This window comes from Bradyrhizobium sp. USDA 4516, assembly GCF_054055915.1.
This window is the reverse complement of the sequence record NZ_JBSRXT010000001.1, coordinates 3,415,028-3,528,915: the sequence shown is the minus strand read 5'-3', so window position 1 is coordinate 3,528,915 and position 113,888 is coordinate 3,415,028. Positions and strand designations below refer to the sequence as shown.

100 protein-coding genes, 1 tRNA gene and 4 pseudogenes (2 of these 105 running past the window's edge) are annotated in these 113,888 nt (G+C 65.1%); 47 read left to right on the top strand and 58 right to left on the bottom strand.

The window, feature by feature from the left end:
* Both ACVI1L_RS16215 and ACVI1L_RS16210 read left to right on the top strand, forming a co-directional pair.
* Positions 1-383, top strand: the final stretch of a protein-coding gene (locus tag ACVI1L_RS16215; protein WP_456783286.1) for a Gfo/Idh/MocA family protein. Its footprint begins 598 nt before the window's first position; the window shows 383 of its 981 coding nt (coding positions 599-981); its start codon lies beyond the left edge, outside the window; its stop codon occupies positions 381-383.
* Between the two features lie 6 nt (positions 384-389).
* The gene (locus ACVI1L_RS16210) at positions 390-1,145 is read left to right on the top strand and encodes a GntR family transcriptional regulator (RefSeq protein WP_028337580.1); all 756 of its coding nucleotides are present in this window, start codon (positions 390-392) and stop codon (positions 1,143-1,145) included.
* Here the strand turns inward: ACVI1L_RS16210 and ACVI1L_RS16205 are convergent.
* Positions 1,142-1,270: a hypothetical protein gene (locus ACVI1L_RS16205; protein ID WP_016847287.1), complete on the bottom strand. Its 129-nt coding sequence runs from the start codon at positions 1,268-1,270 to the stop codon at positions 1,142-1,144. The two genes, ACVI1L_RS16210 and ACVI1L_RS16205, sit on opposite strands and share 4 nt — an antisense overlap.
* 387 nt (positions 1,271-1,657) lie before the next feature.
* On the opposite strand from ACVI1L_RS16205, the gene ACVI1L_RS16200 reads away from it, so the two are divergent.
* A complete protein-coding gene (locus ACVI1L_RS16200; protein WP_162832420.1) occupies positions 1,658-1,834 on the top strand; it encodes a hypothetical protein in 177 nt (58 codons plus the stop codon).
* Positions 1,835-2,119: 285 nt separating this feature from the next.
* Here ACVI1L_RS16200 and ACVI1L_RS16195 read toward each other — a convergent pair whose 3' ends face one another.
* The 7 genes from ACVI1L_RS16195 to ACVI1L_RS16165 form a co-directional block, all read right to left on the bottom strand.
* Positions 2,120-3,706: a serine hydrolase domain-containing protein gene (locus ACVI1L_RS16195; RefSeq protein WP_456783285.1), complete on the bottom strand. Its 1,587-nt coding sequence runs from the start codon at positions 3,704-3,706 to the stop codon at positions 2,120-2,122.
* A gap of 103 nt (positions 3,707-3,809) precedes the next feature.
* Positions 3,810-4,727 carry a DMT family transporter gene (locus ACVI1L_RS16190; RefSeq protein WP_456783284.1) on the bottom strand — a complete coding sequence of 306 codons (918 nt, stop codon included), beginning with the start codon at positions 4,725-4,727 and terminating at the stop codon, positions 3,810-3,812.
* Positions 4,728-4,925: 198 nt separating this feature from the next.
* The gene (locus ACVI1L_RS16185; protein ID WP_141340539.1) at positions 4,926-5,192 is read right to left on the bottom strand and encodes a hypothetical protein; all 267 of its coding nucleotides are present in this window, start codon (positions 5,190-5,192) and stop codon (positions 4,926-4,928) included.
* Between the two features lie 432 nt (positions 5,193-5,624).
* On the bottom strand, positions 5,625-6,395 hold the full coding sequence (locus ACVI1L_RS16180) for an SDR family NAD(P)-dependent oxidoreductase (RefSeq protein WP_456783283.1): 771 nt from the start codon (positions 6,393-6,395) through the stop codon (positions 5,625-5,627).
* A gap of 113 nt (positions 6,396-6,508) precedes the next feature.
* Entirely contained in the window at positions 6,509-8,173 is a 1,665-nt protein-coding gene (locus ACVI1L_RS16175) for a thiamine pyrophosphate-binding protein (protein WP_229192573.1), read from the bottom strand.
* A gap of 212 nt (positions 8,174-8,385) precedes the next feature.
* Entirely contained in the window at positions 8,386-9,189 is an 804-nt protein-coding gene (locus ACVI1L_RS16170; RefSeq protein WP_456783282.1) for a dienelactone hydrolase family protein, read from the bottom strand.
* A 161-nt stretch (positions 9,190-9,350) separates the two neighbouring features.
* The gene (locus tag ACVI1L_RS16165; RefSeq protein ID WP_253625154.1) at positions 9,351-10,370 is read right to left on the bottom strand and encodes a L,D-transpeptidase family protein; all 1,020 of its coding nucleotides are present in this window, start codon (positions 10,368-10,370) and stop codon (positions 9,351-9,353) included.
* A gap of 187 nt (positions 10,371-10,557) precedes the next feature.
* Between ACVI1L_RS16165 and ACVI1L_RS16160 the strand changes: the two genes are divergently transcribed.
* The 3 genes from ACVI1L_RS16160 (at position 10,558) to ACVI1L_RS16150 (ending at position 12,928) form a co-directional block, all read left to right on the top strand.
* A complete protein-coding gene (locus tag ACVI1L_RS16160; protein ID WP_253625155.1) occupies positions 10,558-11,532 on the top strand; it encodes a lytic transglycosylase domain-containing protein in 975 nt (324 codons plus the stop codon).
* 138 nt (positions 11,533-11,670) lie between these two features.
* Positions 11,671-12,297 (top strand): Crp/Fnr family transcriptional regulator, encoded by a 627-nt coding sequence (locus tag ACVI1L_RS16155; protein WP_456783281.1) that lies wholly within the window; start codon positions 11,671-11,673, stop codon positions 12,295-12,297.
* Positions 12,298-12,655: 358 nt separating this feature from the next.
* Positions 12,656-12,928, top strand: a complete 273-nt coding sequence (locus tag ACVI1L_RS16150) for a hypothetical protein (RefSeq protein WP_076832671.1) — start codon at positions 12,656-12,658, stop codon at positions 12,926-12,928.
* Positions 12,929-13,039: 111 nt separating this feature from the next.
* On the opposite strand, the gene ACVI1L_RS16145 is transcribed toward ACVI1L_RS16150, so the two are convergent.
* From ACVI1L_RS16145 to ACVI1L_RS16100, 10 genes are all read right to left on the bottom strand, one after another.
* Positions 13,040-14,074, bottom strand: coding sequence for a D-alanine--D-alanine ligase family protein (locus tag ACVI1L_RS16145; protein ID WP_050382451.1), 1,035 nt, complete (start codon positions 14,072-14,074; stop codon positions 13,040-13,042).
* The gene (locus tag ACVI1L_RS16140; protein WP_057020110.1) at positions 14,071-15,099 is read right to left on the bottom strand and encodes a putative zinc-binding metallopeptidase; all 1,029 of its coding nucleotides are present in this window, start codon (positions 15,097-15,099) and stop codon (positions 14,071-14,073) included. The genes ACVI1L_RS16145 and ACVI1L_RS16140 overlap by 4 nt, the downstream gene beginning before the upstream one ends.
* A gap of 188 nt (positions 15,100-15,287) precedes the next feature.
* The gene (locus ACVI1L_RS16135; RefSeq protein WP_456783280.1) at positions 15,288-15,665 is read right to left on the bottom strand and encodes a hypothetical protein; all 378 of its coding nucleotides are present in this window, start codon (positions 15,663-15,665) and stop codon (positions 15,288-15,290) included.
* A 199-nt stretch (positions 15,666-15,864) separates the two neighbouring features.
* On the bottom strand, positions 15,865-17,148 hold the full coding sequence (locus tag ACVI1L_RS16130) for an RNA polymerase sigma factor (RefSeq protein WP_456783279.1): 1,284 nt from the start codon (positions 17,146-17,148) through the stop codon (positions 15,865-15,867).
* An 89-nt stretch (positions 17,149-17,237) separates the two neighbouring features.
* Positions 17,238-17,633, bottom strand: coding sequence for a YciI family protein (locus ACVI1L_RS16125; RefSeq protein ID WP_057020112.1), 396 nt, complete (start codon positions 17,631-17,633; stop codon positions 17,238-17,240).
* A gap of 382 nt (positions 17,634-18,015) precedes the next feature.
* Positions 18,016-18,711 carry an AprI/Inh family metalloprotease inhibitor gene (locus tag ACVI1L_RS16120; RefSeq protein WP_456783278.1) on the bottom strand — a complete coding sequence of 232 codons (696 nt, stop codon included), beginning with the start codon at positions 18,709-18,711 and terminating at the stop codon, positions 18,016-18,018.
* Positions 18,711-19,694, bottom strand: coding sequence for a 2-hydroxyacid dehydrogenase (locus tag ACVI1L_RS16115; RefSeq protein ID WP_229193051.1), 984 nt, complete (start codon positions 19,692-19,694; stop codon positions 18,711-18,713). Before ACVI1L_RS16115 ends, ACVI1L_RS16120 begins: the two co-directional genes overlap by 1 nt.
* Positions 19,694-20,482 (bottom strand): ABC transporter permease, encoded by a 789-nt coding sequence (locus tag ACVI1L_RS16110; protein ID WP_456783277.1) that lies wholly within the window; start codon positions 20,480-20,482, stop codon positions 19,694-19,696. The genes ACVI1L_RS16115 and ACVI1L_RS16110 overlap by 1 nt, the downstream gene beginning before the upstream one ends.
* Positions 20,479-21,282, bottom strand: a complete 804-nt coding sequence (locus ACVI1L_RS16105) for an ABC transporter ATP-binding protein (RefSeq protein ID WP_456783276.1) — start codon at positions 21,280-21,282, stop codon at positions 20,479-20,481. The genes ACVI1L_RS16110 and ACVI1L_RS16105 overlap by 4 nt, the downstream gene beginning before the upstream one ends.
* Positions 21,283-21,298: 16 nt before the next feature.
* Positions 21,299-22,342, bottom strand: coding sequence for an ABC transporter substrate-binding protein (locus tag ACVI1L_RS16100; protein ID WP_456783275.1), 1,044 nt, complete (start codon positions 22,340-22,342; stop codon positions 21,299-21,301).
* Positions 22,343-22,487: 145 nt separating this feature from the next.
* On the opposite strand from ACVI1L_RS16100, the gene ACVI1L_RS16095 reads away from it, so the two are divergent.
* Positions 22,488-23,294, top strand: coding sequence for a creatininase family protein (locus ACVI1L_RS16095; RefSeq protein WP_456783274.1), 807 nt, complete (start codon positions 22,488-22,490; stop codon positions 23,292-23,294).
* Positions 23,295-23,438: 144 nt separating this feature from the next.
* Positions 23,439-23,708 (top strand): hypothetical protein, encoded by a 270-nt coding sequence (locus ACVI1L_RS16090; RefSeq protein WP_057020179.1) that lies wholly within the window; start codon positions 23,439-23,441, stop codon positions 23,706-23,708.
* Between the two features lie 116 nt (positions 23,709-23,824).
* Here the strand turns inward: ACVI1L_RS16090 and ACVI1L_RS16085 are convergent, their stop codons facing one another.
* Entirely contained in the window at positions 23,825-24,094 is a 270-nt protein-coding gene (locus ACVI1L_RS16085) for a metal-sensing transcriptional repressor (protein ID WP_057020119.1), read from the bottom strand.
* A 340-nt stretch (positions 24,095-24,434) separates the two neighbouring features.
* Between ACVI1L_RS16085 and ACVI1L_RS16080 the strand changes: the two genes are divergently transcribed.
* The 5 genes and pseudogenes from ACVI1L_RS16080 (at position 24,435) to ACVI1L_RS16060 (ending at position 30,951) form a co-directional block, all read left to right on the top strand.
* The gene (locus ACVI1L_RS16080) at positions 24,435-24,698 is read left to right on the top strand and encodes a hypothetical protein (RefSeq protein ID WP_456783273.1); all 264 of its coding nucleotides are present in this window, start codon (positions 24,435-24,437) and stop codon (positions 24,696-24,698) included.
* A gap of 407 nt (positions 24,699-25,105) precedes the next feature.
* Positions 25,106-26,747 (top strand): annotated as a pseudogene (locus ACVI1L_RS16075) (NRAMP family divalent metal transporter).
* Positions 26,748-26,965: 218 nt separating this feature from the next.
* Complete coding sequence (locus ACVI1L_RS16070; protein WP_456783272.1) at positions 26,966-27,262, top strand: hypothetical protein; 297 nt, start codon at positions 26,966-26,968, stop codon at positions 27,260-27,262.
* Positions 27,263-27,292: 30 nt separating this feature from the next.
* Complete coding sequence (locus ACVI1L_RS16065; protein ID WP_456783271.1) at positions 27,293-29,281, top strand: carbohydrate porin; 1,989 nt, start codon at positions 27,293-27,295, stop codon at positions 29,279-29,281.
* 197 nt (positions 29,282-29,478) lie between these two features.
* A complete protein-coding gene (locus ACVI1L_RS16060) occupies positions 29,479-30,951 on the top strand; it encodes an FAD-dependent monooxygenase (RefSeq protein WP_456783270.1) in 1,473 nt (490 codons plus the stop codon).
* A gap of 106 nt (positions 30,952-31,057) precedes the next feature.
* On the opposite strand, the gene ACVI1L_RS16055 is transcribed toward ACVI1L_RS16060, so the two are convergent.
* The 4 genes and pseudogenes from ACVI1L_RS16055 to ACVI1L_RS16040 all read right to left on the bottom strand — a co-directional run bounded on the left by ACVI1L_RS16055 (position 31,058) and on the right by ACVI1L_RS16040 (position 35,177).
* The gene (locus ACVI1L_RS16055; protein ID WP_456783269.1) at positions 31,058-32,683 is read right to left on the bottom strand and encodes an FMN-binding glutamate synthase family protein; all 1,626 of its coding nucleotides are present in this window, start codon (positions 32,681-32,683) and stop codon (positions 31,058-31,060) included.
* A gap of 596 nt (positions 32,684-33,279) precedes the next feature.
* Complete coding sequence (locus ACVI1L_RS16050; RefSeq protein ID WP_456783268.1) at positions 33,280-33,906, bottom strand: patatin-like phospholipase family protein; 627 nt, start codon at positions 33,904-33,906, stop codon at positions 33,280-33,282.
* Positions 33,866-34,150: a patatin-like phospholipase family protein gene (locus ACVI1L_RS16045; protein WP_456783267.1), complete on the bottom strand. Its 285-nt coding sequence runs from the start codon at positions 34,148-34,150 to the stop codon at positions 33,866-33,868. Before ACVI1L_RS16045 ends, ACVI1L_RS16050 begins: the two co-directional genes overlap by 41 nt.
* A gap of 252 nt (positions 34,151-34,402) precedes the next feature.
* Positions 34,403-35,177: pseudogene (locus tag ACVI1L_RS16040) on the bottom strand (ferredoxin--NADP reductase).
* Between the two features lie 297 nt (positions 35,178-35,474).
* On the opposite strand from ACVI1L_RS16040, the gene ACVI1L_RS16035 reads away from it, so the two are divergent.
* Positions 35,475-36,410: an ATP-grasp domain-containing protein gene (locus ACVI1L_RS16035; RefSeq protein WP_229191279.1), complete on the top strand. Its 936-nt coding sequence runs from the start codon at positions 35,475-35,477 to the stop codon at positions 36,408-36,410.
* A gap of 280 nt (positions 36,411-36,690) precedes the next feature.
* Here ACVI1L_RS16035 and ACVI1L_RS16030 read toward each other — a convergent pair whose 3' ends face one another.
* Positions 36,691-37,047, bottom strand: a complete 357-nt coding sequence (locus ACVI1L_RS16030; RefSeq protein ID WP_076832727.1) for a response regulator — start codon at positions 37,045-37,047, stop codon at positions 36,691-36,693.
* 215 nt (positions 37,048-37,262) lie between these two features.
* On the opposite strand from ACVI1L_RS16030, the gene ACVI1L_RS16025 reads away from it, so the two are divergent.
* Both ACVI1L_RS16025 and ACVI1L_RS16020 read left to right on the top strand, forming a co-directional pair.
* Entirely contained in the window at positions 37,263-37,520 is a 258-nt protein-coding gene (locus ACVI1L_RS16025) for a hypothetical protein (protein ID WP_253588201.1), read from the top strand.
* Between the two features lie 336 nt (positions 37,521-37,856).
* Positions 37,857-38,084 carry a hypothetical protein gene (locus ACVI1L_RS16020; protein ID WP_028337614.1) on the top strand — a complete coding sequence of 76 codons (228 nt, stop codon included), beginning with the start codon at positions 37,857-37,859 and terminating at the stop codon, positions 38,082-38,084.
* Between the two features lie 57 nt (positions 38,085-38,141).
* On the opposite strand, the gene ACVI1L_RS16015 is transcribed toward ACVI1L_RS16020, so the two are convergent.
* The gene (locus tag ACVI1L_RS16015; protein ID WP_456783266.1) at positions 38,142-39,098 is read right to left on the bottom strand and encodes an amino acid ABC transporter substrate-binding protein; all 957 of its coding nucleotides are present in this window, start codon (positions 39,096-39,098) and stop codon (positions 38,142-38,144) included.
* Positions 39,099-39,110: 12 nt separating this feature from the next.
* The gene (locus ACVI1L_RS16010; RefSeq protein ID WP_253588202.1) at positions 39,111-40,400 is read right to left on the bottom strand and encodes a dicarboxylate/amino acid:cation symporter; all 1,290 of its coding nucleotides are present in this window, start codon (positions 40,398-40,400) and stop codon (positions 39,111-39,113) included.
* 241 nt (positions 40,401-40,641) lie between these two features.
* Here ACVI1L_RS16010 and ACVI1L_RS16005 point away from each other — a divergent pair, with 241 nt between their 5' ends.
* On the top strand, positions 40,642-41,643 hold the full coding sequence (locus ACVI1L_RS16005) for an NADP-dependent oxidoreductase (protein WP_057020132.1): 1,002 nt from the start codon (positions 40,642-40,644) through the stop codon (positions 41,641-41,643).
* 382 nt (positions 41,644-42,025) lie between these two features.
* Here ACVI1L_RS16005 and ACVI1L_RS16000 read toward each other — a convergent pair whose 3' ends face one another.
* Positions 42,026-45,193, bottom strand: a complete 3,168-nt coding sequence (locus ACVI1L_RS16000; RefSeq protein ID WP_456783265.1) for an efflux RND transporter permease subunit — start codon at positions 45,191-45,193, stop codon at positions 42,026-42,028.
* A gap of 12 nt (positions 45,194-45,205) precedes the next feature.
* Entirely contained in the window at positions 45,206-46,363 is a 1,158-nt protein-coding gene (locus ACVI1L_RS15995; RefSeq protein WP_456783264.1) for an efflux RND transporter periplasmic adaptor subunit, read from the bottom strand.
* A gap of 249 nt (positions 46,364-46,612) precedes the next feature.
* On the opposite strand from ACVI1L_RS15995, the gene ACVI1L_RS15990 reads away from it, so the two are divergent.
* The 5 genes and pseudogenes from ACVI1L_RS15990 (at position 46,613) to ACVI1L_RS15970 (ending at position 50,819) form a co-directional block, all read left to right on the top strand.
* Positions 46,613-47,398, top strand: coding sequence for a cysteine rich repeat-containing protein (locus ACVI1L_RS15990; protein ID WP_456783263.1), 786 nt, complete (start codon positions 46,613-46,615; stop codon positions 47,396-47,398).
* Between the two features lie 68 nt (positions 47,399-47,466).
* Positions 47,467-47,658 (top strand): annotated as a pseudogene (locus tag ACVI1L_RS15985) (cysteine rich repeat-containing protein); the annotation flags it as partial.
* Between the two features lie 95 nt (positions 47,659-47,753).
* Entirely contained in the window at positions 47,754-47,966 is a 213-nt protein-coding gene (locus ACVI1L_RS15980) for a hypothetical protein (RefSeq protein WP_456783262.1), read from the top strand.
* A 115-nt stretch (positions 47,967-48,081) separates the two neighbouring features.
* Complete coding sequence (locus ACVI1L_RS15975) at positions 48,082-49,212, top strand: FAD-dependent monooxygenase (protein WP_456783261.1); 1,131 nt, start codon at positions 48,082-48,084, stop codon at positions 49,210-49,212.
* Positions 49,209-50,819 (top strand): benzoate-CoA ligase family protein, encoded by a 1,611-nt coding sequence (locus ACVI1L_RS15970; protein WP_456783260.1) that lies wholly within the window; start codon positions 49,209-49,211, stop codon positions 50,817-50,819. Before ACVI1L_RS15975 ends, ACVI1L_RS15970 begins: the two co-directional genes overlap by 4 nt.
* Before the next feature lie 524 nt (positions 50,820-51,343).
* Here ACVI1L_RS15970 and ACVI1L_RS15965 read toward each other — a convergent pair.
* The 3 genes from ACVI1L_RS15965 to maiA are packed head-to-tail and all read right to left on the bottom strand — an operon-like array spanning position 51,344 to position 53,662.
* Complete coding sequence (locus ACVI1L_RS15965; protein WP_456783259.1) at positions 51,344-52,528, bottom strand: 3-hydroxybenzoate 6-monooxygenase; 1,185 nt, start codon at positions 52,526-52,528, stop codon at positions 51,344-51,346.
* Entirely contained in the window at positions 52,528-53,040 is a 513-nt protein-coding gene (locus tag ACVI1L_RS15960) for a MarR family winged helix-turn-helix transcriptional regulator (protein WP_092083193.1), read from the bottom strand. The genes ACVI1L_RS15965 and ACVI1L_RS15960 overlap by 1 nt, the downstream gene beginning before the upstream one ends.
* Positions 53,030-53,662 carry a maleylacetoacetate isomerase gene (maiA, locus tag ACVI1L_RS15955; RefSeq protein ID WP_076832895.1) on the bottom strand — a complete coding sequence of 211 codons (633 nt, stop codon included), beginning with the start codon at positions 53,660-53,662 and terminating at the stop codon, positions 53,030-53,032. Before maiA ends, ACVI1L_RS15960 begins: the two co-directional genes overlap by 11 nt.
* Positions 53,663-53,820: 158 nt before the next feature.
* Between maiA and gtdA the strand changes: the two genes are divergently transcribed.
* Positions 53,821-54,861 (top strand): gentisate 1,2-dioxygenase, encoded by a 1,041-nt coding sequence (gtdA, locus tag ACVI1L_RS15950; RefSeq protein WP_076832754.1) that lies wholly within the window; start codon positions 53,821-53,823, stop codon positions 54,859-54,861.
* Positions 54,862-55,046: 185 nt separating this feature from the next.
* On the opposite strand, the gene ACVI1L_RS15945 is transcribed toward gtdA, so the two are convergent.
* The 4 genes from ACVI1L_RS15945 to ACVI1L_RS15930 form a co-directional block, all read right to left on the bottom strand.
* Positions 55,047-55,874, bottom strand: coding sequence for an ABC transporter permease (locus ACVI1L_RS15945; RefSeq protein WP_076832755.1), 828 nt, complete (start codon positions 55,872-55,874; stop codon positions 55,047-55,049).
* On the bottom strand, positions 55,867-56,640 hold the full coding sequence (locus ACVI1L_RS15940; protein ID WP_076832758.1) for an ABC transporter ATP-binding protein: 774 nt from the start codon (positions 56,638-56,640) through the stop codon (positions 55,867-55,869). The genes ACVI1L_RS15945 and ACVI1L_RS15940 overlap by 8 nt, the downstream gene beginning before the upstream one ends.
* 158 nt (positions 56,641-56,798) lie before the next feature.
* Complete coding sequence (locus ACVI1L_RS15935) at positions 56,799-57,803, bottom strand: ABC transporter substrate-binding protein (protein ID WP_076832761.1); 1,005 nt, start codon at positions 57,801-57,803, stop codon at positions 56,799-56,801.
* A 114-nt stretch (positions 57,804-57,917) separates the two neighbouring features.
* Positions 57,918-59,279: an FAD-dependent oxidoreductase gene (locus ACVI1L_RS15930; protein WP_456783258.1), complete on the bottom strand. Its 1,362-nt coding sequence runs from the start codon at positions 59,277-59,279 to the stop codon at positions 57,918-57,920.
* Between the two features lie 114 nt (positions 59,280-59,393).
* Between ACVI1L_RS15930 and ACVI1L_RS15925 the strand changes: the two genes are divergently transcribed.
* Complete coding sequence (locus tag ACVI1L_RS15925; protein ID WP_456783257.1) at positions 59,394-60,278, top strand: LysR family transcriptional regulator; 885 nt, start codon at positions 59,394-59,396, stop codon at positions 60,276-60,278.
* Positions 60,279-60,340: 62 nt separating this feature from the next.
* Positions 60,341-60,604, top strand: a complete 264-nt coding sequence (locus tag ACVI1L_RS15920; protein WP_233475876.1) for a type VI secretion protein — start codon at positions 60,341-60,343, stop codon at positions 60,602-60,604.
* 2 nt (positions 60,605-60,606) lie between these two features.
* On the opposite strand, the gene ACVI1L_RS15915 is transcribed toward ACVI1L_RS15920, so the two are convergent.
* Positions 60,607-61,404 (bottom strand): enoyl-CoA hydratase-related protein, encoded by a 798-nt coding sequence (locus tag ACVI1L_RS15915; RefSeq protein ID WP_057020146.1) that lies wholly within the window; start codon positions 61,402-61,404, stop codon positions 60,607-60,609.
* A gap of 179 nt (positions 61,405-61,583) precedes the next feature.
* Between ACVI1L_RS15915 and ACVI1L_RS15910 the strand changes: the two genes are divergently transcribed.
* Together ACVI1L_RS15910 and ACVI1L_RS15905 are read left to right on the top strand one after the other, a co-directional pair.
* Complete coding sequence (locus tag ACVI1L_RS15910) at positions 61,584-62,558, top strand: ketopantoate reductase family protein (protein ID WP_253588214.1); 975 nt, start codon at positions 61,584-61,586, stop codon at positions 62,556-62,558.
* 40 nt (positions 62,559-62,598) lie between these two features.
* On the top strand, positions 62,599-63,378 hold the full coding sequence (locus tag ACVI1L_RS15905) for an SDR family oxidoreductase (RefSeq protein WP_168859383.1): 780 nt from the start codon (positions 62,599-62,601) through the stop codon (positions 63,376-63,378).
* Positions 63,379-63,474: 96 nt separating this feature from the next.
* On the opposite strand, the gene ACVI1L_RS15900 is transcribed toward ACVI1L_RS15905, so the two are convergent.
* Positions 63,475-64,209, bottom strand: a complete 735-nt coding sequence (locus tag ACVI1L_RS15900) for an aspartate/glutamate racemase family protein (RefSeq protein ID WP_253638032.1) — start codon at positions 64,207-64,209, stop codon at positions 63,475-63,477.
* Positions 64,210-64,367: 158 nt separating this feature from the next.
* The gene (locus ACVI1L_RS15895) at positions 64,368-65,048 is read right to left on the bottom strand and encodes an alpha/beta hydrolase family protein (RefSeq protein ID WP_456783256.1); all 681 of its coding nucleotides are present in this window, start codon (positions 65,046-65,048) and stop codon (positions 64,368-64,370) included.
* A 249-nt stretch (positions 65,049-65,297) separates the two neighbouring features.
* Here ACVI1L_RS15895 and ACVI1L_RS15890 point away from each other — a divergent pair, with 249 nt between their 5' ends.
* Positions 65,298-67,133 (top strand): di-heme-cytochrome C peroxidase, encoded by a 1,836-nt coding sequence (locus ACVI1L_RS15890; RefSeq protein WP_456783255.1) that lies wholly within the window; start codon positions 65,298-65,300, stop codon positions 67,131-67,133.
* 273 nt (positions 67,134-67,406) lie between these two features.
* On the opposite strand, the gene ACVI1L_RS15885 is transcribed toward ACVI1L_RS15890, so the two are convergent.
* Positions 67,407-68,945, bottom strand: a complete 1,539-nt coding sequence (locus ACVI1L_RS15885) for an aspartate ammonia-lyase (protein WP_082654006.1) — start codon at positions 68,943-68,945, stop codon at positions 67,407-67,409.
* A 317-nt stretch (positions 68,946-69,262) separates the two neighbouring features.
* On the opposite strand from ACVI1L_RS15885, the gene ACVI1L_RS15880 reads away from it, so the two are divergent.
* Complete coding sequence (locus ACVI1L_RS15880) at positions 69,263-69,976, top strand: hypothetical protein (protein ID WP_028336241.1); 714 nt, start codon at positions 69,263-69,265, stop codon at positions 69,974-69,976.
* Positions 69,977-70,356: 380 nt separating this feature from the next.
* Here ACVI1L_RS15880 and ACVI1L_RS15875 read toward each other — a convergent pair whose 3' ends face one another.
* Positions 70,357-71,193 (bottom strand): tetratricopeptide repeat protein, encoded by an 837-nt coding sequence (locus ACVI1L_RS15875; RefSeq protein ID WP_456783254.1) that lies wholly within the window; start codon positions 71,191-71,193, stop codon positions 70,357-70,359.
* A 226-nt stretch (positions 71,194-71,419) separates the two neighbouring features.
* Between ACVI1L_RS15875 and ACVI1L_RS15870 the strand changes: the two genes are divergently transcribed.
* A complete protein-coding gene (locus ACVI1L_RS15870) occupies positions 71,420-72,673 on the top strand; it encodes a glycosyltransferase family 87 protein (RefSeq protein ID WP_057020151.1) in 1,254 nt (417 codons plus the stop codon).
* A 36-nt stretch (positions 72,674-72,709) separates the two neighbouring features.
* Here ACVI1L_RS15870 and ACVI1L_RS15865 read toward each other — a convergent pair whose 3' ends face one another.
* The 6 genes from ACVI1L_RS15865 to ACVI1L_RS15840 form a co-directional block, all read right to left on the bottom strand.
* Positions 72,710-74,311 (bottom strand): hypothetical protein, encoded by a 1,602-nt coding sequence (locus ACVI1L_RS15865; RefSeq protein WP_456783253.1) that lies wholly within the window; start codon positions 74,309-74,311, stop codon positions 72,710-72,712.
* Positions 74,311-75,057: an SDR family oxidoreductase gene (locus tag ACVI1L_RS15860; protein WP_456783252.1), complete on the bottom strand. Its 747-nt coding sequence runs from the start codon at positions 75,055-75,057 to the stop codon at positions 74,311-74,313. The genes ACVI1L_RS15865 and ACVI1L_RS15860 overlap by 1 nt, the downstream gene beginning before the upstream one ends.
* The gene (locus ACVI1L_RS15855) at positions 75,057-76,412 is read right to left on the bottom strand and encodes an FAD-binding oxidoreductase (RefSeq protein WP_057020154.1); all 1,356 of its coding nucleotides are present in this window, start codon (positions 76,410-76,412) and stop codon (positions 75,057-75,059) included. The genes ACVI1L_RS15860 and ACVI1L_RS15855 overlap by 1 nt, the downstream gene beginning before the upstream one ends.
* 32 nt (positions 76,413-76,444) lie before the next feature.
* Positions 76,445-77,875: a UbiA family prenyltransferase gene (locus tag ACVI1L_RS15850; protein ID WP_456783251.1), complete on the bottom strand. Its 1,431-nt coding sequence runs from the start codon at positions 77,873-77,875 to the stop codon at positions 76,445-76,447.
* 157 nt (positions 77,876-78,032) lie between these two features.
* Positions 78,033-78,109 (bottom strand) — tRNA-Arg (locus tag ACVI1L_RS15845).
* Between the two features lie 119 nt (positions 78,110-78,228).
* Complete coding sequence (locus ACVI1L_RS15840) at positions 78,229-79,731, bottom strand: flavin-containing monooxygenase (protein ID WP_456783250.1); 1,503 nt, start codon at positions 79,729-79,731, stop codon at positions 78,229-78,231.
* Between the two features lie 84 nt (positions 79,732-79,815).
* On the opposite strand from ACVI1L_RS15840, the gene ACVI1L_RS15835 reads away from it, so the two are divergent.
* From ACVI1L_RS15835 to ACVI1L_RS15825, 3 genes are all read left to right on the top strand, one after another.
* On the top strand, positions 79,816-80,466 hold the full coding sequence (locus ACVI1L_RS15835; protein WP_092083175.1) for a TetR/AcrR family transcriptional regulator: 651 nt from the start codon (positions 79,816-79,818) through the stop codon (positions 80,464-80,466).
* 200 nt (positions 80,467-80,666) lie between these two features.
* Entirely contained in the window at positions 80,667-81,764 is a 1,098-nt protein-coding gene (locus ACVI1L_RS15830; RefSeq protein WP_456783249.1) for a helix-turn-helix transcriptional regulator, read from the top strand.
* A 186-nt stretch (positions 81,765-81,950) separates the two neighbouring features.
* Positions 81,951-82,616 carry a hypothetical protein gene (locus ACVI1L_RS15825; RefSeq protein ID WP_229192605.1) on the top strand — a complete coding sequence of 222 codons (666 nt, stop codon included), beginning with the start codon at positions 81,951-81,953 and terminating at the stop codon, positions 82,614-82,616.
* A gap of 114 nt (positions 82,617-82,730) precedes the next feature.
* Here the strand turns inward: ACVI1L_RS15825 and ACVI1L_RS15820 are convergent, their stop codons facing one another.
* Genes ACVI1L_RS15820 through ACVI1L_RS15810 form a run of 3 tightly spaced genes read right to left on the bottom strand, consistent with a single transcriptional unit; the run spans position 82,731 to position 84,445 of the window.
* Complete coding sequence (locus tag ACVI1L_RS15820) at positions 82,731-83,153, bottom strand: CAP domain-containing protein (protein WP_057020158.1); 423 nt, start codon at positions 83,151-83,153, stop codon at positions 82,731-82,733.
* A 22-nt stretch (positions 83,154-83,175) separates the two neighbouring features.
* Entirely contained in the window at positions 83,176-83,382 is a 207-nt protein-coding gene (locus tag ACVI1L_RS15815; RefSeq protein ID WP_456783248.1) for a hypothetical protein, read from the bottom strand.
* 40 nt (positions 83,383-83,422) lie between these two features.
* Positions 83,423-84,445 carry a 2-dehydropantoate 2-reductase gene (locus tag ACVI1L_RS15810; RefSeq protein WP_456783247.1) on the bottom strand — a complete coding sequence of 341 codons (1,023 nt, stop codon included), beginning with the start codon at positions 84,443-84,445 and terminating at the stop codon, positions 83,423-83,425.
* Between the two features lie 151 nt (positions 84,446-84,596).
* Here ACVI1L_RS15810 and ACVI1L_RS15805 point away from each other — a divergent pair, with 151 nt between their 5' ends.
* Together ACVI1L_RS15805 and ACVI1L_RS15800 are read left to right on the top strand one after the other, a co-directional pair.
* The gene (locus ACVI1L_RS15805; protein WP_076832806.1) at positions 84,597-85,202 is read left to right on the top strand and encodes a YidB family protein; all 606 of its coding nucleotides are present in this window, start codon (positions 84,597-84,599) and stop codon (positions 85,200-85,202) included.
* Between the two features lie 36 nt (positions 85,203-85,238).
* Positions 85,239-85,517, top strand: coding sequence for a GlsB/YeaQ/YmgE family stress response membrane protein (locus ACVI1L_RS15800; protein ID WP_024582682.1), 279 nt, complete (start codon positions 85,239-85,241; stop codon positions 85,515-85,517).
* A gap of 165 nt (positions 85,518-85,682) precedes the next feature.
* Here ACVI1L_RS15800 and ACVI1L_RS15795 read toward each other — a convergent pair whose 3' ends face one another.
* A complete protein-coding gene (locus ACVI1L_RS15795) occupies positions 85,683-86,465 on the bottom strand; it encodes an SDR family NAD(P)-dependent oxidoreductase (RefSeq protein ID WP_225164107.1) in 783 nt (260 codons plus the stop codon).
* A gap of 92 nt (positions 86,466-86,557) precedes the next feature.
* The gene (locus ACVI1L_RS15790) at positions 86,558-87,319 is read right to left on the bottom strand and encodes an N-acyl homoserine lactonase family protein (RefSeq protein ID WP_456783246.1); all 762 of its coding nucleotides are present in this window, start codon (positions 87,317-87,319) and stop codon (positions 86,558-86,560) included.
* Here ACVI1L_RS15790 and ACVI1L_RS15785 point away from each other — a divergent pair.
* The 8 genes and pseudogenes from ACVI1L_RS15785 to ACVI1L_RS15750 form a co-directional block, all read left to right on the top strand.
* A pseudogene (locus ACVI1L_RS15785) lies at positions 87,203-88,601 on the top strand (AMP-binding protein); the annotation flags it as partial. The gene ACVI1L_RS15790 and the pseudogene ACVI1L_RS15785 sit on opposite strands and share 117 nt — an antisense overlap.
* A 9-nt stretch (positions 88,602-88,610) precedes the next feature.
* On the top strand, positions 88,611-89,150 hold the full coding sequence (locus ACVI1L_RS15780) for an AMP-binding enzyme (RefSeq protein WP_456785559.1): 540 nt from the start codon (positions 88,611-88,613) through the stop codon (positions 89,148-89,150).
* A 15-nt stretch (positions 89,151-89,165) separates the two neighbouring features.
* On the top strand, positions 89,166-90,383 hold the full coding sequence (locus tag ACVI1L_RS15775) for an ABC transporter substrate-binding protein (RefSeq protein ID WP_456783245.1): 1,218 nt from the start codon (positions 89,166-89,168) through the stop codon (positions 90,381-90,383).
* Positions 90,384-90,441: 58 nt separating this feature from the next.
* A complete protein-coding gene (locus ACVI1L_RS15770) occupies positions 90,442-91,575 on the top strand; it encodes an NADH:flavin oxidoreductase/NADH oxidase (RefSeq protein WP_456783244.1) in 1,134 nt (377 codons plus the stop codon).
* Positions 91,576-91,577: 2 nt separating this feature from the next.
* Positions 91,578-92,429, top strand: a complete 852-nt coding sequence (locus ACVI1L_RS15765) for an IclR family transcriptional regulator (RefSeq protein WP_057020165.1) — start codon at positions 91,578-91,580, stop codon at positions 92,427-92,429.
* Positions 92,430-92,659: 230 nt separating this feature from the next.
* Positions 92,660-93,727 (top strand): acyl-CoA dehydrogenase family protein, encoded by a 1,068-nt coding sequence (locus ACVI1L_RS15760; protein ID WP_456783243.1) that lies wholly within the window; start codon positions 92,660-92,662, stop codon positions 93,725-93,727.
* Positions 93,728-93,757: 30 nt separating this feature from the next.
* Entirely contained in the window at positions 93,758-94,918 is a 1,161-nt protein-coding gene (locus ACVI1L_RS15755; protein WP_018269158.1) for an acyl-CoA dehydrogenase family protein, read from the top strand.
* A 40-nt stretch (positions 94,919-94,958) separates the two neighbouring features.
* Positions 94,959-95,759 (top strand): enoyl-CoA hydratase/isomerase family protein, encoded by an 801-nt coding sequence (locus tag ACVI1L_RS15750; RefSeq protein WP_028341859.1) that lies wholly within the window; start codon positions 94,959-94,961, stop codon positions 95,757-95,759.
* 189 nt (positions 95,760-95,948) lie between these two features.
* Here the strand turns inward: ACVI1L_RS15750 and ACVI1L_RS15745 are convergent, their stop codons facing one another.
* The 5 genes from ACVI1L_RS15745 to ACVI1L_RS15725 all read right to left on the bottom strand — a co-directional run bounded on the left by ACVI1L_RS15745 (position 95,949) and on the right by ACVI1L_RS15725 (position 108,423).
* On the bottom strand, positions 95,949-98,063 hold the full coding sequence (locus ACVI1L_RS15745) for an acetate--CoA ligase family protein (RefSeq protein WP_057020167.1): 2,115 nt from the start codon (positions 98,061-98,063) through the stop codon (positions 95,949-95,951).
* 303 nt (positions 98,064-98,366) lie between these two features.
* Positions 98,367-99,122, bottom strand: a complete 756-nt coding sequence (locus ACVI1L_RS15740; protein WP_456783242.1) for a hypothetical protein — start codon at positions 99,120-99,122, stop codon at positions 98,367-98,369.
* Positions 99,123-99,125: 3 nt separating this feature from the next.
* A complete protein-coding gene (locus ACVI1L_RS15735; protein ID WP_076832822.1) occupies positions 99,126-99,920 on the bottom strand; it encodes an enoyl-CoA hydratase in 795 nt (264 codons plus the stop codon).
* A gap of 131 nt (positions 99,921-100,051) precedes the next feature.
* Positions 100,052-101,257, bottom strand: a complete 1,206-nt coding sequence (locus ACVI1L_RS15730; protein WP_057020170.1) for an ABC transporter substrate-binding protein — start codon at positions 101,255-101,257, stop codon at positions 100,052-100,054.
* A gap of 158 nt (positions 101,258-101,415) precedes the next feature.
* Positions 101,416-108,423 carry an Ig-like domain-containing protein gene (locus tag ACVI1L_RS15725; RefSeq protein WP_456783241.1) on the bottom strand — a complete coding sequence of 2,336 codons (7,008 nt, stop codon included), beginning with the start codon at positions 108,421-108,423 and terminating at the stop codon, positions 101,416-101,418.
* A 322-nt stretch (positions 108,424-108,745) separates the two neighbouring features.
* Between ACVI1L_RS15725 and ACVI1L_RS15720 the strand changes: the two genes are divergently transcribed.
* The 3 genes from ACVI1L_RS15720 to ACVI1L_RS15710 all read left to right on the top strand — a co-directional run bounded on the left by ACVI1L_RS15720 (position 108,746) and on the right by ACVI1L_RS15710 (position 111,701).
* A complete protein-coding gene (locus tag ACVI1L_RS15720; protein ID WP_245311253.1) occupies positions 108,746-108,973 on the top strand; it encodes a hypothetical protein in 228 nt (75 codons plus the stop codon).
* A gap of 415 nt (positions 108,974-109,388) precedes the next feature.
* Positions 109,389-110,135: a thermonuclease family protein gene (locus tag ACVI1L_RS15715; RefSeq protein WP_253588230.1), complete on the top strand. Its 747-nt coding sequence runs from the start codon at positions 109,389-109,391 to the stop codon at positions 110,133-110,135.
* Positions 110,136-110,207: 72 nt separating this feature from the next.
* Positions 110,208-111,701, top strand: coding sequence for a M48 family metalloprotease (locus tag ACVI1L_RS15710; RefSeq protein WP_076824772.1), 1,494 nt, complete (start codon positions 110,208-110,210; stop codon positions 111,699-111,701).
* 72 nt (positions 111,702-111,773) lie between these two features.
* Here ACVI1L_RS15710 and ACVI1L_RS15705 read toward each other — a convergent pair whose 3' ends face one another.
* On the bottom strand, positions 111,774-112,175 hold the full coding sequence (locus tag ACVI1L_RS15705; protein ID WP_057015128.1) for a c-type cytochrome: 402 nt from the start codon (positions 112,173-112,175) through the stop codon (positions 111,774-111,776).
* Between the two features lie 192 nt (positions 112,176-112,367).
* Between ACVI1L_RS15705 and ACVI1L_RS15700 the strand changes: the two genes are divergently transcribed.
* Positions 112,368-113,177 carry a transporter gene (locus tag ACVI1L_RS15700; RefSeq protein WP_456783240.1) on the top strand — a complete coding sequence of 270 codons (810 nt, stop codon included), beginning with the start codon at positions 112,368-112,370 and terminating at the stop codon, positions 113,175-113,177.
* Between the two features lie 131 nt (positions 113,178-113,308).
* Here the strand turns inward: ACVI1L_RS15700 and ACVI1L_RS15695 are convergent, their stop codons facing one another.
* Positions 113,309-113,888, bottom strand: partial view of an MFS transporter gene (locus ACVI1L_RS15695; RefSeq protein WP_057015508.1) — the end only. It continues 710 nt past the right edge of the window; the window shows 580 of its 1,290 coding nt (coding positions 711-1,290); its start codon lies off the right edge, out of view; it ends in the stop codon at positions 113,309-113,311.

Genomic DNA, 113,888 nt, shown 5'->3' with positions numbered 1-113,888 from the left:
GTGCGCGCGAGGCGGGACCGCCGCCGCTCGATACTGCAACCTTGGCGATTGAATTTGTGAATGGCGTGAGCGCAACCCTTGCGACAATTCGCGCAACACCGTTCTATTGGCGCGTGCATGTGTTCGGAACGAAGGGATCCGCCGAGGTGCTCGACGAACAGACGATGGTACTGCGGAAATCCGGCGAGGCGCCTGCGACGACGCGCTATCCGGCAATCGACACCCTCACCGCGGAACTATCGGCCTTTGCCGACGCCGTCGAAGGCAAGCAGCCGTTCCCGGTGCTCGAGGCAGACGTGCTGGCGACGCTCGCCGCGTTCGAGGCCGCGCTGCAGTCGATGCAATCGGGACATCCGGTCGTCTGCCATACGGCATACCAGTGATCCGCCATGTCTGAACAACCGGACCGAGCGCGATCGTCCCGCTACCGCGACATCGCCACCGGACTGCAGAAGGACATCCGGCTCGGGACCTACGCGGTCGGCAATCTGCTGCCGACCGAGACCGAGCTGATGGCGAGCTATCAGGCCAGCCGGCAGACCGTGCGCGAGGCGCTGCGCATCCTGATCGACCAGGGCCTGATCGTGCGCCGCGCCGGCCTCGGCTCGGTGGTGATCGCATCCGAGCCGCCGGTGCTGTTCACCCACAGCGTCAAGTCGCTCGGCGAGTGGCTGCGTTATTCCAACGAAACCTACCGCGAGGTCGTTGCGAGCAGCGACATCGTCGCCGACCGCAAGCTGGCCGGGCTCTTGAAATGCGAGCCCGGCAAGAGCTGGTTCCTGATCGAGGCGGTGCGCCGCTCCGACCAGTTCGCAGCCCCGCTCGGCTGGGCCGAGATCTACGTGCTGCGCAGGTTCGCCGATGTCGTGACCCGGCCCGACCACGGCCGCACCCCGGTGCATGAGCAGATTGCCAGGATGTACGGCCAGGTCACCGAGCGCGCGCAGATGGAAATCTTCGTGCGGGGCATGCCGGCGCCGATCGCCAGGGCGCTCGGCGTCAAGACCGGCTCGCCGGCGCTCACCGTGGTACGCCGCTACTACGGCCAGCGCGAGGAACTGTTCGAGGTCACCATCACCACGCACCCCGAGGGGCGCTACACCTACACGATGGATATGCAGCGCTCGCTGCGGCCGAAGCTCTAGCGCACCCGGGCCAGATGGGTGCTGGCAGAGGTGTGTGCCGTCTGCGGGGTGCCGCTCACGCCCCAGATCGCGACCGCAATCAGCGCAGCCGCCCAGACATAAGGCACAGCATTCAACTTCTTCATTTCCGGGATCATCCCCAACGTCTCAGCAGGACCGACCGACCTTGCGACCCTGGTCGTGAATCTCACCACCGCGGTCCTCAGCGTCTCACCAGGCAGCCGTCCTTCACAACGCTACTAAGGTTAGACCTTGTCGGTTTCAGGACGCCTTCGTGCGAATCCGGAAATGATTTCGTCGGAACCGGGCTCTCTCATCCGAATTGATGAGACCGTAGGCCAATCGAGGTCGGCTTCATTCGAGGCAACACTTAAGAGAATTTTCTGCCCAAATTTGAATCAGACGCACAGCAAACCTTCCAAAGATGCACCCACTGAATTCTTTTTGATTGTCGCCCCGACTCCCGCCGTGCGATCAGGGCCTGTGACACTGTGATGACAAGGGCTTCTCCCGTGACTGCCGAACCGGCCAAACCGCAAGGCGACTCCCGTCGCCGCTCCAAGGAAACCCAGGACGAGGTGGCGCGGTCGCTGGAACGGGAATTGAAGCTGCTGACGGAAGAGCGCCAGGAGCGCGCGCTCCGGTTCGGCCTCGACATTGCGGGCAAGACGCCGAAGGTGGACCAATAAGGTCGCCGCCGCGCTGAGAGCCTCGGGCGCATAGTTTCCTTAGCATTGTCGATTCGCGCGGCCGTCTGCCATGGCGGTGTGCGTGTTGGCGTGCGCCGGTCGTGATTTCCTGCGATCATGCCGCCAAGGTCGCTGCGCGGGCACGACGCCTTCTGCACTATTGCAACGACCAGTCCCAGCTACAACGTCCGCCGCGGCGTATGGGTCCCGGCCTTCGCCGGGACGACGCGAAGGAAGCCGAGCTTCACGTGCCCGAAATGGACAGGGACGCGGCCCGCGCTCGAGCTATTGCGCGCCCGGCGCTTCAGCGTCGGCCTTAACGTCGCGGCCGAAGCGATCCTTGCCGCTGAGCCGGGCCTTGCCGCCATCGAATGACAGCAGCCATCGGCGGTCGGTATCGCCGCCGACCAGACGCAGGTCGATCGCGAATGTCTGGTTGTCCTGCCACGTCCCCTTCAGCGCCATCACGCCGAGCGCCGTTGGCTGACCGAGACGGTAGGCACCGTCGAGCCCGATCGGTCCTGCCAGGGTCGTCACCGGCCTCGCCGGATCCGGCGTCGACGTTTCGAGTTCGTAGTGCGCGGGCTGATCCGTCAGATGCAGCGTTAGTGCCCGCAAATTGAAGCCATTGGCCGGGAAGCGCCAGGTCTTGCCGGAGATGGCGGCGGCCGTCTCGGGCACGGCACCAACCGTCGACGGCTTTTCGGTTGCGATATCGCGCAACGCGCCCGCGAGCTGATTGCCGCCGACGGAGTTCACCGGCAGCGCCGTGTCGGATTTGACCGCGCCCGAAATCTCGTCGGCCATTCTGCCGAACGAGCAATAGTCGCGCGCGGTCACGACGGTGACGATGTCGAGCGCGGGAAACAGCATGACGAGCTGACAGCGGTCGCCGACCGCCATGACAACCTGCCGCTGCGGCATGACCAAGAAGAAATTGGCGTAGCGCAACGATGAGTCGAACGAGGCGTGCATCTCGGTCGCCGCGTGCCTGATGCGGTCGACCCAGCCGGTCGGCAGCAAGCGCTGCCCGTCCCAATCACCGTCATGCAGATAGAGCAAACCGATCCTGGCCGCGTCGCGCGGCGCGAGCTGAAGCCCGCCGCCGCCCTGCGTCAGTCCGGGACCGATGCTGTGCCAGTACGGCGCGGCTATCCCGAGCGGGCGAAACAGTTTGGTCACCGCGTAGTCCCGCGCGCTCATGCCGGTGAGCTTGTTGATGATCGCAGCCAACAGCTGCGCATTGCCGGTGTTGTAATCAAACGCCTCGCCCGGCGCCTTCGCCATCGGGCGGTCGAGGATGAACTGGATCGCATCAGGGCTGCGCCCCCACTCGATCAGCGAGTCCGGTCGGCCACCCTCAACGCCTTCGGTCCAGGCCATTCCCGAGGTCATGTCCAGCATGGTCTGGACCGTGATCGCCCGCTTGCGGTCGTCGAGATTGGCGATGCTGCGATCGCCGAAGAAATCCACCATGCGATGGTCGAGGCTGTCGAGCACGCCATCCCTGAGCAGCATCGCGACCAGCGTTCCGGTCACCGCCTTGGTGACGGAATTGAACAGATGCGGGATCTCCGGCGTGTAGGGCGCATAGTAGGCGTCGAGCACGATCCGGCCGTGCCGCGCGATCAGGAGGCTATCGAGACTGTGGTCCGCGCCAAAATTGACGAGCCGCGCCAGCGCGGCGGAATCCATCCCCTGCTCTTCCGGCGTCGAGGTCTGCCACTGCCAGGTCTGCCACTGCGAGGTCTGCCACTGCGAGGTCTGCGGTACCGGCTCGACGGCGCCTTGCGCCCGGGCTGCGCCCGACAAAGCCGAAGCTGCAAGCACGAGCCCTGCAAGCATCGGCAGCGCCAAACGTTGAACTTGCATCGGCGTCTCATTGCGACACGGCGGAGAGCCGCACCATCCGCGATCCCTCGCTTGCTTGTCAATCGCCGCCGCGACCGCGCGCCAATCAGGACGGGCAAGCCGTCTAGCGCTGCCGCTGCGCGAGATAGAATCCGGCCAACACGGCGGCCAATCCGGCCGCCTGCAGCGTGGTTGGTGGCTCGCCGATCAGGAGCCATCCCAACAGCAGGGTCAGCACCGGCACGGTCGCAGGAAATACGGCTGCGCGGGCAACGCCCAGGCGCTGGATCGACACCGCGAACAGATACATCGCCGCTGGCCCGGCCAGGATGCCCTGGGCGATGGCCTGTAGCGTGTTTTCATGCAGGCCGATGGCCGCATCGCGAGCGAGCCCACCCGAGGCGGCGTAGAGTGGAAACAACGAAAGCGACAGCACGCTGATGACGCTGGCCACGGAGAACGCCGAGACACGCCAGTAGCGCACCAGCGTGGCGAAGCCTGCGAACATCAATCCGGTCAGAACGAAGATCAAATCGCCGATCACGGCGCTCGGCCCCATATGGCCGATCGACTCGCTGCCGATCACGGCAAGACCGACGACAATGACGACAGCGCCGGCCGCGCGCGAGAGCGAGACCGTTTCCTTCAGCAAGACGACCGCGAGAAACAATCCACCCAGCGTCGCGCAGGACGGCTGGATCACGCTGCCGTGCCCCAGCGGCACGAACATGAAGCCGGCATAGCTGATCAGCGACATCACCGGCCCGCCGAGCAGCATCAGCGCCATGCCGCGCCCCCAGCCGATGCCGCAGAGATCGCGGAGGCCGGCGCGCACAACGAGCGGCAGGAAGACGATGCCCGACCACAGGAAGCGATGCATCAGCAGGTCGACGGGTGTAAAACCGACCTTCAGGCCGTGCCGGGTCGCCACGAAGCCGAGCGCCCAGCACAGCGCCGCACCGAGGCCGCATGCGACCCCGAGCAGAATGGCTTTCGTATCCGGAAGAGCTGCAGCCTTGGCGATGGCCGGACGTTCGTTCATCGCGAACGACTACGTTAGTGCCGGAAGCGGATCAACCCATCGATACGCACGGCTGGTTGGCGCAAGCCTGCCAGGGTCCGCTTGGATCAAGCTCTGACGTCATTCCGCGCTGCCGCGATGTCCGCTTGCTGCAAAGGGCGAGCTCGAGGGCCGGTTCACTCTAAGGGAAGCTGGCCTTTCACAGACAAGACGTGGGACTTACTTCCGCGGTTCAACCACGGTTTTTGTCGATCCGTCCGGCGCTCCCTGCATTCCCGGCGGGCTTTGACCTTGCGGGCTTTCCGGCGGCGCACCACCTGATTTTGTTTCAAGTGGCCCGGTCCAACCTTGTGGCTGCAATTGACCTTTTTCTTCCGGTGCCGAGCGCCCGGTTGCCGTGTTCACGTCCTTGTTGGGATCGGCCTGGGCTAGCGCGAATCCACACGACAACGCCCAGCCAATCGTCGTCATCAGAATGATCCTCATTCCGACCTCCCTTGGCTAATCGTACCAAACAGGCTGGACCGGCTTCGGTTCCGTTTGCCGAAGGAGGCGACCAAAACCGGCGTCAAACGATACCCGCTATGGGTCCAGCAGCGGACGTCCGGCTGTGGAGCATCAATCTTAAGCCGCGGGCGAGCCGCTGCGTTGAGGAAACAGCCGAGGTGCCCCCTCAGGAAGTAACCCGCAAGCCTGGAGCACGCCGTAGACGAGCGCTGCTAAAATGATGAAACCGACAATGCGATTGAGTTTGAACACCAAATCTCGAAGCTCTTCGTTGCCAAGCGCCATATTGCCCGAGATGCATCACTCGCAGCAAGAGCACCGAGGCCACGAAGATCAACGCCGCCATCATGCCGCGATGATCGAATGCTTGTACAACCGGGCCACCAACGTAAACAAAGGCCCTTCGGAAGATCAGGCGGCGCTGTAGCCGCCGTCGACCACGTGCGATGCGCCGGTCATGAACGACGCCTTGTCCGAGCACATCCAGACCACGGCTTCGGCGATTTCCTCGGGCACGCCGAGGCGACGGACCGGCACCTTGGCGATGATCTCGTCGTAACGCTCGTCCATCGTCTCCTTGGTCATCGGCGTCTTGATGTATCCGGGATTGACGCAATTCACCCGGATGCCGTCCTGGGCATATTCGATCGCGGCGGACTTGGTCAGCCCGACGACACCGTGCTTGGTCGCGACATAGTGGCCGGACGTGGCGAGACCGACCAGGCCTGCGATCGAGGCCGTGTTGACGATGGCGCCGCCACCGCCTTGCTTCAGCATTTGCGCGACCTCGTATTTCAGGCACAGGAACACGCCCATCAGATTCACCGAGAACATCTTGGCCACCGAGGCCTGGGTGAGTTCATGAATGCGCTGGCCGGGCGGGCCGACGGAGCGCCCGGCAACGCCGGCATTGTTGAACGCACAATCGATGCGCCCGAACGCCGAAACCGTGCGGGCCACCATGTTCGCGACCTCGGCCTCGTCGGTGACGTCGTCCTGGATCGCGATCGACTGGCCGCCGGCGGCATTGATCAGCGCGACCGTCTCCTCGATGCCGTCCTTCGAGAGGTCCGACACTGCCACGCGCGCGCCTTCACGCGCCATGGCAATTGCCGTCGCCCGGCCGATGCCGGAGCCGCCGCCCGTCACCAATGCGGCCTTGCCGTCCAGAATGCCTGCCATGAGAAACTCCTCTAAAGCGCGACGCGATCGAATCGAATCGTCATCGCGCTCTTTGCTCCCTGTTTGAGCATGATCTTGCCGGAAAACCGCTTCGCACTTTTCCGGATCATGCTCTAGCGCTTGCCTTCGATTGCGATCTCGACGAGGTACGGCCGCTGCGCCGCGACAGCCTTTGCGACTGCACCGGCAATGTCGTCGGCCTTCTCGACCCTGACCGCCTCGACGCCCATGCCGGCCGCGAGATGCACGAAGTCGAGCGCGGGGCCGGTGATATCCATGTTCTGATAGGGATGCTGGGTGCCGGCCTCGAAGTTCTGCCGCCAGACGTCCACATTGTGCTTGAGGATGCGGTACTCGCGGTTGGCCAGCACCACGAACACGATCGCAAGCCTGTGGTGCGCGGCGGTCCACAGCGCCTGGATCGCGTACATCGCCGAGCCGTCGCCGGAGATCGCGACCACCGGACGATCCGGCATCGCGACCTTGACGCCGATCGCGCCGGCGAGGCCCTGGCCGATGCCGCCGCCACGGCCGCCGAAATAATCGCCGAAGCCGCGATAGTCGAAGGCGCGCGCGAGATCGAGGCTCGCGGTGATGCTTTCATCGACGATGACGACATCATCGGGCAGGCCGCGACGAAGCTCCGCGGTGACACGCGGCATCGCGGTCGGCTGGCGGTCCCAGCTTTTCTCGACGCGTGCGCGATAGGCCTCCTTCTCCTTCGCCTGCAATTCGGCCAGCGCGGCATTGCGGTTCTGCGCGGCCTGCCTGAAGTCCTCGCCCGCCTTTGCACGCACCGCTTCCGACAAGACACCGACGCTGACGGCGATGTCGCCGACGATGCCGGCATCGAGCCGGTTGTTGAGCGCGAGGCGCTCGGCCGAGGCTTCGATCTGCAGCACGGACGCGCCGTCAGGGATGTGGCCGCCAGGCGCAAACCAGATGTCCTCAAAGAATGGGCCGCCGACCAGCAGCACGAGATCGGCATCGCCGAGCGCCTTGCGCACCTGCCTTGCGTCGCCCGGAAGCGACTGACGATAGCTCGGATGGCTGGTCGGGAACGGCGCGTGATGGCGGAGCCCCTCGAACCACACGGTGGCGCCGATCGCTTCCGTGAGCACCACCAGCGCCTGCTCGCCGCCCGATCGTGCCACGTCGTCGCCAGCGATGATGGCCGGCTTTTTCGACTTCAGAAGCAGCGCGACAAACGCTTCGATGCCGGCCGGATCGGGGCGCGGCGAGCGCCACAAATTGTCCGGCGCCAGAGCATCGACCGCGGTCTCCTGTTCCATGACGTCGATCGGCAGCGACACGAACACCGGCCCCTGCGGCGCATCGGTCGCCACCTTGAACGCGCGGCGCATGATCGGCGCGATCTCGTCGGCGCGCTCGATCTGCACGCTCCACTTGGTCACCGGCGCCGCCATCGCGACGAGGTCATGGCCGAGCAGCGGATTCTTCAGCCGCATTCGCGTATCCTGCTGGCCGGCCGTCACGACCACGGGCGAACCCGCCTTCAGCGCGCCGTACAGCGAGCCGATGCCGTTGCCGAGGCCGGGAGCGACGTGCAGGTTCGCGACCGTGACACGCCCCGACGCCTGCGCGTAGAAGCTGGCGGCGCTGACCGCGACACCTTCATGCAGCGCCATGATGTATTCGAGTTGCGGAAATGCGGGCAGGCTGTCGAGCAGTGGCGTTTCGGTCGTGCCAGGATTGCCGAAGATATGACGCACGCCGTGCGACACGAACGATTCCATCAGCACACGGCGCCCGCGCATTCGCTCCCTCTCGATTGTTCTGATCCGTTTTGCGCATCATCGGCCGGGGAGCGCCCCGTGGCAACCGTGCGAGACGGCCAGCATCCGCGCGCCCGGCTGCGTCTTCCGCATGGCTTCAAGGCGCGAACGCGCCAGCGAGACCACGGCCCTGCCACTTCCGCGGCCAAAGCAGCCACGAATGAAAAGGGCCACCGTCTGGGTGGCCCTTTCGCCTATTTCTTGAGGTTTGCAGCAAACAGCTTGGCGGCTTCGGCCTTGGATTCCTGATCGGCCTTGGCGTCGTATCTGAGCGGCAAATTGAACTTCTGGCCGAGCTCGGTGGCTTCGGGGTTGGTGAACGCGTGAACCGCGCCGGGATACTCGACGATGCGGTAATCGGCCTTCGCGGCGTCGAAATCCTTCTTCAGCGCATCATACTGCTCGCGCTTCACGAACGGGTCGTCCGCGCCGTTCAGGATCAGGATTTTCGCCTTGACGGTGCCCGGCGCCGGTGCGGGGGTGTTGAGACCGAGCGAGGCGTGGAAGCCCGCGACGGCGGCAAGATCGGCGCCAGTGCGCGCCATGTTCAGCACCACCGCGCCGCCGAAGCAGTAACCGACGGCGCCGATCCGCTGCGGATTGACCGAGGCCTGCTTGGCGAGTTGCTCGCGCGCGGCATTGAAGCGCTGCTCCATCACCTTCGGGTTCTTCATCACCGAGCCCGAGAGCGCGCCGGCATCCTTCGGGTTGTCGGCAGTCTTGGCGTCGCCGTACATATCCGCGATGAAGGCCACGTAGCCCTGCTCCGCGAACTTCCGCGCCTCGTTATGGATATGCGGGGTGATGCCCCACCATTCGTGCACCATGACGATGCCGGGCCGCTTGGCCTGGGTCGCGTCGTCATAGACGACGAAGCCCTTCATCGTGGTCTCGCCGTCGGTATAGGTGACCGGCTCTTCCTTGACCGCTGCGTGTGCGCTCGCGACCATCGCGATGGCGCAGAGTGCTCCCACTATGTTCGTTATGATCGTTCGCATGCTGACCTCCTGCGGGTTTGGCACGACGCGACATTGGCATACCAGCGAATCCTGCGCTAGGCTTGGAAAGCGGAGCCGCTTCGCTCGCCGGCTGCGCATCATCTCCCGAGCGCGCCAACATTTCTGTCGGTTGCTGATCTGTGAACGATGTTGCGTCAAGGTCAGCGCGTCGCCGTTGCTGAGCTTGTCGCGCTATCGATGAACGCAACCGGCGTGCCCTTCGCGACACCGGCCGCGACGCGCTGCGCGTCCCAGTTGGTGAGCCGGACGCAGCCGTGAGACTCCGCCTTGGAGACCTTGCCGGGATCGGGCGTGCCGTGAATGCCATAGCCTTCGCCCGAGAGGTTGATCCAGACCACACCGACCGGGTTGTTCGGACCGGGCCTGATCGTGAACGGCGTCTTCGATCTGACGCCCTTGAACGCGTATTTCGGATTGTAGCGATAGGTCGGGTTCTTGTTGATCGCCGTCACCTTGAGCGTTCCGCTCGGCGTCGGCTTCTCCGCGCTGCCGACGGTCGCAGGATAGAAGCCGAGCAGCTTACCTGCTGCATCGAACGTGCTGAGCGCCTGCCGCGTCTTGTCGACCTCGACGCGCGCGACCTGCGGCGGTTTTCCGGCGTCGACGACGTTGGCAACCGCAATGGTCTCGCCGGCCTTGTCGAACTTCTGTCCCGGATTGAGCGCCTGAAGCAGTGCTTCGCTCATGTGGAACTTTTCGGCGAGCGCTTCGCGCGGACTGGTATAACCCAGCGCCGGTAGGCTCTTCATGCTCTCCATCCTCGCGGGAATCCTCTTCGCGAACGGCCCCTTCACGTCGGCGTCGACGATCGTGTAGCTGACGATCGCAGGCCCCTCGCTGGCGGTTGTGAGCCCGCTCCAGAGCTCCGGCGTCACCGCCTTGTCGAAGGACAATCCATTCGCGTCGGCAAACGCCCGGAGCGCCTTCTGCGCGTTGTCGCCCAGCTTGCCGTCGATCTCGCCGGGAGAAAAATGCGCGCGGTCGAGCAGGATCTCGAGCCTGGCAACGAAGGCGTTGAGCTGACGACGGTCCGGCAATTTTGCCGGCGGCGCCGCCACGTCGTTGATCGCGGCCGCATCAAGACCCGCGGCCACCGCCGGCGCGGCCGACACAAGCGAAAGTGCAATCGCAAAACGTGCAACGGAAAACGGTCGGAACATCGTGCATCCCAACGTGATCATCTTCCGTAAAGCTACGGAAAGCGTCGAAGTTCCAATGCGAACAGCGGCGAAGTTCCACGGCGGAACAGGTGATTTCGCGGCTTCGCCGCAATCGACCCGCTAAAAAGTCGTGATCCGAAGTGCATTTGCGCGCAACTCACATCACAATTCAGGTCTCTGGAAGCAAATGCGATTTGTCATCGCGGCGCTTGCCGCGTTTCTTGTCTTGATGCTCGACTTCGATCGTTCGCCCGGCTCGATCAACGCCTCAACCCAAGCCCCGACATTCTCGCGCGACGCGACATCCGACGCCGTTCCGTTTGCCGCGCGCTTTATCGAAAGCGCTGATGCCAGCGAGGCGCCCGCTGCGACGGACGCGGACAAGACGCCCGCGCCTGCGGCGCAGCCGAGCGATGCCGCGGCCGAGCCGCAGATGTCCGCGATCGACAAATTCTGCCACAGCCTGAAGGACGCGGCGCAGGCGAGCGAAATCCCCGTTGCGTTCTTTGCGCGGCTGATCTGGCAGGAGAGCCGCTTTCGCTCGAACGAGATCAGCCATGCCGGTGCGCAGGGCGTTGCGCAGTTCATGCCGGAGACGGCGGCCGAAGTCGGGCTCGACGATCCCTTCGATCCGCTGCAGGCGTTGCCGGCATCCGCAAGACTGCTGCGCAAGCTGCGCGACGATTTCGGCAATCTCGGCCTGGCGGCGGCCGCCTACAATGCCGGCAGCGGCCGCGTCCAGAAATGGCTCGCCCGGCGGAGCGAGCTGCCGCGCGAGACCCGCGACTATGTCCGGATCATCACCGGCACCAAGGCGGAGGACTGGATCGAGCGTGCCGACACGCTCGCCATCCGCATCGACTTGCCGGGCGAAGCGCCGTGCGAAGGCATAGGCGGCCTCTCGAAGGCGAAGGATGTCGCCTTCGTCGCGGCGTCGCCGGCGTCCGCGGTGACGACGATCATCCGCAAGGCCGAGGCCGCGCGAGAGGCGGCAAGGTCGGTCGCCGGCCGCGCGCGCAAGCGGCTCGCGCTGCTGCTCAGAAAGAGCTCGCCGGGCGCGGCCCGGCTCGGCAAGGCGCGCCCGACCGTCGTCGCCGCCAAAACGAAATCCGGCAAGACCCGCGCCATTCACGTCGCCTCGCGCGCGCGTTCGTCGAGCTGAGGCAGCGTCACGACGCGTGCACCGCCGCAAGCGTGGGCCGGCGATATTTCCGCTCAGGAAACTGAGCGCACTGGTGTATGTTGCCGGTCGTTTTCAGATCGGTTTGCTTGCAATTTTCATTTCCCAGTGGGCGTTGTCATGACGTTGATCGATGGTTTGGGTTATCTGGCGTCGGCGCTTGTGTTGCTGACGTTCTGCATGAGTACGATGTTGAGCCTGCGCGCTGTCGCGATATTCAGCAATCTGGCATTCATCAGCTATGGATTGGGCGACCGGATCTACCCGGTGCTCATCCTGCATATCATTCTGCTGCCCCTGAACGTGGTGCTGCTGTTCCAGATGGTTCGGCTGCTTCGGAAAGCGAAGCGTGCTGCAGCGACGGACCTTTCTCCGAACTGGCTGCAGCCGTTCATGCAGCCGAAGCATCTCAGGGCGGGAGAAACGATCTTCCGGAAGGGCGACGACGCCGACCTGCTGTACATGGTCGTGTCCGGCGAGGTCAGGTTTCCCGAGATCGATCGCGGGGTATCGGCGGGTGAATTGTTCGGCGAGATCGGGCTGTTTTCGCTCGAGCGCCGCCGCACGCAAACCGCTCAAGCCGCGACCGATGTAGATCTGCTCTGGATCAGCGACAGCGCACTGAGGAAGCTGTGCGAGCGCAACCCGGGACTGTCGCTGTATTTCCTGCGCCTGACGGCGACGAGGATGACGGAAAACGCGGCTCGCGCGATCGGGGTCGGCGAGGTGGCGCCCAGTCCGGCGTAAGGTGCGCCGCCTCGCTTGCCGGCGCTACGGCGCGGACGACGCCGCAAGGCTCGGCAGCGGCGCAAACTGCATCTCTGCAACGGCCGAGCCGGCGTATGCACTGGCGATCAGGATCATGACTCGAATGGCGACGAACATGGTGCCTCCTCAGTCTTGTTGTTGGTCTTTCAATGCCAGAGACTTCTTTCCCGCCGGTGAGGAAAGCTGGTTGCCGCAACCTTGAAGGCATTGGTAAGCGGGCCGTTTACGCAAGCCCATTCATGAGTTGGGAACCGTATCGGCTGATCGGCCGCAGCACTAAACGCGCGGTTCACCGTCACCGGGCATTGTTCGCCTCAATCAAGAAGGCGCAAGCACAATGCCGATTTTCAGGACGATCCTTGTTGTCGTATCGATTTTTCTTGCCGGTTTGTACGTCTACGACAGCAGCCGCAGCGATGGGCTCGCCATGCCGGTTTCGGTAAACGAAATCCTTGCACGGCGCTGGCCGGAACCGGACGCGTTTCATCTGACGGCAGCCCCTGTTTCCGCGACCGCCGGCACCGTGACGCCGGCCGCGCGCGTTAGGGAAACGTTTGCGATGTTCATCCCCAAGGATGCGCGACGCCATCCGATGCAGCGCAGCCTTTAGAGCATGATCCGGAAAAGTGGAAACCGGTTTTCCGAAAAGATCATGCTCAAACAAGGAGATGAGATCATGATGCGATTCTGTGGAAACGCATCATGATCTAGCGGCCTCGAGTCAGCCCAGCGACGCGCCGGCCTTGGCGCGGCTTATTCCGAGCGTCACGATGCGCTGCAGGAGATCCGGATAGTCCAGCCCGTCATGCCCGGCGGCCGTCGCAAACTCCTGGCTCTTGGCGATTTCGGGGTTGGGATTGGCTTCGATGAAATACGGAACGCCATTGGTGGACAGGCGGAAGTCGATGCGCGCATAGCCATCGAGCCCCAGCGTCCGGTAGATGCGCTTCGCCAGCCGTTGGATATGGGCGGATAGTTCCGGCGTGAGATCCTCGGCCGGGCCATCGACAATCCCGACGCGCTCCTGATAGCTGGTATCGTGCTTGACCTTTTCGGTGGCGATCTGGCGCGCGGCAGGGCCGCCCATGCTGCCGAATTTCAATTCCCACACCGGCAGCACCCGCAGCCGGTTGTTGCCGAGCACGCCGACATAGAGCTCGCGTCCCTCGATGAACTGCTCGGCGATCGCGGCCGTTCCGATCCGCTCATGGATGAAGGCGACGCGCTCGGCGAGCTTCTCGTCGGTATCGACGATCGACGCCTGCGAGATGCCCAGCGATCCATCGCTGCTCAGGCTCTTGACGATCAGCGGCAGCTCGAGACGCGGCGGCCGCTTGACCTTGCGGCGCATCGGAAACACGGCGAAGGCCGGCACCGGGATCCGGCGATGGTGCACCAGCGTCTTGGATAGATCCTTGCCGCGCGCCAGGATCAGGCCGCGCGGATTGCACCCGGTATAGGCGATCTTCATCAGCTCGAGATAGCTCGCGATGTGCTGGTCGTACACGACGTCGTAGTGAAACTCCTCCAGCAGCGTGAACACGACGTGCGGCTTGAAGCCCTCGATCTCGTCGCGTACCGGCTTGATTTCCTCCTGCACGCCGAGCGGACGTACCTCATGGCCGGCCGCGCGCAGGGTGCTGACGACGTCGTATTCCGTCTTCCACTCGTTGATCTCCCGCGCGCTGTATCCATCGCTGGAGTCGGGCGGCACACAATCCGGGTGCATCAGCACCAGAATGCGAAGCTGTTTCATAGCGCGATCCATTTCCGGCGCGACGGGCCGAACAGCGCGTGCATGGTCTTGGCGGTCAGCAGAATGGTGAAGTTTGTCACGAGTTTCTGCTCGGGGCCGACGGCACGCAGATTGAGCTCGCGGCAGCGCGAGATCATATCATCGAGCACGGCATCGAGCGTCAACTGGTTCTCGCCGGTCCACCGCGCCACCAGCTGCCTGATCTGGGCGCGGTGCCGCCTGATGAAGGCCGCGGCCGGCGGACGCCGATAATGCCGCGGATCGGCGGAGAACAGCTTGGAGAGATCGCGGTCGTAGGTCTTCGGCGGCGTGAAGGCGTAGAATGCCTGCTTCTTCCTGTAGTGCTCGGCGAGCGTTTGCTTGAGCGTATGCAGCGGATCGACCCGCTCGCGCGTCGGGAGCAGCGGCCGCTTGCCGGCGATCTCGCCCATCAGCTCGTCGACATATTCGAGCTTCTTCAGCGCGGGCCAGCCGGCATAGCGCGTCCGCCAGTTCGAGCGCGGCCGCAGCCACACCGCGAAGGTCTCGGCGAAGTCCTCATCCGGATGGCTCTGCGCGTACCAGAGCCGAAGATGCTGGACATAATTGCGGCTGGCCGGATTGGGCCGGTAGTAGCGCGGATAGTGCTGCGACGACGGGCCGAACAGCTGCTGCCAGCGCCGGCGGCGCTGCAGCTGGTAGCCGTGCTGCACGGCGTGCCCCGCCTCGTGGCGGAGAATGGCCATGCACTCGGACCACGAGGCGCCCTCGACGTCGAGCATCATCTTCTTCTCGAGCTTCATCAGGCGGGGATGGGCGAGGTAGAACGGGATCGCGATGCCGGGCACATCTGCCGGGCTGAACCATTCGCTCGAGATCCATGTGTGCGGCCGCAACCGGATGCCGCGCTCCTCGAGCTCCTCATAGAGCGTATTCACACAATCGGCGAGCCAGGTGCCCTCGACGGCAACCCTCAGACGATTGAGCGGTTGCGCGAGCAACTGCTCGTCCGTCAGCTTTTCCCAGGCAAATTTGCGGCGCGGCATAGGCTTCCAAAGTCTAAAACAAATCGGACTCTGGATGGTGTCATAGGTTGCCGCCGGCAACAACCGCCGGGCCTTCGCGGCGAGCCTCCGGCCAATGCCGGCATCGGGCCGGCCCGAGTGTCCGCCTTGGGCGGCGGGCAGCGCGCCGAGCCCGATTCGCCGGCTCAAGGCGACGCCCATCTGGCGTCCTACGGCCTGACCCAGCGTTGCACGGCCGCGGCGGTGTCGGCCGGCCTGGTGTTGAAGCAGATGGCGGCATCGGGGGCGAGCCGGTGCACCAGATTCAGGATCGTCTCGAACAGCAAGAGCCGCTCCGGCGGCTCGCGCAGCCCGGCACCGATCACGACGCAGTCGTAGCGGCGCGCGTTGAGGGCCGCCGCCGTCACGGCTTCCGCCGTATCGCCGAGGTCGATCAGGCAGCTCTCGACGTCGTAGCCGAGCGTCCGCAGGCCGTCGATCTGCGCGTCGAGATAGCTGCGCACCAGTTCGGGCGTGAACCGCGGCATGACGGACAGATCGACGAAGGTCGGGTCGAGGCCGATCGCCAGCACGGATGGCTTCGTCATGGTGGCAGTTCCCGGTCCGAGAGAATTTCGTCCGAGCATGCCGCAGGTTTGAGTCGAAATCGCGGACACGACGACCCGCAGCAACCTTGTGAAAGCCCGGGTGAGCGAAGCGACACCCGCGGTTGCTCGTCGCAAAGACCCGCATGTCGCTTCGCTCATGCGGGCTACATGGTTTCGCTCCGCCGGAATCGCGGAGCCGTCAGCGGCAGCCATGATCCTGCGCGGCACGCGCAGCGATTGCGGCGCGCCGCTTGAGGAACTCGCGCTCGCGCGAATTGCCGGCTAATGCGGCGGCGGCCTCGAACGCGGCATGCGCCTCCGCGAAACGGCTCAGCTTATTCAGCAGATCGCCGCGCACGCTCGGCAGCAGATGATAGGATTTCAGCGCCGGCTCATCGGTGAGGCCGTCGACGAACGCGAGCGCGGCAAGCGGCCCCTCGGCCATGCCGATCGCAACTGCGCGGTTGAGCTCGATCACGGGTGAATCCAAGAGCGCGGCGAGATCGCCGTACAGCGCGGCGATGCGGCGCCAGTCGGTCGCGTCCGGTGTTCCGGCTTCGGCGTGGCAGGCGGCGATCGCGGCCTGCAGCACATAGAAGCCGCCGGCGCCGCCGAGCTCGCGGGCACGCGCCAGCGCGAGCTGCCCGCGGCGGATCTGCAGGCGATCCCACCGCGCACGGTTCTGGTCCATCAGCAGGATCGGCTCACCGGACGCATCGGTGCGCGCCGCCATCCGCGAGGCGTTGAACTCCATCAGCGCCAGCAGGCCGTGCGCCTCCGGCTCCGATGGTGCGATCGAGGTCAGCACGCGGCCCATGCGCAGCGCCTCGTTGCAGAGCTGCGGCCGCAGCCATTCGTCGCCGCTTGCCGCGGTATAGCCCTCGTTGAAGATGAGGTAGACGACCTCGAGCACGGAGGCGAGCCGCTCGGACAGCTCCTCGCCACGCGGCGTCTCGTAGGCAAGGCCTGACTCCGACAACGTGCGCTTGGCGCGCACGATGCGCTGGGCGATGGTCGCCTCCGCCTGCAGGAAAGCGCGCGCGATCTCCTCGGTGGTGAGGCCGCAGATCATCCGAAGCGCCAGCGCGGCGCGCGCCTCCCGCGACAGGCGCGGATGGCAGGCGGTGAAGATCAGCCGCAGCAATTCGTCACCGATATCGTCGTCGAGCGCGGCATCGAAGTCGGGCATGGTCTGCTGCTCCCGCGCCAGGTCGTGCGCGATCACGCCGTGCTTCTCGGCCAGCATGCGATTGCGGCGCAGATGGTCGAGCGCGCGGCGCTTGGCCGTCGCCATCAGCCAGGCACCGGGCTTTTCCGGCACGCCATCGGCCGGCCAATGCTCAAGCGCGGCGACCAGCGCTTCCTGGGTCAGGTCCTCGGCGAGCGGCACGTCGCGCAGCATCCGCGACAGGCTGGTGATCAGCCGCGGCTGCTCGATGCGCCACACCGCAAGAATCGTGGCCTGGATGTCGGCGGCCGTCATCGCCGCCGACCTGAATTCTCGTCCTGACGCGTTGTCTTCACGCGAACCGGCGTCCACTTCGCTTGCGAACGCCCTGTTCGCGCGGCGCATCAGGCGCAGGCGGACACATCGACCTGACAGCCGCCGTCGGCGCCCGGGGTGGCGAACGGGCGAACCTCACAGGTTCCCTCCCAACCCGGCATATGCTCCTTGTGCAGCTGCATGAACTCGACGGCGGCGGCGACCGCCTCTTCCTTGTTGCGGAGCTCGAAGATCGCGTAGCCGCCGATCATCTCCTTGGTCTCGACGAAGGGCCCGTCGACGACGTTGAGCTTGCCGTCGGTGATGCGGACCTGGGCGCCCATCGCGACCGGCAACAGCCCGCCGGTGTCGATCATGCGGCCCGCCTTGATTTCCCGCTCGGCAAGCCTGCCCATCGCCTCCATCAGAGCCGGCGTCGGCGGGCCCGGGGGCTGCGCGGAGGTGACGATATACATGAAGCGCATCGGAAAACTCCTGTTGGGCGAGACGCGGCGATGATCGCCGCAAGACCGGCTCGCTATGGGGAACGACGATCCGGGAGGGGGTGAATCGACAGCGGAAAGGGATTTTTTTTCGGGCAGAAGCAAATCCTTGTCGTCCCTGCGAAAGCAGGGACCCATAACCACTGGGTTGAGTTGCTGAAGCGAGCCATGGCCACAGCCGCGCAAAACCAACCGGCATCGTGGCTATGGGTCCCTGCTCCCGTGCGCAATTGCGCACTAGGCGCGGACGACACGGAGCTTGTGGCAATCCCGTAGCCGGGTGAGCGAAGCGATACCCGGGGAATGCACCGGCGAAATCCCGCATATCGCTTGCGCTCATGCGGGCTACGAAGCCAGCCCCGACCTACTGCTCCCGCAGCATGATCAGCGGATCGGCGCTGTCCGGGACACGGCGCCACTGGGCGTTGTCGTCGGCCTCGAACTGCCAGGTCTCGCCTTTGGCCGACATCAGGATCATCTGGCCGTGATCGAGCCGCCACATGGTCGGGTTGAAGGAAGCGACCGCGGGATCGCATTTGCCCTTCAGGAACACCTGGAAATTGTCGTTGCCGGCGTCGGTGTTGGTCAGCACCAGCGTGCAGATCGCCTGGCCGTTGCCGCGGACCATCGACCAGTCGCCGATCATCTGGTCCATCGATTTGGCGAGCGAGCGCGCCGCGGCAAGGTTTTGCAGGATGTAGACGCCCTCGTTGGTGCGCATGCCTTCGAAGATGCCGGTCTCGACCTCGGTGAAATCGATCACGGTCTCGCCGGCGGCATTGTGCAGCCGCACGATGTCGCCGAGGCCCTTGATGCTCCAGCCGGTGATGTCCTTGGTGAAGGGCAGCGCGGCGGCGCAGGCGGGCTCGAGCTCGAGCTTGAAGCCTTGCGGCGCCGTATCGCTCTTCAGCGTCACGACGCAGGTCTTGCTGCGCTCGGTGGTGGCGAGCTCCCACTGCCCGATCATGTCCTTCTTCAACGTCGGGACGTCCTGCGCCGCTGCCGGACCGCACGCGGCCAGCAGCAGACACAGCACGGCATTGAAGCGGGACAACGACATCAGCGATCCTTGACCGGCGTTTCGGCAACCGGCGTCAGCGGCGGCTTGCCGGCGAACCAGTTCTTGATGTTGTCGACCACGAGCTGGTCCATCGCGTTGCGCGTCACCACCGAGGCCGAGCCGATATGCGGCAGCAGCACGACGTTCTGCATCGCCTTCAATTCGTCGGGCACGTTCGGTTCGGCCGCGAACACGTCGAGACCGGCGGCCAGGATGGTGCCGGACTTCAGCGCCGCGACCAGCGCCGGCTCGTCAACCACCGAGCCGCGCGCGACATTGATCAGCACGCCGCGGGGACCGAGCGCCTTCAAGACGTCGGCATTGATCATCTTCGCCGTCGAGGCGCCGCCCGGCACGATGACGATCAAGGTGTCGACCGCCTTCGCCATCTCGATCAGATCGGGATAGTGCTTGTAGGAGACGTCCTTGGACGGATTGCGCGAGTGATAGGACACCGGCACCCGCGACGCATCGAGCCGGCGCCCGATCGCCTGGCCGATCCGGCCCATGCCGACGATGCCGATCTTGCGGTCGCGCAGCGAGCCGACGCTGAGCGGATAATTCTGGGTCTGCCACAGGCCGGAGCGCACGTAGCGGTCGGCCTTGACGAATTCGCGCAACGTCGCGATCAACAGGCCCATCGCGACATCGGCGACCTCCTCGGTCAGCACGTCGGGCGTATTGGTGACCACGATATTGTGATCGCGCGCATAGGCAGAATCGACGTGGTCGTAGCCGACGCCGAAGCTGCCGACGATCTCGAGCTTCGGAAACATCGCCAGCGCGGTCTTGTCGGTCGCCATCGTGTGATAGGTGACGGCGATGCCGCGGATCTTGGCCAGCGTATCGGGCGTCAGCCGCTCGAGGTCGCCGCGGCTCTCGGCACGGTGCAGCGCGTATTGATCGGGAAAGCCGTTTTCGAGGATTGGCCGGATCGGTCCATAGATCAACAGATCGATCTTTTCGGAAGAAATCGGGGCCATCAACTGTCCTTTCCTAACGCGCTTTCATGCCAACGCCGCAGCAACAAATGCGAAACTAGCGCCAGCAACCCATAAATGACAATCCCGGCCAGCGATAGCAGCAGAAGTGCCGCGAACATGCGGGGAATATTCAGCCGGTAGCCTGATTCAGCGATCCGGAAGGCGAGGCCCGAGCCGGCGCCGGCGCTGCCCGCCGCGATCTCCGCGACCACGGCGCCGATCAGCGACAGCCCGCCGGCGATGCGCAGACCGCCGAGGATATAGGGCAGCGCCGCGGGCAGCTTCAGGAACAGCAGCGTCTGCAGCTGTGAGGCGCCATAAAGTTGAAACAATCCGGCGAGGTTGCGATCCACCGAATTGAGGCCGAGCGTCGTGTTCGACAGCACCGGAAAGAACGCCACGATCCAGGCGCAGACGATCACCGCGGTCTGCTGCTGCAGATAGATCAGGAGCAGCGGCGCGATCGCGATAACGGGCGTGACCTGCAGCACCACCGCATAGGGAAACAGCGAATACTCCAGCCATTTCGACTGGTTGAACAATAGCGCCAGCACGATGCCGCCGATTGCTGCGGCAACGAAGCCTTCGAGCGTGGTCAGCAGCGTGACGCCGAGCGATTGCGACAGGATGGGCCAGTCCGCAACCAGCGTCTTCAGCACCAACAGCGGGCTCGGCAGCACGTAAGGTTGGATGCCATAGCCGCGGACGATGGCTTCCCAGAACAGGAGGCCAGCGGCGAACACCGCAAGCGGCAGCAGAAAACGGACGAGGTCCTGCGGAGATTTCATGCGCCCGCCTGCCCTGCATAGGATGGCGCCAGCGCGCTGGAGACCTCGCGGCAGAACGCGGCGTATTCGGCCGAGGTGCGGAACTCCTCGCCGCGCGGTTCCGGCGAGGTGATGCGAAACTCGGCGCCGATCCGGCCCGGGCGGGCGGTCATCACGATCACGCGCTCGGACAGATAGACCGACTCGAACACCGAGTGCGTCACGAAGATGACGGTCTTGTGCAGACTGCGCCACAGCGACAGCAGGTCGTTGTTGAGCCGAAACCGCGTGATCTCGTCGAGCGCCGCGAACGGCTCGTCCATCAAGAGGACATCCGGATCGGTGACCAGCGCGCGCGCCAGCGACACCCGCATCTTCATGCCGCCGGACAATTCGCGCGGATAGGCTCTCGCGAACTCCACAAGCCCGACCTGATCCAGCGCCGCATCGATGCGCGCGTCGGCGGTGGTCGCAGGCAGCCGGGCAAGCTTCAGCGGCAGGCGGACATTGTCGCGCACCGTGGCCCACGGCATCAGGGTCGGCTCCTGAAATACGAAGCCGATGCGGTGGCTGCCGCGCTGCTCCGCGCCATGATGCGAGACCTCGACCGTGCCGGCGCTTGGCGTGGCGAGACCTGCAATCAGCCGCAGCGCGGTGGATTTGCCGCAACCGGAGGGCCCGAGCAGCGAGACGAACTCGCCGCGCCTCACGTCGAGGTCGAGCGGCCCGAGTGCCCTCACGCCGCTGTCATAGGTCTTGCTGACGCCGCGCAGGCGCACAGCCGACGCTGCATCAGATCCAGACAACGCAGGCTCCGCCATCGCCCGTCCGCACCCGTCAGTTCTTCGGCCGGAGCTCGGCGCCGACAGCCTTGTTGATGAAGCGCAGCGTGTAGCCCTGGCGATAGTCGATAGCGCTCTTGACCACGCCGGCGCGCACCATCTTGTCGAAGAAGCTCGCCATCCGCTCATCGGTCATGGCGCCGATGCCGTTCTTGATGGAATCGCCGGAATCGACGATGCCGTGCTCGCGCATCTTGGCGACGCAATAGGAGAGCAGCTCGTCATTCATGTCGGGATTGAGCTTCTTGATCATCGCATTGCCGGCCGAGTTGTCACCGTAGACGTAGTGGTACCAGCCGACGATCGAGGCATCGACGAAGCGCTGCACGAGGTCAGGCTTCTTGTCGACCAGGTCGCGGCGGGTCTCGATCAGCGTCGAGTAGGAGTTGAAGCCGTAATCGGCGAGCAGCAGCACGTTCGGCTTGAAGCCGGCGGCTTTCTCGACCGCGAAGGGCTCCGAGGTGACGTAGCCCTGCATCGCGGTCTGCTTGTTCACGATGAAGGGCTGCGGGTTGAAGGTGTAGGGCTTCACCTTGTTCTCGTCGAAACCGTATTCGGACTTCAGCCACTGGAAGTAGCTGGTGATGCCCTCCTTCGAAATCAAAAGCGTGAGCGGCTTCAGATCCTCGATCTTTGCGACCTTGACCTCGGGATGGGTCAGGAAGACCTGGGGGTCCTTCTGGAACATGGCGGCGACAGCGACCAGCGGCACGTTGTTGGTGACGGCGTCGAAGGTCTGCAGCGAGTTCGCGCTCATGAAGAAGTCGAGCTTGCCCGCGATCAGCAGCATCCGGTTGTTCTCGTTGGGACCGCCCGGCACGATGGTGACGTCGAGGCCGTATTTCTTGTAGGTGCCGTCGGCGAGCGCCTGGAAGAACCCGCCATGCTCGCCCTCGGCGACCCAATTGGTGCCGAACGAGACCTTGTCCAAGGTCTTGTCCGAGGTCTGCGCCCGCGCCGGGGCAAGCGCCGCGGCAACGCAAAGCGCGGCGGTCAGAAGGCTTGTGGTTAATGCTCGCAGCAAAAAGGCCGGGATCATGGTTGGACTCCGTCGATCATTATGGCCCATGATGGAAGGCGGGAAGACGTGGACCGCGCCCGGAGACGCGAACCCGTTATGATGTTAAACAAACTAGCCTGCAAATCCATCCCGTGAAACGCTTGTATTGAAACGACCCGGCTTGATGACCTCTCAGCTTCCGCCCCGCAACTGGACCGCCATCCACTGGCCCGATATCGCCAGGGATACGGCCGCGAGCTGGATTGCGGTGCTGCCGCTGGCCGCGACCGAGCAGCACGGGCCGCATCTGCCGCTCGGAACCGACATCATGATCGGCGAGGCCTATCTTTCGCGGGTGCGAGAGTTGCTGCCGGCGCCCACTCCCGCCACGTTCCTGCCGTTGCAGCCGGTCGGCATCTCAACCGAGCACATCGATTTTCCGGGTACCTTGACCTTGCCGACCAACGTGGCGCTGAAGAGCTGGATGGCGCTCGGCGAGAGCGTGGCGCGCGCAGGCGTCAGGAAGCTCGTGATCGTGACCAGCCATGGCGGCAATTCCGCCGCGATGCAGCTGGTGGCGCAGGATCTGCGCGCGCACCATCAGATGCTGGTGGTGACCACGAGCTGGTCGCGCTTCGGCGCGCCCGACGGGCTGTTCGACGCTGGCGAACTGCGCCACGGCATCCATGGCGGCGCGGTCGAGACCTCGATCATGCTGGCGAAATATCCGCACGCCGTGCGCAAGGATGCGATCGCGGACTTCAAGCCGGCCAGCGTGCGGATCGAGAAGGATTATCGCTTTCTGTCGACGCAGCGGCCGGCGCCGTTCGCCTGGCAGGCGCAGGACCTCAATCCGAGCGGCGCGATCGGCGATGCGACCAAGGCCTCGGCCGAGAAGGGCGAGAAGCTGATCGAGCACGGCGCGCGCGCGTTCTGCGAGCTGCTCGCCGATGTCGACAGGTTCGATCCCGGCGTATTTCGCGGCAAATGACCGCGATTGCTTCGTCCTGACAAGCGCGACGAAACAATTCGCGAAACCATATTTCCGCCCCGGTCTTCGAACCGGAACCGGACAGCCTCCGTCCAACGGGCATGCGGACCACACCGGCGCCGCCCACACAGGATGGAGTATTCCATGTCGATCAAGACCAAGTTCGCCGCCCTCGCCCTCACCGCGCTCGCCGTGACCGGCACCATCGCGTCCACGACGTCGCAGGCTGAAGCGAAGCCCTATGGCTGGGGCTGGGGCGTTGGCGCAGGTCTCGTCGGCGCTGCCGTTGTCGGCAGCGCGATCGCGGCCAGCGACGGCTATTACTACGGCGGTGGCTATCGGCGCTGCGGCTGGGTGCGCCAGTTCGACGCCTACGGCAATTACATCGGCCGCGTGCGCAGCTGCTCCTACTGATCGACGCAATTCCCAGGGTTGCGGATCCTGTGTTCGGCACGGGTCCTCATCCACCCCGTGCCGCAACCGACCCGTCCGGTGATCCCCCCGGGCGGGTCAATTCTTGAACGCGGCAATCACAGATACTTCGCGACCAGTCTGAAATCGCGTAGCACGGCTCGCCCTTTCGGCCCCGATGCCTTCAGCGTGTCCTCGAGGCTGTGCCCGATGTGATCGTGGATCAGCGCCTTCTTGGCGCTCTCGATCGCGCTCTCCACCGCCTGCAATTGCTGGGCGATCTGCGCACAGGGCCGGCCCTGCTCGATCATCTCGACGATGGTGTCGAGATGGCCGTTGGCGCGCTTCAGGCGCCTGGCGATCGCAGCGTGCGGATGGTCGTCGGACATCTGGCTCTCCTATCCTCCCCGGAGGATAACCGTGATCCTCCCCGGAGGATAGCGGAATCGGCTTGACAGGCCATTGTCGCGGGCGTAGTGCCCGATGATCGGAACGTTCGTTCCGCGCCGGGGGTTCTATCTCCGGAGACAAGTCGATCCACGAGCCAGCACAGAAGGCACATGGGCAGTAGCAACTCAGGCGACAGTAGTCCGGCGATGCCGGGACTGGTGACGCCGCAACACAGCAAGACTGATCGCGCAGATCTCGCCTGCGTGGACGGGTGGTCGCGCCCAAGCTGACCACTGCTCCTCACCGGCCTGCCGCGACCAGCGGAAGTGGAGGTGAGCGATGTTCGAAAAGCTCGCAAAATTCCGGCAAGCAAGCCCGCGGCGCGTTGTCGAGCCGCGGCGCATGCCGCCGCCGGCCGCCATTCATTGCAATGACAACCTGCCGGGCTTTCGCCGCCTGGCGGGCCGCCGCCGGCGTCCAACCCCGGCCTGTCATTGGGTCCTGATCGACGGCCGCCTGGAATGCCGTTGGATCGTCGACGACAGCGGCGGTGATCTCGATCAGCAGCGACGCGCCGCAGCGAAGTCACGGCTGTGCGCTTAGGCCGACCGTGAGGGCGGGCTTGATAACGACAGTGCTGGCCGCTCCCTCTCCCCGTTCTTGCGGGGAGAGGGTTGGGGTGAGGGGCCGCCTCCGCGCACACGGTAATAGCTGAGTTCGCGAAAACTCCCCTCACCCGGATCGCATCTGATGATGCGATCCGACCTCTCCCCGCACGCGGGGCGAGGTGAAGCGGCGCCCGCTGCTCGGTCGGAAGTAGTTGTCTTGGTTTAGGAGGCCGACATGGACGAAGGACCTAGTTGCCCCGTTGCGCGGCATTCAGGCGCGGCAACGGGATTCTCGATCTGCATCACATCTGGAAATGCCGCTGCTCACGGCAGCGGAGACGTGCGCGCCTGACGACGCCTGCGTCCCTCCCGCCGTGCCGAAAGGCGGCGAGGAGACGCGAAATGACCGAAAGCAAGACCACACAAACCGCCATTCTCGACAGCGCGCATGCCGGCGACATCCACGGCGCGCTCGGCAGCATCGCTCGCGACGACACCGCGCCGCGCGCGACCTTGCTGGCCCGGCTGAAGACATTGCTGGCGATCGTCGGCCCCGGCCTGATCGTGATGGTCGGCGACAACGACGCCGGCGCGTTCGGCACCTATACCCAGGCCGGACAGAATTACGGCACCACGCTGCTGTGGACGCTTCTGCTGCTGATCCCGGTGCTCTACGTCAACCAGGAGATGGTGGTGCGGCTCGGCGCCGTCACCGGGTCGGCCATGCGCGCCTGATCTTCGAGCGCTTCGGCAAGTTCTGGGGTGCCTTCAGCGTCATCGACCTCCTGGTATTGAACGCGCTGACCATTGTCACCGAGTTCATCGGCATCACGTTTGCACTTCATTTTCTCGGCGTCTCGCAGTTCTGGGGCGTGTTGGCCTCGGCTGTTATCGTGATGCTGGCGGTCTCGACTGGCGACTTCCGCCGCTTCGAACGCTTCGGCATCGCGCTGGTCGCAGGCAGCCTGCTGCTGGTACCCGTGATCCTGATGGTGCATCCGCCGGTCGGGCAGATCGCCTCCGACTTCTTCGTGCCGAAGATGCCGCAGGACGCCAAGCTCAGTGAGGTGATGCTGCTGATCGTCGCCATCGTCGGTACCACGGTGGCGCCGTGGCAATTGTTCTTCCAGCAGAGCTACATCGTCGACAAGCGGATCACGCCGCGTTTCATCCGCTATGAACGGATGGATCTATGCATCGGCATCGTGCTGGTCGTGGTCGGCGCGGTGGCGATGATCTCGTTCTGCGCGGCAGTGTTCGCAGGAAAGCCCGAATTCGGCAATTACACGGACGCGCTGGGACCGCGGTCGGCCTCGAGACATATGCCGGCCGGCTGCCGGCGGTGCTGTTCGCCCTTGCGCTGCTCGATGCCTGCATCATCGGTGCTGCGGCAGTCTCCCTCGCGACCGCTTATGCGATCGGCGACGTGTTCGCGGTCAAGCACTCGCTGCACCGCAAGCCGTGGGACGCGAAGGGCTTCTACAGCGTCTATTGCGGTCTGATCGTGCTCGCGGCGGCGCTGGTGCTGACGCCGGGCACGCCGCTCGGACTATTGACCAACGCGGTGCAGACGCTGGCCGGCGTGCTGTTGCCGAGCGCGACCGTGTTCCTGCTGCTGCTATGCAACGATCGCCACATCCTCGGGCCCTGGGTCAATTCGACCAAACTCAACCTGTTCACCGGCGCAGTGGTCGCGGGGCTGGTGATGCTGTCGGTGATCCTGACCGTCGCGGTGCTGTTCCCCGATTTCGGCGAGACGTGGATCATCGGCATCCTCGTCGGCGGCAGCGTGCTTGCGCTCGCGATCACGGCAGCCGTCAAGTTCTACGAGATGTCGTCGCGCCGTCACGCGTCGTTCCGCTTCAAGCGCAAGCCCTCGCTGGTCGACCGCGACAGCTGGCGGATGCCGCCGCTCGACCGGCTGCCGCCGGCGCGGCTCAGCCCGCTGAGCCGGATCTGGATGATCGTGCTGCGCGGCTATCTCGTCGTCGCCGCCGGCCTCGTGCTGCTGCGGATCGTCCAGCTCGCCACGGTGGGAGCGTGACCGCGCTCAGTCGCGGCCGGCGATGGGGCGCGATCGTGCTGCTCAGGCTGGCGAGCGCCGTCCTGCGCGGCGCGGCCGCGCTCCACCGGAAACGCACAATCTCAAACGCCGGGCTGCGGACGGCGCTGTCGCTGGCGCGATGTGTCGAACGGGCCGGCGCGCGGTCATGCTCGGCAGGGCATCGCAGCCGGCACTCATCAACACAAAGGACGAGAACAGTGACCGCATCGATTGAACGGTCGGGTCGCGACCGGTTTGCCATGGACAGGCGGCCGATCGCCGCCGATGTGGCCCGCCACCTCGCGCTGTTACGTGACTGTCACGGTGGCGTGCAAATCGGAACGGTATTGGGCGCGCCTCAGTTGCTATTGCGAATTATTTGCAATAAACAACCGGGGATGCTAGGTGCTGATCTGGCTTTGGATGGGACGACACAGATCGGACCGGGGACGGCGGGCGATGATTTCAAATCTCGGGTGGCAAGCGGCCACCAAATCTGCAGTGATGCCGGGTGAAACCGCCACTCGTTCGCGGAAAGCCGCGTCATGACCTGCGTCCGCCTCTTCCGGGTCCAGATCGCCGCCGGCGCAGCGCTCGGTGCGGCAACCTTCGGCGCGCCGGCGACCGCGGCCGATCTGGCGCTCAAATCCCCCGCCGCCAGGGCGGTCTACAGCTGGACCGGATTCTATGTCGGCGCCCATGTCGGTTATGGAGACGGTACGCTGGGCCCCGGCACCAACCCGATCCTGGAACAGGGCGTGTTCTTCCCGCCCACCATCACCGGCGGGATCGGCGGCTTCCAGGTCGGATACAACAAGGAATTCGCCAACCGCTTCGTGCTCGGCGTCGAGGCGGATGCGACCTTCACCGGCCCGACCGACCTGCCGCGGCGGGTGCTCGGCCCCTTCAATTCGTCGATCGACTATGTCGGCACGCTGCGCGGCCGCGCCGGCTACTCTTTCGGCACCTGGATGCCTTACGTGACCGGCGGCTTCGCCTGGGGCCACAGCCAGGTTCGGGTCAACGACGCCGCGGGCGAGGTGATCTCGGAGCCCGGCCAGTACCAGACCGGCTGGACCGTCGGCGCCGGCGCCGAATTCGCGGTGAGCGGCAATTGGACCGCCAAGGTCGAATACGACTACATCGACCTGTCGCGCCGCACGCTCGGCCTCAATGATTTCGGCCTGCCCGGCGTCAGCATCGACCCGCGCATCCATTTGCTGAAATTCGGCCTCAACTATCAGCTCGGCGACTCGCCATGGTCAGCGACGCCGACGCGCACCGCACTGCCCGAATCGAGCGACTGGAGCGTGCACGGCCAGACGACGCTGCTGCCGCAGACCTATCCGTCCTTCCGCTCGCCCTATGCCGGCACCAACAGCCTTCCCGGCGCGGGGCAGTTGCAGCAGACCTGGACCACGACGGCGTTTCTCGGCGTGCGGCTCTGGGAAGGCGGCGAGTTCTACTTCAACCCGGAAACCGCGCAGGGCTTTGGCCTCAACGGCACGCTCGGCCTTGCCGGCTTCTCGAACGGCGAAGCCCAGAAGGCCGGCGCGCCGTTCCCGAAAATCCGGCCGCAGCGCTACTACTTCAAGCAGACCTTCGGCTTCGGCGGCGAGCAGGAAGACGTCGCCGACGGCCCGAACCAGATCGCCGGCAAGCGTGACATCGATCGCCTCACGCTCGTGGTCGGGCGCTTTGCGGTCGGCGATTTCTTTGACGGCAATTCCTACGCCAAGGACCCGCGCGCCGATTTCATGAACTGGGCGATGTGGGCGTCCGCCGCCTACGACTTCCCGGCCGACTTGCCCGGCTACACCCGCGGCGCCGTGGTCGAGCTCAACCGCAAGGATTGGGCGGTGCGCGCCGGCGTGTTCCAGGTGCCGAACGCGCCGAACAGCGACGTTCTGGTGTTCAACACCGGCGGCGCCGTGGTGGAATTCGAGGGCCGCTATTCGATCTTCGACCAGCCCGGCAAGCTGCGCGTCGGCGTGTTCGGCAACCGCGGCAACACCGGCAATTACGCCCAGGCGCTCGCGATCGAGGACGCCAATCCGGGGCTCGACATCAACGACGTGATGGCCGGCATCCGCAAGGACAATCTGAAATACGGCTTCTATCTGAACGGCGAGCAGCAGATCGCAAAGGATGTCGGCCTGTTCGGCCGCCTCAGCTGGAACGACGGCCGGACCGAGATCCTGTCGTTCACCGATGTCGATCGCAGCGTGTCGGGCGGCCTGTCGATCAAGGGCAGCAGGTGGGGACGGGCGAACGACACGATCGGCATCGGCGGCGCGATCAACGGGCTGTCATCAGCGCATCGCGACTACCTTGCCGCCGGCGGCCTCGGCCTGCTGATCGGCGACGGCGCGCTGAACTACAGCCCGGAGCGGATCTTCGAGACCTACTACGCCTATCAGGTGAACAAGAACCTGACGCTGACCGCGGACTATCAGTTCATCACCAACCCCGCCTACAACGCCGACCGCGGCCCGGTGCACATCTTCTCCGGCCGCATCCACGGCGAGTTCTGAACGCGCCATCTCTGGGTCCCGGCCTGCGCCGGGACGACAGCAAATTTGCCGCGCCGTTCTTGTCAATGATGTCTCGGAATTGGTTCGATAGAGCAAACGCCCTCTCCCCACTCAGATATATGTAGACCCCCCGGGCTTGCCGCAAGCCCGGGGTCATCCCGTAGAACGCGCGCCCAATCGAACGGAGGGAGTGCGGGATGCGGGAACATGCTGTCGTGATTGCCGGCGGAGGTCCGACCGGGCTGATGCTGGCGGGCGAGTTGACGCTGGCGGGAATAGATGTTGCGATTGTCGAGCGGCGCGCGGGGGAGGACCTGATCGGCGCTCGGGCCGGCGGCCTGCACGCGCGCACCATCGAGGTGCTCGATCAGCGCGGCATCGGCGACCGCTTCGTCGCGCTGGGGACGCGCCATCCGGCAGTGCTGTTCCATTCGCACCTGGTTCCGCTTGAGATCACCGACTTTCCGACCCGGCGCAATTTCACGCTGGGGCTCCGGCAGAACCATATCGAGCGCCTGCTCGGCGAATGGGTCGGCGAACTGGCGGTGCCGATTATTCGCGCGCGCGACGTGACCGGCTTCACGCAGGACGACGCCGGCGTCGACGTCGAACTGTCGGATGGCCAATTGCTCCGGGCACAATATCTCGTCGGCTGCGACGGCGGCCGGAGCCTCGTCCGCAAAGCGGCCGGCATCGAATTCGCCGGGTGGAATCCTACCACGAGCTGGCTGATCGCCGAGGCCGAGATGGCGGGCGAGCCGGAATGGGGCTTTCGCCAGTACGACACCGGCACCTCGGCGATCGGCAAGGCGGACGATGGCGGGCGGGTGCGGCTGGTGCTGACCGAGCGGCAACTCGGCACCGACCGGGAGCCGACCTTGCGCGACGTCAGCGAGGCACTGGTCGCCGCGTACGGCACCGATTTCGGCATCCACAGTCCGGTCTGGATCTCGCGCTTCACCGACATGACCCGGCAGGCCCTGACCTACCGCAAACAGCGCGTGCTGCTGGCCGGCGATGCCGCCCATGTGCATCCACCGATGGGCGGCCAGGGCCTCAATATCGGCGTGCAGGACGCGGTGAACCTGGGCTGGAAGCTGGCCCAGGTGGTCAAGCAGATCGCGCCGGACAGCCTGCTCGACACCTACGAAGCCGAACGGCATCCGGTGGCGGCCCGCGTGCTGCGCAACACCATGGCGCATGTCGCGCTCAACCGCACCGATCCGCGCACCAAGGCGTTGAACGAGATCGTCTCCGACCTTCTGCGCATGGACGTGCCGCGCAAATGCTTTGCCGCGATGATGTCCGGCCTCGATCTTCACTACGATCTTGGCGACGGCCATCCGCTGCTCGGACGCCGCATGCCCGATCTCGATCTGGTCACCGCCAACGGCCCGGTGCAGGTCTTCGCGCTGCTGCAGCGGGCGCGGCCGGTTCTGCTGAATTTCGGCGAGCCCGGCGGCATCGCCATCGCGGGATGGACCGACCGGGTTCAGCTGGTCGATGCCGAGTATCGCGGCGCATGGGAGCTTCCCGCGCACGGCACGGTTTCGGCTCCGACCGCGGTGCTGGTGCGGCCCGATGGCTACGTGGCGTGGGTTGGCGAGCGAACGCAGGCCGGCCTAACCGAGGCGCTGACCAAATGGTTCGGCGCGTCCGCTGGTACGTAATGAGCGTAGCCCGGATGGAGCGGAGCGTAATCCGGGATCGGTCGATCCGCACAGAGAGTGGTCCCGGATTGCGCTGCGCTTCATCCGGGCTACGGATTTGCCGCCACTACCCCGCCGGCTGGAATGAATCCGCGCGCGCCATCGCCCAGGCGTCGCAAAAGCGGCGGTCCTGGGTGCCTTCGAGCAGTTCGCCGGGGCGCAGCGTCGGATAGAGCTCGGCGAAGGAAGAGACTTCGGTGGTCGAACTCCGCTGCGAGAAGTGGATCGGGCGCAGCTCCTTGGTGTGCTCGAGGCCGGCGGCGGCGAGTAGCTCGGTCAGCGCATGCAGGGTCGAGTGGTGGTAGTTGTACACACGGTCGATCTTGTCGGGCACATAGAGCGCGCGGTTGCGGATCGGGTCCTGCGAGGTGACGCCGGTCGGACAGCGATCGGTGTGGCAGCTCAGGGACTGAATGCAGCCGAGCGCGAACATGAAGCCGCGCGCCGAATTGCACCAGTCGGCCCCGATCGCCATCGCGCGCGCCATGTCGAAGGCGGTCGCGATCTTGCCGGAGGCACCGATCTTGATGCGATCGCGCGCGCCGATGCCGACCAGCGCGTTGTGGACGAAATTGACGCCCTCGCGCATTGGCATGCCGAGATGGTCCATGAACTCGAGCGGCGCGGCGCCGGTGCCGCCTTCATTGCCGTCGACCACGATGAAGTCGGGATAGAGCCCGCTCTCGTGCATCGCCTTGCAGATCGCCAGGAATTCCCAGGGATGGCCGATGCACATCTTGAAGCCGGCCGGCTTGCCGCCGGACAGCTGGCGCATCCGGGCGACGAATTCCATCATCTGCAGCGGCGTCGAGAACGCCTTGTGATAGGCCGGCGAGATGCAGTCCTCGCCCATCGGTACGCCCCGGATCTTGGAAATCTCCTCGGAAACCTTCGCCGCCGGCAGCACGCCGCCATGGCCGGGCTTGGCACCCTGGCTGATCTTGAGCTCGACCATCTTGATCTGGTCGTCACCCGCGACGCTTGCGAAGAGATCCGGATTGAAGGTGCCGTCGCGGTTGCGGCAGCCGAAATAGCCGGAGCCGATCTCCCAGATGATGTCGCCGCCCATCTCGCGGTGATAGGGGCTGACGCCGCCCTCGCCGGTGTCGTGGGCGAAGCCGCCCTTCTTGGCGCCGGCATTGAGCGCCCGCACCGCGTTCGGGCTCAGCGCGCCAAAGCTCATCGCCGAGATGTTGAAGACCGAGGCCGAATACGGCTTGGTGCAGTCCGGGCCGCCGACGGTGATGCGGAATTTCTGGTCGGCCCTCGGCTTCGGCGCCACCGAGTGGTGCATCCACTCATAGCCCTCGCGATAGACGTCCTCCTGGGTGCCGAACGGCCGCTTGTCGAGCACCATCTTGGCACGCTGGTAAACCACCGCGCGGGTGTCGCGGGAGAACGGCATGCCGTCCTTCTCGCTCTCGAAGAAATATTGCCGCATCTCCGGGCGGATTTCCTCGAGCAGGAAGCGGACATGCGCCGAGATCGGGTAGTTGCGCAGCACCGCGTGGTTCTTCTGGGTGAGGTCGCGGATGCCGAGCAATGTCAGCGCGCCGAAGATGACCAGCGGGATCAGGACGATCCTGAAGACCTTGTGATCGAAAATTCCAACCAGCAGCAGGAGCGCGGTGACGACGGCGCAGATGGTCAGCACGATGAAGCGCGGCGAGAACGGAAGCAGCACTGTATCCATGAAATTCCTCCGGTCTGCCCAAATGACCTGTCGGCCGCGAGCCTAATCCAACTCGCGGAACAAGTGCACTACGGTTATACGGCCGAGCAGTCACAGATGTGACAACCGCCCGAATGGGCGGGTGCGGATACCGGTCAAATTGAAACGGTATCGCCTTTTGCACTGCAACGGAGCGCAGCGGATCGGATTCGATAACCTGCCGTCGCGGGCGCACTACCAAAATATCGAAAACAACCCCATGCAAAGGAGCCGGCTGCGGCCGGCGCTCGACACAGCGACTTGACACGTCGGGCAACTCACCGGCACAATTCCACCATTCCGAAATCGTGATGTGAGTCTGCGGCTCCTCCAACCCGTCGTCCCTGCCTAGTGCGCACTTGCGCACGGGAGCAGGGACCCATAACCACAAATGCCAATTGTTGGGCCACGCTGCAACGACGAGTCCCTTCAACAAGGTCCGCCGCGGCGTATGGGTCGCTGCTTTCGCAGGGACGACGATGGGGATGGTTCTCGATTCGAGGCGTCGCACCACGCGGTGTCATCACCCGCGCATGTGAGTGCGCTTGCAGAGGAGATGAGGAGAGAGCACCGTTCGCCTAATGGTCGTGCGGCTGCAATTCGTGCGGGATGTGGCCCGGCTTCAGACCGTCGCCGTCGAGCCAGGCGTTGGTGGTGTCGAGCGCCCGCGTGATATGATCCGAGGTCCGGGAGAAATCGTAGGGCGAGCCGACCAGCGGGCAGAGCGGCGGCACCACGAAGTACTCGACATCGGGCCCGATGTTCTCAAGCTCGTTGACGAGCTGCCGCGCGATCAGGAGCGTCAGCGCGTGCAGGGCATTGGCGAGCGCGCCGACCGGCGGCGCCTGGTTGGCGCAGGCATGCCCGGTCGGCAGCACGATCAGGCGTTTGGCACCGTGCCTGACCGCAACGCGGACCGGCGTGTTGCTGGAGATCGCGCCATCGGCCAGGAAACGATCGCGGTAGTGCACCGGCGTGAACGCGCCCGGGATCGCGGTCGATGCGACGATCGCCTCCGCGGTCGAACCTTCCGACAGCACCACGCTGTCGCCGCTGATGATGTCTGTGGTGACGATGTGGATCGGGATCCGCGCGTCCTCGAGATTGCGGAACGGGATGTAATCGTCGATCAGCTTGCGGACGCCGTCATGCGGGATCAGGAAGTCACGCCGCCACAGGAAGCTCACCAGCGTCCGCCAGGTCACCGGAAAACACGTCCTGACGGCTGAGGCCGCGCCAGATCTCGGCCAACCGCGCGACGCCCGAGACCGTCGGGTCGCCGGCGTAGAACGCGCCGTTCAGTGCGCCGACGCTGGAGCCGACCACCATGTCGGCAACCACGCCATGCGCGGCCAGCGCCTGCAGCATACCGACCTGGATCGCGCCAAAGCTGCCGCCGCCGGCAAACACAAAGGCGGTTTTCGGTGCATCCGGATCGGTGATGGACAAGGTTCTGCTCCCAAATCGCCGCGTTCGCGCAAAGGCCGCGCGGCGTTGGGGGCGTTATAGCAGCGTGGCAATGGTGCGCACTACAAACACCATCGTCGTCCCGGCCTAGTCTAGTGAGCAATTGCGCACGGGGCCGGGGCCCATAACCACAAATGCAAAAGGCTGAAGCCCGGTGGGGCCTCAGCCTTCGTCCAATCAGCAACGGTGGTTATGGGTCCCGGGTCGCGCTTCGCTTGCCCGGGACGACACCGGTTAGCGCTCGACGAACGCCTTCTCGATCACGAAGTGACCGGGAGTGTTGCCGCTGCCTTCCTTGAAGCCGCGCGTCTCGAACAGCTGCTTCAGCTCTTCCAGCATCGCCGGGCTGCCGCACATCATGATGCGATCGGTCTCGATGTCGAGCGGGCCCTGATGCAGGTCACTGAACAGCTGGTTGGAGGTGATCAGATCAGTGATGCGGCCGCGGTTGCGGAACGGCTCGCGCGTCACGGTCGGGTAGTACGAGAGCTTCTCGGACAGCAGCGGCCCGAACAGCTCGTCGTCGCGCAGCTTGGCGACCAGCTCCTCGCCATAGGCGAGCTCGGAGACCTGACGGCAGCCATGCACCAGCAGGATCTGATCGTAGCGATCATAGACCTCGGGGTCCTTGATCAGGCTGGCGAACGGCGCGAGGCCGGTGCCGGTCGACAGCAGCATCAGCCGCTTGCCGGGAATCAGGTTGTCGGTGATCAGCGTGCCGGTCGCCTTGCGGCCGACCAGGATTGGTGTCGCCCTCGCGGATCTTCTGCAGCTTGGAGGTGAGCGGGCCGTCCTGCACCTTGATCGAGAAGAACTCGAGCTCTTCCTCGTGATTGGCGCTCGCCATCGAATAGGCGCGCAGCAGCGGCCTGCCGTCGACCTCAAGGCCGATCATGGCAAACTGCCCGTTCTGGAAGCGGAAACCGGAATCGCGGGTCGCCCGGAAGCTGAAAAGCGTATCGGTCCAGTGCTGAACGGAAAGAACTTTCTCTCGATAGAACGCGCTCATGGGTTTTCGTTTTCTCGACTGACCAGAATTAGAATGGTTTGATTTCTAGACGGCTCGCGACGGCGCGGAAGTGGCCGAAATCACTGAAGATCTCGCGTGTCCATTGCGCCAATGCAGGAGATAGTCAAGATCAACTGGCGCGCAATTGCGATCTCAGAATGGCAGTCGTTCGATTTCGCGCAGAGGTTCAACGAAGTCATTGTTAACACGTGGCGCTGTACGTAATTTACTTGCTGAGATCGGCATCGATCTGGCAATTAATTGCTACAAAAACCGTGGTGAAGGGAAAATGATCTCGTGGTCCTGATCAGCCAGCGAATCTTCCTGGAAACCATCAAAAAATATTGTTTGGCGCACGCGATTGCCGTCGAGGTGCGGTCCGGCGGCTGGCTGGTCACCATGACCAAGGGCAACGCGCGGCGGCTCGCGATCGGCTACGACGTCGGGCTGAACAGCGCGGTCGCGCATCAGGTCGCCAACGACAAATCGGCCTGCGCGGACGTGCTGGCATCGGCCGGCGTCCCCGTCATTCCGCATACGCTGTTTTTGGGCGCGAAGCTCAGCAAGCACATCCCGGGATCGGACTCGCTGGACGCGATGCAGCGTCTGCTCGAGCAGCATCCGCAGGGGCTCGTCATCAAACCCAATGAGGGGACCTCCGGCGAGCTCGTGTTCCGCGTGACGACGCGGGCGCAATTGGAGACCGCGGTCGCGCGCGTCCTTGCCGCACATCCAAGTCTCGCCATCTCGCCCTATGTCGAGATCGTGGACGAGGTGCGCGTCGTGCTGCTCGATGCGCGCGCGCTGATCGTCTACGGCAAGGCGCGCCCGTCGGTGACTGGCGACGGCATCCAGTCGCTGCGCGCGCTGGCGCAGGCGAGCGCGACGGCCGAGCAACTCAAGACCATCACCGAGGATTTCGATGCCGCCGCGCTCGACGCCGTTCCGCCCGCCGGCGAACGGCTTCTGCTGAACTGGCGGCACAACCTCGATGCCGGCGCGGAGCCCGTGCTGCTCGCCGATGACGCAATGCGCGAGGCCTGCGTCGCGCTCGCGATCAAGGCCGCGCAAGCCGTCGGCATCCGCTTCGCCTCGATCGACGTCGTGCGCACGGACGGCGCGTGGAAAATCCTCGAGGTGAACACCGGGGTGAAGATGGAAGCGCTGGGGCGCCGGCATCCGGCGTTGGTCGAGGCGGCGTATTCGGCGGCGCTGGACGAAGTGTTCGCGTAGCGTTTCCCTGCCCGACGACCCGGGCTCGCCGGCGCGATCCTGCACTGTGAGCGCCCGATCAGTCTTGCGGGTGCTCCTTTTCATAGGCGGCGACGATCAATTCCGATTGCTCGACCTGTGCCATGAGACGGTCGATCTCGGCTTGCGTCTCCGGAAACACGTCAGCCCCCGCCGTATTTCCGGATTGCAATTCCGCGATCAGTTCCCGGTTCTTCGCAAATCTGCTCCCGGTGCCAATCGATTTCGGGATCGTCTTGCATGGGCCACCCGTCGGCGAGATCTACGACGCCAGCTCTCGCAGCAGCATGGGTGGATAAACCGGCTTCTCGAAAAACTTGACGCCCTCAGGCAGCGCGCTGTCCGGGGGCCGGCCCGAGATGACCATAACGCGCACGCCCGGGTCGCAATCGACGGCCAAGCGTGCAAGCTCGACGCCATCCATTTTGCCCATGAGCTTGATATCGGTAACCACCAGCGACGGATGACGCATCTTGATGGCCAGCGCTGCCGTCTCGGCGTCTTCGCACTGGATGACGTCGAAATGGCCTTCTTCCAACAACAGCGCAATCATGTCGCGCTGGATCGTGTCGTCTTCGACCACAATTGCTATTTGACGAATTGGTCTCGCGTAAGCCATGGCGACCTCCGAACGATCAACCAGAGTTAATGATCGAGGACGCTGATGGTTCTGGTTCCCGCTTCATGAGGGACTGTTCCGGCAAACCTTTGCAGGTTCCGTGCGGAACAACTTTGCAGGTTTCAGCGTCATCGATGGGCGACAAGCCGGACGAGCCGAATGGTTCGGGCCTGAGCAAGGGAATTCTTGCGAGATAGTGCCAGGAGGCAGAGCTCATGAAGAACGCTGTGCAGTCGGATCAGGATCCTTGCGAACCCTACGGGACTGACGTGACGGCCGGTGCGACAGGCTATGCGTCCTCTCGACGATTGATCGAGGATCAGGCGCTTAAACGACCCGCGCTCGCCAAGCGGCCCAGGATGCAGCACGAGACGACCGATCCGCTCCGCGCTCGCCTGCCGCACGACGTCATTTCCGAAATGGAAGCAGAGCTGAAGCAACAGGTCGATCGAATCGTCGCCGAACGACATTAGCCGGTTGAGCGACGAGTTCGCAGACCGCAACAGCCGAATCTTGCCTGCCGATGATGCTCCAGAGATCGCGGCGCGTGGACACTCGAAGGAAGATCCCGCCGGATCGACGGAGCTTTGATGGGAGCGATTCTTGGGCGCGCGGTTTTCCAGGTCATGGTTGTTCTGACGGCGGTCGGCATCGTTGCCCTCGCATGCATGGCGGTTCGCGGCGGCTGACGCGGGGGCGGCGGTACAGCCGGCACCGAAGTTCTGACCGTCACTTTGATCGATTCAGCGCCTTGCTCATCCTGCGCAAGGGAGTACGCTTCCGTGCATTGATTGATCCGGAAACAGATTATGCGCAAACTTCTTTTGAGCTTCGTCGCACTCGCGGCGTTCGCCGCCGCCTTCAATCCTCCGGCCGCCAACGCGGTGTTTTGGCGCGGCGTCACGGCGCCGACGAATATCGACATCCACGGCTACCCGATCATCAAGGAGCCGCCTCCGAGCACATGCCAGTTGATCCATGTGAACGGATACTGGGTCCGGCAGTGCCTGGATTTGTCGCGGCGCTATTGGCGGTGAACGGCGCGCACCGGACTTTCCGACCTCTCCCTTGAGGGGAGAGGCCTAAATTCGCGGCTAGTTCGACCCGCCCGGCGAATCGTCGAGCGCCTTGAAGGCCTCTTCGAGCTGCGGTGACAGCGCGACGTTGAGCTTCTCGCCGGTCGGCAGCCGGGCGACGAACCATTTGTTGTAGAGCGGGACGATGTCGCGGTTCGAGGCCAGCCTGCGGAACGCGCGCTCGACCACGTCCTTCATCTGCGGCTCGCCCTTGCGGTACACGATGCCGTAGGGATCGTAGGACAGGTAGTCGCCGGTGACGCGGAATTTGTCCTGCGACTTGTGCCGCGCGATCAGGCCGTGGAGCAGGATGTCGTCGGTCGCGAACGCATCCGCCTTGCCGTCCACCAGCATCTGGTAGGACTGCTCGTGGTCGGGGGCGGTGACGATGTTGAGGCCGAGCTTTTGCTTGGCGTCGACATTGTGCATCGCCTGCTCGTTGGTGGTGCCCTTGGTCACCACCACCGTCTTGCCCTTCAGGTCGGCGACCTGGGTGACGCCGGAGGCCTTCGGCACCATCAGCTTGGTGCCGGCCACGAACATCAGCGGCGAGAATGCGACCTGCTTGCCGCGCTCGGCATTCGCCGTGGTCGATCCGCATTCAAGGTCGATCTTCTTGTCGACGACCGCCGGAATGCGGTCGTCGGAGGTGACCTTGACGTAGTCGACCTTGAGATTGGCGTCGTCGACCTCGGTCCCGATCTCCTCGACGATCGCATCGCACAGCTCGAGGCTGTAGCCGATCGGCCGGTTGGAGTGATCGAGGAACGAGAACGGCGGCGAGCTTTCGCGATAGCCGATCCGCACCGTGTGCGTGGCCTTGATGTTGGCGAGCGTGGGGCTGAGCCCCTCGCCCGCCGGCTGTGCGGACGCCGGTGCGGCGAGCAGGCTTGCCGCCAGCAGACACGCTGACAGCAGGCGTGTCGACAGGAGAGGCGCCTCAGCCCGTATCGGCCTCCAGCGGGCGCGATGCATGCATGCCTCCCGTCAATGGCCGGCCATCACGGCGCCGGGCACCGCATCCTGCGGCACCGCGTCGTCGGGCCCGAGCTCGTGCTCGGGCTTCAACTCACCCTCCCACTTCGCGACCACGGCGGTCGCCAGCGAGTTGCCGATCACGTTGGTGGCGCTGCGGCCCATGTCGAGGAAGGTGTCGATGCCCATGATCATCAGCAGGCCCGCCTCGGGGATGTTGAACTGCGCCAGCGTCGAGGCGATCACCACCAGCGAGGCGCGCGGCACGCCGGCAACGCCCTTCGAGGTGATCATCAGCGTCGCCAGCATCGCGAGCTGCGTGCCGACCGACATCTCGATGTGGTAGGTCTGTGCGATGAAGATGCTCGCGAAGGTGCAGTACATCATCGTGCCGTCGAGGTTGAAGGAATAGCCGAGCGGCAGCACGAAGGCCGAGATGCGCGAGGAGGCGCCGAACCTGTTCAGCCCCTCCAGCGTCTTCGGATAGGCCGCCTCCGACGAGGCGGTCGAGAACGCGATCATCAGCGGCTCGCGGATCAGCCGCAAGAGATGGCTGTAGCGCGGCCCGATCACGATGAACCCGACGACGACCAGGATGCCCCACAGGATCAGGAGCGAGAGATAGAAGCCGCCCATGAAGACGATGAGCTTCCAGAGCACGCCGAGGCCGTTCTTCGAGACGGTCGCCATGATCGCGGCCCACACCGCGAGCGGCGCGAACAGCATCACATAGCCGGTGACCTTGAGCATGATGTGCGCGAGGTCGTCGATCAGGCTCATGATCGGCTTGGCCCGTTCAGGCATCGCACCGAGCGCAACCGCGAAGAACACCGCGAACACGACGATCTGCAGAATCTCATTCTGCGCCATTGCGTCCGCGATCGAGGTCGGGATCAGATGGGTGAGGAATTTTTCGATCGAGAACGCCGACACCGGCAGCCCGGTCGACTGCGCCTTGTCGGGCAGCGTGCCGGGGAAGTTGGCGCCGGGCTGCAGCAGGTTGACCATCACGAGGCCGAGCAGCAGCGAGACGAAGGAGGCGGAGACGAACCAGCCCATGGTCTTGGCAAAGATGCGGCCGAGCTTGGCGCCGCTTCCCATATGGGCGATGCCGCCGACGAGGGTTGCGAAAACCAGCGGCGCGATGATCATCTTGATCAGACGCAGGAACAGCATCGCGATCAGGTTGACGTCTGCTGCGATCTCGGCACGGCTGTCAGGAAAGTAGTTGAAGACAATCGTCCCCATCGCGATGCCAAGGACCATCGCAATCAGGATATACTGCGTAAACCTGCTGGACATTCTCTTACCCCCGTCAGTTCCCGGCGGAGGGCAAGTGTGGCAGATTTACGCAGCTACGCAACACGCTTCGCGTCCAGCGGGACTTTGCCGAAACGTTCCCGTTGTGGAATGCCAGCGCGCGGACTAGCGTTCATGCAGCGCACAATCTGTGCAAGGCGCTGCGCGCGTCGCGGTCAATTTGCATGCGAAACGACCAACGCCATGGGAAGGCAAAGCGAAGGCAAAGGGGGAGACACCGCCAATGAACGACACCGTCAATCGCCAGATCCTGCTTGTCGAAAAGCCGACCGGCAAGCTTGGCCCCGAGCATTTTCGTCTGACCACGGGGACGATCCCCACGCCGAAGGACGGCGAGGCGCTGGTGCGGACGCGCTACATCTCGCTCGATGCCGCCAACCGCGCCTGGATGCACGGCGCCACTTACCGCGCTGCGGTGGAAGCCAACACCGTGATGGCCGGCGGCAGCATCGCCGAGGTGATCTCGTCGAAGGATTCTAGCCTGAAGCCCGGCGACATCGTGTTCGGCGACACCGGCTGGCAGGATTATGCCGCCGTGCCCGCCAAGCACCTGGCAAAGATGCCGAAGCTCGAGCCGATGACGCATCTGCTCAGCGTCTACGGCGTTGCCGGCCTGACCGCCTATTTCGGCCTGCTCCACGTCGGCAAGCCCAGGGAAGGCGAGACCGTGGTGGTGTCGGCGGCCGCGGGCTCGGTCGGCTCGATCGTCGGCCAGATCGCCGGGATCAAGGGCTGCCGCGTCGTCGGCATCGCCGGCGGCAAGGACAAGTGCCATTGGCTGACCAGCGAGCTCGGCTTCGACGCCGCGGTCGACTACAAGGACGGCGCGACCTACAAGGCGCTGCGCGCGGCGGCGCCCAAGGGCATCGACGTCTATTTCGACAATGTCGGCGGCGACATTCTGGAAGCCTGCCTGGCGCAGATGAACAATCGCGGCCGCATCGCCTGCTGCGGCGCGATCTCGCAATATGACGGCGTCCCCTCCGCGCACGGCCCGCGCGGCGTGCCCGGCCTGATCGTGGTGAAGCGGCTGATCATGCAGGGCTTCATCGTGATGGACTACATGGACCAGCGCGACGCCGCACTCGCCGACCTGCAGTCCTGGGTCGCCTCGGGCAAGCTCAAGGTGCAGGAGGACGTGATCGACGGCCTCGAGAACACGCCGCAGGCGCTGATCGGGCTCTTGGCCGGCGAAAATCGCGGCAAGCGCATGGTGAAGGTGTAGGCGGGGAACATCTCCGAACCCGTCATCCCCGCGCAAATGCTTCGCCTTTGTCGCTGGAGGAGCGCGTAGCGCGTCTCGAAGGATGCACGGCCCGGCTGGTGGCCGTCGCCCCTTCGAGACGGCCGCTTCGCGGCCTCCTCAGGGTGACGGGGATGCAGCGCAATCTCTCCCCTCGTCGTCCCGGCGAAAGCCGGGACCCATAACCACAGGGTTGAGTCGTTAGAAAGCTGTGGCCCCAGCGTCGTGCAACAATGACCTTCGGTGGCTATGGGTCCCGGCTCCCGTGCGCAATTGCGCACTGGGCCGGGACGACATCGATGTCATCGAGAGTCATCCATTCACGGCCTCTCAAGGGCACGGTGATAGGTTTGAATGCGCAGACCTAATGCGCCGTGCCCGACGCCCGTGGAGCGGCTTGCGGCGCCGTCTTGCCTTTCTTCGCCTTGCGCCAGTTCTCAAAACTCTGCACCACGACGAAGAACGCCGGCACGAACAGCACGGCGAGGCAGGTCGAGGCGATCATGCCGGAGAACACGGTGATGCCGATCGACTTGCGGGCGTTTGCGCCGGCGCCGGTCGCGATCACCAGCGGCAGCACGCCGAGGATGAAGGCGAACGACGTCATCAGGATCGGCCGGAATCTCGCGCGTGCCGCGTCGATCGCCGCATCCAGCACCGACCGTCCGTCGCGCAGATGACGTTCCAGCGCGACCTCGACGATCAGGATCGCGTTCTTGGCCGACAGCGCGATCAGCAAGATGGTGCCGATCTGGGTGTAGAGGTTGTTCTCGATATTCAGGCTCAGCAGCACCAGCGTCGGGCCGAGCAGCGACAGCGGCACGGCGAGGATCACCGAGATCGGCGCGTACCAGCTCTCATATTGCCCGGCGAGCACGAGATAGACCAGCAGCAGCGCCAGCGCGAACACGTAGTAGATCTGACTGCCGACCTCCTTCTCCTGGTACGACATCGCCGTCCACTCGAAGCCCGACCCGGGCGGCAGCGTCTTGGCCGCGATCTCCTCCATCAGCGCCATCGACTGGCCGGACGAGTAACCCTGCGCCGGCAGCCCGATGATGGAGGCGGACGGATAGAGGTTGTAGAGGCTGATCAGCGACGGTCCGATCGAGGGCGTGATCTTGGCGACCGTGCCGAGCGGGATCATGTCGCCGTTGCTGTTGCGCACCATCATGTTCTCGATGTCGCGCAGGCTCAGGCGGTACTGTGCCTCGGCCTGGGTATAGACCTGGAAGGTGCGGCCGAACTTGGTGAACTGGTTGACGTAGCTGGCGCCGAGATAGGACGACAGCGCCGCGAAGATCTGGTCGGGGGTGACGTGCAGGGTCTGCGTCTTGATGCGATCGACGTCGACGTCGAACTGCGGCACCATCGAGCGGAACGACGACTGGACCCGCTGCAGCGCGCTCTGGGTCTGTGCATTGGCCACGATCGCCCCGGTGACCGCCTGCAGCTTGCCGTAGTCGGCATTGCCGTCGCGCAGCTCGACCTGCATGGCAAAGCCGGCGGCGTTGCCGATGCCCTGGATCGGCGGCGGCGGGATCACCAGGATGCGCGCCTCCGGGATCACCGCGAGCTTGTCGTTGAGCCCGTAGACCAGCGAGCGCAGATCCTCGCCCGGCCCCCGCGCACTCCAGTCCTTCAGGATCAGATAGGCGACGCCGGCATTGGCGAGGCTCGAGGAATTGTCGAGCGCCGAGATGCCGGCGATGCTGACCACCTGGTCGACGCCCGGGGTCTTGCCGGCGATCCTGGTGACCTCGTCGAGCACGTGCTGGGTGCGGTCGAGGGCCGCGCCGTCGGGCAATTGCACCGCGGCGAGCAGATAGCCCTGGTCCTCGATCGGAATGAATCCGGTCGGCACCCGCGACAGGCCGTAGCCGGCAAGCCCGATGATGACAAGCGCAACGGCGACCGAGGTCTTGGCATGCCCGGCGATGCCGCTGACCAGCCGAGTGTAGCCGCGCTCGAGCCGGTCATAGACCGCGTTGAAGCCGCGATAGAAGAAATTGCGCTGCTCGGGCGGCGCGGGGGGACGCAGCCATAGCGCGCATTGTGTCGGCTTCAGCGTCGCGGCGTTGACGGCGCTGAGCAGCGCGGTGGCGGCGATCACCAGCGCGAATTGCGCGTACATTCGCCCGGTCAGCCCGGGCAGGAACGCCGCCGGCAGGAACACCGAGATCAAGACCAGCGTGATGCCGACGATCGGCGCGAACAATTCGTCCATCGCCTTGATCGCGGCGTCGTGGCCCGACATGCCGCGCTCGATATTGTGCGCCGCGCCCTCGACCACGACGATGGCGTCGTCGACCACGATGCCGATCGCCAGCACGATCGCAAACAGCGTCGACAAGTTGATGGTGAAGCCGAGCGCGGCCATGGCCGCGAACGCGCCGATGATCGTGACCGGCACGGTGGTTGCCGGCACCAGCATCGCCCGCCAGTCCTGCAGGAAGGCCAGGATCACGACCAGCACCAGCAGGCCGGCCTCGAACAGGGTCTTGTAGACCTCCTCGATCGAGGCGTTGACGAATTTGGTGGTGTCGAACGGCGTGTCGTATTTGATGTCCTGCGGGAACTGCCTGGCGAGCTCCGCCATCTTCTTCTCGACGGCCTTCTCGACCTGCAAGGCATTGGCGCCCGGCGACTGGAACACGCCGATGCCGGTCGCGGGCTTCTGGTTCAGCGAGAAGATCTGGCTGTAGGTCTGCGCGCCGAGCTCGACCCAGCCGACGTCGCGGACCCGGGTGACGTCGCCGACATTGCCTGTCTTGACAATGATGTCCTCGAACTGGCTCTTGTCGTCGAGCCGGCCGTTGACGTTCAGCGTGTACTGGAACGCCTGGCCCGCCGGCGTCGGCGGCGCGCCGACCTGGCCGGCGGTGACCTGCTGACTCTGCTGCTGGATCGCCTGGATGACGTCCTGCGGCACCAGCCCGCGCACCTGCAGCTTGGTCGGATCGAGCCAGACCCGCATCGAATATTGCCCGGCGCCGAACACCGTGACGTTGCCGACACCCGGAAGGCGCGACAGCTCGTCCCGGATGTTGATGGTGGCGTAGTTCGACAGGAACAGGCTGTCATAGGTTTTGTTCGGCGAGGTCAGCGTCACGAACAGCAGGATCGAGGTCGACCGCTTCTGGACCGTGACGCCCTGGTTCTGCACCGAGGTCGGCAGCTGCGACAGCGCGCTGGAGACACGGTTCTGCACCAGCACCTGCGCGAAATTGAGATCGGTGCCGATCTTGAAGGTCACCGTCAGCGTATAGGTGCCGTCGGCGCCGCTGTAGGACTGCATGTACAGCATGTCCTCGACGCCGTTGACCTGCTGCTCGATCGGCAGCGCCACGGTGTCGACCACCGTCTTGGCCGAGGCGCCGGGATAGCGCGTCGTCACCTGCACCGTCGGCGGCACCACGTCGGGATATTGCGCGACCGCGAGATTGTACAGCGCCACGCCGCCGATCAGGATCATCAGGATCGCGATGACGTTGGAGAGGACCGGGCGCTCGATGAAAAATTTCGAGATCATGGCGCGTGCGTCCTATTTGGCGGCTGTCGGCGCCGCGTCGGCCTTCTGCACCTGCGGATCGACCTTCTGCCCGGGGATCGCGCGCAGCAATCCGGCAGTCACGATGCGGTCATCCGGCTTCAGGCCGCTCTCGATGACGCGCAGCCCCTCATCGAGCGGGCCGGTCGTCACCTTGCGCTGCTCGACCACATTCTCGGCATTGACGACCAGTACGTAGCGGCCGGCCTGGTCGCTGCCGATCGCGACGTCGGGCACCAGCAGCGCGTTGTCCTGCTTGTCGAACGGCACGCGAACGCGGACATAGAAGCCGGGCAGCAAAGTGCGGTCCGGATTTGCGAACACGCCGCGGACCGCGAGCGTGCCGGTCGACTGGTTGAGGGTCGGCGAGATGTAATCAAGCTTGCCCTTGTGCGGATAGCCGGTCTCGGTCTGCAGGCCGACCTCGACCGGCAACTGCCTGAGCTCGTTGACCGACAGACCACGACGGCGCGCTTCATCCCGCACGCGCTGCACGTCCTGTTCGTTGACGTTGAAATTCACATAGATCGGATCGAGCTGCACGATGGTGGCAAGCTGCGTCGGCGACGTCACGCCGACCAACTCGCCGATCGAGACCAGGTGATTGCTGACGATGCCGTCGAACGGCGCTGCCACGTTGGTGTAGCCGTAGTTGACCGCCGCGATCCTGGTGTTGACCTGGGCCTGCTGCAGGCTGGCCTGGGCGTTGTCCCGGGTAGACGTCGAGGTATCAAGGGTCGCCTGCGAGACCGCCTGCCGCTGCACCAGATCGGTCTGCCGCTTGAAGTCGAGCTCGGCCTGCTTCAGTGTCGCCTGCGCGCCGACCTCTGCGGCCTGCGCCTGTTCCAGCTTCAGCTTGTAGGTCTCCGGCTCGATCGTGAACAGCGTGGTCCCCGCCTTCACGAAGGAGCCGTCCTGATAGTTGATCGCCTGCAGGAAGCCCTGCACGCGCGCGACCAGATCGACGGTCTGGATCGGCGCGGTGTTTCCGGTGGCGTCCAGATAACGCGTGATGGCGCGCTGCACCGGCGGCGCAACCTCGACCTTGGGCGGCGGCGGCGCAACAAAACTGTTTTGCTCGCAGGCACTTAAACTGACGAAGGCCGATACGACGAACGCGATGCGCGCAAGCGGTGCATTTCGCAGCCGCACAAAACTGCTCCGACCGAAATGTGCCGACGCGCGCGCATGCCTCATGTCCGAGCCTCGATTCAAATGACTAAATTTAAAGATCTCGTGACGGGCAAAAAATCCGCCTGCTTCATCCATAGCAACAATCCGCTTGCAGCGGAACTCGAAAGCGAAAATGATGCCGCTCGCCGAGGTTGCTACAACAAGACTTTTTCAGAACTCAGTTCAGTTGAGCCGGAGACATCCGGCGCGACCAGAGGATTAATTCAGATGATCAATGCGTTGACACGAGCAACGAAGCTGTCCGCATGTCTTGCGCTTGCAGCATTCATGAGCACCGCACCGGCCTTGTCGCAGGCGCCGACCCAGGCGCAGCGCGACGCCATCAAGTCGCAATGCCGCAACGACTACATCGCCCACTGCTCCAGCGTACCGCCGGGCGGCGAAGCCTCGCTGCAATGCCTGCAGAAGAACATGGCAAGCCTCGGCGCGGGCTGCGCCAGCGCGGTGAAGGCCGTCGAAGCGCCGGCCGCCGCACCGAAGGCAGACTCCGCGCCCGCGGCGGCCAAGACCGAAGCTGCTCCCGCGGCAGCGGCCAAGCCCGCCACCGAAGCCGCCGCACCGAAGGCGGCCGGGACGCCGTCCAACACGCAGATCTCCGCGATCCGCAGCGCATGCCGCTCCGATTATCCCAAGGTTTGCGCGGGCGTGCCGACCGGCGGCGCGGCGGCGCTGCAGTGTCTCGAAAAGAACAAGGGCAAGCTTTCGCCGGCCTGCGAGAAGGCCGTCGCCGCCGCTGGTGGCGGCGCCGCCGCGCCGGCCGCCGGCGCTGCAGCGACGACAGCACCAGCCGCGGCGCCGGCCGTGATCGCGTTGCGGCCGCTGCGACCGCGCGAAGAGCTGTTCGTGCTGCGCTCGGCCTGCGGCGCCGACGTCCGCTCGATCTGTGGCGGCGTCCAGCCGGGCGGCGGGCGGATCGTGCAGTGCCTTGCGACCAATGCCGGCTCGCTGTCGCCGGCGTGCCGCGATGTGTTGGCGCCGTTCGCAGCGCGGTAATCCTGTTGTCACGCTAGAGACCGGAGAAGAGAGCAAACAATGCTGCGTATCGTCCTGACCGCGCAACCGCTGTCTACGCGCAGGAACTGACCACCGCGCAACGCGACGCCTGCATGGGCGACTACGAGAAGTTCTGCAAAAGCGTGACGCCCGGTGGCGGCCGCATCATCGCCTGTCTCGCCAAGCAGAGCGACAAGCTGGCGCCCGCCTGCAAGAAGGTGCTGGCGGAAGCGGAAAAGAAATGGCCGCGCCGGCGGTGAGACGAGAGGTGCCCGGCGATTTGCCGGGCACGGAACCGCAGCACCTTGTTGCCACCTGCAGGCCAACCATGCCTCACCCGGGAGAGGGAATTTTCATGCGTTCAATATTGCTGATCGCCGCGGCCCTGCTGTCCTTTGCCGCGACGATGACCTTTGAGTCCTCCGACGCCAATGCGGTCGTTTGCGCGCGCGGCGTCTACCGCGCCGGCGGCGCCGGTCCCAACGGCGCGGTCGTCGCCCGCAAACCCGTCGCCGCCGGCTGCCGCTGGGTATGGGTCGACGGGGTCAAGGCCCGCCGCTGCTACTGAACCCTTCGGCCCCACGCGGCTAGTCGCCGCACGCATTTTCCCTCTGGCGTTCCCGCCGGAGGGCGATTAGTCTGGACACAAATTGTAAGTATACTGTCAATCTGGGAGGCAGACGTTGCGGATCGCCGTGATCGGCGGAGGGCCCGGCGGGCTCTATTTCGCCTATCTGTGGAAGAAGCGTCATCCCGACGCCGAGATCGACCTGTTCGAGCAGAACGCGGCCGGCGCCACCTGGGGCTTCGGCGTGGTGTTCTCCGAACAGGCGCTGGACTTCCTGCGCGCCGACGACCCTGAGACGGTCGACGCCATCGCCCCGCTTATGGAGAGCTGGAAGAACATCACCCTCAATCTGCGCGGCGAGAGCGTCGAGATCGACGGCGTCGGGTTCTCCTCGATCGGCCGGCTGGCGCTGCTGACGATCCTGCAGGAGCGGGTCCGCAGCACGGGCGTCACGCCACGCTTCGACACCGTGGTGCAATCGGTCGACCAGCTCAGGGGTTACGACCTGATCGTTGCCGCCGACGGGCTGAACTCGATGGTTCGCCGCGGCTATGAGTCCGCCTTCGGCGCCTCGGTCTCGCATTCCACCAACAAATTCGCCTGGTACGGCACCACCAAGACCTTCGCGACGCTGTCGCAGACCTTCGTGGGGACCGAGCGCGGCAGCTTCAACGCCCATCACTATCGCTATGCGAAGGACATGAGCACCTTCCTGGTCGAATGCGACGCGGCGACCTGGGCGGCCTACGGCTTCGCCGACAAGAGCATCGAAGAGTCGCAGGCGATCTGCGAAGATATATTCGCCGCGGCGCTGGACGGCCACCGGCTGATCTCGAACAAATCGGTGTGGCGCAATTTCCCGTGGATCTGGAACGAGCGCTGGTCGCACGGCAACATGGTGCTGATCGGCGATGCGCTGCATTCGGCGCATTTCTCGATCGGCTCGGGCACGCGGCTCGCGATCGAGGATGCGATTGCGCTGACCAAGGCGCTGGAGACCGAGAGCGGCATTGGCGCCGCGCTTGCCCGCTACGAGAGCGAGCGCAAGCCCATCGTGAAGAAGCTCGTCACCGCGGCGCGGACCAGCGCCGACTGGTACGAGCATTTCCCCGCGCACATGACGCTCGACCTGATGGATTTCGCCTACAGCTACATCACCCGCTCCGGCCGGATCGACGAAGCGCGGCTGCGCGCGATGTCGCCCGCCTTCATGGCCCGCTACGCAGGCGCAAAGGGACAATCATGACTGGGATCGCCGACCAGGTTCCGCTGGACAATCCCGGTGCGCGCGAGATCGGCTTTACGATCCCCGAGCGCTACAATGCGAGCCGCATCCTGTTCGACAATCTCGGCAACGGGAATGCCGAGCGCCTGGCGCTGACCGGCCCGGCAGGCTCGCGGACCTATCGCGAGCTCTGCACTGAGGCCGCACGCTGGGGCCACGCCTTCCGGTCGCTCGGACTGCAGCGCGGCGACCGCGTGCTGCTGTTCCTCGACGACACCCCGGCCTATCCCGCGGCATTCTTCGGCGCGGTGCGCGCCGGCTACGTGCCGCTCTTGATCAACACGCTGACGACGCCCGAGCTGCTGCAATTCTACCTGTCCGACGCCGGCGCGCAGGTCGCCGTCACCGATGCGGAATTCTGTGGGCGCTTCAACGCGGAAGCCTGCAAGGACACGCCGCTGCGTACGCTGGTGGTGGTCAACGGCGCCGCCGGTGATCACGCGGCTGCCGAAACGCGCGAGGCCGCTGATTGGCTGCAAGCGTTTCCGACCGAGCTCGACGCGGCCGACACGCACCGCAACGAGATGGCGTTCTGGATGTATTCGTCGGGCTCGACCGGCCGTCCCAAGGGCATCGTGCATCTGCAGCACGACATGGCCTATAGCGAGCGCGCCTTTGCCCGCAATGTGCTGAAGCTTTCGCCCGGCGACATCTGCTTCTCGGTGCCGAAGATCTTCTTCGCCTACGGTTTCGGCAACTCGATCACGTTTCCATTTTCCGTCGGCGCCGCGACGCTGCTGCTGCCGGGCCAGCCGAAACCGGCCGCGATCTTCGCGGCGATCGGGCAATATCGCCCGACCGTGTTCTTCGGCCTGCCGACGCTCTACATCTCCCTGACCAAGGCTGAAGGTGCCGACACCGCCGATTTCTCCTCGCTGCGGATGGCGGTCTCGGCCGCCGAAGTGCTGTCAGCCGACGTCTTCAACGGCTGGAAGCGGCTCACCGGGCTCGAGATCATCGAAGGCCTCGGCTCGACCGAAGTGCTGCACGTCTATCTCAGCAACCGCGCGGAACAAAAGAAGCTCGGCGCCGCCGGCCTGCGCGTGCCCGGCTACGAGATCATGCTGCGCGACAGCGATGACCGTGAGGTCGGCGACAATGAGGAAGGCATCCTGTGGGTGCGCGGCGATTCCGCGACCCCGCTGTACTGGAACCGGCCGGACAAGACCGCCGAGACCGTGCGCGAGGACGGCTGGATCTACACCGGCGACCGCTTCATGCGCGACAGCGACGGCTTCCACTTCTTCCGCGGCCGCGCCGACGATCTGATCAAGATCTCCGGCCAGTGGGTCTATCCGCTGGAGGTCGAGCTCTGCCTCGCCGATCACCCCGACGTCCGCGAATGCGCCGTCTACGCCGCCGAATTGCCGGACCGGCGCATGACGCTGCGCGCCGTGGTTGTCATGAACAAGGCCGGCTTCGACACAGCCGAAGCGACGCGGCGGCTGCAGGACTACGTCAAGACAAGGCTGTTGCCGTACAAATATCCGCGCGAGGTCAAATTCATCGACGAGCTGCCGAAGACCGGCACCGGCAAGATCGACCGGCAGGCGGTGATGCGGATGTAGGGCGTTGGTTGATGGACGCGGCCACCGCAAATTCAATGTCGTCCCGGCGAAAGCCGGGACCCATAACCACAAATGCTTGTGGCGCGAGAGCTGGAGCCCCAGCCTGCCACAACAACAGCCATCGGTGGTTATGGGTCCCGGATCGCGCTTCGCTGTGCTCGCTTGCCCGGGACAACGAGCATTAGCTGCCCGCCATCCAGCCACACATTCGATGTCGTCCCGGCGAAGGCCGGGACCCATAACCACAAATATTTGCGGCGCGACGGCTGGAGCCCCGGCTCGCCATAACAACGGCCTTCGGTGGCTATGGGTCCCGGATCGCGCTTCGCTTGTCCGGGACGACGAGCATTAGCTGCCCCGCCATCCCGCCACACATTCGATGTCGTCCCGGCGAAGGCCGGGACCCATAACCATAAATATTTGTGGCGCGACGGCTGGAGCCCCAGCCTGCCATCACAACAGCTTTCGGTGGTTATGGGTCCCGGATCGCGCTCGCTACGCTCGCTTGTCGGGACGACGAGTAATTAGCTGCCCAGCCCCGTCCCGCCATACAGCCAGGCGATGTCATCGCACCACTCGACCTGCGACTTCGCGCTCATGATCGCGTTGCGGATGCGGGCGTGCTCGCCTGAGGGATGGTAGACGTGTTCGCCGATCGCGCGTGACATCAGTTGCACGCGCGCGGTGCGCGGGAAGCGCTGCGCGCTGTAGGCTTCGAGCGCCGCTGCCTGGTCATTGTGACTGGCCAGCATGTGCGACAGGCAGACCGCGTCCTCCATCGCCTGGCAGGCACCCTGCGCGAAATATTGCAGCATCGGATGCGCGGCGTCGCCGAGCAGCACCACGCGGCCGTCGATCCACTGCTCGTTCGGATCGCGGTCGCACAACACCCAGAGCTTCCAGTTGGTGCCGTGGCGGATGATGTTCTGCGCCCGTTCATGGACGTGGGTAAAACCCTTCATCACCTCGGCTTCGGAAACCGGCTTGCCGGCGACCGGCTCCGGCGCATTGTTGTGATAGGTGACGACGAGGTTGAACACTTTCCAGCCCGACAGCGGATAATGCACGATGTGGCATTTCGGGCCGGCCCACAGCGTGGCCGCGTTCCAGCGCAGGTCTTCCGGCATCTGCTCGGTCGGGATCACGGAGCGATAGGTGGTGTGGCCGGAGACGCGCGGCGGGCCGTCCGCCGTGACCTGCTTGCGGATGTTCGACCACAAGCCATCGGCGCCGATCAGGAGACGGCCGCCGATGCGCTCCCCACTCGCGAGCGTAGCGGTCACCGACGAACCATCCTGCTCGTAGCCTGTCACCTCGCTGGACACGCGCAGTTCGATCAGCTCGTGATTCTGGCAGGCGCGCAGGAACACACCGTGCAGATCGCCGCGATGCACCACGGCATAGGGATTGCCGAACCGCGCGCGAAAGGCATCGCCGAGATCGATATGGGTGATCTCGTCGGCGGTCAGCGCATCCATCAGCCTGAGCTGATCGATATAGACGGCCATGTTGCGCGCGGCCTCGCCGACGCCGAGATAGTCGAAGGCGTGGAACGCGTTCGGGCCGAGCTGGATGCCGGCGCCGATCTCGCCGAGCGCGACAGCCTTCTCCAGCAGGATCGAGCGGATGCCTTTTTGCGCGAGGCCCAGCGCCACGGCGAGGCCGCCGATGCCGCCACCCGCGATCAGGACAGGTCTCGTCTCCGCCATCAGCCCGACCTCCCGAGATGTTCGAGCGCATCCTCGGCGCGCAGCGGCACCCGCGACGCCTCGTTGTTGAGGTCGACGAGCTGGGTCAACAGCGCCAGCAGCGTCTTGCGGTCGGCCGGCTTCAGTGGCTGCAGCATCCGCGCCTGCGCCTTGTCGACCGAGGGCATGATGTCGCTCAGCACCGCCGCGCCGGCCTTGGTAAGATAGAGCAGCTTGACCCGCTTGTCCTCGGGCGCCGGCTTGCGCACGATGAACTCCTTGGCCTGCAGCCGTTCGATCACATTGCCGAGCGTGGAGCGGTCGAACGCGATCACCGCCGAGAGTCTTGTGGCGTCGATGCCGGGATGGGTCGAGATCGTGACCAGCGCGGCGTATTGCACCGGCGTCAGGTCGAACGCCTTGCACTCCTCGATGAACAGCGCGACCGCGATCTGCTGCATCCGCCGGAACAGGTAGCCGGGCGCGGTGTAGACCGCGTCCATCGTGACGGGCGCTGGTTTGTTATTCGGCATCGGGTTGTTTGTCCGGGGCGGCGTCGGCAAACGCCTTGATTTGCTTTGCCGCGGCCTCGGCCTTGAGCAGGCGCGGATAGGCCGAGACGTCGACACCGAAGCGCCGCGCATTGGCGAGCTGCGGCACCAGGCAGAGATCGGCCAGTGTCGGCGCATCGCCAAAGCAGAACGGGCCGGACTCCGCCGCGATCAGGGTCTCGCAGGCCGACAGTCCCTCGCGATTGGCCCAGGCCGCCCATTCCGTCACCTGCTCCTCGGGCAGGCCGAGCTGACGCAGCCGCGCCAGCACCTTCAAATTTTGCACCGGATGCGTATCGCAGGCGATCGCCTGCGCAAACGCCCGCACCTTGGCGCGCCGCAGCGGATCTTTCGGCAAGAGCGGCGGGTTGGGATTGGTCTCGTCGAGCCATTCGATGATCGCGAGCGACTGGGTGAGGATCGCGCCGGCGTCGCTCTCCAGCGTCGGTACCAGCCCCTGCGGATTGATCGCGAGATAGGCCGGCGCGCACTGCTCGCCCTTGCGCAGATGATGCGGCAGATGCTCTGAGGTGAGCCCCTTCAGGTTGAGGGCGATCCGGACCCGGTAGGACGCGCTGCTCCGGAAATAGCCATGCAGCTTCATCGGGACCTCCCTTGCATTATTCTGGTTTGGCGCGCTTTCTTTGCGCGAACCGGTATCCACTTCGCTCGAAAACGCTATGGCTTGCTTCATTGACGCTAGCCATATTGTCAGTATACTGTCAATTAAATTGCACCGACAAGAATGATGGGAGGCTTGCCATGGAAGCCGTGCAGAAGACCCCGGAGCGCGACGCATTCTACAAGAAGATCGACGGCCAGAACCTCTCGGCGCTGTGGAACGTGATGAACGATCTGATCACGCCGGAGCCGAAAAGCGCCTGCCGTCCGCACTTGTGGAAGTTCGACCAGATCCGCGACTACATGAACGAGGCCGGCAAGCTGATCACGGCCAAGGAAGCCGAGCGCCGCGTGCTGGTGCTGGAAAATCCCGGCCTGCGCGGCCAGTCCAAGATCACGACCTCGCTGTTCGCCGGCGTGCAGATGGTGGTGCCGGGCGACATCGCCCCCGCCCATCGCCATGCCCAATCGGCGCTGCGCTTCGTGCTCGAGGGCAAGGGCGCGTTCACCGCTGTCGACGGCGAGCGCACCGCGATGTCGCCGGGCGATTTCGTCATCACGCCGTCGATGACCTGGCACGATCATTCCAACGAAACCAACGAGCCGATGTTCTGGCTCGACGGGCTCGACATCCCGATGGTGCAGTTCTTCGACTGCTCGTTTGCCGAAGGCGCCAAGGAAGATCAGCAGTCGATCTCCAAGCCGGCCGGCGCCAGCTTCGCGCGCTACGGACACAATCTGCTGCCGATCGACCAGAAGCGAACCTCGAAAACCTCGCCGATCTTCAACTATCCCTATGAATACACCCGCGAGGCGCTGGAGAAGGCCAAGGTCAGCGACGAGTGGGACGCCTGCCACGGGCTGAAGCTGAAATTCTCCAACCCCGAGACCGGCGATTTCGCGATGCCGACCATCGGCACCTTCATCCAGCTGCTGCCAAAGGGTTTCAAGACCGCGCGCTATCGCGCAACCGATGCGACCGTGTTCGCCGCGATCGAGGGCAAGGGCCGCACAAGGGTCGGCGACCAGACCTTCGAGTGGGGACCGCGCGATTTGTTCGTGGTACCGAGCTGGCACTGGGTCACCCACGAGGCCGATGCCGACTCCGTGCTGTTCTCGTTCTCCGACCGCCCGGTGCAGCAGAAGCTCGACCTGTTCCGCGAGGACAGGGGGAACGCATAACGATCGTCTGCGCAAGGCACGCAGCGCCCACCTCACGTCGTCCCGGCGAAAGCCGGGACCCATAACCACCAATCTTGATTGGTTGAACGCGTTGGAGCCCCAGCCTTTTTCTAACAACCACGCCCTGTGGTTATGGGTCCCGGCCTTCGCCGGGACGACACTTTGTGTGTGGCGGCAGCGCGCCCTTACCGCCAGTGCAGCAACCGCGTCTCGAGCAAATTGATCAGCTTCCCCACCGCAAGCCCGAACAGCGACAGGATCACGACGCCGGCGAGCAGCTGATCGGTCTGCATCAGATTGCCGGCCTGCAGCACGAAGGCGCCGATGCCGTATTGCGCGCCGATCATCTCGGCGCTGACGACGAGCAGCAGTGCCACTGACGCGGTGATGCGGAAGCCGGCGAGGATCGAGGGCAGCGCGCCCGGCCAGATCACGCGGCGGACAATGGCGTGGAACGGCACGTTGAAGCTTTGCGCCATCCGGATCAGATTGCGCGGCACCGCATCGACGCCGCTATAGACCGAGATCGCGGTCGAGAAGAACACGCCAAGCGCAATGGTCGCGATCTTCGGCTCCTCGCCGATCCCAAGCCATAGAATGAGCAACGGCAGCAGCGCGATCTTCGGAATCGGAAACAGCGCCGAGATGAAGGTGATGCCGACGCCGCGCGCCATCGTCGACAGCCCGATCGCGAAGCCGACCACGACGCCGGCGGCCGTGCCGATGATCCAGCCGGTACCGATCCGCATGATCGACCACGACAAGTGCTGCCACAGCGCACCCGACATCGCGAGCTTATAGATCGCGAACGCGATCGCCGACGGCGCCGGCAGGAACAGCGGATTGACCCAGCCTGCGCTGCCGGCGAGTTGCCAGACCGCGATCACGAGCGCGAGCGCGATCCAGCCGGCATGGCGGCTGCCGCCAGACGTGAAGCCGGCGCCGCGAAACGCGACCGGGCGCGTCGCCTCCGCCGACTGGTCTTTCGCTTCCTGCGGCGCGCGGTCAAGCATGCTGGACCTCGCGCTCGGCATCGATCGCCTCCTTCCGGATCAACGACCACAGCTCACCCTGTAGCGCGGCCATCGGCCCGCGCGCATCCGTCGTGCCGCGCTCGGCGCGCGTCATCGGGATGGTCACGATTTCCCGGATCCGGCCAGGGCGGCGCGACAGCACCACGACGCGGTCGGCGAGCCGCACCGCTTCCTCGAGATTATGCGTGACATAGACCGCGCCCATCGCGCCGTCGGCGAGCAGGCGCACGAAATCCTCCATCAGGAGCTCGCGGGTCTGCGAATCCAGCGCCGACAGCGGCTCGTCCATCAGCAGGATCGCGGGGCGAACCGCGAGTGCCCGCGCAATGCCGACGCGCTGGCGCATGCCGCCGGACAGTTGCTTCGGATAGGCGCTGCGGAAATCCGACAGCCCGGTGCGGCGCAGCGCATCGTCGATCACGGCGCTGCGCTCGCCGGCGCTCAAACCCGTATGCAACAACGGAAACGCGACGTTGTCCTCGACCGTGCTCCACGGCAGCAGCGCAAAATCCTGGAACACGAAGGTCAGCGGATTGAGGCTATCAGCCGGCGCCGCGCCGCGCAGCTCGGCGGCACCTTTGCTCGGCCGCAGCAGGCCGCCGAGGATCGACAGCAGCGTGCTCTTGCCGCAGCCGGACGGACCGACGATCGCAACAATCTCGCCCGCGCGGACCGTGAAGGAGACATCGTCGAGAACGTCGAGCGCGCCGAAGCGATGGCTGATATGGTCGGCGATCAGGTCCATCTACCGGCTCACTCTTTGACCCGTCATCCTGAGGAGCGCGCACTTGCGCGCGTCTCGAAGGATGGACGGCCGGTCACTATCGGGGCCGTCGATCCTTCGAGACGCCGCTTCGCGGCTCCTCAGGATGACGGGGATAGAGTGGTGTCTGCGGTCTAACATCAATCCGCCTTCACGTAATCCTTGGCGATGATCGCATTGGCATCGAAACCCTTGTCCACGAAACCCTGCCCCTGCAGCCATTTGATCTGGTTGTCGAGGTTCTTCACGTCGAGCTTGCCGTCGGGATCGATATAAGCGCAATTGCCGACCACCTGCGCGACCGGCAGGTTGGTGTATTTGGCGATGATCTCGAGCAGCGGCCTGGTCTTGTCGTTGATCGGCGCCACGCCGTCCTTGATCGCAGTCAGGATCACGTCGTGATATTCGTGGTCGGCACGGGTGAGCGCGGTGAGCAGCCTGGTCACCAGCGGTGCGTTGGTCAGCGCCTTCGGCGACGCGAAGATCGCCCCCAGCTGCCACGGCGTCTCGTCGCCGACCCAGCCGAGCAATTTCGCGCCGTTGGAATCCATCAGCGTCCGCGCGGTCGAGACCGGCAGCAGCGCGGCGTCGACGGTTTCACCCTTCAGCGCCGCGGCCGCGTTCGACAGCGACTGCAGCGGCACTACCTTCACGTCGGACAGCTTGAAGCCGTATTTGTCGGCGAGCAGGCCGAGCGAATAATGGAAGCTGGAGCCGACCTGGGTCACCGCGACGCGCTTGCCCGCCAGATCCTTCGGCGTCTTGAGGCCGGCGGCATAGGCGTTGTTGCTGGCGAAATAGCCGATCAGGGGATAGCCGGCCTTCTCGCGGCTCATGCCGCCGATCACCTTCAGCGTGCCCTTGCCGGCGAGATTGTAGAGCCCCGCGGTGACGGCGGTGACGCCGAAATCGACATCGCCCGACGCGGTCGCGACCGCGATCGGCTGCGCCGCGTCGAAGAACTTGAGCTCGACGTCGAGTCCGGCGTCGCGGAGATAGCCCTTGTCCTGCGCGATGAACACCGGCGCCGAGGACGACAGCCGCAAGACGCCGATCTTCGCCTTCAGGAGATCGTCGGCCCGCGCGATGCCGCTCGCGGCCCACACCAGCATGCCCGCGACTGCGAGCCGCGCCCAACCCTTCATTCCGTCCTCCGCCTGGAGCCGCTTCCGTCCCGATTAAATCGGAACGGGGCTCCAGATTCCTGTTTTGACGCGTTTTCTTCACGCGAACCGGTATCCACTTCGCTTGAAAACGCTCTAGATTCCTTCGGGCACGGCCTGATCGCGGCCGATGAACGCGCCCTGTGTGCCGAGCTGTTGTTGCAACTTTTCGACGGAAATGTCGCGCGGAATCGTATTGCCCGACAGCGCGAGTGCGGCTGCGGTTCCCGCCGCCTCGCCCATCACAAAGCAGGCACCGGAGACGCGCGCCGCCGATTGCCCCTCATGGGTCATCGAGGCGCAGCGGCCGGCGACCAGGAGATTGTCGACGCCCTCCGGTACCAGCATGCGGTACGGCAACTCGTTATAGCCGCGGCTCTCCGGGATCGGCGGAAACTCGAAGATCACATCACCCGGCACATGGGATTCCTTCGGCCAACCATTGACGCCGATCGAATCCTCGAACGAGGCGCAGCCCAGCACGTCCTCGCCTGACAGCATGTAGCCGCCGATCACGCGCCGCGTCTCGCGGATGCCGAGCTGCGGCGGCAGATCGACGATGTAGGAATTCTCGAAGCCGGGCACCGTGCGCAGGAACCTGAACGCTTCGACCGCCTGGCGGCGGCCCTCGATCTCGCCGCGCGTCATGTCGTCAGGATCGATACCGGAAATGGCGCCGCCGTCGCTTCGCGTCACCTGGGTGAAATTCACCCGCCATTCGATCTGCGATTTCTGCGGCCGCACGATCGCCGACTTGCGCGGGAATGTGTGGGTGCCGGCGGCCTCGGCCTCAGCCATCAGCGCCGGGATGGTGCGCCAGGCATCGCCGGCCTTCGCTGGATCGATGCCGTTGAGGCGGAACATCATCGAGGGGTAGAGCATGCCGCCGGCATTATCGCCGACTTCATGGGGCGCACCGGCCCACACCGCGAGATCGCCGTCACCGGAGCAATCGATGAAGATGCTGGCGCGCACGGCCTGACGGCCGGCCTTGGTTTCCACCATCAGCGCACGGATATGCGAACCATCCATGACGACGCCGGCGCCGAGCGCGTGGAACAGAATGTCGACCTTGTGATGTGCGAGCAGATCGTCGGCCGCGATCTTGTAGGCCGCGGTGTCGTAGGCCTGCGCAAGGATCTTGCCGAGGATCAGATGTGGCGCGTTCAGCCCGCCGAGCCGGTCAATCCGCGCCAGGAGGTCGGAGGCGATGCCCTGCACCACGCGGTGCATCTCGCCGAAGATGTTGGCGTGCAGTCCGCAGAAGTTGGTCACGCCGGCCGCGGTGCCCATGCCGCCGAGAAATCCGTAACGCTCGATCAGGAGCGTCAGCCGTCCGGCACATGCCGCGCCGACCGCTGCCGCGATGCCGGCCGGTCCGCCGCCAAGCACCACCACGTCATATTCGCCATAGACCGGGACCTGCCGCGCAGGTTCTTCGATCGTGCTCGCTCGCATCATTTCCGCCCTGAACAAAGTTGATTGGGCCAACTATGAATTGATGCAGATTGCAGTACAATCCACCAAATTATGTAATCAGCTTTCGCGAATCGAGAAAGACGAGCAAGGCAGATGGATACGCTGGTCAATCTCGAAGCCTTCCTTGCCACCGCCGATGCCGGCGGCTTTTCCGCCGCGGCGCGCAAGCTCAACGTCGCGACATCCGTCGTCGCCAAACGCGTCACCCAACTCGAGGAGCGGATCGGCACCGCGCTGTTCCACCGCTCGACCCGCCAGTTGCGGCTGACCGAGTCCGGGCAGCAATATGTGCATCGCGCCCGTGGCGTGGTTGCCGATGTCGGCGATCTCTTGTCGCGGATGGGCGAGAAGCAGCGCGACCTCTCCGATCATCTGCGCGTCAAGGCGCCGACTTCGCTGACGGTGGCGCGGCTCGCCGATGCCTTCACGATCTTCCAGAAGCAGAACACAAGCGTGAAGCTCGAGATCGTGATGATCGATCGTCCGGTCGATCCGGTGACCGAAGGTTTTGATATCGCGATCGGCGCCTTCCCGCATTCCTTTGGCGGCGTGGTCGACGAGCCCTTGTGCCGGCTGCCGCGCCTCATGTGCGCCTCGCCGGCCTATCTGAAGAAGCACGGCACGCCGAAACATCCGCGCGACCTGGTCGATCATCGCTGCCTCAGCTTCCTGCCGACCGGACCGGAATGGCCGTTCGAGGGACCGCGCGGCCGCATCAATATCCAGGTCCGCCCGATTCTCTCTTCGAACGAAGGCCGCGTGCTGACGCAAAGCGCGATCGCCGGCAACGGCATCGCGCTGCTCTCGCATTATCTGGTCGCGGACGCGCTGCGCGCCGGCGCGTTGCAACCGGTACTCACCGACTTTCCGATCCCCGAATTGTGGGTCAAGGCCGCCGTTCCCGAGCGCCGCATCGATGCCGCCGCGGTGCAGGCGCTGCTGAAGACATTGAAAAAATCGCTGTCGCAGCCGCTGTGATGCGACGCCGGCCTTGCCGGTCGCATGCCGAGCTGAGACAAGGACGCGAAAGGATCGCCCGCTTGAAACTCCTGATCTCAATGTCGTTTGGTCTCATCATCGTCGCTGGGCCCGCGGCCGCGATCGAGACCTGCCGCTTCATTGAGGCCAAGGCGGAGCGCGAGGCCTGCTACCATCGGCAAGAGCAGGAACTTGCGGCGAAGCGCAAGCCCGAGCCGCCGGTGACGCGGTCGAGCGAATCGAAGACGTTCGATCAGCTGCAGCAGATGCGCCGCGACGACGAAGAGGTCTATCGCAGCATGCGCGGCATCTGCCGCGGCTGCTGAGCTTACGCGCCGCCGCCCCACCGGCCCGCGCGCTTCTCGGCGAAGGATGCAAGCCCCTCGGCAGCTTCCGCGGTCTGCCGCTTGGCTGAATGCAGCTGGACGAGGCGCTTGTAGGCCGCATCGTCCACCGCCATGCCGCCGAACGAGCTTTCCATCGCGAGCTTCTTGGTCTCGGCCATCGCATCCGGGGCATTGCCGAGCAGCTGCTCGACGACCTTGGCGCCGGCGCTGTCGAGATCGGCCAGTGGCACCACCTCATGGACGAGGCCGATGCGGCGGGCATCCTCGGCGCCGAACCGTTCGCCGGTCAGCGCATAGCGGCGCACCTGGCGGACGCCGATCGCGTCGCAGAGCTGCGGGATGATGATCGCCGCGGTCAGGCCCCAGCGCACCTCGGTGATCGAGAACAGCGCATTGTCGGCCGCGATCACGATATCGCAGGCCGAGATCACGCCGGTGCCGCCGCCGAAGCAGCCGCCCTGCACCAGCGCGACGGTCGGGACCGGCAGCGTGTTGAGACGCTGCACCGCCTCGAAGGTGGCGCGCGACGCCGCCTCGTTCTCCTCGAACGATTTCGGCCGCACGCCGTTGATCCATTTCAGGTCGGCGCCGGCCTGGAAATGCTTGCCGTTGCCCTTCAGTACGACGACGCGCACCGGCCTGGTCGAGAGATCGTCGATCGCGGCCAGCACGCCTGCGATCAGCGCGCCGTCATAGGCATTGTTGACCTCGGGACGATTCAGCGTGACGGTCGCGACACCCCGCGCATCGAGGCTCCACAGGACTGGGCTGGCCGACATGACGTTGCTCCCTCGTTCGGCATTGCCGTTATCTTGTACTGGCCTTGCACTATGGCGAGAGCGGATGCCTTGATCCATCACTTTCGAGCGCGCGCGACCGCGCCACGCGCATGACGGGTTGCGCGATGCCCCGCGCTTGTGGAAACTGACCGGGCACGTTGCGGAGAATTGTTCCACTCATGCGTATTTGCATTTTCGGCGCGGGCGCCGTCGGCAGCCACTTCGCGATCCGGCTCGCACGTGCCGGCCATGATGTGGCCTGCGTGATGCGCGGGCCGCATCTCGACGCGGTCAGGACCAACGGACTGACGCTGAAGGTCGGCGACACCAGCATCACCGCGAAGGTGAAGGCCTCAGCCGATCCTGCCGATTTGGGACCGCAAGACATCGTCATCAGCACACTGAAGGCGACCGGCATCGGCGCGCTCGCAGCCGGGCTCCCGCCGCTGCTTCAGCGCGACACATCAATCGTGTTCGCGCAGAACGGCATTCCCTGGTGGTACGATCTCGGCCTGCCGCCACAGCATCCCGCGATCCCCGATCTCGGCTTCCTCGATCCCGGCGGGCATTTGCGCAGCGCCGTCCCGAAGCAGCGGATCATTGGCGGCGTGATCTTTTCCTCCAACGAGGTGGTCGCGCCGGGTGTCGTCGCGAACCTGTCGCCGGACCGCAACCGCCTCTTGATCGGTGAATGCGACGATCGGCAGAGCGAGCGCATCGCCCGCCTGCGCGCGGCGCTCAACGACGCCGCGATCGAATCGCCCGAGGTCAAGCAGATCCGCGAGACGATCTGGTCGAAGCTGTTGACCAACATGTCGATGTCGGTGCTCTGCCTGTTGACCGGGCTGACTGCGCGCGGCGTCCGCGACGATCCTGACATGCAGGACGTGATCCCGCGCCTGCTCGACGAGGCCAATGCGGTGGCGACACACTATATTCCCGAGGTCAAGCGTGTCACCCGCTCAGGGCCGGCGCCGGACCACAAGCCGTCGATCCTGCAGGACTACGAACTCGGGCGCGCCATGGAGATCGACGCGCTGGTGCGCGCACCGGCGGCATTCGCCCGCGCGGCCGCCATTTCGACCCCGATGCTCGACCTGATGGCCGCGCTCGCGATCCAGAAGGCGCGTGACAAGGGCCTGTATCAGGGCTGACAATCCGACCCACCACGATAACAAGCAGGGACATCGAACCATGCAAGTCAAGGACAAGGTCTGCGTCGTCACCGGCGGCGCGAGCGGGATCGGCGAGTCGGTGGCGCGGGCCTATGCGGACGCCGGTGCTCGCGGCGTCGTGGTCGCCGATCTCAAGACCTCGCGCGATCGGCTCGCGAGCGTCGCCGGCGATATCGACGGTCTTGCCGTTACCGCCGATGTCGGGCTCGAGGAGGACATCAAGGTGTTGATCGCCGCCGCCGAGGACAAATATGGTCCGGTCGACGTGTTCTTCTCCAATGCCGGGCTCTCGCGCAAGGGACAAGAGACCGCGTCCGATGCCGATTGGGACGTGAGTTGGCGCGTGCATGTGATGAGCCACGTGTACGCGGCGCGCGCGCTGGTGCCCGGCATGCTCGCGCGCGGCTCCGGCTATCTCATCAACACCGCATCCGCCGCGGGGCTATTAGCCTCGCTGAACTCGATGCCTTACGGCGTGACCAAGAATGCCGCGGTCGCGCTCGCCGAGCATCTCGCCATCCAGTATGGCGATCGCGGCATCCGCGTCTCCGTGCTCTGTCCGCAATCGGTGCAGACGGGCATGACGACGCCGGGTCCGAGTGCCGCGCGCGTCGACGGCGTGCTGCAGCCGGGCGAGGTTGCGCGCATGGTGATCGAGGCGATGGCGGAAGAACGTTTCCTGATTCTGTCGCATCCGCAGGTGCAGGAATACATGCAGCGCAAGGCCACCAATCGCGAGCGCTGGCTGTCCGGCATGCGCCGCCTGCGCGACCGGATCTATGGCGGGGTGGCGTCATAAAAACTTCATCCGTCTGCGAGGAGCGACAGCGACGAAGCAATCCATTCTCGGCATGCGGCGCCATGGATTGCTTCGCTTCGCTCGCAATGACGAAGCTTAGTCTTCTGGAGCCGGCGCGAATCCTTCGAGCAAACCCGTGTATCTCTTCGCCCCAGGTGAGGCATAGGCACCGCGGCGCGACGTCGTCAGCTTGAGGCCGGCAAGCGCTTCCGCCTGCTTCACCGCGGCGGCCACGCCGTCGACCACGGGCACGCCGAATTTCACCGACAGCTCATGGGCAAGATCAGCCATGCCGGCGCAGCCGAGCACGATGGCGTCCGCGCCCTTGTCCAGCGCGCGGGCGATCTCGGCCTCCAGCTTCGGCCTCGCGCCCGAGCCCGGCTTCTCGAGATCGAGCACCGCGACGTCGCAGGCAGTAACCACCGCGCGGTCGGCAAAGCCGTAGCGGCGGACCAGTTCCTCCAGCGGGACGATCGAGCGCGGCAGCGTGGTGACGATGCCGATGCGCTTGGCGATCTGCCCGGCGGTGACCAGCGCCGCCTCGCAGATGCCGACCACCGGATAGCGGGCCGCCGACCGCGCGGCATCGAGCCCGGTATCGTCGAAGCAGGCGATGATGCCGGCGTCGGCATCGGGCGTCTTCAGCAACGCCTCGATCAGCCCGGGAACGGCGAAGGCCTCGTCATAGAAGCCTTCGATCGAGGCCGGTCCCATCGCAGACGTGACGGCGACGATCTCGGTGCCCGGTGCGGCCACCGCCCGCGCGGCGGTCGCGATGGTTGCGGTCATCGACACGGTGGTGTTGGGATTGACGATCAGGATCTTTGTCATGGGTGGAGAATAACATCCCTTTCGCGGCCAAGCGTAGCCCGGATGAGCCAACGGGTCGCGCGAACGCGCGCCCGATGACAGGCTCCGCGATATCCGGGACCGATCTCGCCCGCGGCATGCAGACCCCGGATGTCGCCTCGCTCATCCGGGCTACACACCTATGCATGCTTCGCCACCCAGCCCGCGAAGGCATCGAGCACCTCGGCCATCACCTCGCGGTCGTTGCGGCCGGAGCGCTTGAGGACATGGAAGGAGTGGTCGGCCTCCTGCACCGGATGCAGCGTCGCGCGATGACCCAACCCCTTCACCACGGGCTCGAGCAGGTCGAGCTCGGCCAGCGCGTCGCGGGTGCCCTGCAGGAACAGCATCGGGACCTTGACCTCGGCGAGATGCCTGGCCCGCTCGCTCGACGGCTTGCCGGCGGGATGCAGCGGAAAGCCGAGAAACAGCAGCCCGCGCACGCCGGCGAGCGGCGCCTTGGCCTGTGCCTGCGAGGTCATGCGTCCGCCGAACGACTTGCCGCCGGCGAACAGCGGCAGTTCGCCGCAATGACGCGCAGCTTCCGCCACGGCGGCACGCACCGTTGCCTGCGCGACGGCGGGCGGATCGGGCCGCTTGCTGCCCTTCTCCATGTAGGGAAACTGATAGCGCAATGTCGCGATGCCGCGCTCCGCCAGGCCCTCCGCAATCGCGACCATCGAGGGATGCGTCATGCCGGCGCCGGCGCCATGGGCAAACACATAGGCGCTACGGGCCTGCGCCGGCCGCAGCAGCAGCGCGGACACCGTGCTGTCGTCCGAGACCGTGATCGTGAGCGGCTGCACGCCTGACGTGTTCAAGATGACATCTCGAAGAATTGTTGCGCCGTTGTTTCTAGCCGCAGGCCTCGATGCGCGCAAATGCCGCCGCGGAGGGAACGCCGCAAGTGAACTGGCTCACAGCCAATCAACATTTCCGTTGTTAGACCAAGCGCCGCGACTGTAGGATGGCGCACACCGCATCACACGCTTAACGCGAACTCGTTTTTCGGCGAATTTTAACATCTCATCCATATCACGCGCGGATACCGCGAATTGGGGGAACGGGGCATGCCTCGCAAGACGATATTCGTCATCGGACTGTTGATTGTCGCTGGCGTGCTCTATTTCAAGGACGATATCGAGACGGTGGCGAGCGGCTTCCGCGTCAAGGTCGTCGACTACCAGCCGCCGGCAAAGACGGTGTGGCTGGATCAGAATGTCAGCGCGGAGCGGCTGCGCTGGTTCTATCACGCCGACCAGGGCACACGGACCTTCGGCATTCCCCATGAATGGTTCATGGCGCTGGAGCAGCCGACGGTCTGGCCGCTGTTCACCGCGGCGCCGCGACTCAGCGAGACCAATTATCTCGGCCGCTTCGGCTTTATTCCCGACACGGTGATTCCGGGCAAACCCGATGCGCTGCCGATCGGCTTTTCGCAGGGCGGCCCGATGGCCGATGCCAACGGCGCGCCGTGGCGCAATCCGCACAGCAAGGCGGATATGACCGGCGTCGGCCTGACCTGCGCCGCCTGCCACACCGGCAGCTTCAGCTATCGCGGCACCGAGATCGTGATCGACGGTGGGCCGGCCAACACCAATCTGTTCGAATTCCAGAAGAGCGTCGGCGTCTCACTGCTGCTGACGCGGTTCTGGCCGGGGCGCTTCTCGCGCTTTGCCGACGAGATCCTCGGCAAGGATGCCAGCCTCGACGAACGCATGGCGCTGCGCGGCCAGCTCGACCTCGTGCTGAAGCAATACGCCAACATCAATTCGCTGGAGAACAAGGTCGCCGCCAACAGCGTCGAGGAAGGCTATGCGCGGCTCGACGCGCTGAACCGGATCGGCAACCAAGTGTTCTCGATCGACCTGAACAACCCGAACAACTACGCCTCGCATTCAGCGCCGGTGCATTTCCCGCGAATCTGGAACGCACCGTGGTTCAGCTGGGTGCAATATGACGGCTCGATCATGCAGCCGATGGTACGCAACGCCGGCGAGGCGCTCGGCGTCAGCGCCGAGCTCAACCTGCTCGACGAGTCCAAGGGGCTTTACAAATCGAGCGCGCGGATCGACGTGCTGCACGAGATGGAGCGGATGATCGCCGGCGAGCCGCCCAGCGAGGACAAGGGTTTTGGCGGACTTGCTTCGCCGAAATGGCCGGAGAACATCCTGCCGCCAATCAACATGGACCTCGCGAAGAAGGGCGGCGAGCTCTACAAGACGCATTGCCAGGGCTGTCACGGCCCGGCGATCGACAGCAAGGCGCTGCCGGCGAGCGAAGCCTTTGCGCTGTTCAAGGACAAGAAGCGCTGGACCAGGAACGAGGCCGGCCAGCCGCTGCTCGATGTCGAGATGATTCCGATCAGCCATATCGGCACCGACAGCGCGCAGGCCGAGGGCCTCGCGCACCGCACCGTCGAGACGCCGGCCAATCTGAACATCAAGGACAGCAGTTTCGGTCCGGCGCTCGGCGATCTCGTCGAGAAGACCGTCGACTATTGGTACGACCAGAACAAGACCCCGCCGGAAGATCGCAAGCGCATCAACGGCTACCGGCCGAACGAGATCCAGGCGCCGCTCGCCTACAAGGTCCGGCCGCTCAACGGCATCTGGGCGACCCCGCCCTATCTGCACAACGGCTCGGTCCCGACCATCTACGCACTGCTGTCGCCGGTGAAGGATCGTCCCGCAACCTTCTATCTCGGCAGCCGGGAGTATGATCCGAAGGATCTCGGCTACGTCTGGAAGGACAAGATCAGGAACGCCTTCATGCTCGACACCACCAAGCGCGGCAACAGCAATTCCGGACACGAATTCTCCAACGAGAAGCGCACCGGCGTGATCGGGCCGGAGCTGAAGGAAGACGAACGCCGCGCCCTGATCGAGTTCATCAAGACGCTGTAGGCCCCCGAAGGGACTGCGCCCCCTCTCCCGCTTGCGGGGGAATCGCATATAGAAAAATCTGTCGGGCAGCGTCCTCGCGGCCATCCTTCGAGACGCCGCTGCGCGGCTCCTCAGGATGACGGGTCTTGTTTGCGGCACTCATGGTGAGGAGCGCCGCTTGCGGCGCGTCTCGAACCACGAGGCCGAGTTACCTCCGTAGCCGCTGAAGGTCATATGCGATTGCCCTACCCGCAAGCGGGAGAGGGAGCCGACTGCCGATGCAGCGGCTGTCCTTCAACTCCTCGGCACCGGCTGCCGGCGCGCCGGGCGGGTCATGGCCTCGAGCTCGAGGAGCTGGTTGAGCTGCGCTTCGGTCAGCAGTTTTTCCTCCAGCACGATGTCGGCGACCGAGCGGTTCTCCTTGAGCGCACGGCGCGCCACGCGCGATGAGGCTTCGTAGCCGAGCGACGGCGCCAGCGCCGTGATCAGGCCGATCGAGCCCTGCACCAGGCTGCGGCAACGCTCGCGATCGGCCTCGATGCCGTCGACACAGCGCTTGGTCAGCGTATCGACCGCCGCCGTCAGCATGCGCAGCGAACTCAAGACGCAATAGCCGATGGTCGGCTCGAACGCGTTGAGTTGCAACTGGCCGCCTTCGGCGCACATCGTGACCGTGAGGTCGTGCCCGATCACCAGGAAAGCCACCTGGTTGACCACTTCGGGAATGACAGGATTGACCTTGCCGGGCATGATCGACGAGCCGGCCTGCACGGCGGGCAGGCGGATTTCGCCGATGCCGGTGCGCGGCCCCGACGACAGCAGCCGCAGGTCGTTGCAGATCTTGGACAGCTTGACCGCAACGCGCTTGAGCACGCCGGAGAACAGGACGAAGGCGCCGAGATCGGACGTCGCCTCGATCAGGTTGGAGGCAAGTACCATCGGCTGGCCGGACAGCCGCGACAATTCCTCGACCGCGAGCGCCGCATAGCGCGGATCGGCATTGATGCCGGTGCCGATCGCGGTGGCGCCGAGATTGACCTCGCGGAACAGCGCGGAAATCTCGTTCAGGCGCGCGACATCCTCCTTCACGGTCACGTGGAAGGCATCGAATTCCTGGCCGAGCGTCATCGGCACCGCATCCTGAAGCTGGGTGCGCCCCATCTTCAACACGTCGGCGAACTCCACCGCCTTGCCTTTGAGCGAGTAGGCGAGATCGTCCAGCGCGCGCACCAGCGGCTGGGTGGCGAAAATCACCGCGAGCCGCAGCGCGGTCGGATAGGCGTCGTTGGTCGACTGCGCCATGTTGACGTCGTCGTTCGGATGCAGCGCGTGATAGTCACCCGGCTTGCGCCCCATCAGCCGCAGCGCGACGTTGGCGATCACCTCATTGGCGTTCATGTTGGTCGACGTGCCGGCGCCGCCCTGGATCGCGTCGACGACGAAGGATTCGGCATAGACCTTGTCGGTCGCAATCTGGGTGCAGGCCGCTTCGATCGCATCCGCCTTCTCCGGTGCGAGATAGCCGAGCCGCTTGTTGGCGCGCGCGGCAGCCTGCTTCACCAGCGCCAGCGCGCGGACGAATTCCGGGAAGTGCCCGACCGGCACGCCGGTGATCGGAAAGTTCATCACCGCGCGCTTGGTGTGAATGCCCCACAGCGCATTGGCCGGGACGTCGTCCTCGCCGAGCAGATCGTGCTCGGTGCGGGACTGCGCCTGCTCGATCGGCACGGTGCGGACGGTCGCGACCGCGAGCTGGCTGGGGCCGCTGCCGCTCTCGCCGGAGGGGGACGCGGCAGCTGCAGCGTTGGCGGTCTCAACCTTCGATTCGGCCATGGTACCTCCGTTACCTCACGCAGATCGTGTCGTCAGCGACGCCATGATGCGCCCGGCGGGCGTCGAAAGCCAATGCCTATCGGCAGAGTCTTGCACACCGGTGAGCGGCAAGACGCGGAAAACCGGCATTGGCGCGCGCCGAACCGTGAGATTAAGGACTTTGCCTTATCCGTCATGATAACAACAACTTATAGCTCGATATCGCGGCTCGCTTCGCGACCGATGCGGCTCCTTTCTCCGCCCCGTCGTCGCGTGCTAGACGAGCATCGACTGGCGCAAGGGCGCCGCCGACACTGAATGAACCAAGGACCAAAGCCGTGTCCAACAATAACGAAGCGATCACCATCAAATTCCGCTGCCCCGCGGAGCTCGAGGGCAAGATTCCGCCGCCGATGCCTGCGTCGTTGGGGCTTCCCGGATGGCTCAAGGCGATGCCGACGCAGGCCTTCAATACGATGAGCAATCGCGAAGAGGATACCGTCAAGCGCTGCCCGCCATTCGTCGATGCGATGACATCGGGTTTCCTTTTGCCGCTGATCTGCGATCTCAAGGTCGAGAATGGCGCGATCACCTGGGACAACGACCTTCCCGCCGGCGGCGCGCTCGAATTCCCGCGCTCGCCGGTCGGCTTCCACGACGAAAGCCAGGTAGTCGGCTCGCCGCTGTTCGAGCCCGACCGTTTCGTCATCAAGTTCGTCAATCTGTGGACCATCGAGGCGCCGCCCGGCTACTCGCTGTTCTTCACGCATCCGGTCAACCGGTTCGACCTGCCGTTCACCACGCTGACCGGCATGGTCGATTGCGATCTGTTTCACGACAGCTGGGTTCATTTCCCGGCACGCTGGCACGACACCAGTTTCAACGGCGTATTGCCCAAGGGCACGCCGGTTGCGCAGTGCTTCCCGGTGAAGCGCGAAAACTGGGTCGCGCAGACCGCCGCGATGACGCCGGATGAAACATCGCGCGCCCAGGAACTGACCAACAGGATGGCCCGCGAGTCCGGACTCTATCGGCGGCAGTTTCGGACGTAGAGCGGGCGCGCGAAGCTCCGCTGCGGCCTCCTCCGTCATTGCGAACTACCCGATGGGAGGCTCGGCATCCACCGCCGTCGTCCTGGCGAAAGCCAGGCGAAAGCCAGGACCCTTAGCCACCGTCTTCGGTGATGAGCGGGATCGCGGCCCGGTAGCGCTCAACAATTGAGATTTGGGTAATGGGTCCTGGCTTTCGCCAGGACGACACCGACTATGGGGCGCGATCCTGAGCCAATTCGGTGTCTTCACCCGGATGCGGGCGATCCAGCATTCCAGAGGCGCTTGTGCTTGAGCGCAGAGGCCGCGGCTTATCCCCGCCGCTCTAGATTCTAGTTTTGACGCGTTAGCGCGAGCCGGTGTCCGCTTCGCTCGAAAACGCCCTAGCTCAGAAATTCCGCAAAGGCGCTGCGACGGAAGAAGAAGCGGCCGTGCGATGACATGATCAGCGCGGCGGTCGTGCGGCCGATCATTTGCGGCCGGCCGCGCAACGCGAGACGCAGATTGGCCTCGCCGGCCGCGCGGTCGCCCATTTCCAGAAGACTGGCGGAGAAGCTGAGACGCGTCAGCGGGTCGTCGGGGCGCTGCGCCACCACCTGGCGGTAGAGATCCGCCGCGGCAGCATATTCGCCATCGAGCAGCAGCACACGCGCGAGCGCGGCCAGAACATCGGGATGTCCCGGCGCCGCATTGCGCAGCTTCTCCAGAATCTCGCGCGCCCGGCCACGCTCATTGCGCTGGGGCAGCAGCTGCGCCAGCAGCAGCTGAAACTCGAGGCTCTCCGGCGCGAGAACGAGCGCGCTCTCGATGACGGCAACCGCCTCGTCGATGCGACCGGCCGAGTGCAATTGCCCTGCCAGCGCCTGGAATGCGGGCAGGTAGGGCGGCCGCCGCGCGGTGGTTCGCTGCAGCACGTCGATCGCCTCGCTGCCGCGACCAGCGCCGCCGAGCGCTGCGCCAAGCAGGGTCTCGAGGCCGGGATCCTCGACGCGGCGCACGGCTCGCTCGAGCGGTGCGATCGCTTCCTCGTTGCGGTTCTGGATCATCAGCGCCCGCGCCAGGATCGAGGCCGCGCCGACATCGGTCCGGTTTGCCTTCAAGACCTCCGCCGCCAGCCGCTCGGCTTCGACGACCTGTCCCATCTGCAATGCGACCACGGCGCGTTGCAGAACCGGGGATGGGCTGGGCCCGCGATTGGAAAAAGGCGGCGGTTTCGGCATGCGGTCCGTCGTGAGATGGTTTTGGTCAGCCGTTATCACTGCCGCCGACGGAGCGTCCAGCGAAAGTCGCATCCGGACACCGAGATACCGTCCGGTTCCAGCCCCGCCGACCGATTTCATGCATCCCCGCGGGCGTCAGGCCACGGGGATGCACCCTCCCCCTGCAATTTTTCGACTGCTTAACCTATTCAATCTAGCTTGGGTTGCCATAACAGGGCCCGGCCTGATGCTCGCAACAACGCTCGAAACAATTCAGTCGACGGACTCGAAGCGCGCCAACTACACGCGCGGAATCCTCGTGATGCTGGTCGCCGCCCTCTTGTTCAAGGTTGTGTGGTTCTCCCAGCTGGGGCTGGGGCACGGCCGCGAACTGGTCGACTTCGCCGCCTTCTACATTACCGCAAAGCTGGTGTGGCTCGGCGACCTCGACCAGGCCTATCAATTCGCGAAGCTCGCCATCATCGAGAAGCAGGCGTCGGGCGGGCACGACGGCTTCATGCCATGGACCTATCCGCCGCAATTCAACCTGCTGCTGGCTCCGTTCGCGCTGGTCCCGTTCGGAATGGCCTATCTGTTGTTCATGGCCTCGACGCTGGCTGTTTACCTCGCGGTGCTGCGGCGTCTTGCCGGAAACCGGTTCGTGCTCGTGCTGATCGTTTTCTTTCCGACGATCGGGGTCACGCTGGCATGCGGTCAAAACAGCTTCCTTACCGCCGCATTGATCGGACTGGTGTGCCTGTACTTCGAAGAGCGGCCGATGCTCGCAGGCGTGGCCCTTGGTCTCATGATCATCAAGCCGCATTTCGCCGTTGCCTTCGCACTCTATGCCATCCTGCGGCGCTCGTGGATCGTCGTGATGACGGCCGGCGCCGTCGTGCTGATCAGCTCGGCGATCTGCACCGTGCTGTTCGGCATGCAGATCTGGACCGTGATGCTGCAGAGCGTGCACGATTCGTCGGTATTCCTGCGGGAAGCCTACTATCCGCTGTATCGAATGGTCTCGACCTATGCCGCGCTGCGAACCACGGGGTTCTCCGCATCGGCAGCGTTTATCGGCCAGGGCGTGGTCGCTGTCCTTGCGCTCGGCATCGTGCTGGTCGCGGTCTACCGCAAGATACCCGCGCGCGAGAGTCTCGGCCTGACCGCGATCGCATCGGTCTGCATCAGCCCCTATGCGTATGATTATGACTTCCTGATCTTCAGTATCGGAATCGCGCTGCTGTTGCCGGCGCTTCAGGCCAAGGCCCGCGAGTGGGAACGTGCGATCATCTATGCCGCGCCGATACCGATCGGAGCCTTCGGCTACATGCACACGGTCCATAACAACACGCCGCGCACGGACGTCCATTGGGTCGACGTGCTTTCGATCGGAGGCTTCGGGATCGCCGCGCTGATCACGCTGATCGTCGCAATCCTGCTGCTGCGCGAATCAAGCAGTGGCTCTCCCGTTCCGGCGCAGGGGCCGCTTGCGAGGATTTGAGCACCCGGCGCGACGCCGCCCGCGATCACGCAACGCTTACGGCGCCATCATTTCGAGACGATCGCGCGCCGGCAGGGTCGACGCGAAGGCCTTCAGCGCGCCGGCGACGAGCTCCGGCTCCGCGGCCGGCGTGACGTAGAAGCTTACGTCACCGCGCGCGCCGGTCACCGGAATCGTGTGCAGGATCGCGACCTTCCTCCAGCTCGCCGGCACGCCCTGCGCAAACCAGCTGTCGTAGATCATGGCGACGCCGACATGATACTCGTCGGCGAGCGCGGCCATCTCGGCCGGGCCGTAGCGGCCGGCGCGCTTCGCCTTGCGCACGCGCTCCGAACCGAGCCCCCACAGATCCAGGACGAAGTTCGCATTTCCCCAGGCGACGAGTCCAAGATCGTTCACGGCAACCGGCCGCCGGTAGAGCTGCTGGGCGAAGCGGCCCAACTGATAATGCTGCTCGTAGACGCCGCGCGAGGCAAACGGCGTCTCCAGGGCGGCGCTGACATAGCCCACGCTGGCAAAACCGGCCAGCCCGACGCTGGCGAGCGTCGCGGCGGTCCATTGCGGGACGCTCAAGACCGCTCGCGCGCGTGCAACCGCGTAGAGCAGCGCCAGCACCGCGAGCGCAACGATGTAAACCTCATACCGGTAGAACCAGCCATATTGGCCAAAGCCGAGATGCGCAGCGATCGCGGCGAGCACCGTCGCACAGACGATCAGGGCGCCGCGGTCGGAGCGGAGCAGCGCCATCACGGCGGCGAGCGCAAGACCGAGCAGCATCAGCCTGAAGCCGGCGGGATCAGCGAAGCTGTCGCCGAGATTGCGGAGGATGGAGGCGAACACGCCGGTCCCTTCATAGCCGGATTCGGCGATGCGTGATTTGAGCAATACCGAACTCGGCAACAGCGGGAGCCCGAGCGAGGCCATTCGCGCGAAATACGCGGCGAAAGCGCAGAGCGTGACGGCAGCGGCCGCGGCCGCAAAACGGCGCTGGCCGAGCAGGGCAAACCCCATCATCGCCGCGATGGCGAACGCGATTCCCTCGAAGCGAATCAGCGGCAGCAGCACCAGCGCCGCGAAGTGTATGACGGTCGGCGACCGTCCGCGCGCGGCTTCGGTCAGGCCGCCGAAAGTCGCGACCGTGGCCCAAACGTGAAGACTGTGCTCCATGCCGGTCATCGGCAGGGCGATCGCGCTTGACGAAAAAATGGCGAGCAACGCGACGAAAAACAGCAGCGACTTCTCCCGGCCGGGGCCAAGCAGTTCAGCCGATTCAAGAATGCGCAGGAAAGCCACGACGGTCGCTGCCGCTGCCGCGGCATTGATCAGGAGTGGACCGAATGCGCCAAGATGCAGCGTCTCGGTCACGGCCAGCAGATAGGGCCAGATGATCGACGAGCTTGGCGACGAGACCTCGGACACATTGACGCCGTAGCCGCCGGACAGGATGTGATCGGCGACGGCGAGGTGGATGTAGGGATCGTCGAGGGTGAAGATCAGCCTGCCGTCGCAGAGCATGACGCTGAAGATCAGCGTCACCGCGAACAGCACGAGCCACAGCGATGCCGTCACGAGCGGGACGCTCGGCCGGATCGCGCTGGATCGCGGGAACGACGCGTGGTTGGCGGCGACGCCGGGCATCAGATACGCATCCGTTTGAAGATCGTCTCCGGCAGCGCGCAGATGATCGCCATCACCAGCCGGAAGCGGCGCGCCACATAGATCACGTCACGCGGCCTGGTCACATCGGCCCGGAAGATATCCTCCGCGACCCGATCCGGCTGCACCGTCAGGGGAACCGGCAGCTTCATATGCGCCGTCATCCTGGTCCGCACGAATCCCGGCTTGACGGTGACGACACGGACCTTACCCGCAAGCGCCAGGCGATTGCGCAAGCCGGACAGGAATTGCGAGAAGCCGGCCTTGGCCGCGCCGTAATAATAGTTCGAGGCCCGCCCGCGATCGCCGGCGACCGAGCTCACACCGACGATGGTGCCCGAGCCGCGCGTCGCGAAGGCTTGCGCGAACAGTTCGAGCAGCAGGCTGGGCGCCTCGAAATTGGTGCGCATGATCTTCGTCGCTAGCTCGGGATCGGTCTCGGCACGCTGCTGATCGCCGAGCTCCCCGACAACGCATACGACGGTGTCGGGCAGTGGCGAAAGACCGGCGACGAAGCGGGCAAGCTGCCCGGTCTGCAGCACGTCGAGCGCGACAACCGAGGTGTCGGTACCGCTTCGCGTCTTGATGTCGTCCGCATTGCGCTGTGCCGCGGCGATATCGCGGGCGGCGAGCATCACGCGCCATCCGTCCCTCGCATAGCGCAGCGCGGTCGCGTGCCCGATGTCCGAACTGCCGCCAATCACCAGAATTGATTTTGTGCCGGTCATCAAATTCCAAGCCGTGCTGAAAGATGGGACACGAGGCGACTGTTCGCCCCGATCTGCTGGCGGATGTCGCGCAAGGCCGCAAGGCCGGGATATCCGGATTCGAATGTCGCGCGGGACTGCCGCGCATCCTTGGCGAGATAGAGCCGGCCGCCGGCATCGACCACCAGCGCGTCGAGCTGGTCAAGAAACCCGAACAGCGCGTCGGTGACCGGAAAGTCCATCGTCAGCGTGTAGCCGCGGAGCGGAAACGACATCGGCCCGCTGCCTTCGCCGAGCTGCTTGAGCACCGCGAGAAACGACGCATCGCCGCGCCGCGACACACGATCGAGAATTTCGGCGAGAACGCGGCGCGCGCGGCTAGCCGGGATCACGCATTGATATTGCACGAAGCCGCGCCAGCCGTAGATCCTGTTCCAGTCGGCGATCGCATCGAGCGGAAAGAAATACGGGTCCCAATGGACCAGCCGTGGCTTGCCCGGATGCGCGGCGCCGCGGCGGAAGTACAGCTCGTTGAACACCCGCATCGATGCGCGATTGAGCAGCCATCCCGGAAACAGCTCCGGGACCGCGAGCCGCGACGCGCGAAGCCTGGGAAACGTCTCGAGGCCGGGCCCAAGCATATCCTTGTCGCGCCGCGTGGCGTGCTCGGCCAGATAGACCAGCGACCGGCCGAGCGCCGCGCCGCGCGCAAGGCAGTCGATCCAGGCCACCGAATAGGTGGTCGATGCGCTGCTTTCCAGCTGATCGATCGCCGCGTCCAGATTGCCGGCGACGCGGGTGTCCTGACGTAGCCAGGCGGTCTCGATCGGCAGCAGCCGCAGCGTCGCGTCGAGGATCATGCCCGTCAGGCCCATGCCTCCCAACGTCGCCGCAAACAGCGCGGCGTTTTCCGATCGCGAGCAGGTGACGATCTCGCCGCCAGGCAGCGCAATGCGGAACGAATCGACGACGGTGCCGAAGCCGCCATCGCGATGATGGTTCTTGCCGTGAACGTCGGCCGCGATCGCGCCACCGACCGTCACGAATTTCGTGCCGGGCACGACTTTGAGGAAGAAGCCGCGCGGCTCGAAAACGGCAAGGATGTCGGCGATGGTTACGCCGGCTTCGACCGTCAATCGCGCGGTTGCGGCATCGAAGCTCCGCATCCGGTTCAGGCCGCGCGACGAAATCGTGGATTGCGTTCCGATCGCGGCATCGCCATAGGCCCGCCCGGCCCCGCGCGCGACGACGCCGGACCGCGCAAGCAGGTGGTCCCGCGCGCCTGCGGGCGTCTGCGGCGCCAGCAGTTCGGACGACGCCCTGGGATAGTTGCCCCAGCCGGACAGGCCAATGCCGCCCGGACTGGAGGTCGACATCACAGCTCCTGGTAACGCAGCCGCCGGCATCGCTAGATGGCGGCGAGCATGATGGCGCCGATCGCGCCGAGCGCGACCCAGCTGACGCGATCCCTCAGCGCAAAGATGACCGGATCGTCGTCGATCAATCCGCGCTGCGCGAACAACATCACGCGGCCGATCCAGTACATCAAGATCGGACAACCGACCCAGAGCAGTTGCGGATGGCTGTAAAGCGCGCGCACCGTATCGGACGAGATGTAGAGCGTGAAGATCACGACGGCGTTGAAGCCTGACGCGGCGGCGAGGATCGCGATCATCGATTTGTCTTCGACCTGGTAGCCGCGCGCCGCCAGCACGGCGCCGTCCGGCTGGCCGGCGAGCTCGATATAGCGCTTCACCAGCGCCAGCGACATGAAGATGAACAGCGAGAACGCGAGCAGCCATTCCGACATCGGCACGCTGATCGCGACGGCGCCGCCGATCACGCGGACGGTGTAAAGCGTGGCGAGCACGACGACGTCGACGGTCGCGATGCGCTTGAGCCAGAACGAATAGGAGGTGGTCAGCGCGAAATAGCCGAGCAGGACGCCGCCGAACTCGATCGATATCGACATTGCGATCGCAAATGCGGCGACCAGCGCCAGGGCCATCGCGCCGACGGCCCGCGATGCCGGGATGGCGCCGCTTGCGATCGGGCGGTTGCGCTTGGTCGGATGCGCGCGGTCGGCCTCGACGTCGAGAAGATCGTTCAGGATGTAGGCGCCCGACGCGCAGAGCGAGAATGCGATCACCGCAAGCAGCGACGTCGCCGCCGATCCCAATGCGAATTTGTGTGCGGTCAGCAGCGGCACCAGCACGAGGGCGTTCTTGGCGTATTGATGCACCCTGAACAGCTTCAGCCAGCTGCGCATACTGACGCGCATACTGACCCGCGCGGGCGCGGACGGCTCGGATCGAGCAGAGCGCGCGAGGCGCGATGCGGAATCGGGCAACGCGACCGCCGCGCTGCCGATATAGTCAAAGCCCTGCCGAAGCACGGGCGGCAGCACTTCGCGCTGCGCCGGCGGCAATCGACGTTCCGGCGCGGCAGCCCAGGCGGTGAAGACGCCAAGATGCTCGGCGACCGCGCTGACGAACGGCTCGGGATGGGTTTCCGAGCAAAGGTAGACCGGGCGGCCTTCGCCCAGCACCTGCAGCAGGAACCTCACCGCGTCGGGGTCGAATTGCACCCGGGACGGATCGAACCCCGATCGAGCTACACCATGAGTCGATCGCGCTTGCGCTCCAAGGGAAGCGGTGATCGCCGCGGCGAAAGCGCGAAGGCGGCGGATCAGATCGGATGCGATATCGGCCGGGACGGAGCTTCCCCGCACCATGACCTCGTCGACATCGACGACGAGCGGCCGGCCCTTCGAACGCAGCGGATCGCGAAGGGCATCGCCGCCCCCCTGCTCAACCCGTTCTGGAACGCTAGCTCGCATACGTGCGGTCTTCCGGTGCCCCCTCCCCATTGTCCCGGGCTTTCCCTAATTTGGGGTGAACTTGATCTCGGGTGAACTTGGGGGGAGCGAACGCCGGGCAGATGGCGCCGAAATGCGTGGTGAAAAGCCTCACCGACAGCGCGCGGCGAGCGAAAAATGGCGATCCCGGGAAGACTCGAACTTCCGACCTACGGTTTAGGAAACCGTCGCTCTATCCGGCTGAGCTACGGGACCGCACGGCCCGCAGCGAAAGCATGCGGGCGTCGCCATCCCATAGCAGAGCTGCCGGGTGATCGCCAGCCCGCGCCACATCGGGCGCGCGCGAAGTTGCATGGCGTTTGGCGCGTCGCGCGTTACGCCACCTGGCGTGCCGGATTCGAGGCGGCATCCGCGCTGGCCCGACGCGCCGGGAGAAACTCGATGGCTTCATCCTTCAGCGAGCCGAAGCGCAGCGTCATGATATCGAGAGCATAATTCTGGTAGAGCCGCCACGGCCGGCGCGAGCCCTGCTTGGGGAACCTGGCGGCGGCGCGCTGGATATAGCCCGATGAGAAATCCACCCAGGGCAGTTCGGCGACATCAGGGTCGTTCCGCCGCGGCGTGACCTGCGCGTAGCCGTTCGCCTTCATGTGGTTGAGCATGCGGCAGACATATTCGCAGGTCAGGTCACATTTCAGCGTCCAGGACGCGTTGGTGTAGCCGAAGGCGGCGGCGAGGTTCGGCACGCCGCTATACATCAGCCCCTTGTAGTTCATGGTCTTCGACAGATCGACGCGCGCGCCGTCGACATTGATCTCGAGTCCGCCGAGCACCTGCAGATCGAGGCCGGTCGCGGTCACCACGATGTCGGCGTCGAGCACATTGCCGCTCTTGAGCTTGATGCCCCCACGCGTGAAGGTCTCGATCTGATCGGTGACGACGGACGATCCACCGTTGCGCAGCGATTGGAAGAGATCGCCGTTCGGCACCAGGCAAAGCCGCTGGTCCCACGGATTGTAGCGCGGCGTGAAATGGGTTGTGACATCGTAGTCGGGGCCGAGCGCGTGGCGCACGCCGCCGAGGATCAGCTTCTTCACGCGCTCCGGATCGCGCTTGCAGAGCCGGTAGAAATACATGCCGAACAGCACGTTCTTCCAGCGGGTGAGGCCGTAGGCGAGTTTCGCGGGCAGCCGCGCGCGCAGCCAGTTGGCGACCTTGTCCTCATCCGGACGCGCCACGACATAGGTCGGCGAACGCTGCAGCATCGTGACATGGGCGGCGGTCTTAGCCATCTCCGGCACCAGCGTCACCGCGGTCGCGCCGCTGCCGATCACCACCACCTTCTTGGCGGCATAGTCGATGTCGTCGGTCCATTTCTGCGGATGGACGACGCGGCCGGCGAAATCGGCGATGCCGGGGAAGTCGGGCGTGTAGCCGTGTTCATATTTGTAGTAGCCGCTGCACATGAACAGGAAGCTGCAGGTAAAGCGCTCGATCGTCTTCTCCGGCCCGCGCTCGACCTCGACCGTCCATTGCGAGTCCGCCGACGACCAGTCGGCGCGCACGACGCGATGGTTGAAGCGGATGTTCTTGTCGATGCCGTAGGCGCGCGCGGTCTCGCGCACATAGTTCAGGATCGACGGGCCATCCGCGATCGCCTTCGGCTCGGTCCACGGCCGGAACGAATAGCCAAGCGTGTACATGTCGGAGTCGGAGCGGATGCCGGGATAGCGGAACAGGTCCCAGGTGCCGCCAATGCAGTCGCGGCCTTCAAGAATGGCGTAGCTGCGGTCAGGGCAGTTGGCCTGCAAATGATAGCCGGCGCCGATGCCCGACAGTCCCGCGCCCACGATCAACACGTCGAAATGAACGGACACGCCTTGACCCTCCCGTGGCAGTATTGACAATACATATTGTCAGATAACTTGACATCTGACAATGCCTCGTGTCAATACACTTTCATGGCAAGCAGCCGGAAAGCCCGCCTCTATGGCGGTATGGACGCCGAGGAACGCCGCGCCGAGCGGCGGCTCAAGCTGATCGACGCGGCGATCGAGGTCTATGGCGAGGTCGGCTATCGCGGCGCCACCGTGAAGGCGATCTGCGAGGCGGCCGAGCTGACCGAGCGCTATTTCTACGAGTCCTTTGCGAACAGCGAGGCTCTGCTGATCGCCGCTTACGGCCATGTCGTCGGCCACCTGCACGAGGAAATGACCGCGGCCGCTGCAGCCGCAGGCGACGATGCCGAGATGAGGCTGCGCGCGGCGCTGACGCTCTATTTCACGCGGCTGAAGCAGCACCCGAAGCCCGCCCGGGTCTTTCTGCTGGAAATTTCAGGCATCAGTCCGGCGGTCGATGCCGTCAAGCTCGACGCCTTGCGCGTCTTCAGCGACATCCTGGTGCCGCCGGCGCTCGACCCGAAGCGCAGCGGCAAGGGCGCGGCCGCCTCGCTGCTCTCGGTCGGCATGGTGGGCGCCGTCATATCGATCGCGCTGCGCTGGGTGTCGAAGCAATATCCGCAGGCCGTGGAAGAGGTCGTCGCGATCGCCGCCAGCTTCTGCCGCGTGGCGCTGACCGAGGCCGGCCACCGTGAGGATGGTCACTTATCGTAGCGGCCGGATCGCACCGGCCAGCGGGACCCGCCGATTTTCGATCATGTTTCGCCAGCGCTTGCGGACCCGGCCCCTAGCCTGTCGCTGATTTAACTTGCATATCGGGCCCCTGGGTTTTCTTATGCCCGGTACCGGGCGCAACGAGGTGCAGCCTGTTTCGCCTGACAAAACAACGCTGTTTGTATCGGCGGAGCTGAATTTTGGTCGATCTGCACAGGCTTGACGATGTGACCGCGCGCCTCGGCGATGTGGTTCTCGATCCCTCGACCTGGCCGTCCTTTATGGACGAGGTCTGCGCCGCCGTCGGCGCGACCGGCGCTGCGATGCTTCAGAGCGATATCCGCACTGAAGACATTCCGCGCACGGACTCGATCACCGAGTATTTCACCAAGACCTACTTCCCGCACAATCTTCACCTCACCGACATCCGCGCGGCCCGCGGCGTGCCGCTGATGCATGCTGGCGTCGATGTCATCACCGATGCGGATCTGTTCGAATCCGAAACCGAGATGCTGCGCGATCCGCTCTACGCCACGCTCGGCGAGTTCGGACTGAAATGGTTCGCGGCGATCGGCTTCCACTCCGGCCCGGCGTTGTGGGCACTGACGATCCAGCGTTCGCCCAGGGAAGGCTTGTTCGACGCCGACGAGATCAAGGCGCTGCAAAGGGTGTCGGCGCCGCTCACGGAAGCCGCGACGCTCTCCGCCGTCGTCGGCCGCTCCGCGCTCTCGGGCATCACCGGCGCGCTCGATCTGATCCAGGTCGCTGCGATTGCCGTCGGCCGCTTCGGCACCATCATCGGCATGAACAGCCAGGCGGAACGCTGCCTCGGCTACGACCTTGCGATCCGCAACAATCGCCTCACCCTGCTCGACCGACAGGCCAATGCCGATCTGACCAGGCTGATCGATCAGTTGGCCCACAGTTCGGACCTGCACCCATTGCCGTCGTCGCCGATCGTGGTGCGCAGGATCGACAAGCAGCCGATCGTGATCCAGATCCAACCGGTGCCTCCGGCGGCGCGCTCGCCGTTCCTCGGGGCGCGCGCGATCCTGTTGATCCGCGATCTCGAAGGCAGCGCCGCGTTCGATCAGGCGCTGCTGGCGGCGACGTTCGAGCTGACGCCGGCGCAGGCACGCCTCGCCGCGCGGCTTGCGCGCGGCGATTCGGTCGAAGCGGCCGCTCAGGCGGCCGGCGTTGCCCTTGCCACCGCGCGCAATCAGCTCAAGACGATCTTCCAGAAGACCGGCACCCACCGGCAGGCGGAACTGGTTGCGTTGCTGCACAGGGTGAAGTGAACGATTAAAGGCGAATTGCTCTGATCTCCGGCCCGTTCCGATGAGATTCTTCAATTATTCCAATCGCGAAGGCTGTGTTCCATCAGCCGCGGCAACATTCCACAGGTCAGGAAAATCGTCGGGTTCCCGGGTGACAAGTGTCACTAAAATGGCGACAATCTGCTCACTCGTTCGGGTTTGGTCTCAATGTCCGTGATGCCGTCACGATCATCGACGTTGGCTGTTGCCGCTTTCGCCGTCGCTTGCGTGCTGGCGCCGATGAGCGCGCACGCGCAATGGTGGCGCGGCGGCCCGAAAGACTTCGAGGACTGTGCCGACCTCGCCGAGAAGGCGAAGACCAGGGAAGACAAAACCGCGCAACTCGCCGATTGCAACGCCAAGTTCGCCGGCCGTCGCAAGCCTGGCGGTGGCTACACCTATTACGACTTCATGCAGGACCGCAGCTTCGACATCGCGGGTCCCAATCCGACGCCGGACGAGCAGAAGAAGATCGACCAGGAATATACCGGCTATCTCGAGCAGCAGCGCCGCTCGCGTATCGTCGCGGCGTTCAATGCGAAGCAGCTCGAGCGGCAGGAGACACAGCCGGTGCGGCCGCCGCAGATCCAGCAGGCGTCATTGCACAATGAGCCGGCGCGCAGTGAGATTGCGAAAGTCCCCGTCCCCGCCGCAAGGCCGGTCAAGCCGCGGGTCGCGGCCGTCCCTATTCCCGAACCGCGGCCGCGGGCAAGCAACTGCATGAAGGGTACGTTCTCCTGCGAATGGCCGCGGCTTTCCGAGGGATTGGACGGCCTGAAGAAGCTGTTCACGCCGACACCGCCGCCATCGACCAAGGTTGCGAAGCGAAACTGACGGTTCGCTTAGTCATTCCGGGGCTCGCGCAAGCGAGAACCCGGAATCTCTCTGCCATTTCCGTCGAGATTCCGGGTTCGTCGCTTCGCTCCGCCCCGAAATGACACCGCAGGCTCAATCGGTAATCACCATCGCCCAAAACCTGCGGTACGGCGACTTCGGATTGTCGACGAAGGCGACGCCGACGCGCTTGGCGCCCGGCATCAGCAGGTTCTCGCGATGGCCCGGCGAATTCTCCCACTGCTTCAGCATCTCGGCGAAGGCGATGAAGCCGGCGCCGATATTCTCGGCGGCGCGCTGCTTCTTGAGCGGCGCGATGCGCGTGAAGAAGCTGCCGCCCGCGGAGTGGCTGACCGATCCGGTCGCCGACATCGCCTGGGCCTGCTTCAGCGCCATCGCGTTCAGCTTCGCGTCGAGCTTCACCGCGGGCATGCGGTTGGCGCGCCGGTAGGCACTGATCGAGCCGGCATAGTCGGCGGCACCTGAGGCCGTGGTGAAGCCAAACACGAAGGTGAGCGCGAGGAACAGCAGCTTCATCTGAAGTCGTCTCTGTGATGGATCAGTGCGTGCGGGTGCGCTTGTGGTGTCGGGGCGCGACCGATTTGTGCGCAGGCGTGGCCGCTCGGCTGGCTGCCGCAGCCGCCGCGCGCTGCTCCTGCAAGCGCGCATCATAGCCAGGCGACGGTGTCACGGTCGGCGGCGCCGCACGGACCGGGCCGGCCGCGAGCGCAGCAAGCGTGAACAGCATGATGCTGGACCATTTCATGATGTCATCTCCTCTGTTGTTCGATCGACGTGGCGGACGATCATCGGCGTTCATGGTCACTGCCATCGCGGATCTGTTCGGGCGTTAGCCCCGGCGGGCCCTTGCCGTCCGCCTCCGCCTTCCGGATCAGCGCGATGACGCGGCGCGACAATGGCGCCTCGAGCCCGCGGCGATCCGCGATCGCGGTAATCACGCCCTGCAAATAGTCGATCTCGGTGCGGCGGCCGCGCTGCAGATCCTCCCACATCGAGGAGCGCGCCTCGGGATCGATCTTCATGGTGCGGCCGAGCAGCATGTCGAACAGCGCATCGGGCAGCCGCAGCAAAGGCGGCATCCAGTTCGACGGCAGCGGCGTCGGCGACACCGGCGCAATGCCTTCGGCGCGCACCGCGGCCAGGCCCTCGGCCATCTGATCGGCAAGCAGTCGTCGCCAGCCGCGCTGCGCGAGCTGTTGCCGCAGCGGAATATTGGACAGCGCATTGAGCGCATTGTTGAGATTGACGATCAGCTTGCCCCACTGCACGCCGTCGATATCGCCGGTGGGCTTGATCGCAAGGCCCGGCACCGACAGCCGCGCCGCGGTGCCCGCGTCATCCTGCGCGATGACGATGTCGCCGGAGGTCGAGCGATGGAAGCGGCCGTCGCCGAGCGCGACCACGTTGAACGGCACCATGCCGCCGAGCACCTTGCGGCCCGGCAGGCGGTCGCGCAGCAGCGGCACATTGCCGACGCCGTTCTGCAGGCTGATCACCGCGGCATCGCCAGGCGCGTGGCGCGCGATCGCATCGGCCATCGCAGCGGTATCGGCGCTCTTCACCGTCACCAGCACGGTCTGAACGTCGGACAAGATCGACGGATCGTCGGACACAATGAGCCGGTCCGCGGATACCGTCCGCTCGGAGCCGTCAAAGCTGCTGATCCGCAAGCCGTTGCCTGCGATCTCCTGGATCAGCCGCGGCCGCGCCAGCAGCGCGACACGGCGCCCCGCAGCCGCGAGCGTGCCGCCGACGAAGCAGCCGATGCTTCCGGCGCCCGCAATGCCGATCGGCCGGTCCTGGTTCATGTGGCCAAACGTCCATTCATCATTGGCTCGATAGCAGACCTTGGGTTGCCTGCCTATTTCGACGCACCGCGGGCCGGGTGGCCCGCCTTGTAACCGTCATGGGCGGAAGCTATGTTTCCCGCTCGGGGCACGGTTGCGGCAGGAGACGATCATGGGTTTACTCGACGTACTCAACGGCATGCAGAACGGCCCGCGCGGTCCGAGCGCGCCAAGCACCTCATCCGACAGTTCGAGCGGCGGCGGAATGTCGCCGATGACGATGGCTATCCTCGCGCTGCTCGCCTGGAAGGCGGTCAAGCATTTCTCCGGCGGCCAGGCGGACGCGAGCGCCCCTGAGCCGAAGCCGGCGCAGGCGCCGCCGCTTCCTCCCGGCAACGTCACCGCAGGCCTGCCTGGCGGCGCCGGCAGCGGCGGGCTCGGCGATCTGCTGAAGGGCGGCCTCGGCGGCCTGCTCGCCGGCGGCGCAGCCGGCACCGTGCTCAGCGGCGGCCTCGGCGATCTGCTCAACCAGCTGCAGCAGAAGGGCCATGGCGACGCGGCCAATTCCTGGGTCAGCAACGGTCCCAACAAGCAGATCGCGCCCGGCGATCTCGCCAACGCGCTCGGCGCCGACCAGATCAACTCGCTGGCATCGCAGAGCGGCCTCTCGCGCGACGAACTGCTGCAGGGCCTCAGCCAATATCTGCCCGACGCGATCAATCACCTGACGCCGGACGGCCGGCTGCCAAGCGGCGACGAGTTGCACCGCAGGCTCTGACGGTAGCGTTGATTCCATCTGAGGAGGACGACAGTCATGGGCGGCATCATCTGGGTCATCATCGTCGGCTTTGTCGCGGGGATCATCGCGCGATTCCTGTCGCCGGGACCGAACAATCCAAGCGGCTTCATTCTCACCACCGTGCTCGGCATCGCCGGCGCGTTTCTTGCGACTTTCATCGGCCAGGCGATCGGCCATTACGGTCCCGAACAAGGTGCCGGCTTCATCACCGCCACGATCGGCGCTCTGGTGGTGCTGTTCATCTGGAATCGGCTGGTCGCGGCGCGCGTGATCCCGGATATCGGAAACAGGTGACGCCGTAGGCGTCATCCCGGAGCGATGCGAAGCATCGAATCCGGGATCTCGAGATTCCGGGTTCGATGCTAACGCATCGCCCCGGAATGACGGAACAACGACAGGTTCAAAATCAAAATGCCCGGGCCAGGCCCGGGCATTTTTCATTTGTGCAACGGCGCTCCGTCACTGAATCAGATGCATGCCGGCGTCCATGCGGACGAACTCACCGGTCATGTTGCTCGACGCCGGGCTCGCCAGGAAGCAGACCAGGTTGGCGATGTCTTCGGCCGTCGAGGCGACCTTCAGCGGCACGCGCGCCACCACGGCATCGCGCACCTGCTTGGCGCCGGCCTCGCCGCGGCCCTTGGTGAACCAGGGCGTATCTATATAGCCCGGACACACCGTGTTGACGCGGATCAACGGTGCCAACGCGCGCGCCAGCGACTGCGTCATGGTGTTGAGCGCGCCCTTGCTCGCGGCATAGGCGACCGACGAACCGCCGCCGGAAATGCCTGCAACCGAGGAGACGTTGACCACCGCCGAGGGACGGCTAGATGCCTTCGCGCCGGCTTCGAGCAGCGCGCGCGCGGCACGAACCATCTGGAACGGGCCGATGGTGTTGACGGCGTAGATGCGCTGGAAATCTTCCGCGGTCAGGCCGTCGAGATCGTGATGCGGCACGTGCTTGGTGGTGCCCGCATTGTTGACGAGCACGTCGAGGCGGCCCCAGCCCTGCGCGGCGGCTGCGATCTTCTTGCAGTCCTCATCGCGCGAGACGTCGCCCTGCACCACCAGCACCTCGGCGCCCTGCTTGCGGCAGGCTTCCGCGGTCGCCTCGGCTTCCGCCTTGCTGTTGGAATAATTGATGATGAGGCGCGCGCCCTGCGTGGCGAGGATTTGCGCGGTGGCGGCGCCGAGTCCCGATGCCGATCCCGTCACGATCGCGCACAAACCATCCTTGGACATCTGCATTTTCCTTGTTGTTGTGAGCCAGATGAACTCCGGCGGCGGCACACCATATCGCGTGGAACGACATCTGCAAGCCGCGCCCAAAATCCTCACGTGTACGCGTTCAGGCCCTTTTGCAGGCTGGCCCACTGCGCTTCGTCATGGCCGCAGATGATCTTGACGCCGGACGCCTCGAGCCTGGCGATCTCGTCGAGCGACTTCAGGAACTGGCCGACGTCAAGGCTGTTCCTCGGCGAGGTCCGCTGGTCGAGATTGGCGCGCACACTGAGCGCGTCGGAGGCGAGCAGGAATTCGCCGCTGTTGTCGAGCTGGACCAGCGCGCCGGTCGTTCCCTTCGAGTGTCCGGGCAGCGGGACCAGCGTCAGCTTGCCGTCGCCGAACACATCCATCTGCTTGTCGAAGATCTCCATCTTCAGCGGATGATCCCAATCCGCCTTGATGTATCCGCGATCGAACGCGTTATCGGCATTCGCGGCCTCGATCTCGAGTGCGTGGACGAAGATCGTCGCCTTCTTGAAGAAGGCGTTGCAGCCGCAATGGTCGGTGTGCAGGTGGGAGCAGATCACCACGTCGATGTCATCAGCGCCAAGGCCAACGGCCTTCAGGCTCGTCAGCACATGATCATCCGCCGGCATGATCGGGCGCATGTATTTGGCGAGCGTGCCGAGCCGCCCTTCAGGATCGGTCGCGACATCGGGATGGCATCCGGTGTCGAACAGCACATTGCCCTGCGCATGCCGCAACAGCACGCAGGCGACCGGAAGCTCAATCATCTCGCCGCGCGCCGCATCGTCCAGATAGGTCCGCTTCGACATCTGGAGACGGCCGCCCGACAACATATGCATCTTCATCTCGTTACCTCCGCTTTTGGCTTCAAACTACATATGAGTTTTATGGAAACTCATAATGGATTTGACAGCATATTATTCGTCCTTATAGCTTCCGCGCAACGTCGCGATCGCATGACAAATGCGCTCAACGAAGCACCCGGGCTCCTTCGGATCGGCATCGTTGGCATCGATCAGCGGCCGTCGAAGGGAAGTTTCGCCACGATGTACACCGTGTTCAGCACGTTCGCTGCGACATCCGATGCGGCAGCGTTCAAACCCTTTCTCTGCATTCCCGCGCGTGCCGACCGCGCATACTTTCCCGATGGCGTCGAACTGTCCTATGGCGGCATTGCGCGGCAGGTCTGCGCATTGCGCGATCAGTACCGCGCAGCAGGCTTCGGCCACGGCCACCGCGCCTGCCTGCTGCTGGAGAACCGCCCCGATTTCATCGTGCACTGGCTGGCGCTCAATGGCATCGGCGTCTCGATCGTTCCGATCAACCCGGCCTATCGCGCAGCGGAAATCGAATACCTGATCGCGCATGCCGAACCCGACCTGATCGTCACGCTGGCCGATCAGAAGGAATTGCAGAAGGCGCTGACCGGCGACGTTCCGCTGCTCACCGTCTCCGGTGACGATCTCGGCGCCAGCGTCGAGACAGTCCCGCACGCCCAGCGGCCGCCACCGCGCGCCGACGAGCCGGGAAGCGAGACCGAGGCTGCGCTGCTCTACACGTCAGGCACGACGGCGCGTCCGAAGGGATGCATCCTGACCAATGAATACGTGGTCTCGACCGGCCGCTGGTACGTCAGCCACGGCGGCGAGGCGACGTATCATGCCGGAATGGAGCGCCTCTACAGCCCGCTGCCGCTGTTCCACATGGCCGGCCTGACGCTGACCCCGATCGCGATGATCTTGACCGGCGGCTGCCTGATCCTGCCGGAACGCTTCAACGCAAAGTTTGCCTGGCACGACATCGTCGCATGCCGCGCCAGCGTGCTGCATTATCTCGGCGTGATCGTCGCGGCCCTGCTGGCGCAGCCGGAGACGCCGGACGAGAAGGCCCATGCGCTGCGCTTCTCGATGGGCGTCGGCGCCAATCCCGAGCAGCGCGCTGCGAGCCCGCGAGCGCTTCGGCATCCCCTTCGTCGAAGGCTGGGGCATGACGGAGACCGGGCGCAGTCCGTTCAACACGGTCGAGCCGCGCCATCTCGAGACCAACACCATCGGCCGCAGCGTACCGGGGCTCGAAATGACGATCCTCGATGCCGACGGCAATACGCTGCCGGCTGGCGCAGTCGGTGAACTCTGCGTGCGCCATTCGGAAGCGACGCCGCGGCGCGGCTTGTTCTCCGGCTATCTGAAGGACCCCGAGGCCACCGAGCAGGCCTGGCGCGGCGGCTGGTTTCACACCGGCGACAGCGCCTGGCAGCACGAGGACGGCGCCTTCGTGTTCGTCGACCGGCTGAAGCATCTGGTCCGGCGCGCCGGCGAGAACATCTCGGCGGCGGAGGTCGAGGCCGTGCTGACGACGTCGCCTCAGGTCAAGCAGGCCGCAGTCATCGCCGCGCGCGATCCGATCCGCGACGAGGAAGTTGCGGCCTTCATCGTGAGCAACGACGGCGCCGATGCTTCACGCGAGCTCGCGCAGGACATCTTCCGCTTCTGCCGCGAACGCCTGGCGGCGTTCAAGCTGCCGGCGTGGATCGCTTTCGTCGCCGAGTTGCCGCTGACCTCGACCAACAAGATCCAGAAGCACGTGCTGCTCGGCGCGGACAGGGATCCGCAGTCGCATCCGGGCATGATCGACCTGCGGCAAGACAAGACCAACGCCATAAGGCAATCGAACTAGAGGAAACCAGGGACAATGACATCGAGATACGGATGGATCGCCGCGAGCGCTGCAATCCTCTCAGTCGCCTTCGCCGCCGCGCCATCCCACGCGCAGATTTCCGACGACGCGGTGAAGATCGGCGTGCTGACCGATCAGGCCGGACTCTACGCCGACGCCGCCGGCCCCGGAGCGGTCGAAGCGGTCCGGATGGCGATCGCGGATTTCGGCGGCAAGGTGCTGGGCAAGCCGATCGCGATGGTCGATGCCGACCATCAGAACAAGGCGGACATCGGCGCCGGCATCGCGCGGCGCTGGTATGAGCAGGAGAATGTCGACGTCATCGTCGATTTCGCCAATTCCGCCGTCGCCTTCGCCGTGCTCGAGCTCACCAAGCAGAAGAACAAGGCGATGCTGGTGTCGTCGGCCGGCTCCTCCGATCTGACCGGAAAGGGCTGCTCGGCGAATTCGGTGCAGTGGACCTACAACACCTATGCGCTCGCCAACAGCACGGTGCGGGCGCTGGCCAAGGAAGGCGCGAAGAGCTGGTACTTCGTCACGGTCGACTACGCCTTCGGCCACGCCCTGCGCAACGACGCGGCCAAGACCGTGGAGAAGGTCGGCGGCAGCATCGCCGGCGAGGTGCGGCATCCGCTCAACAGCATGGATTTCTCGTCCTATCTGCTGCAGGCCCAGAGCTCGAAGGCTGACGTGATCGCCTTTGCCAACACCGGCGGCGACCTCGCCAACTCGATCCGGCAGGCGCAGGAATTCGGGATGGCGCATACGCAGAAGCTCGCGGCCTTCCTGATGCAGACCAGCGACATCCACGCGATCGGCTTGCAGGCCGCCCAGGGGCTGCAGCTCGCGACCGCCTTTTATTGGGATCTCGACGACAAGACCCGCGACTTTGCCGCGCGCTTCATGGCCAGGACCAAGAAGCGGCCGACCATGGTGCAGGCCGGCCTCTACTCCGCGGTGATGAACTATCTCAAGGCGGTCGAGAAGTCCGGCACCGACGACGGCCCCAAGGTGATCGCGCAGATGAAGGACATGCCGATCGACGATTTCTTTGCCCGCAACGCATTCCTGCGCGAGGACGGCCAGCTCATCCACGACATGTATCTCGTGCAGGTGAAATCGCCGGCCGAATCGAAGGGCGCCTGGGATTACGAGAAGCTGGTTCAGGTGATTCCGGGCAAGGAGGCGTTTGCGACGCCGGAGGAGAGCGCCTGTCCGCTGCTGAAGAAATGACTGCGCGCACGAATCCACGCACCACAGGCAAGAAACCACAGGCAAGGCTGGACATCCCATGACTGAGCTGCCGCTGCTGTTCACCCCGCTGCAACTGCGCGACCTCGAACTGAAAAACCGGATCATGGTCTCGCCGATGGCGACCTATTCGGCGCAGGAGGGGCGCGCCACCGATTGGCACACCGCGCATATCGGCAAGCTCGCCGCCGGCGGCGCCGGCCTAGTGTTCGTCGAGCAGAGCTCGGTGAACAGCCAGGGGCGCATCACCCATGGATGCCTCGGCATCTGGGACGATGCGCACATCGCGGACCACGCCGCCCTCGCCGCGCTGATCCACAGCTTCAACGCCAAGGCCGCGGTCCAGATCGCACATGGCGGCCGGAAAGGCTCCTCGCAGCGGCCGTGGGAAGGCGGCAACCCGCTCGGCGAAGCTGACATCAAGGCACGCGGCGAAGGCCCATGGCAGATCGCGGCCTCGAGCGGCATTCCCTTCGATGACGGCTGGCCGGCACCGCAGATGATGACTTCAGAGCAGATCGATGCCCTGGTGGACGACTATCGCCAGGCATTTCGTCGCGCCAGGGCGGCCGGCTATGACGTCATCGAGCTGCACTGCGCGCACGGCTATCTGATGCACTCGTTCCTGTCGCCGCTGGCGAACAACCGCAACGACGAGTATGGCGGGTCGCGCGAGAACCGCATGCGCCTGCCGCTGCGGATCGCGGCGATCATGCGCGAGGAGTGGCCCAGCCATCTGCCGGCCTTCGTCCGCATCTCGTCGGTCGACGGCGTCGACATCGGCTGGTCGATCGAGGACTCGATCGCGTTTGCGGCGGAGCTGAAGGCGATCGGGATCGACATGGTGGACTGCTCGTCGGGCGGCATGAAGCTGCCGCGCGGCAATTCGCTGGTGTCGCGCACCCCGGGCTTCCAGGTGCCGTTCGCCGAGCGCATCCAGAAGGAAGCCGGCATGCCGACGGTGGCGGTCGGGCTGATCCGCGAACCGGACTACGCCGAAGCCATTTTGCGGGACGGCAAGGCGACGCTTATTGCGCTCGGCCGCGAACTGCTGTGGAATCCGAACTGGCCCGCGCAGACGGCGCTTGCGCTCGGATGCGATCCGGAGTGGACGAGTTGGCCGGAGCAATATGGCTGGTGGCTGAAGCGGCGGGTGGCGCAGCAGGGACGATAGCGATGCCGGTGGCGAAGAAGGATGTAGCGAAGGCCGGCGCGGCTGCCGGCGCGCGGTCTTTCGACGGCCCCGATTTCCCCGGCGACACCTCGCGCGACCTGCCGAAGATGGACAATGCAGTCAAGTCGGCGCGGCGCGTGTTCGACGTGCTTGAATTCTTCGAGGAGCACCAGCGCGCCGCCTCCGCGATCGAAGTCGCGGCCGCGCTCAAGTTCCCGCAATCCAGCACCTCGGCGTTGATGCGGACGATGACGGCGTTCGGCTATCTCCACTATGACACCAGCCGCCGCACCTATATCCCGACGCCGCGGATCTCGATGCTGGGGCACTGGCTGAGCCCGGCGTTGTTCACGAAGGGACGCCTGGTCAATCTGATGGAAGAGCTCTCCGCGCGGACCGGAGAGACCATCATGCTCGCGGTGCGCAACGGGCTCAGCGCGCAGTATGTCCATATCATTCAGGCCAAGCTGCCGATGCGGCTGTATGTCAAGGCCGGAACGCTGCGGCCGCTGGCGCGATCCGCGTCGGGTTACGCGCTGCTGTCGGCCTATCCGGACAAGGAGGTGCGCCGCCTGGTGCGCCTGATCAACGCCAACGAGAGCCGGCCCGATCGTCAGGTCGACATCAAGGCGCTGCTGCTTGAGCTGAAGAAGGTCCGCGCCAAGGGGCACGCTTTCTCGCTCGGCCTGGTCACGCCGGGCGCGGGCGCCGTCGCCATGAACCTGCCGCCGATTGCGGAATCGAACGAACCGCTGGTGCTGTGCGTGGCCGGATTGAACGACGCACTGGTCACCCAGGAGACCGAGTTCGCCGACCTGATGCGGAAGGCAATCGAGTTTCATCTGGCGGACTGAACTTATGTCGGCGGCCGGTTTGCGCGTGTGCGTGGCATACAAACGGGGACAATCGAAAGTTCACTATGCGGAATTCATGCGCCAAGTCCGGCTTTATGCCATCCGCGCAAGTGGCCCTGCGGGCAGCGCTTGTCACGGCTATGGCTTTTCCGCATCATTGAGCGCAAGACAACATCGCAAGCAGGGCATGGCCGAACAGCCAGCCCGAGCCAATCAACACGAGGAACGCTGTGGCGGAGAGTGAAAACATCGTCGCCGAGACCGCGGAAAAGATTTTCGCCGATCTCGCGGATGCCCAAACCATCAATCACGACAAGCAGGGCGCATGGAAGGCGCCGCTGTGGCAGGCGCTGACCGAAGCCGGCCTGCCGCTGTCCTGGGTGCCCGACGATCTCGGCGGTTCCGGCGCCAGCCTCGCCGAAGGATTCAGCGTCCTCAACGTCGCTGGGCGGCATGCGATCGCTGTTCCGCTGGCCGAAACAATGCTGGCCGGCTGGCTGCTGACGCAAGCCAGGATCGCCTCTCCCGAAGGCGAGATGACCGTGCTGCCGGCAAGCCCGAAGGACCGCGTGACGCTCAACGCCGACGGCTCGCTCTCCGGCCGCGCCCGCGGCGTGCCGTTCGCCAAGGACGCAAAACATTTCGCGGTGCTGGCTGAAGGCAATGGCGGCGTGTCGATCGCGCTGATCGATGCAGCGAAGTGCCGGATCGAATCCGGCATCGGGCTCGGCGGCGATCATAACGACATTGTCACGCTCGATAAGGTGCAGCCGGTCACGACCAGGCCGGCGCCGAAGGGTTTTGACCAGTCCACGCTGATGCTGATGGGCGGCGTGGTGCGCAGCCTGCAGATCGCCGGCGCGCTGCAAGCGATGCTCGACATCTCGGTGCGCTATTCCAATGAGCGCATCGCCTTCGAGAAGAAGATCTCGAAATTCCAGGCGGTGCAGCACAACCTCGCGCGGCTCGCCGGCGAAAACGCCGCGGCACTGGCCGCTGCGACCTCGGCGGCGGACACGATCGTGAACGCCAAGTCGCTGGACACTGATGCGGTGTTCCTGGAAGCCGCAGCGGCCAAGGTCCGCTGCTCGGAAGCGGCGGAGAAGGGCAGCGGCATCGCGCATCAGGTGCATGGCGCGATCGGCTTCACCATCGAGCACATCCTGCACCGCTATTCGCTGCGGGCGCTGGCCTGGCGCGACGATTTCGGCTCGGAGAGCTACTGGGCGGTCGAGCTCGGCAAGCTCGTCGCGAATCGTGGCGCCGATGAATTGTGGCCGCTGGTGGCTTCGCGCTGAGATCAGGCAGAAAGATCAGGACTGGACATCATGACTGCAGCCCTTCGTTTCGATCCGATCCGCCTGCCGGAAAAATGCGAGCAGCTCCGCAAGGAGGTGCGCGCCTTCCTCGCCGAGGAAATCGCCGCCGGCACCTTCGATCCCCACGCGCCGAACCGCGAGGACAATGACGCGCCGGAATTCTCCCGTCGCGTCGGCGCCAAGGGCTGGCTCGGCATGACCTGGCCGAAGAAATATGGCGGCCAGGAGCGCTCGTTCCTCGAGCGCTACGTGGTCACCGAGGAGATGCGGGTGGCGAACGCGCCGACCCGGCGCTTCTTCGTCGCCGACCGCCAGAGCGGGCCGGTGCTGCTGAAATACGCGCCCGAGCACATCAAGATGGACATCCTGCCGCGCATCTGCCGCGGCGAGGTCTGTTTCGCCATCGGCATGAGCGAGCCGAACTCCGGCTCTGACCTGTTCGCGGCGAAGACCCGCGCCACCAAGACCGACGGCGGCTATCTGATCAACGGCACCAAGATCTGGACCTCGTCGGCGCACATCGCCGACTACATGATCGCGATCTTCCGTACCTCGCCGCCGACCAAGGAAAACCGCCGCCACGGCCTGACCCAGTTCCTCGTCAAGATGAAGCAGCCGGGCATCCAGGTGAATCCGATCGGCCAGATCACCGGCCAGTTCGAGTTCAACGAGGTCGTGTTCACCGACTACTTCGTGCCCGACGATCACGTGCTGGGCGAGGTCGATGGCGCCTGGAAGCAGGCGACGTCGGAGCTCGCCTATGAGCGAAGTGGTCCCGAGCGCTTCCTCGAGACCTATTACGTGCTCACCGAGCTCGTGCGCGCGGTCGGCAAGAACCCGGACACCCGCAGCGCCGAGGGCATCGGACGCCTGGTGGCGCAGGTGCACACCATGCGCCGCATGTCGGTGTCGGTCGCCGGCATGCTGCAGGCCGGCAAGGAGCCGGTGGTGGAGGCCTCGATCGTCAAGGACATCGGCACGGTGTGGGAGCAGCAGCTGCCGCATCGCGTCCGCGATCTCGCCGCCTTCGTCGAGGAGACCGCGACCAACCGCGAGACGCTGGAAAAGCAGCTCGATTTCGCCATCAAGACCGCGCCCAAGCTGACGATCCAGGGCGGCACCACCGAAGTGCTGCGCGGCATCATCGCCCGCGGACTTGGCCTGCGCTAGCCGCGCGGGCTCGCCTGCGCTAATTCAACGAGGACAGATCATGACCAAGTACACTGATATCGGCGTCGAAACCCACGGCCATGTCGGCCTGATCGAAATCCGGAAACCCCCGCTGAACTTCTTCGACGTCGCGCTAATCAACCAGATCGCCGACGCGCTGGAGGAGTTCGACAACAATATCGAGATCCGCGCCTCGGTGCTGGCGGCGCAAGGCAAGGCGTTCTGCGCCGGTGCCAATTTCGGCGATCCGGCCCGCCAGGAGCAGGAGGAGCGCGCCAAGAGCGATCCGGCTTCCAACCTGCCGATCAACCATCTCTACGTTCAGGCGGTGCGCATCTTCCGCAACAAGAAGCCGATCGTCGCGGCGATCCATGGCGCCGCGATCGGCGGCGGCCTCGGCCTTGCCGTCTCCGCCGACTTCCGCGTCGCCTGCCCCGAGGCACGCTTTTCGGCCAACTTCACCAAGCTCGGCTTCCATCCGGGCTTCGGCCTGACCGCAACGCTGCCGGAACTGATCGGCAAGAACAATGCCGAGCTGATGTTCTACACCAGCCGCCGCGTCACCGGCGAAGAGGCCTATCGCTGGGGCCTCGCCAATGTGCTGGTGCCGCAGGATCAGGTGCGGGCGGAAGCGATGAAGCTCGCGCAGGAGATCGCCGAATGCTCGCCGCTCGGCCTGGTCTCGACCCGCGCCACCATGCGCGCCGGCCTCGCCGACCGCGTGCTCGCCGCAACCAACCATGAGCTCGCCGAGCAGACCAAGCTGCGCGCGACCGAAGACTTCAAGGAAGGCGTCAAGGCCACCGCCGAGCGTCGCGTCGCCAACTTCAAGGGGCGGTAGCCGCAAGCGCCGCTCTCTCCACGGGTCGTCCCGGCCTAGTGCGCAATTGCGCACGGGAGCCGGGACCCATACGCCGCGGCCCGCGGAAGGGGCACAAGCGGCGTCGGCTTCTCTTACAACTCACTTCGGTGGTTATGGGTCCCGGCTTTCGCCTGGCTTTCGCCGGGACGACACCGGGGAGATATCTAGCTACCCCCTCGGTACCACCAGCGCATCGACGATCGTGACGCCCTGCCCCTCGGGGTGCACCAGCACCGGATTGACCTCGATCTCGGCGATCTCGCCTCGGTGCTGCGCCGCCAGCACTGAAATCTGCGAGATCAATCGGGCGAGTGCCGCGACATCCGCCTTCGGCGCGCCGCGGAAGCCGTGCAGCAGCGGCGCGGCCTTCAGCGTCTCAAGCATCGTGCTCGCTTCAGCCGGGCTCACCGGCGCGGGGCGATAGACCACGTCCTTGAACAGTTCGGTAGTGATGCCGCCGAGCCCCACCATCACCATCGGCCCGAACGTCTTGTCCGTCATGGTGCCGACGATGATCTCGACGCCCTTCCTGGCCATCGGCCCGACCAGCACGCCCTGGATTTCAGCGCCCGGCCGCTGCTTCTGCACCGTCTCCAGCATGTCGCGATAGGCCGTGAATGCCGCGCCCTTGGCGGCGATGTTGACGCGGACGCCGCCGACCTCGCTCTTATGCGCGATCGCGGGCGACTGGATCTTCATGACCAGTGGAAATCCGGCGCGCTCGATCGCAGCGTCGAGCCCGTCGCGGTCGGTCACCAGCACCTCATCCGGCAGCGCAATGCCGGCCGCGCGCAGCAGCGATTTGCTGTCATATTCCGACAACGTCTTCGACGTGAGATGCATGGAGAGATCGTGCGCCGGCGACGCTGATGCCGAGATCTCCGGCGCGGGCTTGAAGCCGGCATAGTCCGCCAGCCGCCGCATTGCGACGCCGACATGGGTCAGTCCCGAGAGCACCACCACGCCCGACTTCGCCAGCTCCTGCCGCGCGAATTGCGACGGCAGCGTGTAGGAATAGAACACCACCGGCTTGTTCTGCGCCGCGATCACCGGCTTCAGCTCGGCTTCCTTGAACGGCATCCGCGTCTCGCTCGACAGCGACAGCACCACCAGCGTCGCGTCCACTTCATCAGACGTGTCGAACAGCTCGATGCTCTTCTGCAGTCCGCCGGATGACACGCCCTGCGCGGTCACGTCGACCGGATTGCCCGCCGCGCCGTAGGACGGCATCCATTGCTTGATCTGGCTCTGGATCGCGGCTGAAAGCTCCGGCACGCGCAGGCCCTGCATCGAGACGGTATCGGCGCCCCAGATGCCGGCGCCACCGGACACCGTCAGCACCGCGACGCGATCGCCCTTCGGCAGCGGATTGGTGGTCAGAACCGCGGCAATGGTCACGGCCTCGTCGAGGTCGTTGGAGACGATGAAGCCGTATTTCGCGAACACCGCATCATAGGCCGCCGACCAACCCGCCATGCTCGCGGTGTGCGAGGCCGCCGCGCGCTCGCCGGCGCCGGAGCGCCCGACCTTGGTGACGATCACGGGCTTTTTGAGCTCTGCCGCGCGCTTCGCCGCCGCCAAAAACTTGTCGACGTCGCGGATACCCTCGATGAACAGCAGGATCACGTCGGTCGAGGCATCCTGCACCATGTAGTCGAGGAACTCGCCGGCGCCGAGATCGCTCTCATTGCCGGCGCTGACGACATAGCTCAGCGCGACGCCGAGCGCCTTGGCGCGATGATAGATCGCAAAGCCGATGCCGCCGCTCTGCGCGACGATGCCGATCCGCCGCTTGCTGGCGACCAGATCGGGCGCATCCGGCTTGACGTCGACGGTCGGGCTGAAGGTCGCGGCGACCTTCTGCGCCTGGCTGTAAAACCCTTCGGCGTTAGGGCCACTGATCCGCATCCCGGTCCGCTTCGCCAGCGCGACGATCGCATCCTGCATGTCAGCGCTGTCGCCACCTTCCTCGGCAAAGCCGGACGAGATGATGACCGCGTTCTTCACGCCCGCGGCGGCGCATTGCTCCAGCGCCGGCAGCACTGCACGGGCGGGAATGACGATCACGGCAAGATCGATCGCCACGCCGATCTCGGCGACCGACTTGAAGCACCTCAAGCCATCGATCTCGTCATAGTTCGGATTGATCGGATAAAGCTGGCCCGGGTAACCGTTCTTGCGCAGCATCGCGAGCAGCCGCCCGGGAATCTTCTCGTGATCGCGCGAGGCGCCGATCAGAGCGATGCTCTTTGGTGCGAAGAAGGTATCGAGCGGATGCGGCATGGGGGCGTGTTCCCAATTGTTGTTGTTGCTCTTGACGATATTGGATCACCGCCGCCGGCTCAACCGCTCTCCCCGCAAGCACCAATCGTTCACCGTCACCCTGAGGTGCGAGCGAAGAGAGCCTCGAAGGGTGCACGGCCACCAGCCGGGCCGTGCACCCTTCGAGACGCCGCTTCGCGGCTCCTCAGGATGACGGGAGAAAGATGCGTAGCCCGGATGCAGCGCAGCGCAATCCGGGGGCCGGTCTATCCGCGAAGAACGCGGCGGCCCCGGATTTCGCTTCGCTGCATACGGGCTACGAAATCACGCCGTCAGCTTGAACGTCACGCCGCAGAGCTGGAACTCATCGCCCTTCACCGCACAGCCTCTCGTCTTCGCCGCTTCCAGCACCTTCGCCTTGTCGGCGACCTTGAACGTCAAGCCGCTCATGATCTCGCTGTCGCCCTTGACGAAGCGGAAGGTGCTGTTCGGCAGCTTCACCACGGCACCATCGGCGGGAATGCCGATGATCCTGCCCCAATGCGCCGCCAACGCCTCAGGCTCGGGGCTCTGCATCTCGACCTCGGTCAGCGCCAAAGTCGTGTCCTTGCGGATCGACTTCTGCCAATCGGGGCCGGCCGGCGGGTACGGCCCCAGCACGTCATCGCTGCCGTCGGTGTGGTTGAACTCGATGAAGGCGGCGCGGCAGTCGCGCGGGTGCAGCTGCACGCCGTGATACGGCGCGTGCGTGATCACGTTGGCGGTGCGCACGCCCATCGCGTTGGCCTTGGCGCCACGCGCGTCGGGATCCTCACAAACGAAGATCGCCATATAGCCGCCGCGGCCGCCGGTCTTCTCGATGAAGCGGCCGGCCGCCGTGCCCGGCCCCGGCTGGAACGGCGCGACGACTTCGAGCAGGATGGTATCGACCGGCAGCAGCGCATTCTCGAGGCCGTATTTCGCGACGTTGCCGTCGCGATAGCAGACGTCGAGGCCCATGATCGCGGAGATGTCCGCGATCACGGGCGCAAGCTGCGGCGCCACCAGGCAGATCTGCCGCAGCCGCATGTACTCGGCCATGGTCTACTGCCCCTGGAAGGTGGGCTTGCGCTTCTCGACGAAGGCTTTTGCCGCTTCCTTGTGGTCCGTGGTCTCGCCGGCACGCGTGTGGTGGATCGCCTCGCCGTCGAAGCATGCTTCGAGGGTCATGGTCTCGGCATTGTTGATGTTGCGCTTGATGTAGCCGAGCGCCACTGACGGGCCCTGCGCCAGCGACCGCGCCAACTCCAGCGTCTCGGCCTCGACGTCGGCATCAGGCACCACCTTGGAGACCATGCCGAGATTGTATGCTTCCTGCGCCGACAGCACCGGCGACATCATGTAGAGCTCGCGCGCTTTCGCGCTGCCGAGCATCTTGGTCAGGAAGTAGGTGCCGCCGTAGTCGCCGGAGAAGCCGACCTTGGCGAAAGCGGTGGTGATCTTGCAGGAGGCGCCGGCAACACGGAGATCGCAGGACAGCGCGATCGAAAGCCCGGCGCCGGCCGCGGCGCCGTCGAGCTGCGCCACCACCGGCTTCGGCATCTGGTGCAGGATGCGCGAGACCTCCATGCCGCGGCGCAGGTTGGCCATCTTGGCCTCGAACGGCAGCGGGGCGCGGCCTTCCGCCATCGACTTGACGTCGCCGCCGACGCAGAAGGTGCCGCCGGCGCCCCGGATCAGCACCGCGCGCACCTCGGTATCGTCCTGCGCCCGCCGCGCCGCCTCGACGAGGCCGCGCGTCATGTCGGGATTGAGCGCGTTGCGCCGATCGGGACGGTTCATGGTGATCGTGAGCAGGCCCTTGTCGAGGGATTGGAGGACCATCTGATTGTCGCTCATGGCGTTTTGCCTTTCGTTGTTATTTTGAATCCGTCATTCCGGGATGGTGCGTAAGCACCAGACCCGGAACCTCGAGATCCCGGGTTCGTGCTTCGCACGCCCCGGGATGACTGCGTGACTTCGTCACTTCGTCACTTCTTCACCAGCGGGCAGCGCGACTCCGACAGCGGCTGGAAGGCCTGGTCGCCCGGCACGGTCGCCACCAGCTTGTAGTCGTCCCAGCGGCCCTTCGATTCCGACGGCTTCTTGACCTCGAACAAATACATGTCGTGCACCATACGGCCGTCCTCACGGATCTTGCCGTTCTTGGTGAACATGTCGTTGATCGGGCTCTCCTTCATCACCTTCATGACGGCGGCCGCATCGGTGGTGCCGGCGGCCTTCACCGCCTTGAGATAGTGCGTCACCGAGGAATAGACCCCGGCCTGTGCCGAGGTCGGCACCCGCTTGGTGCGCTCCATGAAGCGCTTCGTGAAGGCGCGGCTGTCGTCGTTGAGATCCCAGTAGAAGGCTTCCGCCAGCAACAGGCCCTGCGCGGTATCGAGCCCGACGCTGTCGATGTCGGTGACGAAGGCCAATAGCGGCGACAGTTTCTGGCCGCTCTTGGTGAGGCCGAATTCGGCTGCCTGCTTGATCGCGTTGATGGTGTCGCCGCCGGCATTGGCAAGGCCGATCACCTTGGCCTTCGACGCCTGCGCCTGCAGCAGGAAGGACGAGAAATCCGAGGTGTTGATCGGATGCCGCACGCTGCCGAGCACCTTGCCGCCCGACTTCACCACGACGTTGCTGGTGTCCTTTTCCAGGTCCTGACCGAACGCGTAGTCCGCGGTAAGGAAGAACCAGGTATCGAGACCGGATTTCACCGCGGCAAGGCCGGTCACATTGGCCTGCGCGAAGGTGTCGAACACGTAGTGCACGGTATAGGGGCCGCAGGCCTCGTTGGAGAGGCGGATCGAACCCGGACCGTTGAACATGATGATCTTGTTGCGCGCCTTGGCGATTTCGGCAGCGGCGAGCGCGGTCGCGGAGGCCGCGACGTCGAAGATCATCTCGACGCCCTGGTTATCGATCATGTCGCGGGCGATGTTGGCGGAGAGGTCAGCCTTGTTGAGATGGTCGCCGACCACGATCTCGACCTTGCGGCCGAGCACCTCGCCGCCGAAATCCTCCACCGCCATCTTGGCAGCGGTTTCGCTGCCCGAACCGGTAATGTCGGCATAGAGGCTCGACATATCGAGGATGCCGCCGAGCTTCAGCGGAGGCTTGTCCTGCGCCAGCGACGCATTCGCCGAGATCGCAAACGCACAGGCCAACACGCCGGCCAAAACTCGTCTCATTCCAATCCTCCCTTGCAGCGCGGACCTCGTTCCATCAGGTCCGTTTCGAGGGCCGGATCATGCCGCATGGCCTGCACTGCAGCAAGCCGCAGCGGCAGCAATCTGTTTTCCACTAAGCGGAATGAAGCGCCGCGCCGGAGCTTCCGGCGGCGCTGCGATCAGAGATGAAAGTCGGGAACGGTCTGATGGGGCGTTCCCGCCGGCAGGCCGAGGAACAGGTACTGCATGCCATAATGTCCGGCGAATGCCGATGCCGTTGCATCCATGATGATGCGACCGCCCAGATCCAGATGCAATTCCGGCCGGGTAATAGCCCCGAGTGTGTAGGCCGGCACGATGGTCTCGTTGATATGCAGGGCGTCGAAGACGGCGGACACCGTCGAAAGCGAAGCCGCATTGCCGGCCAGGTCGACGACATCGGCGCCATTGGCGGCGAAGCTGGTCACCGCCAGCGAGCCGGCGCGATCGGTCGACGACACGATGTGATCGAATACCAGCTTCGAGGAATCGCCGAGCAGCGCCGTCGCCGCGGCGTCGTAGATTGCGGTGCCGCCATCGTTCAGCGTCAGGCTCGGCGTGCCGCCATTGACATGCACCGCCTCGTTGAAGCCGACCGTCAGTTGCACCAGCGAACCCGGCGCCGCGACGCCGCCGGAGGGCGTCGCCGTGATCCCGGCGAGATGGGGCGCCGTGGTGTCGAGGGTGAACGTCAGGCTCGACGACGCGCTGACATTGCCGGCGGCGTCGACCTCCTGCACCGTGACGGAGTGCATACCATCAGCCGTAAAGACCGGCGCCGCCGTGGAGAAGCCCGAGGCGCCGTCGGCCTTGTAGCGCAGCGTGTCGGCCGCATCGAACTTGGTGTAATCGATCAGCGGATTGCTGGTGATGTGGTCGGCGCTGGAGACGCCGGTGTCGCGGTGCAGCGCCAGCGTCGGCGCCGATGGCGCCTTGGTGTCGCCGGTGAAGCTGACCACGTTGCTCGCTCCGCCGGCGTTGCCGGCGATGTCGGTGTAGCTCGCCCCGGCAACCGAAAGATCGGCCGACAGATCGTCGGTGACATCGGCGGTGAAGGTCGCGGTGTAGATATCGTGGCCCGCGCCATTGATGCCGACATGGACGAGGCTGCCCAGCAGGCCGCCATGGACCGTGACATCGCCGAGTCCGAAACCTGCGACCGCCTCGGAGAAGGTGAACGTCATCAACGCGGCGTCGCCGGCGTGCAGAAGGGTGTGATCGGCCGCCACCGATACCGTCGGCGGATGCGTGTCGCCAACGATCGTCGCGGTATTGCTCGCCGCGCCGGCATTGCCTGATACGTCGGCATAGCTTGCGGCGGTGACCCGGATCGAGCCCGCCACGACGTCGTTGATATCGGGCGTGAAGGTCGCGGTGTAGACGTCCTGCCCCGACACGTTGAGCCCGACATGGACCAGATTGGTCACCGTGCCGCCGGCGACGACGGTATCGCTGAGCGCAAAGCCCGCGACCTGCTCGGAGAAGGTGAAGGTGACAACCGAAGTCTGGCCCGAAAGCACCGTGCTCGGGCTCGCCGCAACCGACACCGTCGGCGTCCTGGTATCGCCAGTGAAGCTGATGGTGCCGCTCGCCGCACCGGTATTGCCGGCAACATCCGTATAGCTCGCGGCGGTGACTTGCACCGAGCCCGCTTCAGTGTTGCTTTCGTCCGGCGTGAAAATTGCCGTGTAGACGTCCTGGCCCGATGCGTTGACGCCGACATGGAGCAGATTGCCCAACGCCCCGCCATGCACCGTGACGTCACCGAGCGCGAAGCTCGCGATTTGTTCGGAAAAAGTGAACGTCACCAGCGCGGTCTGGCCCGCCAGCAGCGCGTGACGGTCAGCCGCGATCGACACCGTCGGCGCCAGCGTATCGCCGCCGATCGTCGCGGTGTTGCTTGCCGCGCCGGCATTGCCGGCCACATCGCCGTAACCGGACGCATTCACCTTCACCGAGCCGGTCTCGGTGTCGCTGACATCGGGCGTGAAGGTCGCAGTGTAGACGTCCTGCCCAGCGCCGTTGAGCCCGACATGCACGAGATTGCTCAGCGCGCCGCCATGGACGGTGATGTCGCCAAGGGCGAAGCCCGACACCGCCTCCGAAAAGGTGAAAGTCGCGACCGAGAGGTCGCCGGCCAGCACCGTGTCGGGATTGAGCGTGACGGAGACCGTCGGCGCCAGCGTGTCACCGGTGAAGTTGATGGCGTTGCTGGCAGCGCCGGCGTTGCCGGCCGTATCGCTATAGCTCGATGCATTGACCTGCACCGAGCCAGCCTCGGCGTTGGTGACGTCGGGCGTGAAGGTCGCGGTGTAGATGTCCTGGCCGGCGCCGTTGACGCCGACATGGACAAGGCTGCCCAACGCGCCGCCGCTGACGCTGATGTCGCCGAGCGCGAAGCCCGCGACGGCCTCGGAGAAGGTGAAGGTCACGACCGCGGTCTGACCGGCGAGCAGCGTACCATGGTCAGCCGAGACCGATACAGTCGGCGCCTTGGTGTCGCCGCTGAAGCTGATCGTGTTGCTCGACGAGCCGGAATTGCCGGCCGTATCGCTATAGCTCGATGCATTGACCTGCACCGAACCTGCCTCGGTGTTGGTCACATCCGGCGTGAAGGTCGCGGTGTAGACGTCGTGGCCGGCGCCATCGATGCCGACATGGGTGAGGTTGCCCAGCGAACCGCCCTGGACCGTGACATCATCCAATCCAAAGCCGCTGACGGCCTCGGAGAAGGTGAACGTGACAACCGCGCTATCGCCGGCAACCAGCGTGGTGTGATCGGCTGCAACCGCCACCGTCGGCGCCTTGGTATCACCGGTGAAGCTGATCGCGCTGCTTGCCGCGCCGGCGTTTCCGGCGCTGTCGGTATAGCTTGACGCGTTGACCTGCACCGAGCCCGCCTCGGCGTTGGTCACGTCGGGTGTGAAGGTTGCCGTGTAGATGTCCTGGTGCGCGGCGTTGACGCCGACATGCACGAGGTTGCTCAGCGCGCCGCCGCTCACCGTCGTGTCCGTCAACGCGAAGCCGGTAACCGCCTCGGAGAAGGTGAAGGTGACGGTCGAGGTCTGCCCGGCCAGCAGCGCGGTCGAGCTCGCCGCAACCGACACGGTCGGCGCGATCGCGTCGATCACGAGATGCAAATCGGTCGCCGCATGGGTCACGTCGGCGTCCTGGCCGCCGGGATCCCTGATCGTGCCGCCGTTGAGCGAGAGGCTCTGCACCTGAAGATCGGACGTGCTGTCGCCGTCCTGCACCGTGTAGCTGAACACCAGCGCTTGCGAGCCGCTGCCGCTCAGATAGGTCGCGGCCTTGCCGTCGTTGAGCAGCAACTCCGGCGCGCCGGTCACGTTCACCGTGTTGCTGAAGTTGACGGTGATGGTCACGACCTTGCCGGCGTTCAGGATCGTGAGATGATCGGTGGTGTCAGAAGTGACCGAGGCGATGCTCGCCTGTGACCGGATCTCGAGATGCGGAGAGGCCGAGCCGTCGGACGCCAGCATCAGCGAGCCGGCCGAGGCGCCAGCGCCAAAACTCAGGTTCAGCGATGCGAGCGTCGTGCCGCTGCCGCTTTTCACCAGCAACACGCCGTTCGCATAGGACAGCGTCGTCGTGGCATCATAGGCGATGTTGCCGAAGTCGATGGTGTCGCCGCCGGAAAGGCCGGTGATCGACGTGCCAAACGAGGTGCCGGAGAATGCCGCAGCATCGAGCACGAGTTTTTCGGTACTGCCGTCGGTGAAGGCGATCGCGCCGGTCCCTGCCGCGCCGTTCGCCGCCAGCTCCAGGATGGAGCCCTTGATGACGGTGCCGCCCGAATAGGTGTTGTGCGCGGACAGCACCAACCGGCCGCCGCCGGTCACCTCGACATCACCAGGCGTCGTGCCATCGGAAATGACGCCGCTCTGGGTGACGGTCTCGCCGGCGGCGACGTTGAAGACCGGATCGCCCGCGACGGTGATGTTGCGGGTCTGCGTGAAGCCGTCGGTGAAGCTGATACCGGTGCCGTCGCCAAGCTTCAGCACATTGGTCACCGCGCCGAGATTCACGTTGGCGGAGATCGACACCCGGGTGCCGGCGCCGCTGACCGTGGTATTGCCGGTGTAGGTGTTGTTGCCGCCGAGGATGACGGTGCCGCCGCCGCTGATGGCGAGGCCCCCAATGCCCGCATTGGCACCGGTGCCGCCATTGCCGCTCTGGTCCGCGATGTCGTTGGCAACCGTCAGCGTCTGGCCGCTGGCCGGCGTGAAGCTGAGATTGTTGTTGCCCTGGATGAAGATGCCGGAGCCGAAACCCGAGCCGCTGGCCTGGCCGATGCCATTGGTGCCGCCCTTGACGGCGCTGAAGCCGGAATCGTTCGACAGCGAGCCGCCCTTGACGGTCAGCGAGCCGCCTTGCTGAACGAAAATGGTGCCACCAGCGCCGAGGCCGCCACCCCCACCCGCCGTGCCATCACCGCCGCCGAAGCCGCCGAGCCCGCTGACGCCGCCACCGCCGCCGAAGCCGCCACCGCCGCCATAGCCGCCGCCACCACCGAAGCCACCATTGCCGAACGCCCCGCCGCCACCGCCGTAGCCACCATTGCCGCCGTCGATTGCGTTGCCGCCGCCGACGCCACCGCCGGTACCGTGCGCGCGGTTGTTGTTGCCGAAGAAGCCACCCGCGCCGCCGCCGCCGCCATTGGCGCCGCCCGTTCCGCCATACCAGTAAAGCATGGTCCCGCCTCCGAACGGGATCAGGTAGCCGTCGACGCCTTTGCCGCCCCCCGCGGCGCCGGGAACGATGCCAGCGGCCCCGTTCTGAAATGCGGCAGAGTTCGCACCCTGTGCGTGAAGGCCGATGCCGCCACCGCTGCTGTTTCCGCCTTGGCCCCCCATGCCGCCACCACCGCCGAAGCCGTCGATGTTGGCGTTGCTCGCGGTACTGCCGGTTCCGCCATTGCCGCCGATCGCGGCACTGTTGTGAAATACGACATTGTCGATCGTGGCGCTGCCGTTCGCCGAGACGAACAGGGCGCCGCCGAGCCCGGCGCCACCGCCGCCGCCGCCCTGGATGATGCCGCCGCCGGCCGCCACCGTGTTCTGGATGGTCAGGTTCTCGAGATTGACGTTGCCCGCATAGACGAAGAAGCCACGCTGGGCGTTGAGGCCGTCGATCGTGTGCGTGCCGCCGTGGCCGTCGCTGCCGTTGATGGTGACGCTCGATCCGCTCAAGAGATTGAGCGCGTACAGCTCCGACGAGAGGCTGAAGCTGGCGGTGATGTTGATGGTGTAGTTGGCATTCGGCGCGGCGTTCTGGCCGCCGGAATCCATCTGCAGGACGGCCGCATTGAGCTCGGTGACGTTTGAGACATTGAAGACGCGGGTCGACACAAGCTGCACGACCGTGCCGCCATTCGCATCCTGCGAAAGCTGGAAGCGGGCGCCGCCGTCGAGCCCGTTCACCGTCAGCGTATCCGTCACTGTGCCGTTCGAGATCGAGAGCGTGTTGCCGGAAAGACTGACCGTGTTGAGCGAGGTATTCTGGGTGTTGTAGTGCAGCCCGGTCAGGTCGATGGACTGGCCGGGATTGAAGTTGGAGATGCTGTTGGTGAGCGCGTTGCCGGTCAGCGCGGCGTCGTCGATCTTCAGCGTGCCGGGAAGGCCGGTCGTGAAGGAGATGTTGCCGGTGCCGGCTGCGCCGGCCGTCGCAAGCCACACTGTGCCGGAATAGATCGTCGTGCTGCCATAAGTGTTGGCATGGCCGAGCACGAAGGTGCCGCCGCCGTCGATGCCGAGATTGCCGCCGCCACTGATCAGGGCGGTATCGGTGACGGTTGCGCCGTTCGCGATCTTCAGGAGCGAGCTGCCGCCGACCGAAATTGAGTCGTCGAACGTGCCGCCCGTCGTCAGCGAAAGATGCGCGCTGCTCAGGTTGAGCGTCCCGGTCAACCCCGCGAGCTGACCGAGCCCGAGCTGCAACGTGCCGGCGCCCGACAGCGTGAACGTACCGGAGCCGCTGATCGCGCCGGTGTCGGCAATCGTGCCGGACGAGATGTCGAAGGTGCCGCCAGCGGCGGTGACCTGGATGTTGTGGGTGAAGGTGTAGCCGCCGGTCGTGGTCAGCGTGCCGCCGTTGAGGATCAGCGCACCGGCCGAACCGCCGATGTTGTTGTCGGCCGTGATCGAGAGAGTGTTGCCGGCATCGATCTGCGTGCCGCCGACATAGGTGCTCGCACCCGTCAACGTCAGCGTACCGCCGCCGGAGACGACCAGCTTGCCAGTGGTGCCGCTGCCGCTGATGCCCCGCTCATCGGCGATGCTGTCGCCGATCGTCAGCGTGGTGACGGTCTGCAATCCCTCGAAGACCGTGGAAACGGTGTGCGTCGGCGTGACGACCATCGTGCCCTGGATGAAGATGTCACCATAGGCGGAGCCGTTGCCCGCACCATTGGCACCGGTGCCGCCGGTCTCGGTCGCATCCATCAAGGTGCCGCCGATGACGGTCAGCGTGCCGCCTTGTTGAACGAAGATGTCGCCGCCGGCGCCAAGGCCGCCGCCACCGCCGCCGGCGAGCGAGCCGCTGCCGGCGCCGAATCCGCCGGTGCCGGGCGTGCCGTTCGAACCGCCGCCTCCGCCGCCGAAACCGCCATTGCCGCCGGTATGCGCGTATCCGCTGCCATTACCGGAGCCGCCGCCACCGCCGGCGAAACCACCATTGCCGCCGCCATAAATGCCGCCGCCGCCACCGCCGCCCATGCCGCCGGCGCCGCCGAAGCCGATCAGGGTGCCCGAGGGGCCGCCGCCCACCGAGTTGGCGCCGCCGATGCCGCCGCCGCCGCCACCGACACCGCCGCCACCACCGCCGCCACTCGCGCCACCGCCGGCATGTGCTCCGTAGCCTGAGCCGCCGTAATTGTCGGCGCCCTGTCCGCCGCCCGCCGCACCTTCGATCGTCGCCGGTGTGCCGCCCGCGGTCTGCGCCCCGGTCGAGGGATGCTGGCTGTCGGAGCCCGCCTCGCTGTAACCGCTGCCGCCATTGCCGTGATAGCCGTAATAGTCTTGGCCGCCGAAGCCGCCGCCACCACCACCGCCGCCATTGCCGCTGCCGCCATCGGCACCGATGCCGCCGCCACCGCCGCCGCCGCCGGCCGGATCGACCACTGCCGCCATCGCCGCCCTTGGCCGTGTTGCTGCCGAAATTGACGTCGTTCAGCGTGACGTTGGCGTTCTGTCCGACGAACAGGCCGCCGCCGAGGCCCGCGCCGCCGCCGCCACCGCCGACCCCGCCATTGCCGCCGCTCGCAACCGCGTTGACGATCGTGAGGTTCTTGAACGTCACCGTGCCTGATGTGACGACGAAGCCTTGATAGCCGCGCGCATCGATGATGTCGCTATAGTCCTGTCCGCCGAGTTGATTGTTGTAGTCGGAGTTGCCGTCGAAGGTCAGCGTTGAGCCGTTCATCAGATTGATGGCCGGCAGATCGTCCAGCAATTGCAGCGTGCGCGCGCCGGACGAGAGCGAGAAGTTGATGACGTAATCGGTGTTGGCCGCAGCCAGACCACCGCCGACGCTGATCGCCGAGATCGCGTTGTAGAGCTGGAGATAATCGTGCAGCGGATCGCTGGTCGTCAGCGTCAGAACAACGGGATTCGACACAAGGACCTCGGCAATATGCGTGAGCGACCGCAATCGGTCGCCTTTCAAAAAATTGCCGAATAGTTACCTTGCGCCGCAAGTCATTGGCAACAATAACGAATTCTCATTCCGCGCACGGAGTTGCAATCATGAATGGGTAAGGTTGACGCGTGTGAGGGCCGCTCGACGCACGATCGGACGGCAATTTTCGTCACGACGAGGGGTGCTGAAGACGAGTTCGTCCCGCGACAGGCACGCATTGATGTGAAACACCAATTTCGCCTGTGCACGCGATGAGAAGCGCCGCAGAAAAATTGACCACCGAATCAACGATGGCATCCCTCGATGCGATTTCGCTTCGCTTGTGGTGGCTCTGAAGCGATCTTTCCGTCAGACTGTCCTTGTTGGCGACCACGCTCCGAGCGGAGCGCGCCGGAGTGACGAGTGCCGCATGACGCCTCCACGCGATAGAGCATGGCGTCGCCGTCCGTGGGCGGTGATGATGACAGCATGCGTCCTCGCGACCGGCGCGTGCAGCGGACGCGCCGAAGCGGCTGGATGCAATTTCGAGATTCAGGGCGAGGGTCGCGTCGCCGCCATCGTCGATGCGCGCAGCCTGCGGCTCGACGACGCCCGTGAGGTCAAGCTCGCCGGTATCGAGGTGGCCGACAAGGCGAAGACCATCGCTGCACTGACGGCGCTGCTGGTCGGCCGCGAGGTGACGCTGCGCGGACAGGACGACACGCCGGACCGCTATGGCCGGCAGCCGGCCTACGCATTCCTCGAAGGCAGTGAGAAGCCCGTGCAGAGCGAGTTGCTGCGCCAGGGCCTCGCTGTGGCGTCATCCGAGGTCGCCGACAAGGACTGTGCGGCGGCGCTGATGGCGGCCGAGGCCGAGGCCAGGGCCGCCCGATCGGGAACCTGGGCCGAGGCCACCGTCATAAAAAACGCCGAAAGTTCCGCCGATATTTTGACCGGGATCGGGCGTTTTACAGTGGTCGAGGGCAGGGTTTTGTCCGTGCGTCAGGCGGGCGCGACGACCTACCTGAATTTCGGTCGAAACTGGACTCAGGACTTTGCTGCGACTATTTCAAGGCGCATAGTCCCTGCGTTCGAGGCGGCCGGGCTTGCGCCCAAGTCTCTGGAAAATCGTAAGATTCGTGTACGAGGCTGGGTGGAAGCACGACGTGGGCCGCGAATCGAACTGCTCCGGGTGGGGCAGCTTGAAGTGCTCGGCGGGAACTAGAGGCCCAAGGGACTCAAGAGACCCAGGGGCCATGCCCCGGTCTTTTTACGGGACAATTTGTGAGTTTTTGACGTGATTGAGCGCGCAGGACGGCGTGAAGAGGGGACTGGCCGCCGCCTTTTGGCTGCGCCGGCGCTCGTCTGCGCCGCCCTGACGCTGTCGGCCTGCGGCAATGTCGGCCGGTTCGAGCAGGCCGCGCCCACGGCAGCAGCGGCGCCGGTAAAGCCGAACCGCGTGGTACAGCAGACGCCCACGAGCGAACGCGAACATGAGCGCATCCTGTCGTCCTATGGCGGCGCCTACGACGACCCGAAGCTCGAGGCCCTGATCAGCAAGACCGTCGAGCGGCTGGTCGCCGCCTCCGAACGACCCGACCAGGCCTACAAGGTCACGATCCTCAATTCCGGCGCGGTCAACGCCTTCGCGCTGCCGACCGGCCAGCTCTATGTCACGCGCGGCCTGATTGCGCTCGCCAGCGACACCTCCGAGCTCTCCTCGGTGCTGAGCCACGAGATGGCGCATGTGCTGGCCAAGCACGCGGCGATGCGCGAGGACCAGGCCCGCCAGGCGGCTGTGGTGACGCGCGTCGTCACCGACATGAGCACCGATCCCGATCTCACCGCGCTGGCGCTCGCCAAGACCAAGCTGACGATGGCGAGCTTCTCGCGCCAGCAGGAGTTCGAGGCCGACGGCATCGGCGTCGGAATCGCCGCTCGCGCGCATTTCGATCCCTACGGCGCGGCGCGCTTCCTGACCGCGATGGAGCGCAATGCCGCGCTCAAGATCGGCAAGACCGCGCTCGATCCGCGCGCGCAGGACTTCACCTCGTCGCATCCGGCGACGCCCGAGCGCATCAACAACGCGCAGACCACCGCACGGCAATACTCATCGCCCGAGAGCAACGAGCGCGATCGCGAGACCTATCTCGCCGCGATCGACAACATCGTCTATGGCGAGGATCCCAGCGAAGGGTTCGTGCGCGGCCGCCGCTTCCTGCATCCCAAGCTCGGCTTCACCTTCACCGCGCCCGATAATTTCACGCTCGACAACACCGCGCAGGCGGTGATCGGCGTGCGCGAGGGCGGCAGCCAGGCGATGCGCTTCGACGTGGTGCGGGTCCCGGCCGAGCAGTCGCTCGGCGACTACCTGAATTCGGGCTGGATGGAAGGCGTCGAGAAGTCCTCGACCGAGGACCTCAACATCAACGGCTTTCCGGCGGCGTCGGCCACCGCCCATGGCGACCAGTGGCAGTTCAAGGTCTATGCGCTGCGCTTCGGCAGCGACGTCTACCGCTTCATCTTCGCCGCCAAGCAGAAGTCCACCGAGAGCGAGCGTAACGCGCGCGAGACCGTCAATTCGTTCCGCCGCCTGACGCTCGACGAGATCCAGGCCGCGCGCCCGCTGCGCATCAAGGTCATTAACGTGCAGCCCGGCGACACCGTGGAATCGCTGTCGCACCGCATGTCCGGCGTAGATCACCCGGCCGAGCGCTTCCGCGTGCTCAACGGCCTCGACGCCCATGCCCAGGTCAAGCCGCGCGACCGCGTCAAGATCGTGGTGGATTGAGGCCGCGAGGCGTCGTGCTCGCGCCTCACCACCGCTGTCGTCCCGGCGAAGGTCGGGACGACAGGCTACATTCTACTTCGCCTTCTCCTTGAGGAAGGCAATGATGTCGGCGCGATCCTTCGGGTCCTGAACCTCGTAGAACATCTTGGTGCCCGGAACCATCGTGTCCGGACCGGTGAGCCATTTGTCGAGATTCTCCTCGGTCCACACGATCTTCGAGTTCTTCAGCGCCGGCGAGTAGTCGTAGCCTGCGACGGAGCCGGCTAGGCGGCCGACGACACCCTTGTGCATCGGGCCGACGTCGTTCTTGTCGATCGAGTGGCAATCGCCGCAGCCCTGGTACAGCGTGGCGCCGCGCGCCGCATCTCCCGCGGCACGGGCGCTGTTCAGGGCGAGCAGAATCGCGATGGCCGCCATCGCGGCAATTTTGGCTTGCCGCGGCGCCAGCACGCCTGCGATCGAACGAATGCTCATTCCCGGGGCTCTCCTGTTTGCCACCACAACAGGAGCAGGCATGCCGCGATTCTATTCCCTGGAATGCCGCGCGCTCGCGCGACCGGCGACTGACGAAGATTTTTGAGCCAACCGGGAATTTCCCCGCGCGCCGCCGATCTCTATCGAAAGCTGCCACCTCCGCAGCGGCGCCGGGCTATTGGAGCATCCCCAGTGTTTCAGAATCGGTTCGGCGCCGTCGCTCGACTTGCCGAACTCGGGTGCGTGCTTGCTGCGCTCACACTCGCAGCAGCCACCGCCGCGCGCGCGGACGGCTGTCCCAAGCCGGGCGACGAAATCGCGACCGACCGGCCCGACGTCACCAATTCGAGTATCGTCGTGCCGGTCGGGAGCCTGCAGAACGAGAACGGCATCAACCTGACCGGCCGGAGCAGTGGCCGCAGCATCGACGGCAGCAACAGCCGCTGGCGGCTCGGGATTGCGCCCTGCCTCGAGGTGCTGATCGACCTACCGAGCTATGTCGGCACCGTGAAATCGCCCGGCGCGTCGGGCTTTTCCGACGTCGCGCCTGCCATCAAATGGCAGATCAGTCCGCTGCCGGGGAAGATCGACCTCTCGATCACGGCCGGCGTCGCGCTGCCGACGGGCGCTGCCGAAATCGCCGGTCGTGGCGCGCAGCCCTACATCCAGTTGCCGTGGTCATGGGAGTTGCATGACGGCTGGGGCGTCAGCGGCATGTTCACGGAATTCTTCCGCCCTGCCGAGCTGACCGGCCGGCACTTGTCGGAAGCGACCTTCGTGATCGAGAAGAAGCTGACCGAGCGGATCAGTGTGTTCACCGAATATGTCGGCGACTATCCCGACGGTGCGCGGCCGACCCAGCTCATCAACTCCGGCGGCCTGTACCAGATCACGCCGACCCAGCAGGTCGACTTCCATGTCGCGTTCGGACTCAGCCGCAACTCGCCGAACTACATCGTCGGCCTGGGGTACTCGTTCCGCGTCGACGGATTGTTCCGCTAGCCCACCTCCCCTTGAAAAGGGGAGGTCGCTTTGCTCGCCAGAGCAAAGCGGGTGGGGATCTGCTCTCTCCGCTTGCAGCGGAGCCTATGGCTGATCCCAACCTTCCCCCTTTCAGGGGGAAGGAGAAGAGTTCAACCCTCGGCTTCGCGCAATCCGCTCAGCCACAGCGCCAGCAGCGTCCACACCGCGCCCGACAACAGGTACGCACCGGCCGAGATCAAGCCGAAATGCGTCGCCAGCAGCAGCGCCGCGAGCGGCGCAAAGCCGGCACCGAACAGCCAGGCTAAATCCGAGGTCAGTGCCGAGGCCGTGTAGCGATAGTTGCGCGCGAAGCTCGAGGCGATCGCGCCCGACGACTGGCCGAACGACAGGCCGAGCAGCACGAAGCCGAGCACCATGTACACCGTTTCGCCAAACGCGCCGGCATCGAGCAGCTGCGGGGCAAAGCCGCTATAGACCGCGATCGCGACCGCAGACCCGAGCAGCAGCGGCTTGCGCCCGACGCGGTCGGCGATCATGCCGGAGGCGATGATCGCGACGACGCCGACCATGGCGCCGATCATCTCGATGATCAGGAAGCGCACCGGGCTTTCCTTGGTGAACAGGAACACCCAGGACAGCGGAAACACCGTGACCATGTGGAACAGCGCAAAGCTCGCCAGCGGCGCAAAGGCGCCGAGCAGGATGTTGCGGCCCTCCTGCGCGATGGTC

What these genes read in the sequence shown, in the direction of transcription:
- ACVI1L_RS16210 (WP_028337580.1), top strand. Translation starts at nt 390, where the DNA reads ATGTCTGAACAACCGGACCGAGCGCGATCGTCCCGCTACCGCGACATC.
- ACVI1L_RS16205 (WP_016847287.1), bottom strand. Translation starts at nt 1,270, where the DNA reads ATGAAGAAGTTGAATGCTGTGCCTTATGTCTGGGCGGCTGCGCTGATT.
- ACVI1L_RS16195 (WP_456783285.1), bottom strand. Translation starts at nt 3,706, where the DNA reads ATGCAAGTTCAACGTTTGGCGCTGCCGATGCTTGCAGGGCTCGTGCTT.
- ACVI1L_RS16190 (WP_456783284.1), bottom strand. Translation starts at nt 4,727, where the DNA reads ATGAACGAACGTCCGGCCATCGCCAAGGCTGCAGCTCTTCCGGATACG.
- ACVI1L_RS16185 (WP_141340539.1), bottom strand. Translation starts at nt 5,192, where the DNA reads ATGAGGATCATTCTGATGACGACGATTGGCTGGGCGTTGTCGTGTGGA.
- ACVI1L_RS16180 (WP_456783283.1), bottom strand. Translation starts at nt 6,395, where the DNA reads ATGGCAGGCATTCTGGACGGCAAGGCCGCATTGGTGACGGGCGGCGGC.
- ACVI1L_RS16175 (WP_229192573.1), bottom strand. Translation starts at nt 8,173, where the DNA reads ATGCGCGGGCGCCGTGTGCTGATGGAATCGTTCGTGTCGCACGGCGTG.
- ACVI1L_RS16170 (WP_456783282.1), bottom strand. Translation starts at nt 9,189, where the DNA reads ATGCGAACGATCATAACGAACATAGTGGGAGCACTCTGCGCCATCGCG.
- ACVI1L_RS16165 (WP_253625154.1), bottom strand. Translation starts at nt 10,370, where the DNA reads ATGTTCCGACCGTTTTCCGTTGCACGTTTTGCGATTGCACTTTCGCTT.
- ACVI1L_RS16160 (WP_253625155.1), top strand. Translation starts at nt 10,558, where the DNA reads ATGCGATTTGTCATCGCGGCGCTTGCCGCGTTTCTTGTCTTGATGCTC.
- ACVI1L_RS16155 (WP_456783281.1), top strand. Translation starts at nt 11,671, where the DNA reads ATGACGTTGATCGATGGTTTGGGTTATCTGGCGTCGGCGCTTGTGTTG.
- ACVI1L_RS16150 (WP_076832671.1), top strand. Translation starts at nt 12,656, where the DNA reads ATGCCGATTTTCAGGACGATCCTTGTTGTCGTATCGATTTTTCTTGCC.
- ACVI1L_RS16145 (WP_050382451.1), bottom strand. Translation starts at nt 14,074, where the DNA reads ATGAAACAGCTTCGCATTCTGGTGCTGATGCACCCGGATTGTGTGCCG.
- ACVI1L_RS16140 (WP_057020110.1), bottom strand. Translation starts at nt 15,099, where the DNA reads ATGCCGCGCCGCAAATTTGCCTGGGAAAAGCTGACGGACGAGCAGTTG.
- ACVI1L_RS16135 (WP_456783280.1), bottom strand. Translation starts at nt 15,665, where the DNA reads ATGACGAAGCCATCCGTGCTGGCGATCGGCCTCGACCCGACCTTCGTC.
- ACVI1L_RS16130 (WP_456783279.1), bottom strand. Translation starts at nt 17,148, where the DNA reads ATGACGGCCGCCGACATCCAGGCCACGATTCTTGCGGTGTGGCGCATC.
- ACVI1L_RS16125 (WP_057020112.1), bottom strand. Translation starts at nt 17,633, where the DNA reads ATGCGCTTCATGTATATCGTCACCTCCGCGCAGCCCCCGGGCCCGCCG.
- ACVI1L_RS16120 (WP_456783278.1), bottom strand. Translation starts at nt 18,711, where the DNA reads ATGTCGTTGTCCCGCTTCAATGCCGTGCTGTGTCTGCTGCTGGCCGCG.
- ACVI1L_RS16115 (WP_229193051.1), bottom strand. Translation starts at nt 19,694, where the DNA reads ATGGCCCCGATTTCTTCCGAAAAGATCGATCTGTTGATCTATGGACCG.
- ACVI1L_RS16110 (WP_456783277.1), bottom strand. Translation starts at nt 20,482, where the DNA reads ATGAAATCTCCGCAGGACCTCGTCCGTTTTCTGCTGCCGCTTGCGGTG.
- ACVI1L_RS16105 (WP_456783276.1), bottom strand. Translation starts at nt 21,282, where the DNA reads ATGGCGGAGCCTGCGTTGTCTGGATCTGATGCAGCGTCGGCTGTGCGC.
- ACVI1L_RS16100 (WP_456783275.1), bottom strand. Translation starts at nt 22,342, where the DNA reads ATGATCCCGGCCTTTTTGCTGCGAGCATTAACCACAAGCCTTCTGACC.
- ACVI1L_RS16095 (WP_456783274.1), top strand. Translation starts at nt 22,488, where the DNA reads ATGACCTCTCAGCTTCCGCCCCGCAACTGGACCGCCATCCACTGGCCC.
- ACVI1L_RS16090 (WP_057020179.1), top strand. Translation starts at nt 23,439, where the DNA reads ATGTCGATCAAGACCAAGTTCGCCGCCCTCGCCCTCACCGCGCTCGCC.
- ACVI1L_RS16085 (WP_057020119.1), bottom strand. Translation starts at nt 24,094, where the DNA reads ATGTCCGACGACCATCCGCACGCTGCGATCGCCAGGCGCCTGAAGCGC.
- ACVI1L_RS16080 (WP_456783273.1), top strand. Translation starts at nt 24,435, where the DNA reads ATGTTCGAAAAGCTCGCAAAATTCCGGCAAGCAAGCCCGCGGCGCGTT.
- ACVI1L_RS16065 (WP_456783271.1), top strand. Translation starts at nt 27,293, where the DNA reads ATGACCTGCGTCCGCCTCTTCCGGGTCCAGATCGCCGCCGGCGCAGCG.
- ACVI1L_RS16060 (WP_456783270.1), top strand. Translation starts at nt 29,479, where the DNA reads ATGCGGGAACATGCTGTCGTGATTGCCGGCGGAGGTCCGACCGGGCTG.
- ACVI1L_RS16055 (WP_456783269.1), bottom strand. Translation starts at nt 32,683, where the DNA reads ATGGATACAGTGCTGCTTCCGTTCTCGCCGCGCTTCATCGTGCTGACC.
- ACVI1L_RS16030 (WP_076832727.1), bottom strand. Translation starts at nt 37,047, where the DNA reads ATGGCTTACGCGAGACCAATTCGTCAAATAGCAATTGTGGTCGAAGAC.
- ACVI1L_RS16025 (WP_253588201.1), top strand. Translation starts at nt 37,263, where the DNA reads ATGAAGAACGCTGTGCAGTCGGATCAGGATCCTTGCGAACCCTACGGG.
- ACVI1L_RS16020 (WP_028337614.1), top strand. Translation starts at nt 37,857, where the DNA reads ATGCGCAAACTTCTTTTGAGCTTCGTCGCACTCGCGGCGTTCGCCGCC.
- ACVI1L_RS16015 (WP_456783266.1), bottom strand. Translation starts at nt 39,098, where the DNA reads ATGCATCGCGCCCGCTGGAGGCCGATACGGGCTGAGGCGCCTCTCCTG.
- ACVI1L_RS16010 (WP_253588202.1), bottom strand. Translation starts at nt 40,400, where the DNA reads ATGTCCAGCAGGTTTACGCAGTATATCCTGATTGCGATGGTCCTTGGC.
- ACVI1L_RS16005 (WP_057020132.1), top strand. Translation starts at nt 40,642, where the DNA reads ATGAACGACACCGTCAATCGCCAGATCCTGCTTGTCGAAAAGCCGACC.
- ACVI1L_RS16000 (WP_456783265.1), bottom strand. Translation starts at nt 45,193, where the DNA reads ATGATCTCGAAATTTTTCATCGAGCGCCCGGTCCTCTCCAACGTCATC.
- ACVI1L_RS15990 (WP_456783263.1), top strand. Translation starts at nt 46,613, where the DNA reads ATGATCAATGCGTTGACACGAGCAACGAAGCTGTCCGCATGTCTTGCG.
- ACVI1L_RS15980 (WP_456783262.1), top strand. Translation starts at nt 47,754, where the DNA reads ATGCGTTCAATATTGCTGATCGCCGCGGCCCTGCTGTCCTTTGCCGCG.
- ACVI1L_RS15970 (WP_456783260.1), top strand. Translation starts at nt 49,209, where the DNA reads ATGACTGGGATCGCCGACCAGGTTCCGCTGGACAATCCCGGTGCGCGC.
- ACVI1L_RS15965 (WP_456783259.1), bottom strand. Translation starts at nt 52,528, where the DNA reads ATGGCGGAGACGAGACCTGTCCTGATCGCGGGTGGCGGCATCGGCGGC.
- ACVI1L_RS15960 (WP_092083193.1), bottom strand. Translation starts at nt 53,040, where the DNA reads ATGCCGAATAACAAACCAGCGCCCGTCACGATGGACGCGGTCTACACC.
- maiA (WP_076832895.1), bottom strand. Translation starts at nt 53,662, where the DNA reads ATGAAGCTGCATGGCTATTTCCGGAGCAGCGCGTCCTACCGGGTCCGG.
- gtdA (WP_076832754.1), top strand. Translation starts at nt 53,821, where the DNA reads ATGGAAGCCGTGCAGAAGACCCCGGAGCGCGACGCATTCTACAAGAAG.
- ACVI1L_RS15945 (WP_076832755.1), bottom strand. Translation starts at nt 55,874, where the DNA reads ATGCTTGACCGCGCGCCGCAGGAAGCGAAAGACCAGTCGGCGGAGGCG.
- ACVI1L_RS15940 (WP_076832758.1), bottom strand. Translation starts at nt 56,640, where the DNA reads ATGGACCTGATCGCCGACCATATCAGCCATCGCTTCGGCGCGCTCGAC.
- ACVI1L_RS15935 (WP_076832761.1), bottom strand. Translation starts at nt 57,803, where the DNA reads ATGAAGGGTTGGGCGCGGCTCGCAGTCGCGGGCATGCTGGTGTGGGCC.
- ACVI1L_RS15930 (WP_456783258.1), bottom strand. Translation starts at nt 59,279, where the DNA reads ATGCGAGCGAGCACGATCGAAGAACCTGCGCGGCAGGTCCCGGTCTAT.
- ACVI1L_RS15925 (WP_456783257.1), top strand. Translation starts at nt 59,394, where the DNA reads ATGGATACGCTGGTCAATCTCGAAGCCTTCCTTGCCACCGCCGATGCC.
- ACVI1L_RS15915 (WP_057020146.1), bottom strand. Translation starts at nt 61,404, where the DNA reads ATGTCGGCCAGCCCAGTCCTGTGGAGCCTCGATGCGCGGGGTGTCGCG.
- ACVI1L_RS15910 (WP_253588214.1), top strand. Translation starts at nt 61,584, where the DNA reads ATGCGTATTTGCATTTTCGGCGCGGGCGCCGTCGGCAGCCACTTCGCG.
- ACVI1L_RS15905 (WP_168859383.1), top strand. Translation starts at nt 62,599, where the DNA reads ATGCAAGTCAAGGACAAGGTCTGCGTCGTCACCGGCGGCGCGAGCGGG.
- ACVI1L_RS15900 (WP_253638032.1), bottom strand. Translation starts at nt 64,209, where the DNA reads ATGACAAAGATCCTGATCGTCAATCCCAACACCACCGTGTCGATGACC.
- ACVI1L_RS15890 (WP_456783255.1), top strand. Translation starts at nt 65,298, where the DNA reads ATGCCTCGCAAGACGATATTCGTCATCGGACTGTTGATTGTCGCTGGC.
- ACVI1L_RS15885 (WP_082654006.1), bottom strand. Translation starts at nt 68,945, where the DNA reads ATGGCCGAATCGAAGGTTGAGACCGCCAACGCTGCAGCTGCCGCGTCC.
- ACVI1L_RS15875 (WP_456783254.1), bottom strand. Translation starts at nt 71,193, where the DNA reads ATGCCGAAACCGCCGCCTTTTTCCAATCGCGGGCCCAGCCCATCCCCG.
- ACVI1L_RS15870 (WP_057020151.1), top strand. Translation starts at nt 71,420, where the DNA reads ATGCTCGCAACAACGCTCGAAACAATTCAGTCGACGGACTCGAAGCGC.
- ACVI1L_RS15865 (WP_456783253.1), bottom strand. Translation starts at nt 74,311, where the DNA reads ATGCCCGGCGTCGCCGCCAACCACGCGTCGTTCCCGCGATCCAGCGCG.
- ACVI1L_RS15860 (WP_456783252.1), bottom strand. Translation starts at nt 75,057, where the DNA reads ATGACCGGCACAAAATCAATTCTGGTGATTGGCGGCAGTTCGGACATC.
- ACVI1L_RS15855 (WP_057020154.1), bottom strand. Translation starts at nt 76,412, where the DNA reads ATGTCGACCTCCAGTCCGGGCGGCATTGGCCTGTCCGGCTGGGGCAAC.
- ACVI1L_RS15850 (WP_456783251.1), bottom strand. Translation starts at nt 77,875, where the DNA reads ATGCGAGCTAGCGTTCCAGAACGGGTTGAGCAGGGGGGCGGCGATGCC.
- ACVI1L_RS15835 (WP_092083175.1), top strand. Translation starts at nt 79,816, where the DNA reads ATGGCAAGCAGCCGGAAAGCCCGCCTCTATGGCGGTATGGACGCCGAG.
- ACVI1L_RS15825 (WP_229192605.1), top strand. Translation starts at nt 81,951, where the DNA reads ATGTCCGTGATGCCGTCACGATCATCGACGTTGGCTGTTGCCGCTTTC.
- ACVI1L_RS15820 (WP_057020158.1), bottom strand. Translation starts at nt 83,153, where the DNA reads ATGAAGCTGCTGTTCCTCGCGCTCACCTTCGTGTTTGGCTTCACCACG.
- ACVI1L_RS15815 (WP_456783248.1), bottom strand. Translation starts at nt 83,382, where the DNA reads ATGAAATGGTCCAGCATCATGCTGTTCACGCTTGCTGCGCTCGCGGCC.
- ACVI1L_RS15810 (WP_456783247.1), bottom strand. Translation starts at nt 84,445, where the DNA reads ATGAACCAGGACCGGCCGATCGGCATTGCGGGCGCCGGAAGCATCGGC.
- ACVI1L_RS15805 (WP_076832806.1), top strand. Translation starts at nt 84,597, where the DNA reads ATGGGTTTACTCGACGTACTCAACGGCATGCAGAACGGCCCGCGCGGT.
- ACVI1L_RS15800 (WP_024582682.1), top strand. Translation starts at nt 85,239, where the DNA reads ATGGGCGGCATCATCTGGGTCATCATCGTCGGCTTTGTCGCGGGGATC.
- ACVI1L_RS15795 (WP_225164107.1), bottom strand. Translation starts at nt 86,465, where the DNA reads ATGTCCAAGGATGGTTTGTGCGCGATCGTGACGGGATCGGCATCGGGA.
- ACVI1L_RS15790 (WP_456783246.1), bottom strand. Translation starts at nt 87,319, where the DNA reads ATGAAGATGCATATGTTGTCGGGCGGCCGTCTCCAGATGTCGAAGCGG.
- ACVI1L_RS15775 (WP_456783245.1), top strand. Translation starts at nt 89,166, where the DNA reads ATGACATCGAGATACGGATGGATCGCCGCGAGCGCTGCAATCCTCTCA.
- ACVI1L_RS15770 (WP_456783244.1), top strand. Translation starts at nt 90,442, where the DNA reads ATGACTGAGCTGCCGCTGCTGTTCACCCCGCTGCAACTGCGCGACCTC.
- ACVI1L_RS15765 (WP_057020165.1), top strand. Translation starts at nt 91,578, where the DNA reads ATGCCGGTGGCGAAGAAGGATGTAGCGAAGGCCGGCGCGGCTGCCGGC.
- ACVI1L_RS15755 (WP_018269158.1), top strand. Translation starts at nt 93,758, where the DNA reads ATGACTGCAGCCCTTCGTTTCGATCCGATCCGCCTGCCGGAAAAATGC.
- ACVI1L_RS15750 (WP_028341859.1), top strand. Translation starts at nt 94,959, where the DNA reads ATGACCAAGTACACTGATATCGGCGTCGAAACCCACGGCCATGTCGGC.
- ACVI1L_RS15745 (WP_057020167.1), bottom strand. Translation starts at nt 98,063, where the DNA reads ATGCCGCATCCGCTCGATACCTTCTTCGCACCAAAGAGCATCGCTCTG.
- ACVI1L_RS15740 (WP_456783242.1), bottom strand. Translation starts at nt 99,122, where the DNA reads ATGGCCGAGTACATGCGGCTGCGGCAGATCTGCCTGGTGGCGCCGCAG.
- ACVI1L_RS15735 (WP_076832822.1), bottom strand. Translation starts at nt 99,920, where the DNA reads ATGAGCGACAATCAGATGGTCCTCCAATCCCTCGACAAGGGCCTGCTC.
- ACVI1L_RS15730 (WP_057020170.1), bottom strand. Translation starts at nt 101,257, where the DNA reads ATGAGACGAGTTTTGGCCGGCGTGTTGGCCTGTGCGTTTGCGATCTCG.
- ACVI1L_RS15725 (WP_456783241.1), bottom strand. Translation starts at nt 108,423, where the DNA reads ATGGCGGCAGTGGTCGATCCGGCCGGCGGCGGCGGCGGTGGCGGCGGC.
- ACVI1L_RS15715 (WP_253588230.1), top strand. Translation starts at nt 109,389, where the DNA reads ATGATGACAGCATGCGTCCTCGCGACCGGCGCGTGCAGCGGACGCGCC.
- ACVI1L_RS15705 (WP_057015128.1), bottom strand. Translation starts at nt 112,175, where the DNA reads ATGAGCATTCGTTCGATCGCAGGCGTGCTGGCGCCGCGGCAAGCCAAA.